At 62.1% G+C, this 115,343-nt stretch carries 98 protein-coding genes and 2 pseudogenes (1 of these 100 running past the window's edge); 62 read left to right on the top strand and 38 right to left on the bottom strand.

Annotation, left to right across the window (positions count from 1 at the left end; all coding sequences use genetic code 11):
* A protein-coding gene (locus SLW75_RS06915) for a GNAT family N-acetyltransferase (protein ID WP_410934004.1) crosses the window boundary here: on the top strand, window positions 1-31 show its 3' portion. The gene continues 404 nt to the left of window position 1, outside the view; the window shows 31 of its 435 coding nt (coding positions 405-435); its start codon lies beyond the left edge, outside the window; its stop codon occupies window positions 29-31.
* A gap of 17 nt (window positions 32-48) precedes the next feature.
* On the opposite strand, the gene SLW75_RS06910 is transcribed toward SLW75_RS06915, so the two are convergent.
* On the bottom strand, window positions 49-936 hold the full coding sequence (locus tag SLW75_RS06910; RefSeq protein WP_410934003.1) for a DMT family transporter: 888 nt from the start codon (window positions 934-936) through the stop codon (window positions 49-51).
* 590 nt (window positions 937-1,526) lie between these two features.
* On the opposite strand from SLW75_RS06910, the gene SLW75_RS06905 reads away from it, so the two are divergent.
* Together SLW75_RS06905 and yghU are read left to right on the top strand one after the other, a co-directional pair.
* The gene (locus tag SLW75_RS06905) at window positions 1,527-3,239 is read left to right on the top strand and encodes an amidase (RefSeq protein WP_410934002.1); all 1,713 of its coding nucleotides are present in this window, start codon (window positions 1,527-1,529) and stop codon (window positions 3,237-3,239) included.
* Between the two features lie 70 nt (window positions 3,240-3,309).
* Complete coding sequence (yghU, locus tag SLW75_RS06900; RefSeq protein WP_410934001.1) at window positions 3,310-4,149, top strand: glutathione-dependent disulfide-bond oxidoreductase; 840 nt, start codon at window positions 3,310-3,312, stop codon at window positions 4,147-4,149.
* Window positions 4,150-4,527: 378 nt separating this feature from the next.
* Here the strand turns inward: yghU and SLW75_RS06895 are convergent, their stop codons facing one another.
* Window positions 4,528-5,394 (bottom strand): aldo/keto reductase family oxidoreductase, encoded by an 867-nt coding sequence (locus SLW75_RS06895; RefSeq protein WP_410934000.1) that lies wholly within the window; start codon window positions 5,392-5,394, stop codon window positions 4,528-4,530.
* Window positions 5,395-5,494: 100 nt separating this feature from the next.
* On the opposite strand from SLW75_RS06895, the gene SLW75_RS06890 reads away from it, so the two are divergent.
* Entirely contained in the window at window positions 5,495-6,394 is a 900-nt protein-coding gene (locus SLW75_RS06890) for a LysR family transcriptional regulator (protein WP_410933999.1), read from the top strand.
* 176 nt (window positions 6,395-6,570) lie between these two features.
* On the opposite strand, the gene SLW75_RS06885 is transcribed toward SLW75_RS06890, so the two are convergent.
* A complete protein-coding gene (locus SLW75_RS06885) occupies window positions 6,571-6,843 on the bottom strand; it encodes a DUF2790 domain-containing protein (RefSeq protein ID WP_065988622.1) in 273 nt (90 codons plus the stop codon).
* A gap of 517 nt (window positions 6,844-7,360) precedes the next feature.
* Between SLW75_RS06885 and SLW75_RS06880 the strand changes: the two genes are divergently transcribed.
* From SLW75_RS06880 to SLW75_RS06870, 3 genes are read left to right on the top strand one after another with little or no spacing between them, the layout of a single operon-like run.
* Window positions 7,361-7,813 (top strand): (2Fe-2S)-binding protein, encoded by a 453-nt coding sequence (locus tag SLW75_RS06880; protein WP_065988623.1) that lies wholly within the window; start codon window positions 7,361-7,363, stop codon window positions 7,811-7,813.
* Between the two features lie 11 nt (window positions 7,814-7,824).
* Window positions 7,825-10,017, top strand: a complete 2,193-nt coding sequence (locus SLW75_RS06875; RefSeq protein WP_410933998.1) for a molybdopterin cofactor-binding domain-containing protein — start codon at window positions 7,825-7,827, stop codon at window positions 10,015-10,017.
* 10 nt (window positions 10,018-10,027) lie between these two features.
* On the top strand, window positions 10,028-11,245 hold the full coding sequence (locus tag SLW75_RS06870) for a c-type cytochrome (protein ID WP_410933997.1): 1,218 nt from the start codon (window positions 10,028-10,030) through the stop codon (window positions 11,243-11,245).
* Between the two features lie 61 nt (window positions 11,246-11,306).
* On the opposite strand, the gene SLW75_RS06865 is transcribed toward SLW75_RS06870, so the two are convergent.
* Window positions 11,307-11,702, bottom strand: coding sequence for an ester cyclase (locus tag SLW75_RS06865; protein WP_410933996.1), 396 nt, complete (start codon window positions 11,700-11,702; stop codon window positions 11,307-11,309).
* A 245-nt stretch (window positions 11,703-11,947) separates the two neighbouring features.
* On the opposite strand from SLW75_RS06865, the gene SLW75_RS06860 reads away from it, so the two are divergent.
* Together SLW75_RS06860 and SLW75_RS06855 are read left to right on the top strand one after the other, a co-directional pair.
* Complete coding sequence (locus SLW75_RS06860) at window positions 11,948-12,373, top strand: NUDIX hydrolase (RefSeq protein WP_410933995.1); 426 nt, start codon at window positions 11,948-11,950, stop codon at window positions 12,371-12,373.
* Window positions 12,374-12,596: 223 nt separating this feature from the next.
* On the top strand, window positions 12,597-15,020 hold the full coding sequence (locus SLW75_RS06855; RefSeq protein ID WP_410933994.1) for a glucose/quinate/shikimate family membrane-bound PQQ-dependent dehydrogenase: 2,424 nt from the start codon (window positions 12,597-12,599) through the stop codon (window positions 15,018-15,020).
* Window positions 15,021-15,254: 234 nt separating this feature from the next.
* Here the strand turns inward: SLW75_RS06855 and SLW75_RS06850 are convergent, their stop codons facing one another.
* Complete coding sequence (locus SLW75_RS06850) at window positions 15,255-15,944, bottom strand: ATPase (protein WP_296308444.1); 690 nt, start codon at window positions 15,942-15,944, stop codon at window positions 15,255-15,257.
* Window positions 15,945-16,119: 175 nt separating this feature from the next.
* A complete protein-coding gene (locus tag SLW75_RS06845) occupies window positions 16,120-17,454 on the bottom strand; it encodes a PLP-dependent aminotransferase family protein (RefSeq protein WP_410934366.1) in 1,335 nt (444 codons plus the stop codon).
* Between the two features lie 137 nt (window positions 17,455-17,591).
* On the opposite strand from SLW75_RS06845, the gene SLW75_RS06840 reads away from it, so the two are divergent.
* Entirely contained in the window at window positions 17,592-18,488 is an 897-nt protein-coding gene (locus SLW75_RS06840; RefSeq protein ID WP_410930655.1) for a DMT family transporter, read from the top strand.
* Between the two features lie 115 nt (window positions 18,489-18,603).
* Here the strand turns inward: SLW75_RS06840 and SLW75_RS06835 are convergent, their stop codons facing one another.
* Window positions 18,604-19,941: a PQQ-dependent sugar dehydrogenase gene (locus SLW75_RS06835; protein ID WP_410933993.1), complete on the bottom strand. Its 1,338-nt coding sequence runs from the start codon at window positions 19,939-19,941 to the stop codon at window positions 18,604-18,606.
* 312 nt (window positions 19,942-20,253) lie between these two features.
* Between SLW75_RS06835 and SLW75_RS06830 the strand changes: the two genes are divergently transcribed.
* The 4 genes and pseudogenes from SLW75_RS06830 to SLW75_RS06815 all read left to right on the top strand — a co-directional run bounded on the left by SLW75_RS06830 (window position 20,254) and on the right by SLW75_RS06815 (window position 23,524).
* Window positions 20,254-21,444, top strand: coding sequence for an ATP-binding protein (locus tag SLW75_RS06830; protein WP_410933992.1), 1,191 nt, complete (start codon window positions 20,254-20,256; stop codon window positions 21,442-21,444).
* Between the two features lie 107 nt (window positions 21,445-21,551).
* Window positions 21,552-22,301, top strand: coding sequence for a creatininase family protein (locus SLW75_RS06825; protein ID WP_410933991.1), 750 nt, complete (start codon window positions 21,552-21,554; stop codon window positions 22,299-22,301).
* Between the two features lie 165 nt (window positions 22,302-22,466).
* On the top strand, window positions 22,467-22,832 hold the full coding sequence (locus SLW75_RS06820; RefSeq protein ID WP_065988636.1) for a hypothetical protein: 366 nt from the start codon (window positions 22,467-22,469) through the stop codon (window positions 22,830-22,832).
* A 327-nt stretch (window positions 22,833-23,159) separates the two neighbouring features.
* Window positions 23,160-23,524: pseudogene (locus tag SLW75_RS06815) on the top strand (glyoxalase superfamily protein).
* 9 nt (window positions 23,525-23,533) lie between these two features.
* Here SLW75_RS06815 and SLW75_RS06810 read toward each other — a convergent pair.
* Window positions 23,534-24,388 carry a LysR family transcriptional regulator gene (locus SLW75_RS06810; protein WP_410933990.1) on the bottom strand — a complete coding sequence of 285 codons (855 nt, stop codon included), beginning with the start codon at window positions 24,386-24,388 and terminating at the stop codon, window positions 23,534-23,536.
* 74 nt (window positions 24,389-24,462) lie between these two features.
* On the opposite strand from SLW75_RS06810, the gene SLW75_RS06805 reads away from it, so the two are divergent.
* Complete coding sequence (locus SLW75_RS06805) at window positions 24,463-25,392, top strand: DMT family transporter (protein WP_410933989.1); 930 nt, start codon at window positions 24,463-24,465, stop codon at window positions 25,390-25,392.
* A gap of 73 nt (window positions 25,393-25,465) precedes the next feature.
* Here SLW75_RS06805 and dapB read toward each other — a convergent pair whose 3' ends face one another.
* Window positions 25,466-26,266, bottom strand: coding sequence for a 4-hydroxy-tetrahydrodipicolinate reductase (gene dapB / locus SLW75_RS06800; protein WP_410933988.1), 801 nt, complete (start codon window positions 26,264-26,266; stop codon window positions 25,466-25,468).
* Window positions 26,267-26,449: 183 nt separating this feature from the next.
* Here dapB and SLW75_RS06795 point away from each other — a divergent pair, with 183 nt between their 5' ends.
* Window positions 26,450-27,346: a LysR substrate-binding domain-containing protein gene (locus SLW75_RS06795; RefSeq protein WP_065988754.1), complete on the top strand. Its 897-nt coding sequence runs from the start codon at window positions 26,450-26,452 to the stop codon at window positions 27,344-27,346.
* A gap of 240 nt (window positions 27,347-27,586) precedes the next feature.
* The gene (locus tag SLW75_RS06790; protein WP_410933987.1) at window positions 27,587-28,459 is read left to right on the top strand and encodes an NAD(P)-dependent oxidoreductase; all 873 of its coding nucleotides are present in this window, start codon (window positions 27,587-27,589) and stop codon (window positions 28,457-28,459) included.
* A gap of 42 nt (window positions 28,460-28,501) precedes the next feature.
* Here the strand turns inward: SLW75_RS06790 and SLW75_RS06785 are convergent, their stop codons facing one another.
* The 4 genes from SLW75_RS06785 to SLW75_RS06770 all read right to left on the bottom strand — a co-directional run bounded on the left by SLW75_RS06785 (window position 28,502) and on the right by SLW75_RS06770 (window position 32,931).
* Window positions 28,502-29,152: a GntR family transcriptional regulator gene (locus SLW75_RS06785; RefSeq protein WP_410933986.1), complete on the bottom strand. Its 651-nt coding sequence runs from the start codon at window positions 29,150-29,152 to the stop codon at window positions 28,502-28,504.
* Between the two features lie 110 nt (window positions 29,153-29,262).
* The gene (gene atzF / locus SLW75_RS06780) at window positions 29,263-31,083 is read right to left on the bottom strand and encodes an allophanate hydrolase (protein ID WP_410933985.1); all 1,821 of its coding nucleotides are present in this window, start codon (window positions 31,081-31,083) and stop codon (window positions 29,263-29,265) included.
* 691 nt (window positions 31,084-31,774) lie between these two features.
* A complete protein-coding gene (gene yghX, locus SLW75_RS06775; protein ID WP_192130125.1) occupies window positions 31,775-32,662 on the bottom strand; it encodes a YghX family hydrolase in 888 nt (295 codons plus the stop codon).
* Between the two features lie 74 nt (window positions 32,663-32,736).
* Entirely contained in the window at window positions 32,737-32,931 is a 195-nt protein-coding gene (locus SLW75_RS06770) for a hypothetical protein (RefSeq protein ID WP_410933984.1), read from the bottom strand.
* On the opposite strand from SLW75_RS06770, the gene SLW75_RS06765 reads away from it, so the two are divergent.
* Entirely contained in the window at window positions 32,930-33,361 is a 432-nt protein-coding gene (locus SLW75_RS06765; protein ID WP_410933983.1) for a nuclear transport factor 2 family protein, read from the top strand. The two genes, SLW75_RS06770 and SLW75_RS06765, sit on opposite strands and share 2 nt — an antisense overlap.
* An 87-nt stretch (window positions 33,362-33,448) precedes the next feature.
* Here SLW75_RS06765 and SLW75_RS06760 read toward each other — a convergent pair whose 3' ends face one another.
* Window positions 33,449-34,333 (bottom strand): LysR family transcriptional regulator, encoded by an 885-nt coding sequence (locus tag SLW75_RS06760; protein ID WP_410933982.1) that lies wholly within the window; start codon window positions 34,331-34,333, stop codon window positions 33,449-33,451.
* A gap of 117 nt (window positions 34,334-34,450) precedes the next feature.
* Between SLW75_RS06760 and argC the strand changes: the two genes are divergently transcribed.
* On the top strand, window positions 34,451-35,374 hold the full coding sequence (gene argC, locus SLW75_RS06755; protein WP_410933981.1) for an N-acetyl-gamma-glutamyl-phosphate reductase: 924 nt from the start codon (window positions 34,451-34,453) through the stop codon (window positions 35,372-35,374).
* Window positions 35,375-35,396: 22 nt separating this feature from the next.
* Here argC and SLW75_RS06750 read toward each other — a convergent pair whose 3' ends face one another.
* The 4 genes from SLW75_RS06750 to eat form a co-directional block, all read right to left on the bottom strand.
* Window positions 35,397-36,815 (bottom strand): CoA transferase, encoded by a 1,419-nt coding sequence (locus SLW75_RS06750; protein WP_410933980.1) that lies wholly within the window; start codon window positions 36,813-36,815, stop codon window positions 35,397-35,399.
* 153 nt (window positions 36,816-36,968) lie between these two features.
* The gene (eutC, locus tag SLW75_RS06745; RefSeq protein WP_410933979.1) at window positions 36,969-37,787 is read right to left on the bottom strand and encodes an ethanolamine ammonia-lyase subunit EutC; all 819 of its coding nucleotides are present in this window, start codon (window positions 37,785-37,787) and stop codon (window positions 36,969-36,971) included.
* A gap of 34 nt (window positions 37,788-37,821) precedes the next feature.
* On the bottom strand, window positions 37,822-39,213 hold the full coding sequence (locus SLW75_RS06740; RefSeq protein ID WP_410933978.1) for an ethanolamine ammonia-lyase subunit EutB: 1,392 nt from the start codon (window positions 39,211-39,213) through the stop codon (window positions 37,822-37,824).
* A 27-nt stretch (window positions 39,214-39,240) separates the two neighbouring features.
* On the bottom strand, window positions 39,241-40,593 hold the full coding sequence (gene eat, locus SLW75_RS06735) for an ethanolamine permease (protein WP_410933977.1): 1,353 nt from the start codon (window positions 40,591-40,593) through the stop codon (window positions 39,241-39,243).
* A gap of 449 nt (window positions 40,594-41,042) precedes the next feature.
* Here eat and SLW75_RS06730 point away from each other — a divergent pair, with 449 nt between their 5' ends.
* Complete coding sequence (locus tag SLW75_RS06730; protein WP_410933976.1) at window positions 41,043-42,119, top strand: AraC family transcriptional regulator; 1,077 nt, start codon at window positions 41,043-41,045, stop codon at window positions 42,117-42,119.
* A 206-nt stretch (window positions 42,120-42,325) separates the two neighbouring features.
* On the opposite strand, the gene SLW75_RS06725 is transcribed toward SLW75_RS06730, so the two are convergent.
* Both SLW75_RS06725 and SLW75_RS06720 read right to left on the bottom strand, forming a co-directional pair.
* Window positions 42,326-44,275, bottom strand: coding sequence for a hypothetical protein (locus SLW75_RS06725; RefSeq protein ID WP_410933975.1), 1,950 nt, complete (start codon window positions 44,273-44,275; stop codon window positions 42,326-42,328).
* A gap of 111 nt (window positions 44,276-44,386) precedes the next feature.
* Window positions 44,387-44,650: a DUF2790 domain-containing protein gene (locus tag SLW75_RS06720; RefSeq protein WP_065988652.1), complete on the bottom strand. Its 264-nt coding sequence runs from the start codon at window positions 44,648-44,650 to the stop codon at window positions 44,387-44,389.
* A gap of 302 nt (window positions 44,651-44,952) precedes the next feature.
* Between SLW75_RS06720 and SLW75_RS06715 the strand changes: the two genes are divergently transcribed.
* Both SLW75_RS06715 and SLW75_RS06710 read left to right on the top strand, forming a co-directional pair.
* Window positions 44,953-45,693 (top strand): response regulator, encoded by a 741-nt coding sequence (locus SLW75_RS06715; protein ID WP_410933974.1) that lies wholly within the window; start codon window positions 44,953-44,955, stop codon window positions 45,691-45,693.
* Window positions 45,690-47,030, top strand: a complete 1,341-nt coding sequence (locus SLW75_RS06710) for an ATP-binding protein (protein ID WP_410933973.1) — start codon at window positions 45,690-45,692, stop codon at window positions 47,028-47,030. The genes SLW75_RS06715 and SLW75_RS06710 overlap by 4 nt, the downstream gene beginning before the upstream one ends.
* Before the next feature lie 245 nt (window positions 47,031-47,275).
* Here SLW75_RS06710 and SLW75_RS06705 read toward each other — a convergent pair whose 3' ends face one another.
* Together SLW75_RS06705 and SLW75_RS06700 are read right to left on the bottom strand one after the other, a co-directional pair.
* A complete protein-coding gene (locus SLW75_RS06705; protein ID WP_410933972.1) occupies window positions 47,276-47,623 on the bottom strand; it encodes a hypothetical protein in 348 nt (115 codons plus the stop codon).
* Entirely contained in the window at window positions 47,620-48,903 is a 1,284-nt protein-coding gene (locus tag SLW75_RS06700; protein ID WP_410933971.1) for a DUF6861 domain-containing protein, read from the bottom strand. The genes SLW75_RS06705 and SLW75_RS06700 overlap by 4 nt, the downstream gene beginning before the upstream one ends.
* Window positions 48,904-49,175: 272 nt before the next feature.
* On the opposite strand from SLW75_RS06700, the pseudogene SLW75_RS06695 reads away from it, so the two are divergent.
* Window positions 49,176-49,551 (top strand): annotated as a pseudogene (locus tag SLW75_RS06695) (ATP-binding protein); the annotation flags it as partial.
* A gap of 380 nt (window positions 49,552-49,931) precedes the next feature.
* On the opposite strand, the gene SLW75_RS06690 reads toward SLW75_RS06695, so the two are convergent.
* From SLW75_RS06690 to SLW75_RS06680, 3 genes are read right to left on the bottom strand one after another with little or no spacing between them, the layout of a single operon-like run.
* Window positions 49,932-50,249 (bottom strand): hypothetical protein, encoded by a 318-nt coding sequence (locus SLW75_RS06690; protein WP_410933970.1) that lies wholly within the window; start codon window positions 50,247-50,249, stop codon window positions 49,932-49,934.
* Window positions 50,246-51,622, bottom strand: a complete 1,377-nt coding sequence (locus SLW75_RS06685; protein WP_410933969.1) for an acyclic terpene utilization AtuA family protein — start codon at window positions 51,620-51,622, stop codon at window positions 50,246-50,248. Before SLW75_RS06685 ends, SLW75_RS06690 begins: the two co-directional genes overlap by 4 nt.
* Window positions 51,623-53,092 (bottom strand): CitMHS family transporter, encoded by a 1,470-nt coding sequence (locus tag SLW75_RS06680; RefSeq protein ID WP_410933968.1) that lies wholly within the window; start codon window positions 53,090-53,092, stop codon window positions 51,623-51,625. It abuts the gene before it with no gap.
* Between SLW75_RS06680 and SLW75_RS06675 the strand changes: the two genes are divergently transcribed.
* The 5 genes from SLW75_RS06675 to efeO (SLW75_RS06655) all read left to right on the top strand — a co-directional run bounded on the left by SLW75_RS06675 (window position 53,091) and on the right by efeO (SLW75_RS06655) (window position 58,668).
* Complete coding sequence (locus tag SLW75_RS06675; RefSeq protein WP_410933967.1) at window positions 53,091-53,984, top strand: LysR family transcriptional regulator; 894 nt, start codon at window positions 53,091-53,093, stop codon at window positions 53,982-53,984. The genes SLW75_RS06680 and SLW75_RS06675 overlap by 2 nt on opposite strands.
* Window positions 53,985-54,333: 349 nt before the next feature.
* Window positions 54,334-55,215, top strand: a complete 882-nt coding sequence (gene efeU / locus SLW75_RS06670) for an iron uptake transporter permease EfeU (protein WP_410933966.1) — start codon at window positions 54,334-54,336, stop codon at window positions 55,213-55,215.
* Between the two features lie 8 nt (window positions 55,216-55,223).
* Entirely contained in the window at window positions 55,224-56,435 is a 1,212-nt protein-coding gene (gene efeO / locus SLW75_RS06665) for an iron uptake system protein EfeO (RefSeq protein ID WP_410933965.1), read from the top strand.
* Between the two features lie 65 nt (window positions 56,436-56,500).
* Complete coding sequence (gene efeB / locus SLW75_RS06660; protein WP_410930718.1) at window positions 56,501-57,817, top strand: iron uptake transporter deferrochelatase/peroxidase subunit; 1,317 nt, start codon at window positions 56,501-56,503, stop codon at window positions 57,815-57,817.
* Between the two features lie 26 nt (window positions 57,818-57,843).
* On the top strand, window positions 57,844-58,668 hold the full coding sequence (gene efeO, locus SLW75_RS06655; RefSeq protein ID WP_192130107.1) for an iron uptake system protein EfeO: 825 nt from the start codon (window positions 57,844-57,846) through the stop codon (window positions 58,666-58,668).
* Window positions 58,669-59,794: 1,126 nt separating this feature from the next.
* Here the strand turns inward: efeO (SLW75_RS06655) and SLW75_RS06650 are convergent.
* From SLW75_RS06650 to SLW75_RS06640, 3 genes are read right to left on the bottom strand one after another with little or no spacing between them, the layout of a single operon-like run.
* Window positions 59,795-60,565 carry a molybdopterin-dependent oxidoreductase gene (locus SLW75_RS06650; protein ID WP_410933964.1) on the bottom strand — a complete coding sequence of 257 codons (771 nt, stop codon included), beginning with the start codon at window positions 60,563-60,565 and terminating at the stop codon, window positions 59,795-59,797.
* The gene (locus SLW75_RS06645; RefSeq protein WP_192130106.1) at window positions 60,558-61,181 is read right to left on the bottom strand and encodes a cytochrome b/b6 domain-containing protein; all 624 of its coding nucleotides are present in this window, start codon (window positions 61,179-61,181) and stop codon (window positions 60,558-60,560) included. Before SLW75_RS06645 ends, SLW75_RS06650 begins: the two co-directional genes overlap by 8 nt.
* Window positions 61,182-61,238: 57 nt before the next feature.
* Window positions 61,239-61,862: a hypothetical protein gene (locus SLW75_RS06640; RefSeq protein ID WP_192130497.1), complete on the bottom strand. Its 624-nt coding sequence runs from the start codon at window positions 61,860-61,862 to the stop codon at window positions 61,239-61,241.
* A 324-nt stretch (window positions 61,863-62,186) separates the two neighbouring features.
* On the opposite strand from SLW75_RS06640, the gene SLW75_RS06635 reads away from it, so the two are divergent.
* Window positions 62,187-62,882, top strand: coding sequence for a heavy metal response regulator transcription factor (locus tag SLW75_RS06635; protein ID WP_410933963.1), 696 nt, complete (start codon window positions 62,187-62,189; stop codon window positions 62,880-62,882).
* A complete protein-coding gene (locus SLW75_RS06630) occupies window positions 62,855-64,282 on the top strand; it encodes a heavy metal sensor histidine kinase (protein ID WP_410933962.1) in 1,428 nt (475 codons plus the stop codon). Before SLW75_RS06635 ends, SLW75_RS06630 begins: the two co-directional genes overlap by 28 nt.
* A 3-nt stretch (window positions 64,283-64,285) precedes the next feature.
* Here the strand turns inward: SLW75_RS06630 and SLW75_RS06625 are convergent, their stop codons facing one another.
* A complete protein-coding gene (locus SLW75_RS06625; RefSeq protein ID WP_065988667.1) occupies window positions 64,286-64,954 on the bottom strand; it encodes a polysaccharide lyase family 7 protein in 669 nt (222 codons plus the stop codon).
* 570 nt (window positions 64,955-65,524) lie between these two features.
* On the opposite strand from SLW75_RS06625, the gene SLW75_RS06620 reads away from it, so the two are divergent.
* From SLW75_RS06620 to SLW75_RS06575, 10 genes are all read left to right on the top strand, one after another.
* Window positions 65,525-65,977, top strand: coding sequence for a MarR family winged helix-turn-helix transcriptional regulator (locus SLW75_RS06620; protein ID WP_065988668.1), 453 nt, complete (start codon window positions 65,525-65,527; stop codon window positions 65,975-65,977).
* The gene (locus SLW75_RS06615; RefSeq protein ID WP_410933961.1) at window positions 65,974-68,073 is read left to right on the top strand and encodes an FUSC family protein; all 2,100 of its coding nucleotides are present in this window, start codon (window positions 65,974-65,976) and stop codon (window positions 68,071-68,073) included. The genes SLW75_RS06620 and SLW75_RS06615 overlap by 4 nt, the downstream gene beginning before the upstream one ends.
* The gene (locus tag SLW75_RS06610) at window positions 68,070-68,279 is read left to right on the top strand and encodes a DUF1656 domain-containing protein (protein ID WP_065988670.1); all 210 of its coding nucleotides are present in this window, start codon (window positions 68,070-68,072) and stop codon (window positions 68,277-68,279) included. Before SLW75_RS06615 ends, SLW75_RS06610 begins: the two co-directional genes overlap by 4 nt.
* Window positions 68,276-69,196: an efflux RND transporter periplasmic adaptor subunit gene (locus SLW75_RS06605; protein ID WP_410933960.1), complete on the top strand. Its 921-nt coding sequence runs from the start codon at window positions 68,276-68,278 to the stop codon at window positions 69,194-69,196. Before SLW75_RS06610 ends, SLW75_RS06605 begins: the two co-directional genes overlap by 4 nt.
* Window positions 69,193-70,617, top strand: coding sequence for an efflux transporter outer membrane subunit (locus SLW75_RS06600; RefSeq protein WP_410933959.1), 1,425 nt, complete (start codon window positions 69,193-69,195; stop codon window positions 70,615-70,617). Before SLW75_RS06605 ends, SLW75_RS06600 begins: the two co-directional genes overlap by 4 nt.
* A 236-nt stretch (window positions 70,618-70,853) precedes the next feature.
* Window positions 70,854-71,687, top strand: coding sequence for an aldo/keto reductase (locus SLW75_RS06595; protein ID WP_192130100.1), 834 nt, complete (start codon window positions 70,854-70,856; stop codon window positions 71,685-71,687).
* A gap of 107 nt (window positions 71,688-71,794) precedes the next feature.
* A complete protein-coding gene (locus SLW75_RS06590) occupies window positions 71,795-72,811 on the top strand; it encodes a transporter (protein WP_065988674.1) in 1,017 nt (338 codons plus the stop codon).
* 130 nt (window positions 72,812-72,941) lie between these two features.
* Window positions 72,942-74,558 (top strand): inorganic phosphate transporter, encoded by a 1,617-nt coding sequence (locus SLW75_RS06585; RefSeq protein WP_410933958.1) that lies wholly within the window; start codon window positions 72,942-72,944, stop codon window positions 74,556-74,558.
* 344 nt (window positions 74,559-74,902) lie between these two features.
* Window positions 74,903-76,039 carry an FMNH2-dependent alkanesulfonate monooxygenase gene (gene ssuD, locus SLW75_RS06580; RefSeq protein WP_065988676.1) on the top strand — a complete coding sequence of 379 codons (1,137 nt, stop codon included), beginning with the start codon at window positions 74,903-74,905 and terminating at the stop codon, window positions 76,037-76,039.
* 145 nt (window positions 76,040-76,184) lie between these two features.
* Complete coding sequence (locus SLW75_RS06575; protein WP_410934365.1) at window positions 76,185-77,288, top strand: sigma-54 interaction domain-containing protein; 1,104 nt, start codon at window positions 76,185-76,187, stop codon at window positions 77,286-77,288.
* Window positions 77,289-77,319: 31 nt separating this feature from the next.
* On the opposite strand, the gene SLW75_RS06570 is transcribed toward SLW75_RS06575, so the two are convergent.
* The gene (locus tag SLW75_RS06570) at window positions 77,320-77,517 is read right to left on the bottom strand and encodes a hypothetical protein (RefSeq protein ID WP_410933957.1); all 198 of its coding nucleotides are present in this window, start codon (window positions 77,515-77,517) and stop codon (window positions 77,320-77,322) included.
* 323 nt (window positions 77,518-77,840) lie between these two features.
* Between SLW75_RS06570 and soxR the strand changes: the two genes are divergently transcribed.
* On the top strand, window positions 77,841-78,302 hold the full coding sequence (gene soxR, locus SLW75_RS06565) for a redox-sensitive transcriptional activator SoxR (protein ID WP_065988678.1): 462 nt from the start codon (window positions 77,841-77,843) through the stop codon (window positions 78,300-78,302).
* 89 nt (window positions 78,303-78,391) lie between these two features.
* Here the strand turns inward: soxR and SLW75_RS06560 are convergent, their stop codons facing one another.
* Together SLW75_RS06560 and rlmM are read right to left on the bottom strand one after the other, a co-directional pair.
* Window positions 78,392-79,819 carry an FAD/NAD(P)-binding protein gene (locus tag SLW75_RS06560; protein ID WP_410933956.1) on the bottom strand — a complete coding sequence of 476 codons (1,428 nt, stop codon included), beginning with the start codon at window positions 79,817-79,819 and terminating at the stop codon, window positions 78,392-78,394.
* A 75-nt stretch (window positions 79,820-79,894) separates the two neighbouring features.
* Window positions 79,895-80,962 carry a 23S rRNA (cytidine(2498)-2'-O)-methyltransferase RlmM gene (gene rlmM / locus SLW75_RS06555; RefSeq protein WP_410933955.1) on the bottom strand — a complete coding sequence of 356 codons (1,068 nt, stop codon included), beginning with the start codon at window positions 80,960-80,962 and terminating at the stop codon, window positions 79,895-79,897.
* A 235-nt stretch (window positions 80,963-81,197) separates the two neighbouring features.
* Between rlmM and acnA the strand changes: the two genes are divergently transcribed.
* The 5 genes from acnA to SLW75_RS06530 all read left to right on the top strand — a co-directional run bounded on the left by acnA (window position 81,198) and on the right by SLW75_RS06530 (window position 88,701).
* Window positions 81,198-83,939, top strand: a complete 2,742-nt coding sequence (gene acnA / locus SLW75_RS06550) for an aconitate hydratase AcnA (protein WP_065988680.1) — start codon at window positions 81,198-81,200, stop codon at window positions 83,937-83,939.
* Window positions 83,940-84,215: 276 nt separating this feature from the next.
* Complete coding sequence (locus SLW75_RS06545; RefSeq protein ID WP_410933954.1) at window positions 84,216-85,007, top strand: CPBP family intramembrane glutamic endopeptidase; 792 nt, start codon at window positions 84,216-84,218, stop codon at window positions 85,005-85,007.
* 101 nt (window positions 85,008-85,108) lie between these two features.
* Window positions 85,109-86,674, top strand: a complete 1,566-nt coding sequence (locus tag SLW75_RS06540; RefSeq protein WP_369319277.1) for a methyl-accepting chemotaxis protein — start codon at window positions 85,109-85,111, stop codon at window positions 86,672-86,674.
* 285 nt (window positions 86,675-86,959) lie between these two features.
* Window positions 86,960-87,613 (top strand): hypothetical protein, encoded by a 654-nt coding sequence (locus tag SLW75_RS06535; protein ID WP_410933953.1) that lies wholly within the window; start codon window positions 86,960-86,962, stop codon window positions 87,611-87,613.
* Between the two features lie 422 nt (window positions 87,614-88,035).
* Window positions 88,036-88,701 (top strand): hypothetical protein, encoded by a 666-nt coding sequence (locus SLW75_RS06530; protein WP_410933952.1) that lies wholly within the window; start codon window positions 88,036-88,038, stop codon window positions 88,699-88,701.
* 76 nt (window positions 88,702-88,777) lie between these two features.
* Here SLW75_RS06530 and SLW75_RS06525 read toward each other — a convergent pair whose 3' ends face one another.
* On the bottom strand, window positions 88,778-90,691 hold the full coding sequence (locus SLW75_RS06525; RefSeq protein WP_410934364.1) for an autotransporter outer membrane beta-barrel domain-containing protein: 1,914 nt from the start codon (window positions 90,689-90,691) through the stop codon (window positions 88,778-88,780).
* 750 nt (window positions 90,692-91,441) lie between these two features.
* On the opposite strand from SLW75_RS06525, the gene SLW75_RS06520 reads away from it, so the two are divergent.
* The 3 genes from SLW75_RS06520 to SLW75_RS06510 all read left to right on the top strand — a co-directional run bounded on the left by SLW75_RS06520 (window position 91,442) and on the right by SLW75_RS06510 (window position 95,958).
* Window positions 91,442-93,310 carry a hypothetical protein gene (locus tag SLW75_RS06520; RefSeq protein ID WP_410933951.1) on the top strand — a complete coding sequence of 623 codons (1,869 nt, stop codon included), beginning with the start codon at window positions 91,442-91,444 and terminating at the stop codon, window positions 93,308-93,310.
* 70 nt (window positions 93,311-93,380) lie between these two features.
* On the top strand, window positions 93,381-95,291 hold the full coding sequence (locus SLW75_RS06515; protein ID WP_410933950.1) for a hypothetical protein: 1,911 nt from the start codon (window positions 93,381-93,383) through the stop codon (window positions 95,289-95,291).
* Between the two features lie 169 nt (window positions 95,292-95,460).
* Complete coding sequence (locus SLW75_RS06510; RefSeq protein WP_192130089.1) at window positions 95,461-95,958, top strand: hypothetical protein; 498 nt, start codon at window positions 95,461-95,463, stop codon at window positions 95,956-95,958.
* Here SLW75_RS06510 and SLW75_RS06505 read toward each other — a convergent pair.
* Window positions 95,933-96,622 (bottom strand): alpha/beta family hydrolase, encoded by a 690-nt coding sequence (locus SLW75_RS06505; RefSeq protein ID WP_410933949.1) that lies wholly within the window; start codon window positions 96,620-96,622, stop codon window positions 95,933-95,935. The two genes, SLW75_RS06510 and SLW75_RS06505, sit on opposite strands and share 26 nt — an antisense overlap.
* A gap of 856 nt (window positions 96,623-97,478) precedes the next feature.
* On the opposite strand from SLW75_RS06505, the gene ccoN reads away from it, so the two are divergent.
* The 12 genes from ccoN to SLW75_RS06445 all read left to right on the top strand — a co-directional run bounded on the left by ccoN (window position 97,479) and on the right by SLW75_RS06445 (window position 109,429).
* On the top strand, window positions 97,479-98,921 hold the full coding sequence (ccoN, locus tag SLW75_RS06500) for a cytochrome-c oxidase, cbb3-type subunit I (protein ID WP_410933948.1): 1,443 nt from the start codon (window positions 97,479-97,481) through the stop codon (window positions 98,919-98,921).
* Window positions 98,921-99,532, top strand: a complete 612-nt coding sequence (gene ccoO / locus SLW75_RS06495) for a cytochrome-c oxidase, cbb3-type subunit II (RefSeq protein ID WP_208600750.1) — start codon at window positions 98,921-98,923, stop codon at window positions 99,530-99,532. The genes ccoN and ccoO overlap by 1 nt, the downstream gene beginning before the upstream one ends.
* 5 nt (window positions 99,533-99,537) lie before the next feature.
* The gene (locus SLW75_RS06490) at window positions 99,538-99,759 is read left to right on the top strand and encodes a cbb3-type cytochrome oxidase subunit 3 (protein ID WP_192130494.1); all 222 of its coding nucleotides are present in this window, start codon (window positions 99,538-99,540) and stop codon (window positions 99,757-99,759) included.
* The gene (ccoP, locus tag SLW75_RS06485; RefSeq protein WP_192130086.1) at window positions 99,756-100,736 is read left to right on the top strand and encodes a cytochrome-c oxidase, cbb3-type subunit III; all 981 of its coding nucleotides are present in this window, start codon (window positions 99,756-99,758) and stop codon (window positions 100,734-100,736) included. Before SLW75_RS06490 ends, ccoP begins: the two co-directional genes overlap by 4 nt.
* A gap of 56 nt (window positions 100,737-100,792) precedes the next feature.
* On the top strand, window positions 100,793-102,223 hold the full coding sequence (gene ccoG, locus SLW75_RS06480) for a cytochrome c oxidase accessory protein CcoG (protein WP_410933947.1): 1,431 nt from the start codon (window positions 100,793-100,795) through the stop codon (window positions 102,221-102,223).
* A 12-nt stretch (window positions 102,224-102,235) separates the two neighbouring features.
* Complete coding sequence (locus SLW75_RS06475; RefSeq protein ID WP_410933946.1) at window positions 102,236-102,769, top strand: FixH family protein; 534 nt, start codon at window positions 102,236-102,238, stop codon at window positions 102,767-102,769.
* A 19-nt stretch (window positions 102,770-102,788) separates the two neighbouring features.
* Entirely contained in the window at window positions 102,789-105,254 is a 2,466-nt protein-coding gene (locus SLW75_RS06470; protein ID WP_410934363.1) for a heavy metal translocating P-type ATPase, read from the top strand.
* Window positions 105,255-105,279: 25 nt separating this feature from the next.
* Window positions 105,280-105,495, top strand: a complete 216-nt coding sequence (gene ccoS / locus SLW75_RS06465; RefSeq protein ID WP_410933945.1) for a cbb3-type cytochrome oxidase assembly protein CcoS — start codon at window positions 105,280-105,282, stop codon at window positions 105,493-105,495.
* A 234-nt stretch (window positions 105,496-105,729) separates the two neighbouring features.
* Window positions 105,730-106,476, top strand: a complete 747-nt coding sequence (locus SLW75_RS06460) for a sulfite exporter TauE/SafE family protein (RefSeq protein ID WP_410933944.1) — start codon at window positions 105,730-105,732, stop codon at window positions 106,474-106,476.
* Between the two features lie 90 nt (window positions 106,477-106,566).
* Window positions 106,567-107,949, top strand: coding sequence for an oxygen-independent coproporphyrinogen III oxidase (hemN, locus tag SLW75_RS06455; protein ID WP_410933943.1), 1,383 nt, complete (start codon window positions 106,567-106,569; stop codon window positions 107,947-107,949).
* A 133-nt stretch (window positions 107,950-108,082) separates the two neighbouring features.
* Window positions 108,083-108,817 carry a fumarate/nitrate reduction transcriptional regulator Fnr gene (gene fnr / locus SLW75_RS06450; RefSeq protein ID WP_065988695.1) on the top strand — a complete coding sequence of 245 codons (735 nt, stop codon included), beginning with the start codon at window positions 108,083-108,085 and terminating at the stop codon, window positions 108,815-108,817.
* Window positions 108,818-108,880: 63 nt separating this feature from the next.
* Complete coding sequence (locus SLW75_RS06445) at window positions 108,881-109,429, top strand: adenine phosphoribosyltransferase (protein WP_122622664.1); 549 nt, start codon at window positions 108,881-108,883, stop codon at window positions 109,427-109,429.
* Window positions 109,430-109,608: 179 nt separating this feature from the next.
* On the opposite strand, the gene recR is transcribed toward SLW75_RS06445, so the two are convergent.
* From recR to dnaX, 4 genes are all read right to left on the bottom strand, one after another.
* Window positions 109,609-110,211 (bottom strand): recombination mediator RecR, encoded by a 603-nt coding sequence (gene recR / locus SLW75_RS06440; protein WP_065988697.1) that lies wholly within the window; start codon window positions 110,209-110,211, stop codon window positions 109,609-109,611.
* A 69-nt stretch (window positions 110,212-110,280) separates the two neighbouring features.
* Window positions 110,281-111,309 (bottom strand): NADP-dependent oxidoreductase, encoded by a 1,029-nt coding sequence (locus SLW75_RS06435; RefSeq protein WP_410933942.1) that lies wholly within the window; start codon window positions 111,307-111,309, stop codon window positions 110,281-110,283.
* A gap of 180 nt (window positions 111,310-111,489) precedes the next feature.
* Window positions 111,490-111,816 carry a YbaB/EbfC family nucleoid-associated protein gene (locus tag SLW75_RS06430; RefSeq protein ID WP_065988699.1) on the bottom strand — a complete coding sequence of 109 codons (327 nt, stop codon included), beginning with the start codon at window positions 111,814-111,816 and terminating at the stop codon, window positions 111,490-111,492.
* Between the two features lie 95 nt (window positions 111,817-111,911).
* Window positions 111,912-114,047 carry a DNA polymerase III subunit gamma/tau gene (gene dnaX, locus SLW75_RS06425; protein WP_410933941.1) on the bottom strand — a complete coding sequence of 712 codons (2,136 nt, stop codon included), beginning with the start codon at window positions 114,045-114,047 and terminating at the stop codon, window positions 111,912-111,914.
* 231 nt (window positions 114,048-114,278) lie between these two features.
* On the opposite strand from dnaX, the gene SLW75_RS06420 reads away from it, so the two are divergent.
* Entirely contained in the window at window positions 114,279-115,034 is a 756-nt protein-coding gene (locus SLW75_RS06420; protein ID WP_410930569.1) for a substrate-binding periplasmic protein, read from the top strand.
* Window positions 115,035-115,343 lie beyond the last annotated feature (309 nt).

The following is a 115,343-nucleotide window of genomic DNA, read 5'->3' as shown; positions in this document are numbered from 1 at the left end:
CTTCACCCGTCCTGGCAATGAGAACGCCTGACGCCCCTCAATCTTGGATCAGAGCTGGCGCGCAGGCGCCACGGGTTGGCGTCTGGCGTACACCATCAGGCCGCTGAGGAAGACCAGCCCGATGCCAAACATCGAGGCGGTGCCCGGGTAGTTGCCGAACAGCAGAATCCCGTAAGCCACCGCGAAGATGATCTGCAGGTAACCCAGCGGTGCAAGCACGGACGAGGACGCATAGCGATAGGACTTGGCCATCAGAAAGTGGGCGCACAAACCCAGACCGCCCAGCACGAGCAGCAAGCCCAGCTGCAGCCAATCGGGATCGGCCCAGTAGAACGGCACAATTGCGCTGAGGATCAGGGTGCAAAAAACGCCGACGTAAAAGCTGCACACCGACGGGCTGTCCGTCTCCCCCGCCAGTTGCGTGAGCAGTTGATACAGCGCGAAGAACAGCGCGGTCGCCAGCGGAAACAACATCCACAGCGAGAAGGCATCGCTGGCCGGGTTAATGATCACCAGCACGCCAATGAAGCCAAGCACCACCGAACCCCACTGCCAGCGATCCGCCTTGATGCCGAAGATCAGCGGCGACAGGATCGTTACAAAAGCAGGCGCAAGGAAGACCAGCGCCGTGGATTCGGCAATCGGCACGTGGGTCAGGCCAAACAGGAAAGACAGGCTGTCGGCGAGCAACACCACCGCCCGCAGCAGGTGCAGCCAGGGCCGTCGGGTGTGGAAGACTTTAGCGCCGCCGTTGCGCAGCAGCACGGTGGTCACCAGGGTTGAGTGAACGAGGTAGCGGGCCCACGCGACGAAGATCACCGGCAGGGAATAGATCAGCGTCTTGGAAATCGCGTCATGACTGGCGAACGTCAGCGCCACGCCCGCCATCAACCACATGCCGATGACTTGCCGGTGCGCGCCGTGATGGGGAGTCATTGCAAGGCCTGCCACGAAAATGATGCGCAGGAGTTAACCACAGAAGTCGGCCCAGGCGCCCCGCGCAATTTGCCTTGAGAGCGTCGCCCACTTTATCCAGGTCAATAAAAAACCCGCCTGAGCGGGTTCTTTTCTATCAACACCATTCCAACATCCTGTCAGCAGCCGTCCCGGCAAATGGTGGATCATCCATGACCTGAGAAGCACATCCAGCGCCTCCGTTGATGTGTCTAGATTGCGCTTGTCGCGGTTCGGTGTACAGGGAGACATTGCCCGATGACGTGTAAGCCTTTCGCCATAGCGCATGTGCGGCGACAGCCGAACTTCCTGCAAGGCTCGGGTGAAGCGCCCCAGCGCAAGCCTCGCGACAAACACATGGCGTAGGCATAATGTGCGTCTCACGAATACGCCTGCCGACTTGAGCCTGCGTTGCACAGCCATGCCTCAGTCGGTTTCAAACCAGCCCGGCCCTGCCGCGCAACGGGAAGCGATATGCCCACTCTTCTTCTGAGACGCCCCTGCTCTCTGTTCGAAAGCCTGCTCGACAGTCCCCTTGCCCGCCGCTTGGCCCTCTCACGGTCGGAGCAGCCATGATCGAAGTCACCGAAGTCTCCATCGCGCAACTGCGCGCGGCCCTTGAAGCCGGCCAGACCACTGCCGTCGAACTGGTCCAGGCCTACCTCGCCAGAATCGACGCCTACGACGGCGCCGACACCGCCACCGCGCTTAACGCCGTGGTCGTGCGCAATCCCCAGGCCATCGACGAGGCCCAGGCGTCCGACGACCGTCGCGCGCGAGGCGAAACCCTCGGGCCTCTGGACGGTATTCCCTACACCGCCAAAGACAGTTATCTGGTTAAAGGCCTCACGGCCGCGTCGGGCAGCCCGGCGTTTGCCGAACTGGTCGCCCACCGCGACGCCTTCACCATCGAGCGACTGCGTGGCGCTGGCGCAATTTGTCTGGGCAAGACCAATATGCCGCCGATGGCCAATGGCGGCATGCAGCGAGGCGTGTATGGCCGCGCCGAAAGCCCCTACAACGCGGGCTTCCTGACGGCACCGTTTGCATCCGGATCGTCCAATGGCGCCGGCACTGCAACGGCGGCGAGTTTCGCGGCGTTCGGGCTCGCCGAAGAAACCTGGTCGAGCGGCCGTGGCCCTGCGTCGAACAACGGTTTGTGCGCCTACACGCCGTCGCGCGGGGTGATTTCGGTACGCGGCAACTGGCCCCTGACGCCGACCATGGACGTGGTCGTGCCCTTCGCCCGAACCATGGCCGACCTGCTTGAAGTACTGGACGTGGTAGTCGCCGAAGACCCGGACACCCGCGGCGACCTGTGGCGCTTGCAGCCGTGGGTGCCGATTCCCTCGGTCGACTCGGTACGCCCGGCGTCCTACGCCGAGCTCGCCGCCAGCCCGCAAACCCTGGCCGGCAAACGCTTCGGCGTGCCGCGCATGTACATCAATGCCGACCCAGAAGCCGGGACGTCCGAAGCTCCAGGCATCGGCGGCCCCACCGGCCAGCGCATCATCACCCGCGCGTCGGTGATCGACCTCTGGAAACAGGCGCGCCAGGCACTCGAAGCCCAGGGCGCTGAAGTGATCGAGGTGGACTTCCCGCTGGTCTCCAATTGCGAAGGCGATCGTCCCGGCGCGCCGACGGTCTACAACCGCGGCATCGTCTCGAAGGCATTTCTGCACCACGAACTGTGGGACCTCACTGCGTGGGCCTTCGATGATTTCCTGCAAGCCAACGGCGACCCGAAGCTGAACCGCCTGGCCGACGTCAACGGCCCGCTGATCTTCCCCCATGACCCTGGGACCCTGCCCAACCGCGAGGGCGATCTCGCCGCGGGCATGGACGAGTACGTGAAGATGGCCGAGCGCGGCATCACGCCGTGGGAGCAGATCGACTCACTGGCCGACGGCTTGCGCGGACTGGAACACACCCGGCGCATTGACCTCGAAGACTGGATGCAGAAGCTCGGGCTGGATGCGGTGCTGTTTCCGACCGTGGCCGACGTGGCGCCGGCCGATGCCGACGTCAACCCGGCCTCCGCCGACATCGCCTGGAGCAACGGCGTCTGGGTCGCTAACGGCAACCTCGCGATCCGCCACCTCGGCGTGCCCACCGTCACCGTGCCGATGGGCGTGATGGCCGACATTGGCATGCCCGTGGGCCTGACCTTTGCCGGCCGGGCTTACGACGATTCCGCCCTGCTGCGCTTCGCTTCGGCATTCGAATCCATCGGCAGCAAGCGCCAGATTCCACCGCGCACGCCGCCGCTGTCGTCCGCCCGTTAATCACCGAACGGATCGGGGCCTGCGCGCCTCGATCCGACACGCCAAAACTGACCCTCAGGAGATGTGTTCAATGAGCAAGGCACCCTACGTCCCGCCTACCGTGTGGAAACACGAAGCGCCCTCCGGCGGCCAGTTCGCCAGCATCAACCGCCCGACTGCAGGGCCGACCCATGAAAAGGTCCTGCCGGTTGGCAAACACCCGCTGCAGCTGTATTCACTGGCCACGCCCAACGGCGTCAAGGTGACGATCCTGCTGGAAGAGCTGCTCACCCTCGGCCACAGCGGCGCGGAATATGACGCCTGGCTGATCCGTATCAATGAGGGGGATCAGTTCGGCAGCGGCTTCGTCGACATCAACCCCAACTCGAAAATCCCTGCGCTGCTGGATCGCAGCGTCGAGCCGGGCCTTCGCGTGTTCGAGTCCGGTTCGATCCTGCTGTATCTGGCGGAGAAATTTGGCGAGTTGCTGCCCAAGGACTTGGCCGGCCGCACCGAAACCCTAAACTGGCTGTTCTGGCAGATGGGCGCTGCGCCATATCTGGGTGGCGGCTTCGGGCATTTCTATGTGTACGCGCCGGAGAAATTCGAATACGCGATCGACCGCTTCACCATGGAGGCCAAGCGTCAGTTGGACGTGCTTGATCGCCGCCTCAGCGAAAGCGCCTACCTGGCCGGCGACAGCTACACCATCGCCGACATCGCCGTGTGGTCGTGGTACGGACAAGTGGTGCGCAACACCGTGTACGGCGCCGCCGAATTCCTTGCTGCTCACGAATACACCCACGTGCAGCGCTGGGCCGAAACCATTGCCCAACGGCCAGCGGTCATTCGCGGAATGCGGGTCAACCGGACCTGGGGCGATGAAGCCACCCAAGTGCCGGAACGGCATGATGCGTCGGACCTGGATTGACAAAAATCCAGGCGTTGAGTGGCTGTTGAACCGGTCCCCTGCGAGCACCGCGTGCTCTTTGCAGGACCGGCTTCAGCCGGGAAGGCGTCGGTCGTCACGCTGCAAATCCGAGGGTGTTCACACCGGCCTCTTCCCGGCTAAAGCCGGTCCTACGAGGACACCGCATCCAGCCAGAGGCACCGCGTATGCTGGGTGTAGGACCGGCCTCTTCCCGGCCAAAGCCGGTCCCACGAGGACACCGCATCCATCCAGATTCACCGCGGATGCTGGATGTAGGACCGGCTTCAGCCGGGAAAGCGTCGGTCGTCACGCTGCAAAATTGAAGGTGTTCACACAGGCCTCTTCCCGGCCAAAGCCGGTCCTGCTGACAATAATGAATCAGGCGCCCTGGCCGTCGAGTTCGACGAGCATGTCTGGCGGAATGACCAGCTCGGTGGCGCTTAGATTTTCGTGAAGATGCGCCACCGACGAGGTGCCCGGAATCAGCAGCAGGTTGGGCGCACGCTGCAGCAGCCACGCCAGGGCCACGCACATCGGCGAGGTGTCGAGGCGTGTGGCGACGTCCGACAGCGTCTGCGACTGCAAGGGTGTGAACCCGCCCAGCGGGAAGAACGGCACGTAGGCGATGCCCTGCTTGCCGAGTTCGGCGATCAACTGCTCGTCATCCCGGTGGGCCAGGTTGTAGTGGTTTTGCACGCAGACCACCTCGGCAATGCTCTGCGCTTCAGTGACCTGCTTGGCGCTGACGTTGCTCAGGCCCAAGTGCTGAATCAGCCCCTGACGCTGCAACTCGGCCAACGCGCTGAACTGCTCGGCAATCGACTGCTGGTCCGGGGAATGCCCGGTGCCCCACGCCCTGAAGTTCACCACGTGCAGCGCTTCGACGTCGAGATTGCGCAGATTGTCGTGCACCGCGCTCACCAACTCCGACGGGCTATTGGCAGCGTTCCATGACGCGTCAGTGCCTCGCGACGCGCCGACCTTGGTGACGATCAGCAACTCGTCGCTATAAGGATGCAGGGCTTCGCGGATCAGGCGGTTAGTGACGTGAGGGCCATAGAAGTCGGCAGTGTCGATATGGTTGACCCCGGCCGCCAGCGCTTCACGTAACACGGCGATTGCAGCCGCGTGGTCTTTCGGCGGTCCGTAAACGCCCGGCCCGGCCAGTTGCATGGCACCGTAGCCCATGCGGTTGACGGTGCGACCGCCGAATGAAAACTGTCCTGCCTTGCTGGCCTGGCTCATGGGTAACGCCTCGTGATCAAGAATGTAGGACGACTATAGGCGTTGACCGATGCGCTGATAATCAGGTGCAATCGGCACGGGTTGTACGAGTGAGCGGACAATGGCAACAGACATTCAGGATTTGCTGGCCTTCGTGGCCGTGGTCAACGCGGGCGGTTTTCGGGAAGGCGCACGGTTGAGTGGCAAGTCGGCATCCAGCCTCAGCGACGCGGTTCGACGCATGGAATCGAGGCTGGGCGTGCGCTTGCTCAACCGCACCACGCGCAGCGTCGTGCCGACGGAAGCCGGCGCGCGGCTGATGGAACGGATTGTACCGGCGCTCGGGGAAGTCGAATCGGCGCTGGACGTGGTCAACGATTTTCGCGACCGCCCTTCCGGCACGCTCAGGCTTAACGTACCGGTCAGCGCCGCTCGCCTGATACTCCCGGCAATCATCACCCCGTTCCTGCAAGCGCACCCGGACATCCGCATGGAAGTGATCACCGAGGAAAGCTTCGTCGACATGCTCGCCGCCGGCTGCGACGCGGGCATCCGCTACGACGACCGCCTGGAACAAGACATGATCGCCGTGCCCATCGGCCCGCGCGTTCAGCGTTTCGCGACGGCGGCCTCGCCGGCGTACCTCGACGCCCGGGGCCGGCCCGAGCATCCGCGTGATCTGTTGAACCACAGTTGCCTGCGCGGCAAATTCCCCAGCGGTTCTATTCCACTGTGGGAATACGAGCGTGACGGGGAAGAAGTTCGTGTCGACCCGACCGGCCCACTCATCGTGCGGATTGGCGGCGCAGTGGACCTCTCCGTGCAAACCGCCATCGACGGCCTGGGCATCGTTTCGTTGTTCGAAGACTGGTTGCGCCCCCATCTCGACAGCGGCGCACTGGAACCGGTACTCGAACCCTGGTGGCCGCGTTTCAGCGGGCCGTTTCTGTATTACCCCGGCCGGCGCTATGTGCCATCACCACTGAGAGCATTTCTGGACTTCATCCAGCGGCGTGGGTAACCCTCATCGGCGCCAACACGTAATGAGCCTTTAAATAAATAAGCGGCTGGAACACGTTCATGGCGAACGATACAACGGAACGTTCCAGCTCAATAATCACGCAAAAAAAAAACGCTGCATTCAATGCAGCGTTTCTTTTATAGCGTTTGTAATTGAAGCCGCCAGGGCACTGGCGATTAACCATTTTGACGACCGTAGCCCATGATGGTGTAGTCAAGGCTGTGGGTCACGCCGGCGTGGTCAACATACACCATGGTGGATTGCACGGGACCATCAACTTTCTGTGGGTCCTGAGCGTTTTTGATGCTGATCACTTTAGCGACGTCGATGCCTTTGTGACGGTTGTATTGTTCAACCTGGGTCGAGGGCTGCTGGTGGGTGGCCGGGCGTTCGCCGGCAGCGGCGAACACACTGACAAGGGACAGGGCGGCGAAGGTTAATACTTTCATGGTCGTTCTCCAGAAGTTCATTAAGTAGTAAGGGAGCAAAGCGCTTGTCGTTTGCTTCTGGGGCCATTCTGTTCGTGATCCTCGCCGATGATAAATACTTAAAATCGATAAAGCCCATCACCGCCATCGATGCGCATAGTTATTAGTTCAATTCCCGTAATAGTCCTTTGCATCTTCCGTTACCCACAACTTTATGCGCCACTGATGTCCGCTTCGCCAACACCCTTTAGAGTGCGGCAGATCCTGGCGCTGCACTTTCCCGAAGCGCGTCATGTTGTCGCGGGGCATTCAACTGTCTCCGAGAAATATTTTCAGTGCAATCAAACATTTCCAATGACGAACGTACTACCATTCGTCCCGCTGACTCGTCCCGAACCCCAAGATGTCCGAGCAGACCTCTATAAAGCGCTGGCCACTGGCACGGCGCTATTTTTTTAAAAAAACCGAAGCCTTGATGCCGCCTCACGACTCCGCTCGTGACGCAGTGCGTCAACCGTGATGACCTTCTGAGGTTGCAATGCAGAAATTGATGATTAACGGCCAGGAGCACGACCTGGATGTCGCCGACGACATGCCATTGTTGTGGGTCCTGCGCGACGTGATGGGCCTGACCGGCACCAAGTACGGCTGCGGCATCGCCCAGTGCGGCGTGTGCACCGTGCACCTGGACGGCCAGGCCGTGCGCTCGTGCGTGCTGCCGGTCAGCGCCGTGGCGGGCCGCAAGGTCACGACCATCGAAGCCGTCGGCGAGCAGGCTGTGGGTCAGGCGGTACAGAAAGCCTGGCTGGACCATGAAGTCGTGCAATGCGGCTACTGCCAGCCGGGGCAGATCATGTCGGCCGTCGCGCTGTTGCAGGAACACCCCAAAGCCAACGACGAGCAGATCGTCAACGCCATGTCGGGCAACCTTTGCCGCTGCGCCACCTACACCCGCATTCGCGCCGCCATCAAAAGCGTCAGCCAGGCCTGAAGGAAGTCATCATGTCCGAATCACAATCATCTGCCGCGATGCTCTCGCGTCGTGGATTGCTCAAAGGCAGTGCGCTGCTGGGCGGGCTGGTCATTGGCACTTACCTGCCGGCGACCGTCACCCGCAGCTTCGCCGCCGACCTGGTCAAGGGCGCGAGCCTGGGCGACAACGCCGAGCAAGGCTATGGCGCTTTCGTGCGCATTGATCACAGCGGCGCCGTCACGCTGATTTCGCCGAAGATCGAAATGGGCCAGGGCGTGCAGACCGGCATCGCCATGATGGTCGCCGAAGAGCTCGAAGTGCCGTTGAGCCAGATCACCATCACCGAGGCGCCGCCCAATGCAGCGCTGTACACCGACGCGCTGCTGAGCTTCCAGGCCACCGGCGGTTCGACCTCCACCCGCTACAGTTGGGAGCCCCTGCGCAAGGCCGGCGCCAGCGCGCGCATCGTGCTGATCCAGGCCGCGGCGATGCGCTGGAAAGTCGCGCCGAGCCAGTGCCATGCCGAGAACGGCCGGGTCATCGGCCCGAACGGTCAAAGTGCCGGTTACGGCGAGCTGGTGGATGCCGCGGCGAAGTTACCGCTGCCAACCGACATCCCGCTCAAAGCCGTCAGCGAATTCAAACTGCTGGGCAAACCGGTCCAGCGACTGGATACGCCGAACAAGGTCAACGGCACGGCGAAATTCACCATCGACCTGCAAGTGCCGGGGATGCTGATTGCCTCCACCCTCACCTGCCCGGTTCACGGCGGCAAACTGCGCGGCGTGAAGAATGAAGACGCTGCGCGCAATATCCCTGGCGTGCGCGATATCGTGCGGCTGGACAACGCGGTGGCGGTAACGGCGAGCAATTTCTGGTCCTGCCAGCAAGCGCTCAAGGCGCTGGACATCGACTGGGACCTCGGCCCCCACGCCGGTCTGGATTCCGCCCAGCTGGACAAATCGCTGTTCGACGCCAGCGCTGGCGATGGTGTGTTCGCGCACCAGTCCGGTGACATCGCCGGCGCGCTGAAAAACGCTTCCAGCCGCTTCGAAGCGATCTACGAGCAACCCTTCCTGTCCCACTCGCCGCTGGAGCCGATGACCTGCGTCGCCCATGTGCGCGCCGACGCGTGCGAGTTGTGGGTCGGCTGCCAGGCGCCGGGGATGGCCCAGGCAGGCGCCGCCAAAGTCTGCGGCATGCCGGTGGAAAAGGTGGTGATCCACAACCAGTTGATCGGTGGTGGTTTCGGCCGTCGTCTGGAGTCGGACTTCATCTTCCAGGCCGTGGACATCGCACGCCAGCTCAGCTACCCGATCAAGCTGATCTGGAGCCGCGAAGAGGACATGACCCACGACCGTTATCGTCCGCACTACGTCGACCGCCTCAATGCGGCGCTGGACAAAGACCTGCGTCCGGTGGGCTGGGAGCATCGCATCGCCGGTGCTTCGGTGGTCGCTGCCTACATCGGCGCATTGCCGGCTGACGGCGTCGATGGCGATGCCGTCGAAGTGGCGAAGGACCCGATCTACACCCTGCCCAACCTGCAGGTGCGCTACATCCGTCACGACCCCGAGGTGATTCCGGTTTCGTGGTGGCGTGGCGTCGGACCGTTGCGCAGCACCTACGCCATCGAGTGCTTCATCGACGAGTTGGCCCACAACGCCAAGGTCGATCCGGTGAAATACCGCCTGGCGCTGATGCAGTCGCAACCCCGCGCGCAAGCGGTGCTGACCAAGGCCGCGCAACTGGTGGAGTGGGACAAGCCACTGCCTGCCGGTTCGGGCCGTGGCGTGGCGGTGACGGCGGTGTTCGGCAGCTTCGTCGCCACCATCGTCGAGCTGGAGAAGGAAGGCGAAAAAGGCCTGCGCATCAAACGGCTGGTGACGGTCATCGACTGCGGCTTTGCCACCAACCCGACCTCCGTGGCGTCGCAGATGGAAGGCGGCACGCTGTTCGGTCTGTCGGCCGCGCTGTTCAACGAAATCCTCGTCGAGAAGGGTCAAGTGCAGCAGACCAACTTCCACGAGTACCGGCAGATCCGCATGAGCGACGCGCCGCCGGTGGAAGTGCACATCGTCGAGAGCGTCGAGACCCCTGGCGGTGTCGGTGAAACCGGCGCAGTGCCCGCTGCGGCCGCGCTGGTTAACGCCGTGTACGCCGCGACCGGTGTGCGTGAGCGTCGTTTGCCGTTGAGCCGTTCTGGCTATTTCACTGTTTAAGGAGCGCGTCATGAACGTTTTCAACACTGCGCTCGGACTTGTGGCCGGTTTGCTGGCCAGCACCGTTTACGCGAGCGACACCCCGGCGATGAGCAAGGGCGAATACCTGACCCGCGCCGCTGATTGCGTGGCCTGCCACGTCGTGCCGGGCGGCAAGCCGTACGCCGGCGGGCTGGAATTCAAGTTGCCGTTCGGCAGCCTGTATTCGCCCAACATCACCCCGGACAAAGAGACCGGTATCGGCAACTGGACCGACGACGAGTTCGTCGACGCCCTGCAGAAAGGCGTGGGCAAGGACGGCAAGCATTACTACCCGGCCTTCCCTTACACCTCGTACACGCTGATGTCCCGCGAAGACATCCTGGCGATCAAGGGCTACCTGTTCAGCCTTGAGCCGGTCAAGCAGATGCCGCCAGAGAACAAGATTTCGTTCCCGTTCAATCAGCGTTGGGGAATGATGTTCTGGAACGCGATGTTCGCCGGCAACGAACGCTTCGTCCCGGACAGCAAGCAATCGCCTGAATGGAATCGCGGCGCGTACCTGGTGCAGGGCCCAGGCCACTGCGGCGAGTGCCACACCCCACGCAACGTCTTCCAGGCGATGAGCTCCGGCAATTCTTTGGCAGGTGCTGAACTGGGCAACTGGATGGCCTACAACATCAGCTCCGACGCCAAATACGGCATCGGTGCCTGGCCGGAAGACGCCATCGTCAGCTACTTGTCGAAGGGTTACGCGGCCGGTTTCGGCGGCGCGGGCGGCCCAATGGGTGACGCCGTCGAGCACAGCCTGCGCTACCTCGATCCGGCGGACCTGAAAGCCATCGCGGTGTACCTCAAGAGCACGCCGGCACGAAGCGAAGGCATCCCCCGCCCAAGCATGGTGATGAACGATGCCGCACTGCAAAAGGGTCTTGGTCAGAAGCTGTTCAACGACACCTGCGTGGCCTGCCACCAGATCGACGGCAGTGGCCGGCAGTCCCCGGCAGGCGGGTTGGCGGGCTTGAAAACCGTCAACGACCCCAAAGGCCGGAACGTGATGGCGACGTTGCTGGAAGGTCATACGCCAACGGCGGCACGGGTCGATCAGCGCATGCCTGATTTCGCCCGCAGTTACAGCGACGCTGAACTGGCCGCCGTGAGCACCTTCGTGCTGCGTCGGTTCGGTAAGAGCGACGGCGAGATCAAAGCCGAAGACGTCGCTAAAAATCGCGCCAGCGCGTTGCATTGATGGAGCGGCAGCGCGGCTGGCTCTCCTGTGAGTCAGCCGTGCTGCCGGGCCATTCGGCGGTTCAGGTCTTCAGCACCTGCGCCGCCACCGCCGCCTTGTCGATCACCGACTCGACGTTGACGATACGCCCCGCCGCAAATGTGTAGAACACGTTCTCCGTAAACTGCACCCTCCTCCCATTCACCGGCACATCGAACAGCTCGCCCACCGGCGTGCAATCGAACGTCAGCCTTGCGGCGATGTGCGGTGGCTCTGCGATCAGCAGATCGATGACAAAACGCAGGTCAGGGATGGCGCGAAAATCCCGTTCCAGCATCTGCCGGTAGCCGGCCAGGCCTACGCGCTCGCCGTTGTAACGCACCTCATCGCCGACGAAATCGCCCAAGGCAGCCCAATCCTGGCGATTGAGGCAGTCGATGTAGCCGGTGTAGAAGTCCTTCAGTGTCTGGTTGTTCATCGTTTCTCCCGGTGTGGGTGGTTCGCATGAATGTTAGTATCCATGGATGCACGCGATGCTTGGTAGGACCGGCTTCAGCCGGGAAGAGGCCAGCGTGAACACCATCAATTTTGCAGTGCGACCACTGACGCTTTCCCGGCTGAAGCCGGTTTCACTCGATGACTGCAGTGTGTGGTTGCCGTTGGCTGCATGTTTCAGGCCGACACTGCTAGTGTTATCCGCACTGACTTCATCAAGGCGCAATCATGTCCGTACATCCTTCTTTCTCCGGCGCAAAAGTCGCGATCCTGTGCAATGGCACGCTGCTCACCTATCAACGCGATGACAAACCCGAGATCCCCTGGCCGAACCTGTGGGACCTACCCGGCGGCGGGCGTGAGGGCCAGGAGACGCCGGAAGAATGCGCCGTGCGGGAGACGATGGAGGAATTCGGCATCGTCCTCGACCCCGCTACCTTCACTCACAAGCAGGTCTACCCGGGTCAGGGCGTCGACGGGCTCGACACCTGGTTCTTCGTCGCTGAAGTGGCCGAGGGTTTATTCGATCAGGTGGTGTTCGGCGATGAAGGCCAGCGCTGGCAAGTGATGGCGGTCGACGCGTTTCTCTCGATGGACAACGCTGTGGACCGCCTGCAACAGCGTCTGCGAGCGTTCATGGATCAGCAGCGCTGACAGGTTCAGCTCCCGACGGCGCTCCGCGCGAGCCCCTCTGACAGAGACAAATTGACGCAGGCAATGCGTTTTTTGCTATCGTCGCCGGAATTAACTAACCGGTTAATTACACGACGGATATGCCGTAAGCGATACGCCTGGCAGCCATCACGCTGTGAACCCTTGTCCTCAAATCACTTGATCGGTCGTCCCCGGCCCTTCTTCGCGTCAGCAGGAATGCCTCATGAATCACTCACCTTCTTCGGCAGCCGCCAGCCGCTGGCCCATTCGGGTCGTTGCGCTGGGCGTGCTGGTTTTCGGATTACTCTTCGCAGCGGGCGGCGGCTACCTCGTCACGCTGGGCGGCAGTGCGTATTTCCTGCTGGCCGGCCTGGGCCTGATTGTCTCGGCCGTCCTGCTGTTCCGACGTCGCCTGTCAGGCGCGTGGCTGTTTGCAGCGGTGATGCTGCTGACGCTGATCTGGGCGCTGGTGGACGCCGGGCTGGTGTTCTGGCCGCTGGTTTCCCGGCTGTTTGCCCTCGGCGTGTTGAGCCTGCTGGTCGCGCTGATCTACCCTTCCCTGCGCAAGGCCAATGGCCACGCAGCCGGTCGCGGCGGTTACGTCGTTGGCGGCGTGCTGGCGCTGGCGATCGTCGCCGGATCCTGGGGCATGTTTCAGCCCCATGCGTCGGTGTCGCCTACGGGGACTGGCCCGGGGCTGACCAAAGTCGATCCTGCCCACGCGCAGAAAGACTGGGCGCACTACGGCAACGATGAAGGCGGCAGCCGCTTCGCCGCGCTGGACCAGATCAACCGCGACAACGTCAGCAAGCTGGTGCCGGCCTGGACCTACCACACCGGCGACGTCGCCATTAGCGACGGCAATGGTGCCGAAGACCAGATGACCCCGTTGCAGGTCGGCGACAAGGTGTTTATCTGCACGCCGCACAACAACGTCATCGCGCTGGACGCCGACACCGGCAAGCAGCTGTGGAAGAACGACATCAACGCCAAGTCCGCCGTGTGGCAACGCTGCCGCGGGCTGGCTTATTTCGATGCCAGCGCCGCCATTGCGCCACCCACCGATGGCAGCAGGCCTGCGGCGGCGGTCGCTGTGCCGGCTGGCGCCAACTGCCAGCGTCGTCTGCTCACCAACACCATCGACGCGCGCCTGATTGCCGTGGACGCCGACACCGGCGAGTTCTGCCAGGGCTTCGGCAACAATGGCCAGGTCGACCTCAAAGCCGGTCTGGGCAACGTGCCCGATTCCTACTATCAACTGTCATCGGCGCCGCTGATGGCCGGGACCACGGTGGTGGTTGGCGGTCGCGTGGCCGACAACGTGCAGGCCGATATGCCGGGCGGCGTGATCCGCGGCTTTGACGTGGTCACCGGGCAGATGCGCTGGGCGTTCGATCCGGGCAATCCCGAAGACAAACAGGCGCCTGCCGCCGACAAAACCTATGTGCGCAGCACGCCGAACAGCTGGGCACCGATGTCCTACGACCCGGCCATGAACACGCTGTTCCTGCCGATGGGCAGTTCGTCCACCGACATTTATGGCGTGAAACGCACCGAGCTTGACCACACCTATGGCGCCTCGGTGCTGGCACTGGACGCCACCACCGGCGTGCAGAAGTGGGTGTATCAGACGGTCCATAACGACCTGTGGGATTTCGACCTGCCGATGCAGCCGAGCCTGATCGACTTCGCCAAGCCTGACGGCAGCAAGGTGCCGGCGCTGGTCATTGGCACCAAGGCCGGGCAGATTTTCGTCCTCGATCGCCACACCGGCCAGCCGCTGACCGAGGTCAAGGAAGTCCCGGTCAAGGCGTCGAATATCCCCAACGAACCGTATTCGCCGACCCAGCCAAAATCCGTGGGCATGCCGCAGATCGGTGCGCAGACGCTGACCGAATCGGACATGTGGGGCGCCACACCGTTCGACCAGTTGCTGTGCCGGATCTCGTTCAAGAAGATGCGCTACGACGGCCTGTTCACCGCGCCGGGCACTGATATTTCGCTGAGTTTCCCGGGATCGCTGGGCGGGATGAACTGGGGCAGCCTGTCGACCGATCCGGTTCACGGCTTCATCTTCGTCAATGACATGCGCCTGGGCCTGTGGATTCAGATGGTGCCGCAGCTGAAGGACGCCATCGCGGCGTCGGGCGGTGAGGCGTTGAATACCGGCATGGGCGCCGTCCCGCTGAAGGGCACGCCGTACGCCGTCAACAAGAACCGCTTCCTGTCGGTGGCGGGCATCCCGTGCCAGGCGCCGCCGTTCGGCACGTTGACCGCCATCGACATGAAGACTCAAAAGATCGCCTGGCAAGTGCCGGTCGGCACCGTTCAGGACACCGGCCCGATGGGCATCAAAATGCACCTGCCTTTGCCGATCGGCATGCCGACGCTGGGGGGCACGCTGTCGACCCAAGGCGGTCTGGTGTTCATCGCCGGCACCCAGGACTACTACCTGCGCGCGTTCAACAGCGCCAACGGCGAAGAAGCCTGGAAAGCCCGCTTGCCCGTGGGCAGCCAGGGCGGCCCGATGACGTATGTGTCGCCTAAGACCGGCAAGCAGTACATCGTCATCACCGCCGGCGGCGCCCGTCAGTCGAAGGATCGCGGTGATTACGTGATTGCCTACGCACTGCCTGACAGCAAGTAACCGCCCTCACAAAAAAAACCGCTGACGCCTTGAGGAGGGGCGCAGCGGTTTTTTGTTGCGTCAGGGGAAAGGCTCAGGCCGGATTCACCCAGTGGGACCGCGTGCAGTCTGTAGGACCGGCTTTAGCCGGGAAAGCGTCGGACGTCACACTGCGAAATTGAGGGTGATCAAACCGGCCTCTTCCCGGCTAAAGCCGGTCCCACTATCAAACCGCGTTAGGCTGGTAGGCAGCGATCAATTACTCGCCACTTCCGCCGTCTTCCCGGTGGTCACCAGCGCTTTGAGGGACACATCAAACTGCTTCAGGGCATTGACCTGCAGGTCGCGCTGCTGGTTGATCTGCGCGGCGATTTCCGGGGCGGCCTTGCCGTGGACCCACACCGAGCTCAGCTCCTGGGCGCCCAAGCCTTCAGCCTTGCCGATGTATTGCAGGTTCGAATCGTAGAACGTGGCAATGAAGCGCGCTTCGACCTGAGAGTTACGCTGGGATACCAAGCGGCTGTAGGTGTCGAGCATGACCACCACGTCAGGCCGCGCCTGCATCAGCGCGTCAAGGTTGTCGTACACGGTCACTGAAGCAAACTGCTTCTGCAACGAACCTTTCAGCCAGTCCATCGCCAGCTTTGGGTCGGAGCTGTTGACGAACGCCTCGCGAATGCGCGAATCCAGCCCGCCGTTCTTGACGCCCTTCAGCGCCACCGCGTGATAACGCTCAAGGTATTCGAGGGTGCCAACGGTGTTTTCGCTGTAGAGCACACCCACGCGTTGGGAAGACTGCAATGCCACACGGCTTTCAACCACCGGCAGCAAATGGCACGCCTCGGCGTCCGCCGCGGAAACAGTGCCTGCCGCAACAGCAGAACCGGTAGCGACGAATCCGCTGGACAGCACGGCGACGAGGGTCAGCAGGGTTGAGATTTTCATCGCGCGGTGTCCTTCTAAAGCCAGTTCGGTATGGGGTCATCCTCCTCCCTTCCGGGAAAAAGAGAACTCGCCTACCGTGATGTTCACTATCGATTTCAAGAATGGTAGGCGCTTTGAGAAACACCGTTACCGATGCCTCAACAAAGCCCGCTGCCGCCCTCACCTTTCGCACCGTTCAATACACGAAGCGGCCGACTGCCCGACGCACTGCCTGCAACGCAACCCGCAACGCCTCAAGATCCACAGAACCCAACGCCAGGCGAATTCCGTGGGGGACGACGCTGGAGGTGGCGAAGGGTTCGGCAGTCGAAACCGCCACCTTGTTTGCCAGCAACTCCATGGCCACCTGGTCGGCCCTGGCGTCCTCAGGCAGTTGTACCCACAAAAAATAGGACGCCGGGTGAGTGATGACGTTCAACCCGATTAACAGCTCCCGGGCGAGCGTCTGTCGGGTCCGCGCGTCCAGGCGTTTTTCCGCCTCCAGACGCGCGACGGTGCCGTCCTCAATCCAGCCGCAGACCAGCGACGTCATCACCCCTGGGGTATTCCAGACCGTCGCCCGGATCGCACGCTCCATCGCCGAAACCCAGGGCAGCGGCGCAACCACGTAACCCACCCGCAGTCCGGTCGCGATGTTTTTCGAGAAACCCGAGACGTAGACGGTCAGCTCCGGTGCCAGGGCCTTCAACGGTGCGGGCGGGTCCTCGGCCAGGAACGCATACGCTGCGTCTTCGATCAACAGCACCCCATGGTGCCGAGCGATGCGCACCAAGTGTTCGCGCCACGGCAGGTCCATCACCCAGCCCATGGGGTTGTGCAGGGTCGGCATCGTGTAGACGGCCTTGATCCGCCTTCGCTGGCAGAGTGTTTCCAAGGCGTTCAGATCGGGGCCGTGATCGTTATGGGAAATCGGGAGCAATTCCAGCCGGAGGGCGTCGGCCACCACTTTGAACCCCGAATAGGTCAACGCATCCACCGCCACCACATCGCCCGGTTTGAGCAACGCCATCGCAATGACCGACAGGCCATGCTGCGCGCCACTGACGATCACCACCTCGTCGGCCTCGACCGTTAAGCCCCGAGCAGCAAGGTGCCGCGCCATGCACGCGCGCTCATGGCTTCGGCCGGCATGGGGCTGATAGCGCAGCAGCGCCTCCAGATCACCCGACAACGCCAGTTGGCGAAGGCCGTTGCGCAGCAGATCCGCCTGGCCCGGCAGCGTCGGGTAGTTGAAATTGAGGTCGAGGACGCCGGGCGTGCTGGTCTGTTGATCGACGCCATGGCTGAGCGGCAGGGCGATTTCCCGGACAAAGGTGCCGCGCCCGGTTTCGCCGCTCACCAGTCCCATGGCTTCCAGCTCGGCGTAGACCCGCGACGCCGTGACCAGCGCCAGGCCTTCAGCCGCCGCCAACTGACGATGGGTCGGCAGGCGCGTCCCGGGCGCCAGTTCACCGGCCGCAATCTGCGCAGCAAATCGGTCCACAAGGGTTTTGTAGCGGGCGCGGGGCATAGACGCTGTATCCATGACAATTCTTTGATTGTACTGATTCTGCCCCTTACGCTGCCTTGACGGCAATTGACCCGTTGGCAATTCAACCTCAATCAGCAATGGCGTCCTCACGCCTGCACCTCAGGAGTCCGAACCCCATGGAAATCTCTTCAATGGTCCAGCCCCTGGCGACAAAGCGCTCCACTGCCGGATGGCTGAATGGCCTGATGGGCGTGATCATTTTCAGCGGTTCGTTGCCGGCCACGCGCATCGCCGTGCTGGAGTTTGCGCCGCTGTTTCTGACTGTCGCCAGAGCGTCGATTGCCGGCTTGGTCGCGGTCTGTCTGCTGCTGGTGTTGCGAGAGAAGCGCCCGCAGCGCAACCAACTGATGCCGCTATTCATCGTTGCCAGCGGCGTGGTGGTCGGCTTCCCGCTGCTCACCGCGCTGGCGTTGCAATATGTCACGTCGGCGCACTCCATCGTGTTTGTCGGCCTGTTGCCGTTGGCGACGGCTGTGTTCGCCGTGCTGCGTGGCGGCGAGCGGCCACGCCCGGTGTTCTGGGTGTTCTCGTTGCTGGGCAGTGCGCTGGTAGTGGGGTTCGCCTGTGCCCAAGGGTTGTCGGCGTCGCCGGCGGGGGATCTGCTGATGCTGCTGGCGATTGTCGTCTGCGGCCTGGGTTACGCCGAAGGTGCCACGCTGTCCCGGACGCTCGGCGGCTGGCAGGTCATCTGCTGGGCGCTGGTGCTGGCATTGCCACTGATGCTGATCTTGACCCTGCTCAGCGCGCCGCCAGCTCTGGCCACCATCAGCGCACCGGCGTGGGTGAGTCTGGGCTACGTGTCGCTGTTCAGCATGCTGATCGGCTTCGTGTTCTGGTACCGCGGTCTGGCCCAGGGCGGAATCGCGGCGGTGGGACAGCTGCAGTTGCTGCAGCCCTTTTTTGGTCTGACGCTGGCCGCAACCCTTCTGCATGAACAGGTCAGCGTGGGCATGCTGGGAGTGACCGTCGGGGTTATCGCGTGCGTTGCCGGCGCGCGGCGGTTTTCACGCTAGCAGCAGGTCTGTCAGGACGGCTGAACAGTGCAGGTCTGACCCAACGTTTTTTAACCATCCCCAAAACGAAAAATGCCGGTGATCATCACCGGCATTCCCGTTCATTGCTAAGCCATCACTTGGCCTGACTGACGCGCCAGACCTTGTTGCCCACATCGTCCGCGACCAGCAATGCGCCCTGCTTGTCGAGGATCACGCCGACCGGACGGCCTTGTGCGTCGCCATCGGCGTTGAGGAAGCCGGTCAGGACGTCCACCGGCAGGCCCGCAGGTCGGCCATCCTTGAAGCCGACGAACACGACTTTGTAACCGGCCTGCGGATTGCGGTTCCACGAGCCGTGCTCGCCGACAAAGACGCCGTCAGCAAATTTGGCCGGCATGCCGCGCGGGTCGGACCAGGTCAGGCCCAGCGGCGCGACGTGGGTGCCGAGGGCGTAATCCGGGGCGATGGCCTTGGCGACCATGTCCGGGCGCGGCGGCTGCAAACGGCTGTCGACGTGATTGCCGTAGTAGCTCCACGGCCAGCCGTAGAACGCGCCGTCTTTGACCGAGGTCAGGTAATCCGGCACCAGGTCGCTGCCGATTTCGTCACGTTCGTTGACCACTGTCCACAGCTCGTTGCTGCCCGGCTTCCACGCCAGCCCGTTGGGGTTGCGCAGTCCGCTGGCGAACAAGCGTTTTTGCCCGGTCTTGACGTCCACTTCCCAGACCGCCGCACGTCCCTCTTCGGCTTCCAGACCGTTTTCGGCCACGTTGCTGTTCGAGCCAACGGTGACATACAGCTTGGTGCCTTCGCGGTTGGCGATGATGTTCTTGGTCCAGTGGTGATTGATGCCCGCCGGCAGGTCAGTGACTTTCACCGGCGTGGCGGTGCTTTCAGTCTGGCCGTCGTTGTACGGGACCTTGACCACGGCGTCGGCGTTGGCGATGAACAGCTCGTTGCCCACCAGCACCATGCCGAATGGCGACGTCAGGCCGCTGATGAACACCTTCTTCATTTCGGCCCGGCCATCGCCGTCTGCATCGCGCAGGATGCTGATGCGGTTGGCGCTCTCGGCTTCGGCGCCGACCCGGCTCATGACGATCCCGGTAGCCGTGCGCTTGATCCATGCCATCACCCCCGGGCCGCCGTCCGTCGCGCCTTCAGGCTTCGGCGGCTTGTTGCTTTCGGCGACCAGGACGTCGCCGTTGGGCAGGCTGTACAGCCAGCGCGGGTGATCGAGGTTCTCGGCGAGTGCGCTGACGGTGAAGCCCTCGGCGGCCTTGGGCGTGTCGGTGCCCTTCCAGCCGACGGCCTTGGACACCTTGACGGTCGGTATCAGCGTGCTATTGGGCTGGGGCAGTTGCGGCTGCGCGCCTACGCCAGCCTGGAACGGCAGCTTGGCGGTTTCGCCACAGGCACTGAGCATCGCAGCAGTGGTCATCAGCAGTGCAAATCGGTGCATCGCAATCATCGTTCAACCTCGCGGCGGCCATCCATGGGCCCATTGTTTTGAGAAATCAAAGCGCTGACAAACAGGCAGCTTGGAGAAGCGCAGGCTTCGAGAGACATGACATAAGGCTGACAAGTATCGCCACGTCGACCGACAGCAAACAGCTCACGGGACGCAAATGACATTTGCCCTCAGGGCATCAATAAAACGACCCCGGCAGGGGCGTGAGGGTTCAATAATCTGCGCCGGCATCTCCCGTGCGGGACCGAGGGGTTAGCCATGTTGGCCGATTTTAGATACGCTTCATGCCTATAACCCCCAGAGCCAGATCCGATGACCCGCCCAGAGTTTGCTTTGGATGTTGAGGCGATCCATGCGATCCCCGCCGTGCCCGTCATTCTGAGCATGGTCAAGCACATGACAGGCATGCGATTCGCGGCGATCGCCAGGGTCACGGAAAGCCACTGGGTGGCCTGCGCCGTCGATGACTCGATCAATTTCGGCCTCAAGCCGGGCGGCGAGCTGGTGCTGGAATCAACCATCTGCCACGAGATCAGGCAGCATCACCAGCCCGTGGTGTTCGGCCATGCCAGCGCCGACCCGCACTTCGCCACCCATCACACGCCGCTCACCTTTGGGCTGGAAAGCTACATTTCGATTCCCATCATCCTGCCCGACGACCGCTTCTTCGGGACGCTGTGCGCCATCGACTCAGCGCCTGCCGATCTGAGCGATCCTGCCATCGTCAAGACACTGACCCTCTTCGCGCAGTTGATTGCGCTGAGTCTGGACACTCAGGGCCACCTGGACAGCGCCCGCGCCGAGCTGAACGACGCCAACGAAAACGGACGGTTGCGGGAGCAATTCATGGCGGTGCTGGGGCACGACCTGCGTACACCGTTGAGTGCGATCCGCATGAGCGCCGACCTGCTGGCGACCAAAACCGAAGACAAGCGCTCGCAGGGGCTGGTCGCTGCCATACGGCAGAGCTCGATCCGCATGGGCGCGCTGATCGAGAACGTGCTGGACTTCGCCAGGGGCCGCATGGGCGGAGGAATTCCGGTGAAGTGCCAGGCCACGGATGATCTTCCCGACGTATTGAAAGCGACGGTGGATGAGATCCGCGCGTCGCACCCGCAGGCAACGTTCAACGAAGCCATCGACCTCAACGGGAGCGTCTACTGCGACCCGCTGCGCATCAGCCAGTTGTTGTCCAATCTGCTGGGCAACGCGGTGACCCATGGCTCACTCGCTTCGCCGATTGACCTGCACATCTGGCAGGAATCTGATCAGGTCATCATTTCCGTCATGAACCACGGCGCGCCCATCTCGCCACGGCTGATGCCGCTGCTGTTCGAGCCGTTCACCCGGTCCGAAGCGGGCGGGCGCGGCGAAGGCCTCGGTCTTGGGCTGTACATCGCGTCGCAGATCGCCAGCGCTCATCACGGTACTTTGACCGTGAGCTCATCGGCTCAGTTGGGCACCTGTTTCATTGCGCGCTTTCCTTACACGCAACCCGTTTGAGCGCCGACAGGTGATGTCGGCACGTCTGCGCCACAGCGTCGCGGGCACACTGATTTTCGCTATGACCCACTTTTCTGAAGCCCCCTTCCCTGAGGAGAGCACCTGACATGCTTCTGCACCAGTCCACATGGATCGAGATCGAACAGTTTCTCAAGCGCAGCCGCACGATTGTCGTGCCCATCGGTTCGAACGAACAACACGGCCCCACCGGCCTGCTCGGCACTGACTGGATGTGCCCGCAGATCATCGCCCACGAAGCGCAGAAGAGCGCCGATATCCTGATCGCTCCGACCTTCAACATTGGCATGGCGCAGCACCATCTGGGCTTTCCCGGGACGATCTCGCTGCGCCCCTCGACGTTCATCGCCGCCATCGGTGACTGGGCGCGCTCGCTGGCGGGTCATGGCTTTGAAAAAATCCTCTTCCTCAATGGCCATGGCGGCAACGTTGCGTCGATCGAGGCGGCGTTTTCCGAGCTGTACGCAAAAGCCAGTTTCGCCGGGCGTTCTGCCGGTTTCGCCCTGAAGCTGACCAACTGGTGGGACCTGGAGGGCGTCGGCGAACTCGCCCATCGGCAGTTTCCGGTGGGCCACGGCTCCCACGCGACGCCGTCCGAGATCGCGGTGACCCAGTGGGCCTACCCGGAGTCGATCAAGTCGGCGGACTACTCGCCGCAGATTGCCCCGACCGGTCCGATCCGCGAAGCAAAGGATTTTCGAGCGCGCTTCCCCGATGGCCGGATGGGCTCAGACCCTGCGCTGGCCACGCCGGAAAAAGGCGGAGAGCTGGTGGCGCTGGCGGCCAAGGGGCTGGTGCGCGCGGTTGACGCGTTCAGTCGCGAACCGGCGCTGCATTAACGTCGCTGCGTTGACGGGGCGTGGCCGTGCGGCAATAGCGCGCGGGCGTTGAACTCGTCCGCCAAATGGCGGCCATAGTGGTATGCGCTTTTTCAAACGGTATGGGATCTGGGGCAGTCTGCAGCGCAACGACCTCGCCCGGTCCCCTTGGCTGACAGGTGATATGTGAATACGTTTATCCCACTGGACAAAGTTGAAGAAATCGATCTGCAGGATTACCACGAGGTCTGGCTGACCACGTCGGAAACCTGGCCACAGGACCCGGCGACGGTTCACCGCAAGTGCCTGTGGCGACAGGATCGCGAGATGACCTCCGATGTGGAAATCGACGGCGTTTACTTTGAAAATCTACCGCACCTGTGGCTGCGTGTGGACGATCTCGATGACCAACAGGACATCGACCTCGTGATCGAGAAGCTCAAGGTACGCATTGCCGCACTGAATCTCAAAGGCGAGTTCTATCCTCCCGAGCTGCCGACTGCGGCGCCTCACAAGGACGAAGACGAAATCAAGAAAGACCTGCGCAGCTAATCCGCTTCACCCCCCCGCTTCTCCGACGCGCGCCGTGGCTGATCTTCAGCACGGCGCCGTTTTTGTTTCTGCTGCACCTATTTCCGGTCAGTCCTACCCGGTGCACGCGCTGTATCAGTGGGACCGGCTTTAGCCGGGAAGAGGCCTGTGTGAACACCCTCAATTTTTGCAGCGTGGCATCCGACGCTTTCCCGGCTAAAGCCAGTCATACAGGTGCACGCAGTCCGTCAGTGGGACCGGCTTCAGCCGGGAAAAGGCCTGTGTGAACACCATCCTTTAGAGGTCTGGGCTAGAATCGCCCGCTCAGATCATCAAGGAGTGAACCCTGTGCAGATGTCCCCGGCGATACCGCTGATTCGTATTTTTTCCGAAGCCAAGGCGAAAGAGTTCTACGTGGATTTTTCGGCTTCAGCCTGGAGTGGGAGCACCGCTTTGAACCGGGTCTGCCGCTGTACGCCCAGGCCCGTCGCGACCAACTGGTCATCCACCTGACCGAGCACCATGGCGACGCGACGCCGGGCTCGACGATCTTTGTGCCGGTCAGCGACATCGACGAATTGCAGCGCGAACTGCTGGCGAAAAACTACGGCTATTCACGCCCCGGCATTCAAGACCTCGACTGGGGCAAGGTCATGGACATCGCCGACCCGTTCGGCAACCGTCTGCGTTTCTGCGAGGGCTCGGAAGACTGACCACCGCCGTCACAGCCGGAAATACTGCCCGATCGCCCGACGCAGAAGGTCCACCGCGTCATCCCCGTGGGAAGCTGACGAGCGCACGACGATGATGTCGTGGTCGGCGATCGGCGGCACGCCATCGAGGATGCGCATGCCGTCGGTGACCCGGGCGCGGTCGATCACGCTGATGCCCAGTCCTGCTTCGACACAAGCCTTGACCGCCTGATTGGACGAGCTCTCGAGCACGATGCGCATGGGGTGGCCGGCGCGCTTGAGCGACTCGATCATCGCTTGCCGGTACGAGCAGTGGACCGCATGCACGGCCAGCGGCAACGGGGTCGGTAAATCCCCCGATTGATGCGCCGCGCCGACCCACACCGGCGTGGTCGGCACCAGCAACTGATCGTCCGCGGCCAACTGGCCTTCCGGCTGGGCGATGACCGCCACCTGAAGCCGACCCCGCCGCACCTGATCGCGCAAGATGAAGCTGGGCGCGGTCTTCAGCTCCAGAACGATGTTCGGCCAGGCGGCGGTGAAAATCGGCAGCACGTCGCGAATCAGGTGCGTGGCGTATTCATCCGGCACGCCGAGGGTGATGCGCCCCGCCAGCTGCGTGCCCTGCAGCTCGGCCAGCACTTGATCGTGGGTGCTCAGCAGCGCGGCGGTGGAGGTCAGAAAACGCTTGCCCAGGGGCGTCAGCGACACCGACTGATTGTCGCGATTGAGCAGCCGCCCCCCCGCCACCGCTTCCAACCGCTGCACGTGCACGCTGACCGCGGCCGGGCTTTTGTGCAGCTGTTCCGCCGCCGCGCTGAACTTGCCAATGCGCGCCACGGCGTGAAAGGTGCGGACCTGTTCGATATCCAGAATGGCACTCATGGTTCACTGATCCCGAAGCACTGCTGTCGTTTATTTTGATTTATTAGATTACGGCGGATGGGTACGTTGGGTCCATGAACACTTCAAACGAACTGACCAACGCGAGCCTTGCCCTTCCGTCCCCACGCCGGGCGATTCCCTTGCCGCTGCTCGAAGCCGGGCTGGTGATCATCTGGAGTTCGGGCTTCATTGGCGCGCGCTTCTCCATCGATTACGCGCCGGCGTCCCTGGTGGTGTTCTGGCGCTGCCTCCTGGTCACGCTGATTCTGGTGCCCTTCGTCGCCAGACAGCTGCGCCAGACACCGCCTGCGGTGCTGCTGAAAAACGCCGGCATCGGCCTGCTGGCCATGGCCGGTTATCTGTTCGGTGTGACCGAAGGCATTGCCCTGGGTGTGCCCGCCGGGCTGGCAGCGCTGTTCGCCGATCTGCTGCCAATCGGCATGGCTGTGCTGGCGGCCGTGGTGCTCCGCCAGCGATTGACCCGCGGCGTATGGATCGGATTGCTGATCGGTCTGGCGGGCGTGATGCTGGCGACCGACGACGCGCTGGCCTGGGGCAGCGCACCCCCATGGGCCTACGCCCTGCCCGTGCTGGGCATGCTGTCACTGGCGGTCGCCACGCTGTGGCAAAAACACTCCCCAGACCCGCAGGCGCTGGGCCTGCTGCCCAACCTGTGTTTGCAGTGCTTCGTCTCGACCTTCGTGTTTGCCCTCGTTGCCGGACTGCACGGGAGTCTCGCGCCCGTGCCCAACGCAGGTTTCGCGATGAGTGTGCTGTGGACGTCGGTGTCGACGGTCGGCGGCTACGGCCTTTACTGGATGTGCCTGCGCCGGGCCACGCCGACGCGAGTCGCCAGTGTGCTTTACCTCAGTCCGCCACTGACGCTGCTGCTGGCCTGGGCCCTGTTCGACGAACCGCTGTCGTGGCTGATGGCCTTGGGCATGGTGGTCTCGGGGGTCGGCATTGGTCTGGTGATACGCGGCGAGGCGCGACAGGCGTCATGAATTAGCCGGTCCTGCGCATCGCTCACCACGCTATCGCGACAAATCAAAGCGACAGCTGGCTCGTGGTTGCCCATCAAATCAGCGACTCCAGCCCCCGCAGCAAACCTTTTAACGTCAGCGCAGCGCGCGCGGCAAGCAGCGTGCCGGCGACATAAGGCTGGGCACTGGAGCCAGCCTCGTGGCGGATGACCAGTCGCTCGCTTTCTGTCGCATGGATGCTTTCGACTGCGAGAACATAGGAAGGCAGATACACGCTGTGCAACTGGACTGCATGACTGCCAGAACCGATTGGCACCCCCCTGCCCCCTACCAAGCCTTTCAATTTTTCGAGCGGGATCGTGGTGGGCGCCTGGCGCAGTGCGGAAAGTGCTTCTGCGAGCTCCCGACCGGTGCCCGTAGGGACGTCTTGTTTACGCGCGCTGGCGTACTCGACAACTTCTACGTCAGCCAGATAGCGCGCCGCTTCGAGCGCGAAGCGTTTCAACAGCGTGCCGCTGATGGAAAAGTTGCCCGCAGCGACCACACCAACACCGTGCTGCCGGGCCAAAGCATCCAACGCCTGGAGCTCGATTTCGTCGAGGCCACTGGTCCCGATCACAAGCGCTCTTCCCGCTCTGATGACAGCGGGCGCGTGAGTACGAACACCTTCGGTATTCGTGTAGTCGATGACCACATCCGATGGCAGGTTCAACGCTTCATCGAGCGTACCTACAATGGCAATACCGGTGGCGGGTAAGCCGAGAGCAGTACCCATGTCTTCACCGGCACGGCTGCGAGAGACACCTGCGACTACCTCGACGCCAGGCGTTTTGATTGCTTCACGAAAAATAGCTTGCCCGACCCAACCAGTCACTCCAGCAATAACGATTTTCACAGGTCCATTCCTTTTTTTGCGCACAACACTTCTAAGGCTAGCCATGAGGCAGGATTCGGTTCCAGGCCGCTAAAGTGCCTGGGTCTTCATCGGCAACAATGGCGACGCACCGAAGATTAGAGCGCTGGTTAAGAAGGAAAAAGCGCTGTAGCGTTCGAGCATCTGTAACCGGTGGTTAGGAATATGAATAAATTGCAGTCGATGCAGGTGCTGCTTGAGGTGGTAGACGCAGGCAACTTCAGTGCCGCTGCTCGCCGTCTGGGTTTGTCTGCGGTTATGGTGGGAAAGCACGTACGGCAGCTGGAGGAGTTACTCGGCATGCGATTGCTGGAACGAAGCACTCGCAGTCAACGCTTGACCCAGGCGGGCAAGGTGTATTGCGAGACAGCTCGCGGGGTACTCAACCAGATTAAACTGGCCGAAAACACCATTGAATCCATGCACGCGAATCCGCGAGGCATGATCCGCATCAGCGCGCCACACAGCGTGGGAGCCACATGGATTGCTCCGTTGGTTACCCGCTATCTACGCCTCTATCCCGCCGTGAAAATCGAACTCATTCTGAGCAACGCTTATGTGAACCTGATCGATGACCAATTTGACTTAGTCGTTCGGGTAGGGGCGCTGCCCGATTCAGAGTTGGTCGCACGCCGGCTTCCGCCCTACCAAATGGTGATCTGCGGAGCGCCGGACTACTTGTTGCAGCGGGGCACGCCGCAGGTCCCCCGCGACCTCGAGCGCCACTCGTGTCTTGGACACTTGTCTGTCTATGGCTGTATTCAATGGCCGTTACACAACGCTGACGGCTACTGCTGGACGGGAGATGGATGCTTTGCTTCCAACGACAGTCATGCTCTGCGTCAGGCCGCACTGGGCGGCGCAGGTCTGATACTGCAGCCCGAACTATCAGTGATCAATGATTTATCCACCGGCCGTTTGGTGGAAGTGCTACGCGATCATCGCCCAACGCCGCTGCAGGTTCACCTGCTCTACCTCCCTGCGCGTAAAGAACACAAGGGATTTTCCAACTTGGTGGACTTCATTCTTGCCCAGACCCACAAGACCGGAAAATACGATTAGCGCCTCCCGGAAAAGAGACGGTCGTCCCGCGCTGAATCGATAGGGCCTGGCACTGACTTGCGGCGCCTGTAGCCCTGACGATCTTCAGGCCACCCGACGGCGCGTGACCTCCATGCGTTGGAATGCTGGGCCAATGCAGCCGTTTGTCACCCATAGCGTCGTTTTCGCCAAGACAACTGTCTCAAGGTGGGTGATACGAGTGTGCGCCGCACACCCCACCTTCTACTGGAGCGCATCCCCATGAAAATCGGCTTTTTGGGCCTCGGCAATATGGGTCAGGCCGTGGCTGGCAATCTGTTGAAAGGCGGTCATGAACTGCTGGTCTGGAACCGTTCCCCCGAGGCCGCGCAGCCACTGGTCGAGCAAGGTGCCACGGCAGTCACCGAGCCTGCCCAGGCGTTCGCCGTCGACGTGGTGTTCAGCATGCTTGCCGACGACAAGGCCCTGCGCGCGGTGCTGCTGGATGCCGGTCTGCTCAAGCAGCTCAAGGGCCCGCTGATCCACATCAACATGGCGACCATTTCCGTGACCTTCGCCGACGAGCTGGCCGAGCTGCACGCCGCACAGGGCATCGACTACATCGCCGCGCCGGTGATGGGCCGGCCGAACATGGCCGCCGCAGCGAAGCTGAATATCATGGCTGCCGGCGCTGCCCAGGCCATCGACCGGGTGCAGCCGTTGTTCGACCTGATCGGCAGCAAGACCTGGCGGATGGGCGACAAACCTTCCAGCGCCAACGCGATGAAACTGGCCATGAATTTCATGCTGGTCTCGGCCATCGAGGCGATGAGCGAAGCGGCCGTGCTGGTCACTCGCCACGGTCTGAAATCCGCTGATCTGGTGGAGCTGGCGTCGGGGACGATCTTTCCCGGGCCGGTCTACGCCGGGTATGGCGCGCTGATCGGCGACCGCACGTACGAGCCGGCGGCATTCAAGGCAGTGCTGGGCCTTAAAGACGTGGATCTGGTCCTGGCCGCCGCCAGCCAGGTGTCGGTGGAGATGCCGAGCGCCGAGATGATCCGCGCCCACTTGCAGGATGCCATCGACCATGGCCAAGGCGAGATGGACCTGGCGGTGTTGGCCGAAGTCGCAGAGCGGCGCAATCCGCGCTGAGTGCTTTTTCGGTTGCCGTTGATGTGAGGAGCAGACGTCAGCTCAAGGCCGGGCGACGTGAAGCCGGTGCAGGGTGATCTTGCGCACTTCCTGCTTGCTGATTTCGATGTGCCGCGTGAGCAACTGCTGGGCCTGCGCGGTCTGGCGATTGAGCACGGCGACGAGAATCTGCCCGTGCTCGTCGTAGGTCGTCTCGATGCGCGCCGCCTGGGTGAAATCCAGGCGGCGAATGATGCGGACCTTCTCGGTGATCTCCAGGTGCAGGCGCGCCATCTCGGTGTTGCCTGCCGCCTCCAGCAGCGCGCAATGGAAACGCTCGTCCAGCGCTGAGACCTGCTGGGCGTCTTGCAGGCGTTCGGAGGGGGTGACGAGCCAGGTGTGTTTCAGTTCATCGATGACCGGGTGTTGCTCCAGATCCAGCGCTTCAAGGCGCGCCAGTGCCGCGCACTCCAGCACGATGCGCACGTCGTACAGCTCTTCGAAATAATTGAAATCGAACGCCCTCACCCGCCAACCGCTGCGGAAATACACCTCCAGATAGCCCTCGCGCTCCATCCGATGCAGCGCCTGTCGCACCGGCGTGCGGCTGGCTTGCACGCGCTCGGCCACCTCGCCTTCGCTAAAGCGATCCCCGGGCAGCAGGCGAAACTCGAAGATGTCGTCCTTGAGCTGCTGATAGATGCGCTCGGCCATGTTGTCCGGGCGACGTTTGGGTGTCTGTGAAGGGATGATGGCCGGGGTGCTCCTTCGGGTGATCTTTGCGCCTGACGCGACGGCGTTTCGAGGCTGCGTCAGGCGTCGGGTCAGGCTTTTTTCAGGCTGCCGATGTACGCGCGCCAGCCACCGAACGAGGTGATGTCCAGCGCGCCGTCAATCGCCCAGGGTTCGCAGATGAAGCCCTTGACGCTGCGACCGTCCTTCAGCGTCAGGGTGCCGATGCCCAGCGGCGCAGGGATCTCGGCCACGAACTCGCCAAAGCGCGCCAGCGGGATGTCCCACAGTTCCACGATGATCGATGCACCGCTTGCGGATTTCACAAGCCCCGGTTTGGGCGGCACGGTGCCGGGCAAGGCGTAGAGCCGGTAGTCGCCTGCCGTGAGCGTCTGTTCGACGAGCACGGCGTCCCGACGGGTCAGCTGCGCGTTGAGCGGCATGCCGGTCAGGTGCGCGCCCACCACGGCAACCCGCACGCTGCCCCGCGGCGCAGTCGCTGGCGATGCCGTGGGCGAAGGAAGTGAGCGACCTGTGGCGCCCAGTGGCAAGCCGACGTTTTCCTGCCAGCGCTGGCCAAACCGGGCGAGCGCAGTGTCGTGCCAGGCCGGCGCAATCAGCGTGATCCCCGACGGCAAGCCATCGGCGCGTAGACCGGCGGGCAATGCCAGGGCCGAGAGGTCCGCCAGGTTGGTGAAGTTGGTATAGAAGCCGAACTGCGAGTTGTACAGCACCGGTTCGGCGGCCATTTCCGCCTGGGTGCGCAGGGTCGCGGACGTGGGCACGACCAAGGCGTCGAACCCGACCAGCGCGTCGTTGATCTGCCGGCTCAATGTGGCGCGCAAGTACTCGGCCCGGTAGGCGTCACAGGCACTGTAGGCCAGACCACTTTCGACGATGCCACGCACCACCGGGTTGATGGCGTCGGGGTTGGTTTCCAGCATCGCGGTCAAGGCGACTGTGCGTTCGGCCACCCACGGGCCGTAATACAGCTGCTCGGCCAGGGCCTTGAACGGGGTGAAGTCGATGCGGGTAATCTCGGCGCCCATGTCGCTCAATCGGTGCAGCGCCTGTTCGAACACCGCCTGATTGTGCGTATCGCCGAAGAATTCCAGGGTGTCCGGCACGGCCAGCTTCATCGCCGCGCGAAAGCCCACCGGCGCCGTGCCCGGGTTGTGGCGGGAATAGGCGTCATCGCCATCGAAGCCTTCGGCCAGGCCGGCGACTTTATGCGCGTCGTCTACGGTCAGCGCGAAGATGGAAACGCAGTCCACCGTCTTGCACGCCGGCACCAGCCCGGTGTTGGGCAAGCGGCCCTTGGTCGGTTTCAGGCCGACGATGTTGTTGAACCCGGCGGGCACCCGACCCGAGCCTGCGGTGTCGGTGCCCAACGAAAATGCCACCAGCCCCCGTGCCACCACCGACGCCGAGCCCGAGCTGGAGCCGCCGCTGACGTAATCAGGGTTGAAGCTGTTGGGCACGGCGCCGTAAGGCGAGCGGGTGCCGACCAGGCCGGTGGCGAATTGGTCGAGGTTGGTCTTGCCCATCAAAATCGCCCCGGCTGCGCGCAGTCGGGCCAGCACCGTCGCGTCCTTGCTTGCGGTGTAGGCAAACTCCGGGCACGCCGCCGTCGTCGGCCACCCGGCGGCGTCGATATTGTCCTTGATCGCGAACGGCACGCCGTACAGCGGCAGTTGGGTGATGTCGCCGTTGACTGCAGCAAGACGCTCGCCGAGCGCATCGAGCTGCTCACTGATCTGCGCCTGACTGGCACGGGCGATCCAGGCGGTGTCGGTTTCCGGGTAGGCGCTGGCGAACGACAGCAGCACGTCAGGCGACAACTGCCCGGTCTGGTAGGCCATCAGCCACTCGTTGATCGTCCAGCCGATAGGAGCGTTTTGGAGGTCATGCATGGGGGCATCCATCTTGTATCCAAGTTTGGATTCAACGAAAGCAAAAGCCGGGCCACTGGGGTGGAAGGTCCGGATTGCTTGGGTACAACGGACTTTGCGGTTTAATTCGCAGGTTCGCGTGCGCCTGAACGAGGCACACCGTGCAGGGTTTTGGTGCCGCCTCGCACACCACGATCACATAGTGGGACCAGCTTCAGCCGGATGGGCGTCCGGCGTCACACCAAAAAAGTGATGGCGAACACGCTGGCCTCTTCCCGGCTAAAGCCAGTCCTACAAAAAGCATCGCGTGCATCCAGTAGGACCGGCTTCAGCCGGGAAGCTGTTGATCTTGATCTTCGAACACAAAAGGCCCAAACACCGCCAATCGCGACTTGGGTGCAGGCTGAACGTAGACGACGCGCAGTGGGCCGAGCCGCATGGATGCGGCGAGAGCGCCGTCAGGACATGGATGTCCGTTCGGCGCGGGCCCACGGAGCGTCGTCGGAGTGAGGGAACCCGACGAAGTCGGGCCTAACCAGGAGCAAGCACCCTTGGTTACTTGGGGTGCTTTTCCAAGTAACTCGCCGAAGGCGAAACCGGAGGCCGTTAGGCCGACCATTGCAGCCGCACCGCGTATCCCGGGGACAGATTAATTTACGATGAAGCGCTGTAAATAAATCAGTCCCCTTCACCGTCAGAGTCCCCTTCACCGTCAGGTCAGGTATTTCCTGAACCAATCCACCGTCCGGTTCCACGCCAATGTCGCCGCAGCGTCGTCATAACGCGGTGTCGAATCGTTATGAAACCCGTGGTTGGCGCCTTTATAAATATGCGCCTCATACGTCTTCCCCGCCGCCTTCAACGCCGCCTCATACGCTGGCCAGCCGTCGGTGATCGGCTTGTCCAGCTCCGCGTAATGCAACAACAGCGGCGCCTTGATCCGGCTGACGTCTTCAGCCTTGGGCTGCCGGCCATAAAACGGCACCGCCGCCGCCAGCTCCGGATAAGCCACGGCAGCAGCATTTGAAACACCGCCGCCGTAACAAAACCCGGTAATCCCGACTTTCCCGGTGGACGCGTGATGGGCCATCAGCCATTCGATGCCGGCAAAGAAATCGTTCATCAGCTTCTCGGGATCAACCTTCTGCTGGAGCTCGCGGCCCTTGTCGTCATTGCCCGGATAGCCCCCGACCGATGACAAACCGTCAGGCGCCAAGGCGATAAAACCGGCTTTGGCCACCCGCCGGGCGACGTCCTCGATGTAAGGATTCAGGCCGCGATTCTCATGCACCACCAGCACCGACGCGACCTTGCCGTCGGCTTTTGCCGGCCGCACCAGATACCCGCGCACCTGGCCGTGACCTTTGGGCGACGGGTAGGAAATGTATTCAGCAATGATGTCAGGATCGGTGAATTCGACCTGCTCGGCGAGCGCGTAATTGGGGCTCAGCGACGCCAGAATGGTCGTCGCCGCAAGCCCGCCCACAGCGAACACGGCCGCGCGATCGAGAAACTCCCGGCGGTTGATCTTGCCGTGAACGTAATAGTCGTAGAGCTCAAGCAATTCCGGGGCGAAGTCTTTGGCGGTGAGACGGGTCATCTGTGCGCATCCTCATCGGTTGTTCAACGGGCACAGGCCTAGAACCGAGCGCCTGAACGTGCCGCAGCGAGCCCTCAGTAAAGCAGTATTTCGCCAGCCTGTATCACGCCGCGACGCGACGGCACCCCACTTTCAAACGCTCCCTTTCCAACATGCTCGATGTGGGCTAGCCTGAGCGTCGCAGTTGTACGACGACGTACAAAGCCACCTTTCTTAAGAAATGGCCGCTGCATGCCGCTTCCATCAACAATAAAAAAGGATGCACTCATGACCCGACTCAAACTGACCCTCGGCTTCTTGTGCCTGTTTTCAGGCTTCGTGGCCGCCGCCCCTTCTGCCGATGAACAAGCCGTCGCCAAGGCCGTCGACAACATGACCCAGGCGATGCTGCACAAAGACATTGCCACCCTTGGCGCGCTGACTTCGGACAACGTCACCTACGGACACTCCAGCGGCAAGGTGCAGAACAAGGATGAATTCATTGCCGACATCGAAACCGGTCGCAGCGGCTTCAACACCCTGGAAATGAAAAACCAGAAAATCAACATGAACGGCGACACTGCCCTGGTGCGCAATCACTTTTCCGCCGAAGCCGTGAACAGTGGCAAGGTCGTGCCGACCGAGATCGAAAACTTTCAGGTCTGGCAGAAACAGAAAGGCCAGTGGCTGCTGATCGGACGCCAGGCGTTCAAATTCTGATGGCGTGACTTCAACGTCTGGGCCGACCGGGCGCCTGAGAGGGTCAGGCGCCGGTCGGCTACATGTCTGTTTTTACCGCCCGTTGAGCTACAACGCTTCCAACTCCTGCAACACCGCCAGCACATTGCGGGTCGAGCGCTCGACGCTTCCCGCACGGTGCGCAATGCCCAACTCCCGCCACAACGCCGGCTGCAACGGACGCATGACAATGCGGCTTTCCGGCGGCGGCGTGGACGCCTCATGGGGCAGCAACGTCGCGCCATAGCCCGCCCCCACCAGACTCTTGATGGCGTCGTTGTAATTGAGCTGAATGCGCGGCGTCGGCTGCGGCCCCTCGCCGGCGAACCACTCCGCCACCTGACGGGACAGCCGGGTGGTGGCGTCGTTGAGAATCAGCGGCTGACCGGCAAGCCAGCTCGGCGTGATAACCAGCGGGCAATCCCAGCGCGCCGGCAGAAACGCCATCACCGGGTCGCGCCGCCACGACTGTATCGACAGGCCCTTGACCGGCGCCTGGGGCAACGCAATCACGCCAATGTCCAGGCTGCCGTCCGCGAGTTTTTGCAGGGTCTGCTGCGACGTCAGCACCGCGACCTGCACGTCGATGCCGGGGTGCAACTGCTCCAGGGTTTCCAGCGCCTGGGGCAGCAATTGCGCGATAACGCCGGTGGACGCCCCCAGTCGAACCCGCCCGGCCAGCCCTTTGACCTGACGCTCGACGTCTTCCAGCGCCTGTTCGGCGTCGGCCAATAGACGCCGCGCGCGCTCGATCAGCGTATCGCCGATGGCCGAAGGCTGAACCCGCCCACGGGTGCGCGAGAGCAATACGCCGCCCACCCGTTGCTCAAGATCGGCAATGTGCAGACTGACCGTCGGCGGCGCGAGATTCAGCACCCGCGCCGCTTCGGCAAACGAGCCGTGGTCGGCGATGGCCACCAGGGTGCGCAAACGATCCAGACTGATTTCCCGCACTGGCCCATCCTTCCTTCAGAAAAGATGAAGTGTACCGTCATCAAATTCAACTTTCTCTATCAACGATAGCGCTTGAAGATGTCAGTCATTGACGACCTTCAGCGGAACTTCAAACTCATGTCCACCCCCATTGTGTTCATCGACGGCGACCAAGGCACCACCGGCCTGCAGATTCACCAGCGCCTGCAAGGCCGCACCGACCTGCACGTGGTGACGCTGCCGGCCGAGCATCGCAAAAACCCGGCCAGCCGCGCCGCCGCGATCAACGCCTGCGACATTGCCGTGCTGTGCCTGCCTGACGAGGCCGCCCGGGATGCGGCGGCGAGCATTACGAATCCGGAGGTGCGGGTCATCGACGCCAGCTCTGCGCACCGCACCCACCCCGACTGGGTCTACGGTTTCGCGCAGATGAGTGACGCGCAGAAACAACGCATCGCCACCGCCCGCCGCGTCAGCAATCCGGGCTGCTACCCCACCGGGGCGATCGGTCTCCTGCGTCCGTTGCTGGAGGCGGGTCTGCTGCCGCGCGACTACCCGATCAGCATTCATGCGGTGTCAGGCTATTCAGGCAAGGGCCGCGCCGGGGTCGATGAATTCGAAGGGCCGGACGCTGCCCAGGCGATCCCGTTTCAGATTTACGGCCTGAGCCTGGCGCACAAGCACGTCCCGGAAATCCAGCAATACAGCGGCTTGAGCGAGCGGCCGGTGTTCATTCCGGCCTATGGCGCGTTTCGTCAGGGCATCGTGCTGACCATCGCGCTGCAAACGCGCTTGCTGCCCCACGACGTGACCGGCAAGACGCTGCATGCTGCGCTGGCCGAGCATTATCAAGGCAGCGGGTACGTCGAGGTGATGCCGATGGAGCAATCGCGCGCGCTGAGCGGGATTGATCCGCGCCAGCTCAACGGCACGGATAACCTGCGGCTGATGGTGTTCGAGAACGAGGGCCACGTTTTGCTCGCCGCCGTGTTCGACAACCTGGGCAAGGGCGCGGCCGGGGCGGCGGTGCAGAACCTGGATTTGATGATTGCGGGTGGCTGACTGACGTTCGACCCATCGTGCGTTACAGCCATCTCGCGTCGACGCTGCCCAGCTCGCCCGCCGGTAAATCCCACTGCGTCGGGGTGCCTTCAATCACTCCAGCGGGTGTCAGGCGCAGCGCCGGGCCCCACGCGGTGAGCTCAATGTCAGGGGAATAATCCCTCGGATTCAGCGGGTGCAGGGCTGCAGGCGGCGCGTCGGCGGGCGTGAACGACAGCAACGACAACGCCGTTCGCGCCAGGGATGCCCGAACTTGAACGCCGTCGCCGGTGATCAGTCGCTGAGTCAACCCGCGCACCGCTGCCGCCGCCATCAAATACCCCGTGGCGTGATCCAGTGCCTGCACCGGCAGCGGCACGGGCCGGTCACTTCCCGCTGCGACTTTGCCGGCGTCGGCGATGCCGCAACTCATCTGCACCAGGCTGTCGAAACCCCGTCGCTCCCGCCATGGGCCGGTCCAGCCGTAGGCGTTCAGCGAGACATCCACCAGACCGGGATTGAGCGCCCGACGGCGTTCGGCACCGAGGCCCAGCCGCGCGAGGGCATCGGCGCGGTAGCCGTGAACCATCACGTCCGCTTCGCTGATCAAGCCCTCCAGCACTGCGCGGTCGGCAGGGTCGCGCAGGTCCAGCCGCGCGCAGCGTTTGCCCAGCACCACTTCGGGCACTGTGCCAGGCTCGTCCCAGCCAGGGGGATCGATGCGCAAGACCTCAGCGCCGAAACCGGCGAGAAACCGCGTCGCCACCGGGCCGGCCAGGATGCGCGTGAGGTCGAGCACGCGGATGCCGCGCAAGGGGCGTTCGCGTGGGGCGATACATTCAGGTCGCGCAGGTTTGGACTGATGCGGCCCACCCGGTCCCACTGGCGCTTCGGTGCGATGCAGCAAGGGTTCGGCAGCGACGGCACGACCCTGGGGATGTTCGCGCCAGGCAAGCGCACTGGCCATCGCGGCGGCACAACCCTGGTTGCCCACTACCGCGCTTTCCAGCTCATTGGCCTTCCAGCACAGCACGGCCTGACTGACCGCGTCGCGCTCGGGGGCGGTGTTCAGCACGGCAAGCGCGGCCTGACGATGGTGCGGGGTGTTGGTGTGCAAACGAATCCAGCCATCCGCCGCGCGGTAATCCCCCGCCACCGCGTCCCACTGCGCCGGCAGCGACCAGCCTTGGGGCTGCAGAGACGTGGCGAACCAGAATGAGGCCAGGCGCCGATCAACCGTGATCGGCGGCAACGTGCCGTGGGCCTGATCGATCAACTCGCCTACCGCCAGATGCGCGGCAGCGATGGCCGCTGTGGCGAAATCGGTTACCGGAAATGCCGAGACCAGCGCGCCTTCGCCGCTGATCTGAAGATGATCGAGATAGCGAGACTCGCCGCCGAGGGCCAGCCAGAATTCACGCAGGAAATGCGAGCAGGCAGTGTCGGAATGGGCAGTGGGCATAAGGCGGCGCTCTCGGAAGTGGTGAGAGCAGCCTAGCAAATGAGTGTGAGAAGGGGCGTGAAGCTGGCGTATCTGCCGCTGGAGATGCAGCTAATGCACTGGCCTCTTCCCGGCTGAAGCCGGTCCTACAAGACCCCGCAGTGCCTGAGACATTCACCCACCCAACAAAAAATTCCCCGGCCGGCTGCCCTCGCCCGCTTCCAAAACCGGCACTTGCGCGTCGTCCTTCAGGCTCACGCCGGACAATTGCCGGCGCCAGGCTTCGCGCATCAGGTACAGCAACTTGTGCGCCGCCATCGCGTAACTCATCCCCTCAAGGCGCACATTGGAAATGCAGTTGCGCGCAGCGTCGTTCAGGCCCACGCGCGGTGCGTAGGTGAAGTACAGACCGAGGCTGTCCGGTGAGCTGAGGCCTGGCCGTTCGCCGATCAGGATCACCACCATGCGCGCCTTGAGCAGTGCGCCGATTTCATCGGCAACGGCGACCCGGCCCTGTTCCACCAGCACCACCGGCGCCAGGCTCCAGCCTTCCGCTGCCGCCATTTCATCGATGCGCTCCAGCATCGCCGGGCTGTGACGCTGCACCGCCAGCGCAGACAAGCCGTCTGCGACCACCAGTGCCAAATCAAATCCTTCAGGATGCGCAGCCGCGTAATCCTTCAGTTGCTCAGCCGACGCCTCGGACAAGCGCCGCCCCAGATCAGGCCGTTGCAGGTACATATGGCGGTCGGTGGCTGAGCTTTGCACGGTCAGCGTTTCCCGGGACCGACCCGCCAATTGCTCAGCCAGCGCCCCGTGATCGAACCCCAGATGCACGGCATCGCGGGCCTGGGCGTGGGCGAACTGGAAATCCAGCTGCGCCGCTGTGGGCAGGCTGGTACCGGCATGCCCGAGGGCGATTCGCGCCGAGGTCAACGAGCGCAACTGCTGCCAGGCATCGGCGTGTGCGGGGGATTTCTTGTCATCGCTCATGGCTCATGCCCTTGTCTGAACTGCTGATCAGCGACTAATTAAGTTGCGCCAGCGCCTTGCGAAACAGCGGCGGCACGCCCTGCCCCAGCCGCACGCCGCCGTCATCCTGACGCAGGATGTCCATGCGCGTCAGCCATTCTTCGAACTCCGGCGCCGGGCGCAGACCGATAGTCTTACGTGCATACAAAGCGTCGTGAAACGAGGTGGTCTGGTAGTTGAGCATCACGTCGTCGGACCCCGGAATGCCCATGATGAAATTGATTCCCGCGACGCCGAGCAAGGTCAGCAGCACGTCCATGTCATCCTGATCGGCTTCGGCGTGGTTGGTGTAGCAGATGTCGCAACCCATGGGCACGCCGAGCAGCTTGCCGCAGAAATGATCTTCAAGCCCGGCGCGAATGATCTGCTTGCCGTTGTACAGGTATTCCGGGCCGATGAAGCCGACCACGGTGTTGACCAGAAACGGGTTGAAATGCCGCGCGACCGCGTAGGCCCGGGCCTCGCAGGTTTGTTGATCGACGCCGTGGTGGGCGTTGGCCGACAAGGCGCTGCCCTGCCCGGTTTCGAAATACATCAGGTTGTCGCCCAGAGGCCCGCGCTTCAGGCTCAGCCCAGCTTCGTAGCCCTCGCGAAGGATTTCCAGGCTGATGCCAAAACCGCTGTTGGCCGCTTCGGTGCCGGCGATGGACTGAAACACCAGGTCCAGCGGCACACCTTTTTCGATAGCGGCGACCGAGGACGTGACGTGGGTCAGCACGCAGGACTGGGTGGGAATCTCGTAATGACGAATGACGCCGTCGAGCATTTTCAGCAGTTCGCTGATGGCGCTGACGCTGTCGGTGGCCGGGTTGATGCCGATCATGGCATCGCCGTTGCCGTACAGCAGACCGTCGAGCACGCTGGCGGCGATGCCGGCCGGGTCATCGGTGGGGTGATTGGGTTGCAGCCGGGTGGACATACGCCCGCGCAGGCCGACGGTGTTGCGAAAGCGGGTGACGACACGAATCTTCTGTGACACCAGCACCAGATCCTGCACGCGCATGATCTTCGACACCGCTGCTGCCATCTCCGGGGTCAACCCCGGCGCCAGGGCCTTGAGGCTGGCTTCGGTGGCGTCGTCCCCCAGCAGCCAGTCGCGAAAGCCGCCGACCGTGAGGTGGCTGACCGGGGCGAAGGCCGCGCGGTCATGGCTGTCGACGATCAAGCGGGTGACCTCATCCTCTTCGTAGGGAATCAGCGCTTCGGTGAGGAACCGCTTGAGCGGCACGTCGGCCAGGGCCATTTGCGCCGCCGCGCGTTCGGCATCACTGCTGGCGGCCACTTCGGCCAGGAAGTCGCCGGAGCGCGCGGGGCTGGCCTTGGCCATGAGTTCCCGCAGGCTGTCGAAGCGCCAGACCATGCCACCGATGCTGTGGGAAAAGCTCATGCACACCTCTTCATTCGAACCGCGTGATTAACCGGTGACCGCGACCGACGCACTGCGCCCGCGCACCATTTTGCAGAACAGCGCGCCCACGGCCATCAGGCAGATGAATATGGCGCAGATCAGCAGGTTGAACCAGACCATGGCGACGAGGCACACCACCGCCAGTACCAGGGCGATGCCCGGCACGATCGGATAACCCGGCGCGCGGAAGCTGCGCTCGAGGTTCGGTTCGCTGCGGCGCAGCTTGAACAGGCTGAGCATGCTGATGATGTACATCACGATAGCGCCAAACACCGACATGGTGATCATCGCCGCGGTCAGTGTCATGCCCTGCAGGTTGATCACACCGTCACTGAGGATCGCGATGATGCCGATCACGCCACCCGCGAGGATGGCGCGGTGTGGGGTCTGGAAGCGCGACAGTTTTGCCAGGCTCGGCGGCAAAAAGCCCGCCCGTGCCAGGGCGAAGAACTGCCGCGAGTAACCGAGGATGATGCCGTGGAAACTCGCCACCAGACCGAACAGGCCGATCCACACCAGCATGTGCATCCAGTTGGAGTTACCGCCGACTACCGCTTTCATCGCCTGTGGCAGCGGGTCATTGATGTTGGCCAGCGTACGCCAGTCGCCGACGCCGCCGGCGAAGATCATCACGCCGATCGCCAGCACCACCAGGGTCAGAATACCCGCCACGTAGGCACGCGGAATGGTGCGTTTGGGGTCTTTGGCTTCTTCAGCCGCCATGGCCGCGCCTTCGATGGCCAGGAAGAACCAGATGGCAAACGGGATCGCCGCGAACATGCCGCTGATGGCCGGCAGGCTGAAGGTGTCGGAACCGGCCCAGCCGCCCAGGACAAAATTGCTGAAGCTGAAGCCCGGCGCGACAACGCCCATGAACACCAGCAGTTCGGCCACCGCCAGGATGGTGACCACCAGCTCGAAGGTCGCGGCGATGCTCACGCCCAGGATGTTCAGGGTCATGAACACGAAATACGCGCCGATGGCCGCCACCCTTGGGTCCAGGGACGGGTACTGCACGTTGAGGTAGGCGCCAATGGCCATGGCGATGGCCGGCGGGGCGAAGACGAATTCGATCAGCGTCGCCAGCCCGGCGATCATCCCGCCGGTGACGCCGAAGGCACGCAGGCTGTAGGCAAACGGGCCGCCCGCGTTGGGAATCGCAGTGGTCAGCTCGGTGAAACTGAAGATGAAACAGGTGTACATCACCGCGACCATCAGCGTGGTCACCAGAAAGCCCAGCGTCCCGGCAGTGCCCCAGCCGTAGCTCCAGCCGAAGTATTCGCCGGAAATCACCAGGCCAACGGCCAGCCCCCACAAATGCAGGGTTCCCAAGGTGGGTTTGAGTTGTGAAGCAATCATGAGCGTGTACCCCGGTAGCCAGGCGACGGTATTTGTCTGACGTCGAGCATAGTCACAGCTGACGGGCGAAGGCTTGACCGTACGGCGCGCGGTTTGTCGTCTGCGGTCAAGTTTTGGGGGTATCTGCCGGGGGTGCGCCACGCTGGCGCGTAAAAACGGCCCGGTGCTTTATTGGGGGTCACGATTGCAGGTCAGTGTAAGGCTGCATTTCCGGGTCGGCGTGGCACCGTACTTCCCAAAACCCTGGTTGCCGGATGAGTCGCCGGGTAGCACCGCGCCTCTTGTGGGAGCGCGCTTGCTCGCGAAGCCGTCCGCCCAGCCGAGATGCGATCAAGCCTCCACAGCTGAATGGCAGGCCGGCGCGTGGGTGTCGGAAGGCGTGCTGAAGCCATGAAGGTATGACATTTGCTTGCACACTTTGCCTACACACCGTCAGAGCCTTCACCCCCATGCTCCAGACCCTCGTCCCCGCCGCCGCATCGAACACGCCCGCCGCCAGCAATCGCGGCGTGCTGTCCGCTGCTGCCAACGGGCTCGATGGTTTTATCGTGCAGCACGGCGGTGATCTGGACCGGGTGTTCGGCCGCTCCGGCATCGACCCCGAGCAACTGCTGCACCCGACCCTGAGCCTGCCACTGACCAACTACTGCAAAGTGCTGGAAGAAGCCGCCAACCAGACCGGCTGCGACAATTTCGGCCTGCGTTACGGCCAGCAGTTCCGCCCACAGGCGCTGGGTCTGCTGGGCTACATCGGCCTGTGCTCGGCGACGCTGGAAGACGCGCTGATCAATTTTTCCGCCGCCTTCCCCTTCCATCAACATAGCACCCTGATCGAACTGGTCGATCAAGGCGAGTGCTACCGTTTCGACTATCAGGTGCGCCATGGCGCGATCGCCGAACGCCGCCAGGACGCCGAACTGACCATGGGCATGGCGCTGAACCTGGTGCGCCACGTGCTCGGCCCGGACTGGGCACCTCGGCAGGTCGCCTTCGAACACGCCAAACCCCAAGGCTGGCACGAACACCGCGACGTCTTCCGCGCGGACGTGTGTTTCGGGCAGCGCTGCAATTCACTGCTGATTCCCAAGGGCGATGTCGTGGGCAAGGCCATGCCCGGCAGCGACCCGGTCTTGCTGATGCTGATCAAGGACGCGATCCGTCAACTGGGCGATACCGGCAGCGGCACAAGCAACGGCCACGAGGCCACGCTCCTCGACCGCGCCCGCCAGACCCTCCTAGCCACCCTGCACTTGGGCGAGCCGGCGCTGGACGAGATCGCCCTCACCCTCGGCCTGTCCGAATGGACCCTGCAGCGCAAACTGCGCGAACACGGCATCAGCTTCACGCAACTGGTCGACCAGATCCGTCAGGAGCTGGCACTGAATCACCTGAAACAGCAGAACCTCAGCATCACCCAACTCGCCTCGCTGCTCGGCTACTCGGAAACCAGCGCGTTCTCTCGGGCGTTCAAGCGATGGTTCGGGGTGAGTCCGAAGCAGTGGCGGGGGGGTGATTGCCGGGTTTGAAACGCCGACGGCCGGCTTTCCTTGTTTTTCCAGACAGCTCCGGTCATGTGGGAGTGACCGGGGTGGCGCTCCACCTTGCTCATGAAAGGGCCCAAACATTCAGCCACTTTCTCTGGTGACTGACAGGAAGCCTTCGCGAGCAAGCTCGGCTCCCACAGGTAAATCAGTTCCAGCGGGCAGCGCGGCGTCTGGATCAGAAGCGCCCTCTACTTACGCCCCAAATCCTGCAACCAGTCATTCATGTTCCCCGGCAGCAGCAGTTCGTGCCGGGCGCGGGAGCTGGCGGTGTAGAGCAGCGAGCACACGCTGGCCAGTGAATGCGTCGAGCCTTCACGCGGTGGGCGCATGAGGTCGCGGGAGAGCAACACAGAGTCGAACTCCTGGTTCTTCACGTCTTCGACTTTCGCCAGTTTGAGAATGGCGGCCGGGTCGTTGCAGAACCTTTGGGTGGTGTCGATGAAGTCCTGCAGCCGGTTGCCCTGGCCGAGCCACTCGTGCATCGCCTTGAATTCATGGCTGCCGCCCATGGCCGAGGCCAGCGCGTCCCAGTAGGCGAAGCGGAAGATCAGCCGGTGTTGCGGGCGCAGGTCTTCACGGTAGAGCAGGTCCAGGCCTTTGACGAACAGCGTGAGATTTTCAAGGGTGCGCGGCGGCATTTGAAAGCGCGCGCCGGCTTCGGTCAGGCGCTTGAACCAGGCAAACAAGCCCCATTCGTTGGCGACCAGAATCGTTGTGGGTTTTTCCGGAATCGGCATGACGCCGTGGCCAATGACCCGCGTCGGGTGCGGTGCGCGGCCCACGAAGCCTTCCTTGATGTCGCTGGGGTGCAACTGAATCATCGGGTTGAGCACGTCGGCCATTTGCTTGCCAGCGCGGATCGACTGGGTCATGAAACGCTGGCGAATGAAGCCGCCGTGGCGCGGGGTCTTGCCGCTGAGCTGCTGGAATTCGTCGCCCAACGTAATGACCGCCTGGGGACTGCGATCAAGGATCTGCACCATCGGCGACGTCAGTTCGTGGCTTTCGTCGATGATGATGTGGCTGTAGTTCTCAGGGATCACTTCACTGGTCAGCGCCAGGAACTTGATCCGGTGGCTGTTGCGGATTGGCAGACGAATGTGCGGCGCCGACGGCCTGACCGTCTCGCGCCAGAGCAGGCGGCTGTATTCCAGCAGCAGGGCGATGTCCGCCTGACTCGCTGCGTGCCCCAGCGACGGCAAGTGCCGCGCTTCGATATTCGCCAGCGGCGAGAGGCTGAAACTGTGCACGGTGGCGCGACAGACCCGGGCCACTTCACGGGGCTGCAGCTTGCCCACGGCTTGCAGGTTCAGCCACTGCGCCACTTGCCGGTCATCGACCAGTGAACTGGCGCCGGTCCGCTGAATGTCGGTGTTGCGCCAGCCGCGCGCGGTCAAGTCGCGGTTGAGCAGCAGGTTGGCCATGTGGCCAAACGTGCACGCATTGATCCGCGCGTCGGGATTGGCCTGACGCACCCGCGCCTGAAGCGCGCTCACCTGGCCCGGAAAGGTCGCCATGAGCAGGGTCTTTTCCGGGACCAGGACCTCGAAGAACTTCGCCAGCAGATACGTCTTGCCCACCCCGGCGTAGGCCTGGAGGTGGAACGACTCTTCGTTGCAGACCTTGAACTCGTCGAAGATCCGGCTCTGCTGATCGCTCAGGCGCAGGACATCGCCGGACGGCATCACGACCTCGCGGGTCAGGGGTTCGAGTTTGGCGCGATGGCGCAGGCCAAAGCCGAAGTCCCACTGCCCTTCCCCGTCGAGGTAATCCTGCTGCTCAATGTCCGCGTCTTCGAGCAGACTGACGCCGGCGACTTCAAGCACCGAGAGCCCTGCGGCCAAATGGTCGACTGTGAACCTGCCGCGCACCAGATCGGCAAAACGACCGCCCGCTTCTTCAACGGAAGCGGCCGCGCGCAGGACATCATCGAGCATGCGTTCGAGCTGTTCGACGGCGGTGTTTTGCGCGACCAGCGCCTTCAGATTGAGCAGCAGCATCAGCGCGGCGAGTTGCGGCCGGCCCGCCTCACTCAGGAAATCGTCCAGCGATTCGCCAGCGGCCAGGCCCTTGCACACCTCTTCGGTCAGGGGCAAAAACAACGACGGCGGGGGCGCGAAGGCAGCGGGTGATCTCATTGCGGGCGTCAGGTCCTGGGCGGCGCGTGGGCGCGGGCAGTCAAAAAGGAGCACAGCTTACTCCTGCCGCCCGATCACCGCCCACTTGCGTGTTGCCGCTACCGGCCAGCCTCAGTTGTCCTGCGGGCAGTTCTGGGCAACGGTTTCGTAGTTCAGGGTCTGCTGCTGACCTTGGGAATCGAGGTAGCGCAGGTGGGCATTGACCACGCCGCACACCGGCGTCGAATCGACTTCGGTGGACAGGGCCTTGGCGATGTCCAGGTGATCGCCGTACATATAAGTGTGCGCTTGAGCAACGGGTTGGGCTTGTGCGGTGAGAGCGCTGAGGCTCAGGGCGGCAAACAGGGTGGCGATGCTGAGGTTCTTCCAATTCATGATGTGCTCCGGTATGCAAAGGGTCGTTCGGTTGGGGTTCGAGACGGTGCGTCTGTCGTCTCGATGGGTCCCATTGAACGCCCCGCAGGTATCCCGCTTGTGTCGCGAACGGCTGGAAAATCATCCTCACGTGTCAGAGCCCGCTGCAGATACACAGCGATACATTCGCGCCGAAAACCCGCCTTTTGCATGCCCATGTATGCCCGGCAGCGCCAGATACAGTGGAATACAAACGCCCGCAGGCAAGTCACGCGCGACTGGTTAAGATGCGCCACACATCAATGAACGCGGGAGCAGCGGCAATGGAGCACGTCGATCACATTCTGATTGTCGATGACGATCGCGAGATTCGGGAGCTGGTCGGCAACTACCTGAAGAAGAACGGCCTGCGCACCACGGTGGTGGCGGACGGCAGGCAGATGCGCGCGTTTCTGGAGTCGACGCCCGTCGACCTGATCGTGCTCGACATCATGATGCCCGGCGACGACGGTCTGCAGCTGTGCCGCGAGCTGCGCACCGGCAAGCACAAAACCACACCCGTGCTGATGCTCACCGCCCGCAGCGACGAAACCGACCGCATCATCGGCCTGGAAATGGGCGCCGACGACTACCTGGTGAAACCCTTCGCCGCCCGGGAACTGCTGGCGCGGATCAACGCCGTGCTGCGCCGCACCCGCATGCTGCCGCCGAACCTGATCGTCACCGAAGCCGGTCGTTTGCTGGCCTTCGGCAAATGGCAGCTGGACACCACCGCCCGCCACTTGCTCGACGCCCAGGGCACAGTGGTCACCCTCAGCGGCGCGGAATACCGCCTGCTGCGCACCTTCCTCGATCACCCTCAGCGTGTGCTGAGTCGCGATCAACTGCTGAACCTGACCCAGGGCCGCGACGCCGATCTGTTCGACCGCTCCATCGACTTGCTGGTCAGCCGCTTGCGTCAGCGCCTGGCCGACGACGCCCGCGACCCGGCCTACATCAAGACCGTGCGTAACGAGGGTTACGTCTTTACCTACGCCGTGGAAATTCTCGGGGAAAGCCCATGAAGCTGAGCTTCGGATGGCCGCGCACCCTGGCGTCACGGCTTTCGCTGATTTTCCTGATCAGCCTGGTGCTGGCCCACGGGCTGTCGTTTGGCCTGCAATTCTATGAGCGCTACCAAAGCGCAATGACGCTGATGCTGGGCAATCTGGAGCGGGACCTGAGCACCGCCGTGGCCGTTCTGGAACGCTTGCCCGCCGACGAGCGTCAGGCCTGGTTGCCACGGTTCGAGAGCCCCAATTGTCGCTACATCCTGGGTGCCGGAGAGACCGGCGCGCCGATGAATATGAGCACAGCGCCGATATCCGTGCATTCCATGCAGCGCAGCCTCGGCCGTGATTACGCGCTGACGTTCACGGACATTCCCGACACCCGACTGCACTATCAAGCGCACCTGACGCTGAAAGACGGCAGCCCGCTGACAATTGACATGCACCCGCGCATCACGCCGCTGTCACCCTGGCTGCCGTTGCTGTTGATCGGCCAACTGGTGCTGCTGTTTGCCTGCACCTGGCTGGCCGTGCGCACGGCCATTCGCCCGCTGACGCGCCTGTCCCACGCCGTCGATAACCTGGACCCGAACGGCGAAGGCATTCGCCTGGATGAAACCGGCCCGACCGAAGTGGCCTTCGCCGCCGTGGCGTTCAACACCATGCAGCAACGAATTTCGACCTACGTGAAGGAGCGCATGCAACTGCTGGCGGCAATCTCCCACGACCTGCAAACGCCGATCACCCGCATGAAGCTGCGCGCCGAGTTCATGGACGATGGCATCGAGAAGGACAAGCTGTGGAGCGACCTGAGCGAGATGCAGCACCTGGTGCAGGAAGGCGTGGCGTATGCGCGCAGCATGGACACATCCACCGAGACGGCGCGGCGCGTGGACATGGATTCATTCCTCGACAGCCTGGTGTTTGACTACCAGGACGTCGGCCGCGACGTGCAGTTGCACGGCAAAACCGGCGCCGTCATCGACACCCGCCCCCACGCCCTGCGCCGGGTACTGGTCAACCTGACTGACAACGCGTTGAAGTTCGGTGGGGCGGCGGAGATTCAGGTCATTGCCCACGCCGACCAGAGCCTGTCGCTGCACGTGCTCGACCGCGGGCCGGGCATCGCCGAAGGGGAATTATCGGAAGTGCTGAAACCGTTTTACCGCGTGGAAAGCTCACGCAACCGCGACACAGGCGGTACCGGCCTGGGCCTGGCGATTGCGCAGCAATTGACGATCGCGTTAGGCGGCACGTTGAGCCTGACCAACCGCGAAGGGGGTGGGTTGTGCGCGCAATTGAAACTGCCCGCGCGGATAGCGACGGGGGCGGTGAAGATCACGGATATTTAGAGGGTGGTGACGATGAGCATCCCTGGTGGGACCGGCTTCAGCCGGGCAGAGGCTGGTGTGAGCGCTGAACATTCTGCAGTGTGACGGCTGACGCATTCCCGGCTAAAGCCGGTCCCACTGATAGCACCGCGTGCAGTCAGCACGACCGGCTTCAGCCGGGATTGGACGCAGAGCGTCCGGGGCGGCGTTGCCACGCGGAGCTTGGGAATTACGGGAATCAAGGATGCGCATTACGCCCGACTAACCTATTTGTCGAAAGATACAACCGTGATTTTTCCATTCTCAGGGTTCACGGAATAACTCACTCCATTCCAGTTGCCCGCAATAAGATCGTGGTTCTGGCCTATGTTGATATTCACATACGGCTTGTCTTCTTGAGTTCCATGGGGGCTTTCTTCTATCTGCCAGAGAACTTCGCCCTCATGGCTAATCCCATAAACATTTCTGTTGAAAATGACACCGGCTGGAGGTTCGACGCGAACGATGATTAGATCATGATAAGCAAGTGCCTCTTCTACAGGATGCGGAAGATTGAATGTTCGGTTGCCGATGGTAAGTTTTCCGTGGACTATCACAAATGCAATGTTATTCATTGGCCAAGCCTTATGGTGTTTTTAAACGCGGAGGTGGGCAGTCGTTGAAGCAGCTCGTACTGCGTGGCGTTACCCATCCCACCAAAAACTGGATTCACCACTCCGGTCCTGATCCGGGTCCCGGCTGGAACAGATACTTCTGACATGAAGGTGGGGAGCTCAGGAAGCGCGAATTTAGACTTTATTTCCGCTGCTGTAAGCCCTTTTATGGCCTCTGATTTCATCATCCACGAGCGCGCCATATTCGTCTCTCCATGTACCCTTACATAGACGTCATCAACAGTGGATGTAAATTCTGTCACTCGGGTGCCAGGTCTATAAGGTGGCGACCAACCTTCAGGATACGTCGAGTTCACTTCAGCTGCGGAGCGAAACTCAATATCTGTTCTTTTCGCATACTTGCCAGGCGCAATGTTCTTTGAAGGCTCGATATCCGGCTCTGCCACTTTCGCTGAAGGATTCGTCTCATCGACACGCAACTCGGGATTGGAAAGCATCTTTTGCTGATTTCGCTCAAGCCAAGCCGCCAGCTCTCTGTCAGGCATTCCGGCCCGCAAGCTTGCACTTCGTGTGGCGACGGTTTCCATGGTGTTGAGCACACCACCCACTATCCGCCCGCGATTGAGGTAACTGACGATAGCCGTGAAGAGAAGCAACACCAGTTGTTCCTGACCACTTGCGAGCTGCCGCGCTGCACGACCAAGGCGTTCGTCTATCATGGCTGCGGAACCACCTGTAGGATCTAACCCCGCTGGCGTTAAATCATCCTCGGCGCACCACGCCATAGTTACGCCTTCGTACAAGGCGATTACGCAAGGCATCAGTCCTCGGCAAAAGTATTCACTTATGGCTGCCAAGCCAAGAGCCATCAGGATTAGGTTGCCCACCTGCAAGCCAATGCTCCCACCAATCATGGCTCCGGGCGCCGCACCTGCACCAAACGCCACAGACCCTGCAATGCCGCCTGCAAGGGTCCCGACCGCGACGCTCCCACTCACAATCATTACGACTTCTCGAATTAACTGCATTAAGACCGGAAGAATCTTTTCAATTTCGATCGATGCCCACTTTCGCGTCAGGTCAGCATGAACAATTGGGTAGGACATGGCCACTGCGAGCCGTAAAGAGTCAATGTGGCTGCCGCCCGCGTAGCCGTAAGCCGTCGTAGCGGCACTGCCGATACGACGAGTGAATCCGTCCCAGCTATCGTTTGCGCTTTGCAAACCATGATCGATGCTCTGATTTATCTCGTTGAATCTATGATCGAGGTTTCGCTCCACGTCATCCCAACTTGGAACGTTTTTTAGAAGATCTATTTATTACCTCAGCCCTTTGCAAAGAGTGGTAGTTGCCTCCAATGCGGGTTTGAATTTACCGAAAGCCTACGCCTAAGCTAGAAAACCATTTAGCCGGAGACGTCGAATGCCTCAAGCCGCACCGATACCATAGTCATCACCCCGGGTGCATGCGGCAATTGCTCCATGCAGAGATCCTAGCCCTGCATAATGCTCCGCAGTTTAACAAGCTTTTCGAGAGATTCGAGTTTTGTGCCAAAACCGGCGCCGTCATCGACACCCGCCCCCACGCCCTGCGCCGGGTGCTGGTCAACCTGACTGACAACGCGTTGAAGTTCGGTGGGGCGGCAGACATCCAAGTCAATGCCCACGCCGACCAGAGCCTGTCGCTGCACGTGCTCGACCGCGGGCCGGGGATTGCTGAAGGGGAATTCGGAAGTGCTGAAACCGTTTTACCGCGTGGAAAGCTCACGCAACCGCGACACCGGCCTGGGCCTGGCGATTGCGCAGCAATTGACGATCGCGTTAGGCGGCACGTTGAGCCTGACCAACCGCGAAGGGGGTGGGTTGTGCGCGCAATTGAAACTTCCCGCGCGGATAGCGACGGGGGCGGTGAAGATCGCGGATATTTAGAGGGTGGTGACGATGAGCATCCCTGGTGGGACCGGCTTCAGCCGGGAAGAAGCTGGTGTGAGCGCTGAACATTCTGCAGTGTGACGCCCGGCGCATTCCCGGCTAAAGCCGGTCCCACTGAAAGCACCGCGTGCAGTCAGCCCAACCAGCTTCGACCGGGATTGGACGCAGAGCGTCCGGGGCGGCGTTGCCACGCGGAGAGTGGGAACGATCGGATTGTGGGTCCATCCGGCGAATGCGCCGTGATCGATGGCCTGTTCCCGGCTAAAGCCGGTCCTCCAAAAATTGCGGTTGGCGCCGGCACCATTGGCACACCGCACCCGCGTAGGACCGGCTTTAGCCGGGAAGGCGTCGGCCGCTGCACCGCAAAACTCGCAGCCTCACACGTCAATATCCAGCAGCGCCGCGCCCAGCGCCTTGCCGTGGGCATCGAGGGCCAGGGATCGTGTGACGCCGCCCTTCAAAATGCCCGGGAGCACAAAATTCAGCGCATGCACCTTCGGCAGTTCATACCGAAACACCCGAGAGGCATCGTCCCCCAGCAGCTCGGCGAAATGCGCAGCCACCCGCTCGACCGTCAGCGCCTGCAGCAACCGCGAATAGTCTTCCGCGTTGAACGCGATGACCGAAATATTCGAGGTATCGCCTTTGTCGCCGGTCCGGGAATGGGCCAGCTCGCGCAATTTCACACTACTCACGATGCGTCCTCCAGATGAACCTGCGCCTTGACGGCATCCCGCGGCAAGAGCAGCGACGCCACTGCCACTACTTGCCGCACGCCCTTGGTCGCGCCGCCGCCGCCATACGGCCCGTTGGTGTAGAGGGTTTCCACTTCATTGCCGATGCGCACGGCCTCGGCTTTGTCTGCACAGCGAGCGGCGACCCGCAGGCGCACTTCCCATGGCTCGGCCGCTGCCCGCGAACCCAGCGCCGCACCGTGCAACGCGTCCACGCCGATCAGTTCGGCGCGCACGTCCTCAAAGACCACGCCGGTCAGCTGCAAACGCTCCAGCACCACGTCCCGCGCCAGTTGCGCCCGGGCCAGGGCGCCGGGGCCGCCGTAGGAAATCTGCCCCTCGCCGATCCAGCCGTCGAGATAACCCACCGACACCTTGAGCGTCTGCGGACGCGCACGGCCGTCGGCGCCTTCAGCCCGCACTTCGTTGGTGGCAACTGGATGGAACGACACACCGGAAAAATCCGCCGTCACGTCCGGGGTCAGGTACGCCGCCGGGTCGTGCACTTCATACATCATCTGCTCGGTGCAGGTGGCGGTGTCGATGCGCCCGCCGGAGCCCGCGACCTTGCTGATCACCGCCCTGCCCTCGGCGTCGACTTCCGCCAGGGGAAACCCCAGGCGCGCCAGATTCGGCACCTCTTTCACACCCGGATCAGCAAAGTAGCCGCCGGTGATCTGCCCGGCGCACTCCAGCAGATGGCCGATCAAGGTGCCGCGTCCCAGCCGCGTCCAGTCGTCTGCTGCCCAGCCGAACTCAAAGAGCTGCGGCGCGAGAAACAACGACGGATCGGCAACCCGGCCGGTGATCACCACATCGGCATCGGCCCTCAGCGCCTCGACAATTCCCTCGGCGCCCAGGTACGCATTCGCCGAGATCAACCGATCACCCAATGAAGCAATCGTCGCGCCGTTATCCAGTACCTGTTCAGGGCTCGCATTGAGCACAGCGAGCACGTCATCCCCCGTCACCGCCGCGACCTTCAGCCCGTGCAGCCCCAACTCGACCGCGATGCGCCGCACTTCCCCCGCGGCCGCCAACGGATTGGCCGCGCCCATGTTGCTGATCAGCCGCAGTCGACGCTGCCCCGCCTCTCGCGCCGAGCCCAGCCCAAGCCCCACGAACGGCAGCACGCGGCGCATGCGCTCGCTCAGCAGCGGGTCAAAACCGGCTTCGGGATCGCTGAGCCGCGCCTGTTGCGCCAGGGCAATGGTGCGCTCGGCCAGGCACTCGAAAACCAGATAATCCAGTTCGCCCTTCTCGGCCAGCTCGACCGCAGGCTCGATACGGTCACCGGAATAACCGGCCCCGGAGCCGATACGTAATGTCTTCATTTAAAACACTCCCAGCAGCAGTGCGGTCAGGGTCATCAGCACCGATGCGGCAAACAGAAACGGAATGGTGAAGCGCTGGTGGTCAGCCAGCTCGACCTTGCACAGGCCGACCAGCAGAAAGGTCGCCGGTGTCAGCGGGCTGACCGGGAAGCCGGTGGTGTGCACGCCCAGCAGCGACGCCTGGGCCACTTGCAGCGGATCGACGCCGAGGGAGCGGCCGACTTCGGCGATCACCGGCATCACCCCGAAATAGAAGGAATCGGGATCGAACAGCAGGCTCAGCGGCATGGACAGGAAGCCCACCACCATCGGAATCAACTTGCCATGGCCGGCCGGAATCTGCGCCACCGCCACTTCGGCCATGGCCTTGAGCATGCCGGTGCCCTGCATGATCCCGGTGAACACACCTGCCGCCAGAAGAATGCTGGCCATGGTCAGGGCCGTTTTTGCGTGGGCATCGATGCGCGCGCGCTGGGCGTCGACGTTGGGGTAGTTGATGCACAGCGCCAGCACCGTGCCGACCATGAACATCACCACCGGGTCGACCCAGCCAGAGATCATGATCCCCATGACCGCGATGGTCAGCAGCAGGTTGAGCCAGAACAGACGCGGCCGCCGCAGCACCGCTTCCTGCTCCGTCAGCACCCGCTGCGGCATCACATCGATGTGCTCGGCGGTGTTTTGAAAGCGGCCCAGCCCCAGGCGCTTTTCCTCACGACGCCCGAGCATCCAGGCGCAGAAGAAGACAAACGCCAGGCCGACGATCTGCACCGGAATCAGCGGCTGGAACAGCTCGGATACCGGCACGTGCAGTGCCGCCGACGAGCGCAGCACCGGCCCGGTCCACGGCAGGAAATTCACCCCCGCCGCCATCGCCGCAACGCAGGCCAGAATCCGCCGGTCGATGCCCAGCCGCGTGTACAGCGGCAGCATCGCCGGGATCGTCACCAGAAAGGTCACCGCGCCGGAACCGTCGAGGTGCACCAGCAGCGCCAGCAGTGCGGTGCCAACGACAATCCGCGTCGGACGCGTGCCCACCGTGCGCAGGATGCGGTCGATGATCGGGTCGAGCATGCCGGCGTCGGTCATCACCCCGAAGAACAGAATGGCGAAGACGAACATGCCGACCACCGGGGCGACGTTCTTGATGCCGGTGATGATGAAGCCGCTGGTTTGCAGCCCGAATCCGCCGATCAGCGCGGCGATGATGGGCAAAGCAATCAGGGCAACCAGAGGCGAGAGGCGCTTGCTCATGACGGCGGCGAGCAGGCAGAGGATGGTAATGACACCGAGGGTGGCGAGCATGGTGTGATCCTTCGTCATCCCTGACCGGCGGGCGGCGGGACGAGCTGTTGTTGTTTTCATCGAGTATCGAAACGGGGGTAAGCTTTGTAAATTGAAATGTTCGGCGCCCTGCGTTCGGAAAAACCGAATCAACTGCCGTGACGAAACCGTGGAAAACAACGCCATGAAGAACTCGATCCAGCACATCCGCGCCTTTCTCACGGTTGCCCATACCGGCAGCTTTGCCAAAGCGGCGCTGGAGCTGAACCTGTCGCCGTCCGCCCTGACCGTGCAGATCCAGCAGCTGGAAGAATGGCTCGGCGTCGCCTTGCTGGAGCGCAGCCCGCGCCAGGTCAGCCTGACCGCTGCCGGCCAGAACAATCGCGGGCCCATGGAGAAACTGCTGCTGGACCTGGACAACATCGTCAGCGGCTCCCGGGATCTGGCGGCACTGCGCCGGGGCGTGGTGACCATCGCTGCCCTGCCGTCGATGTGTTCCGGCACGCTGCCGCCGCTGCTGAAGGCCTTCCGCGAGCAGTTTCCCGGTGTCGAGGTGCGCCTGCGTGACGTGGTGGCGCAACGGATCGATGCGCTGGTGCGCGAGGGCGAAGTGGATTTCGGGCTGGGGGTGCGGGCCCGCATGGGTCACGGCCTGGCGTTCGACGTGGTGATGGTGGACCGGCTGAGCCTGTTCGTGCCCGCAGATCATCCGCTGGCACGGGAGCGCTCGGTCACCCTGCAGGCGCTTGCCGGGCAGCCGATCATCCTCACCGGCCGCGACAGCAGCGTGCGCGAGCGGGTGGAACAGTTATTTGCCGAAGAAGGGCTTGTGCTGACGCCCGGGCTGGAAGCGAACTACATGTCGACGGTCATGGCGCTGGTGCGGCAGGGCCTGGGGATGACGCTGCTGCCGGAATCCGCCGACGAAGGCCGCGGCGATTTGACGCAGGTACGGGTTGAGCATCCTGGGGTGTGTCGGGAGATCGGGTTGATTACCCGCGCCGGATCGGACCTGAGCCCGGCAGCCCAGCGCTTTGTCGAGACGCTGAAAACCGCGCTGTCACCGCAAAACCCGTAGAGAATTCCCGTCGGCCGGCAAACACCAACCCCTGTGGGAGTGAGCTTGCTCACGAAGACGGCATTCCAGCCGCCGAACCTTCAGTGGATGTACCAGCCTCTTCGCGAGCAAGCTCGCTCCCACAACTCATCTATCTGCAGCAGTGTTGATGGGTAGCAAGCCGGGTCCTACAGTCCGCGATTACCCGTGCCTGAACCCCACCTGAACACCTGCACAACAAGCAGGGTTTTGCAAAAAAACCAGTACACCCATTCAATAATGAGTATCATTATGTTACACAATGGCTGAATGCGAATGGCTACATGACGCATTCACGTCGCACACCCTATCAGATCTGCACCGGTGATAAATGCTCGTTCCTTTTTTGATCATGCTGCGCGAAGGGATTGAAGCCGCGCTTATCGTTGGCATCATTGCCAGTTACCTGAGACAGACCGGCCGTGGCGAGTGGATGCCCGCGGTGTGGATCGGCGTGTTTCTGGCCGTCGCCCTGGCGCTGTTCGTCGGCGGTGGCCTGGAAATGGTCAGTGCTGAATTCCCGCAAAAGCAGCAGGAACTGTTCGAAGGCATTGTCGGCCTCGTCGCCGTGGTGATACTCAGTTCGATGGTCGTGTGGATGCGCAAAGTCGCCCGCTCGGTCAAACATGACCTGCACCAGTCCCTGGACGCTGCGCTGGCAGGGTCGAGAAACCAGACCTACGCGCTGATCGGCATGGTGTTCTTCGCCGTCGCCCGCGAAAGCCTCGAAACCGTGTTCTTCCTGCTCGCCGTGTTCCAGCAGAGCGAAGGCATGTCCGGCCCGCTGGGTGCGCTGTTCGGCCTGATCATCGCGGTGTGCATCGGCGTCGGCATCTACAAAGGCAGCATGCGCCTGAACCTGAGCAAGTTCTTCCGCTACACCGGCCTGTTCATCCTCGTCGTCGCGGCGGGCATTCTCGCCAACTCGGTGCGTTCGCTGCACGAAGCCGGGGTCTGGAACCACTTCCAGGACGTGGTCTTCGACATCAGCGCGATCCTGCCGATGGACGGCCCGACCGGTTCGGTGCTGGCCGGCATGTTCGGTTATCAGGATGCGCCGACCGTCAGCGTGCTGGTGGCGTACCTGGCGTACCTGATCTTTGCGCTGTTCCTGTTCTTCAAGCCTCAGGCGCGGGTGGTGAGTCTGCCTACCCGCCCGGCCCATGAACACGGCCACACTTCTTCAGTTACGAATTCAGTTACGAACAAATAAGGGCACTCATGAACTCCACTGCCAACGGCCTTCCTCCGAAGAAAGCCAAGCCCCCACGCGCCCTGCAGTTCGCCGTTGCAGGCTCGGTGATTCTGATGATCGCCGCCGGCGCCATGTTCTACTTCGCCTCCCAGGCCGCGCAGAAAAAGCGCATCGCCAACAGCGGCAATGAAACCGTCGTGACCATCAACGCGAAGAGCTGCGAGCCGAACTCGATCACCGTGCCGGCCGGCAAGAACGCCTTCCGCATCGTCAACGCCTCGGATCGCGCCGTGGAGTGGGAAATCCTCGACGGCGTGCTGGTGGTGGAAGAACGCGAAAACATCGTTCCGGGCCTGAGCCAGATCATCAACGCCAACCTGCAGCCAGGCGACTACGCGATTACCTGCGGCCTGCTGAGCAACCCGCGCGGCACCCTGCACGTGACGCCAACCGCTGAGTCGGACGCCGCCGCCAAAGCGCGGCCGTCGATGGTCGCCTTCATCGGCCCGCTGTCCGAATACCGCGTCTACTTGAGCACCCAGAGCAGCGCGCTGATCCGCGCAACGAACGATCTGCAACAAGCCATCGACAGCCGCGATCTGGCCCAGGCGCAAAAAGCCTACGCGCCGGCCCGTGCCGCCTATCAGCGTATCGCCCCTGCAGCCCAGCGCCTGTCCGAGCTGGACAACGCGATCAACGCCCGCGCCGACTACTACGAGAAACGCGAACAGGATCCAGGCTTCGGCGGCTTCCACCGCCTCGAATTCGGCCTGTTCTCGCAGAAATCCGTCGATGGCCTGACGCCGGTCGTGCAGAAGCTGCAAGCCGACATCGCCAGCCTGAAACAGCAACTGTTGGCCCAGAGCATCGCCCCGGAGCAACTGGCGAGCATGGTCGTGCGCAACATGCGCAGCATCGCCGAGGTCCGCAACAACGGCGAAGAAGAACGCTACAGCCACCTCGACGTGAACGGCTTTGCCGCCAACCTGGAAGGCACGCGCAAGGTCATCGACCTGCTGCGTCCGCTGCTGACCAAGACGTCCGGCGACGTGCTGAAAAAGATCGACACCGCGAGCACCGCACTGGATGACCAGCTGCTGATGCTCAAGACCGCCGACGGCTTCAAACCGTACGACCAGGTCAGCACCGAACAACGAAAACAAATAGCAGACAAGGCCAAGGCACTGGCCGACGCACTCGATGGAATCGATCCGGCCCTCGGCCTCTCAGGCCTGTGAGCGTGCCCGGGCGGGCGCCCCACGCGCCCGCCTGGCCTTGAAACCAGAGCGAAGACAGCATTCACATGAAAGACTCCGATTCAAAAAACGCGCCGATCTCTACTGACCGTCGCCGCGTCCTGCTGGGCCTTGGCGCTGCAGGCGCAGCGGTGGCCGGTGCCAGCCTGACCGGTAACGCGTTCGCCGCCACCGCGCCGGCGCAGGTCACCGAAGCACCGAAAAGCGAAAAGACCCAGGACCACAACGCGTTCCACGGTCAGCATCAAAGCGGCATCGTCAACCCGCGCCCTGCGGCAGGGATGTTGGTTTCCTTCGACGTCCTAGCGCAGGATCGCGAAGACCTTGAGCGCATGTTCCGCACCTTGAATGAGCGGATCACGTTTCTCATGACCGGCGGGGCCGTGCCCCAGGTCGACCCGAAACTGCCACCGCTCGATTCCGGCATCCTCGGCCCGGTGGTCACGCCGGACAACCTGACCATCACCGTGTCAGTGGGTGACTCGCTGTTCGACGACCGCTTTGGTCTCGAACCCGTCAAGCCCAAGCGTTTGCAGCGCATGGTCGGTTTCCCCAACGACGCGCTGGAAGCCGAGTGCTGCCACGGCGACTTGAGCATTCAGTTCTGCTCGAACGCCCCGGACAGCAACATTCACGCCCTGCGCGACATCGTGAAAAACCTGCCGGACCTGCTGCTGGTGCGCTGGAAACAGGAAGGCACCGTGCCTGCCCAGGCCCCGCTGAAACCCGGTCAGGCGCCGGAAAGCGCGCGCAACTTCCTGGGTTTCCGCGACGGCTCCGCCAACCCGGATTCGAACAACCAGAAGACCATGAACGAGCTGGTCTGGGTGCAACCGGGCAGCGACGAACCGGCCTGGGCCGCCAATGGCAGCTATCAGGCGGTGCGCATCATCCGCAACTTCGTCGAGCGCTGGGACCGTACCCCGTTGCAGGAACAGGAAGCCATCTTCGGCCGGGTCAAAACCACCGGCGCGCCGATGGACGGCAAGACCGAAGCCGACGTCCCGAATTACCACAATGACCCGGCAGGCAAGATCACCAAGCTGGATTCACACATCCGCCTGGCGAACCCGCGCACGGCGGAGACTCAGCGCAACCTGATCCTGCGTCGCCCGTTCAACTACTCGAACGGCGTGAACAAGAACGGTCAGCTCGACATGGGCCTGCTGTTCATCTGCTATCAGGCGGATCTGGAGAAAGGCTTTATTACCGTGCAGACACGCCTCAACGGCGAGCCGCTGGAGGAGTACCTGAAGCCGATCGGCGGCGGTTATTTCTTCACCCTGCCGGGCGTGGTCGACAACAACGATTTCATTGGCCGGTCGCTGCTGGCCGCCTCTGCCCAGACAACAAAAACTGCCTGACACCCTTACCTCACAGGAAGAGCTCTATGAAAAAGTCGCCTCTCGCGTTGTTGCTTACCTTTGGCGTATTGCAGACATCGATGTCCGCGTTCGCTGCCACCGCGCCGCTGGACTTGGTCACGCCGGTTTCGGACTACAAAATCTACGTGACGGAAAACGTCGACACCCTGGCCGCCGACACCCAGAAGTTCACCGACGCGATCAAGAAAGGCGACCTGGCGACGGCGAAGAAGCTGTTCCCGACCACGCGTCTGTCGTACGAGTCGATCGAGCCGATCGCCGAGCTGTTCAGCGACCTGGACGCGTCGATCGACTCCCGTGAGGACGATCACGAAAACGGCGTGAAGGCCGACGATTTCACCGGTTTCCACCGTCTGGAATATGCGTTGTTCTCGCAGAATTCGACCAAGGATCAGGGCGTGTTCGCGGACAAGCTGCTGGCTGACGTGAAAGAGCTGCAGTCGCGTATCGCGGACATGACGTTCCCGCCGGAGAAGGTGGTAGGCGGTGCGGCTGCGCTGATGGAAGAAGTGGCGGCGACGAAGCTGTCGGGCGAGGAAGATCGTTACAGCCACACTGATCTGTATGATTTCCAGGGCAACGTTGACGGGTCGAAGAAGATCGTCGATCTGTTCAAGCCGCAGTTGGAGCAGTCGGACAAGGCGTTCGTGGCGAAGGTGGAGAAGAACTTTGCGACCGTGGACAAAATCCTGGCGAAGTACAAGACCAAGGACGGTGGCTACGAGACGTACGATAAGGTGAAGGAGCAGGACCGCAAGGCGCTGGCGGGTCCGGTCAATACGCTGGCTGAAGATCTGTCGCAGATGCGCGGAAAATTGGGTTTGAACTGATTTAGATGCGCTGAAAAGCCCGTTTGCCGAGAGATTGGCAATCGGGCTTTTTTATGGGCGCGCCGTTTGTTGGATTGGAGCTCTATCCATTATTTGTGTTTGCTGAAGTTATGGTTCCGCCCTTACGGCGGGTCACTTTTGGCAAAAGCGCCCCAAAAGTAACCAAAAACGCTTTGCTCCCGGTTGGGCCCGACTTCGTCGGGTTCCTTCACTCCGGCCTCGCTCCGTGCGCCCGCGCCGAACGGGCATCCATGCCCTGACGGCGCTCTCGCCGCATCCATGCGGCTCGGCCCACTCCGCAAGACCTGCGTTCAGCCTGCACCCAAGTCGCGATTGGCGGTGTTTGAGCCTTTTGCGTATTAAGATCAAAAGCAGATCAAGGGCTTCCCGGCTAAAGCCGGTCCTACGGTGACCGCGGTGTTTGTAGGACTGGCTTTAGCCGGGAATGGACGCGGAGCGTCCTCAGATGCATACCCACGCAGAGCGTGGGCACCATCAGAGGGAATGAATGCGGTGTCAGTAGGACCGGCTTCAGCCGGGAAGAGGCCAGCCCAGGCGCCAGCAATTTTGCTGACCGCACCCCCATCCTGTGGAGCGAGCTTGCTCGCGAATGCTGCATTTCAAACACCAATTATTTGACGGCTGTACCAATGCCTTCGCGAGCAAGCTCGCTCCCACAAGTCCCCAGTATCCTCAGACCGCAATCCGCTTTTGATCTGCTTCTGATCTGCTTCTGATCTGCTTCTGATCTGCTTCTGATCTGCTTCTGATCTGCTTCTGATCTGCTTCTGATCTGCTTCTGATCTGCTTTTGATCTTCATACGCAAAAAGCCCAGACACCGCAGAACGCGACTTGGGTGCAGGCCGAACGCAGACGACGCGCAGTGGGCTGAGCCGCATGGATGCGGCGAGAGCGCCGTCAGGACATGGATGTCCGTTCGGCGCGGGCCCACGGAGCGTCGTCGGAGTGAGGGAACCCGACGAAGTCGGGCCAAACCAGGAGCAGGCACCCTTGGTTACTTGGGGTGCTTTTCCAAGTAACTCGCCGAAGGCGAAACCCGAGGCCGTTAGGCCGACGCTTGTGATCTTGATCTTGATCTTGATCTTGATCCTAAAAAGCCCGGGCTCAAATCCCGCTAAACCAGTTGTACCCCTGATCCTCCCAATACCCCCCGGGATAATCATTGCTCACCACAATCTCAACGATGTGCTTCGGATTCTTGAACCCCAGCTTCGTCGGCACCCTCACCCGCAACGGATAACCATACTCCGGCGGCAGCGCCACCTCGGCAAAATCAAGTGCCAGCAGCGTCTGCGGATGCAACGCCGTCGGCATATCCAGACTCGAGTAATACCGATCCGCGCACTTGAACCCGACAAACTTCGCCGTCGTATCTGCCCCCACATGCTCCAGGAACGTGCGCAACGGCACACCGCCCCACTGCCCGATCGCGCTCCAGCCTTCCACACAGATCAAGCGGGTGATATCACTGCGCTGGGGCAACTTACGCAATCCCTCCAGCGTCCACGGCGCCTTGTCGCGCACCAGCCCCGACACACCCAGCTTCCAGTCCGCCGTGTCCAGCTCCGGAATATCATCCTCGCTGTAAAACGCATTGAACGGGAACGGATTACGGACCTGATCCTTGGTGAACGTCGGCGCCAGCTTCTGCCCGCTGAACAGCCAGGCCTGAATCCGATCGTTCCAGCGCGACATGCTCCACAGCACCTTATCCACCTGATCGCCGTCCTGCAGGTTGCAACCGGTGAGCATCGCCATCGCGCCCACGGTCAGCCCGCCTTTCAGGAAATGCCGACGCTGCAGGCTCTCCAGCTGGATCTGCTGGGCCGGCTCCAGTTTGATGCGCGCAATGGCGCGTTTCTTAGGCTCAATCATGCTCGACCTTCCCGCTCTCAATCCCACGCGTACCGCCGGTGATCATCGGCATCAGGGTTTTCGGCACCATCAGCACCAACGCCAGATGCACCACCACGAACGCGCCAATGAACGCCATCGCCGCAAAATGCACGTACCGGGCGAAGTCGTAGCCGCCGAACACGGCAGTCAATTCCTGCAACTGAATGGGCTTCCAGATCGCCAGCCCCGTCAGCACGATCAACACGCCGGCGGCCAGCACCAGCCAATACATCAGGCGCTGCACGGCGTTGTAGACGCCCTTCTCGTGCTTGAGTCGAAAACGCAGGGCATCGAGCATGTCGCGCTTGACGGCCTTGGGGGTGACCGGCAGGAAGTCGCGCTTGAAATGCCGGGTGAACAGGCCGTACAGCACGTAGATCAAGCCGTTGATCACCAACAGCCACATCACTGCGAAGTGCCACGCCAGCGCGCCGCCCAGCCAGCCGCCCAGGGTGAAATCCCGGGGGAACGTGAAGCTGAACAGCGGCGATGCGTTGTAAATGCCCCACCCGCTCATGAACATGCAGACCATGCCGAAGGCATTGATCCAGTGCGTCAGGCGGATGGGCCATGGATGAATTCTGGTTTTTTTCATGGTGCGAGACTCATCACGGATTCGGTGAAAGCGGCGCCGTGAGACGCCGCAACCCGCTTACATCGGCGGCTGGAAGCCGTCTTTGCCGACCGCGACACCGCGTGCGGTCTTGCCGTCTTCGCCCGGGAACACGACGATTTTCGCGCCCTTGACCAGCTCATCGACCTTGCCCGACTGCACGTAGGCAATGGGCACGTCTTCCGGCACGACCAGCTGCTTCTCGCCGCCTTTGTAGCCGACGCTCAGGGTACGGCCGTTGGCCTTGCCGCTCAGCTTGCCGACGGTGCCATTGGTCATGGTGCCGGTGGTGCCGTCAGCGTTTTCCCAACCGTAGTGGCCTTCACCGCTGCCTTTCAGGCTCGGTTCGAACACCGTCACTTCCAGGGCCTTCAGCGTGCCGTCGGGCTGTGGGGTGGCGGCGGAGCCGATGAAGCTGTCCGCTTTGATCGACGCGATGTCGGTCTTGGAGACCAGACGGATGCCGGTCTTGTCGGTCAGGCCAATGCTCTGATGGGCGCCGGAGCGGGTGGTGAAATTCAGGGTGTTGCTGTCGACGCTGTCGACCGTCCCGCGCAGTGGCTTGACCACCGGCATGTCACCGGCGGCCATGCCGGCGGCGGATGCCATGACGGCGGCGCTGAGCATCAGCATGCCGAACGTGGTGGTCAGGGCTGTCTTCATCTTCATCGGTGGATTCCTTCAGGCAGTTGGGGAAAGGTGAAGCTGAGGGTCATGTGTGTTGCATGAAGGCCATCCTGTACCCGCAACCGGCACCCGACAATGACCGCCCGATTACATTTTTGTCATTCAAGCACACCAGCGTTGAGCGTGTCCGCCAGGGCGCAATCAATGACAAAAATGTAACCGACCGCGCGCCATCCGTTGGTTACACTCCACATCCGGCGCGGCCTGCAGCCCTTCGCGCCGCTTCTGTCCAATCTGATCACCCACCTGACAGCCCACGCCGGCGACGCTGCCAATGACGTGAAGCGAGCCTGACCGACGATGCACATTCTGCTTATCGAAGACGACACCAAGACTGGCGAGTACCTGAAGAAGGGCCTCACCGAGTCCGGTTACAAAGTCGACTGGACCCAGCACGGCACCGACGGCCTGCACATGGCCCTGGAGCACAGCTACGACCTGCTGGTGCTGGACGTCATGCTGCCGGGCATCGACGGCTGGCAGATCATTGAAATCCTGCGGGCGAAGCAGGACGTGCCGGTGCTGTTTCTCACCGCCCGCGATCAGTTGCAGGACCGCATCCGGGGCCTCGAACTGGGCGCCGACGATTACTTGGTCAAGCCGTTCTCGTTTACCGAACTGCTCCTGCGCATACGCACCATCCTGCGGCGAGGGGTGGTGCGCGAGGCCGATCATTTCCACCTCGCCGATCTTGAACTGGACCTGCTGCGCCGTCGGGTCACGCGCCAGCAACAGGTCATCACCCTGACCAACAAGGAGTTCGCGCTGCTGCATCTGTTTCTGCGCCGCGAGGGCGACGTGCTGTCGAGGGCGCAGATCGCTTCGGAAGTCTGGGACATGAATTTCGACAGCGACACCAACGTCGTCGACGTGGCGATCAAGCGCCTGCGCAGCAAGGTTGACATGCCCTACCCGATCAAACTCATCCACACCGTGCGCGGCATCGGTTACGTCTGTGAGGTGCGGCCATGCGAGCCCGACGCCAGCCATCCCTGACCCTGCGCGCGACCCTGGCGTTTTCGGTGGTGGCCATGCTCGCCGTCGCCAGCGCCGGCATGTACCTCTACGAGACCATGAAGGGCGCGGTCATGACCCGCAGCGACCATGCGGTGCTGGCGCGCCTGGATCACTTTCGCAAACTGCTGCAGTACGACCTGACCCTGACCACGCTGCAAAGCAGCCCGCAGCTGTTCGAGAACATGCTCGACAGCGAAGACGACATTTTCATCATCGCCGAGCCGGGCAAGCCTGCGGTGATCATGGTCAATCCGCTGCATGCGCCGCTGCCGCCAATGCCGGTGGTGCCGGCCAACATGCCGCTGGGCGTGGCCGACATGCGCGGCGGCCTGCTGGATTCCGGCGTGCCGATGCGCGCGGCGACGGTCGAAGCGGTGTCCGGCGGCAAGGTTGTGCACCTGACGGCCGCGCACATTGCGGTCAAGGAGATGGCCACCCTGGCGGGCTTCCGTAACCGCATCCTGCTCGCCGTTTCGCTCGCGTTTGTGCTGACGGCGTTGCTCGGATATGTGTTGCTGCGACGGGGTCTGCGGCCGTTGCGCAGAATGGCCAGCCATGCCGCAGCCATCACCCCGGCGCAATTGGACAGCCGCATGGACAACCGCGACACACCGGTGGAGCTGCAGCAACTGGGCGAGGCGTATAACGCGATGCTCGACCGGCTTGCCGATGGCTATCAGCGGCTGACGCAGTTTTCCGCCGACCTGGCCCATGAGATCCGCACGCCGGTGGGTTCGTTGATGGGGCATTGCCAGGTGGCCCTGCGGCAACCGCGCACCGAGGATGAGTACCAGGCGTTGCTGGCCTCGAACCTGGAGGAGCTGGAACGCATCTCGCGAATGGTCGAAAGCATCCTGTTCCTGGCGCGCGCCGATGAAGCCCAGGCCGCGCTCAATCGCCAGACGCTGGACCTGGCGGATGAAATGCAACGGGTCGCGGGCTATTTCGAAGGGTTGGCGGAAGAACGGGACATCGCCCTGCACACCGAAGGCGACGCTCGGATCGAGGCCGATCCGCTGCTGCTGCGAAGGGCCCTGAGCAATCTGGTGGCCAACGCGATCCGCTACGCCGACGAAGGCAGTGTGATTGACATTCGCGTAATCGAGAGCCGAGTGGTTGAGAACGGCAGGCAGTGCCGCATCGAAGTAGAGAACCAGGGCCCGACGCTGGACGGCGCCACCCTGGGCAAACTGTTTGACCGTTTCTATCGCGGCGACGCCTCACGGCACCAGAGCTCCGATTCCAACGGACTCGGCCTGGCGATCGTGGCCGCGATCATGCAGTTGCATGGCGGCGAAGTGTCGGTCAATCAGCCTGCGCCGGGGCGGATCTGTTTCGCACTGATGTTCCCGCGCCAGCCCGGAGCCCGGCTGCTGTAGCCCTCACGCCTTCTTGTCGTGGGTGGCCTGCAGTTTGTAGAACGTCGCCGCCCCGCCTTCGGTGGCATAGCCAGCGTTGTCCTGGGTGTACACGCCCGCCTTGAAATACAGCGGCTTGCCTTTCCAGGTCAGGTCCAGCTTGGCGCCCCACTGCATGTCGTAGGCATTGACGGTCAGGTTGCCAGCCTGGGTCAGGTGGATGGTGTAAGTGAAGCGTTGCTTGAGCAGCACGCCGGTTGCCACTTGAATGACTTCGGGCTCGGACGTCGGCGTCGCGCGATACTTCACCACGAGGTTGCCGGTCTTGGTTTTTTCCTTGTACTGGTATTCGAGCTTGAGCAGCGGCTCGGTACTGCCAAAGGCGTGGATCTGACCGATGACGATTTTGCCCGAAGAAGGCACTTGGTCCACGGTGAGCGCGGCACGCAGGAAGTTGTCCGCGTCAGAGTAGGTCCAGTTGTGAACCGCACCGTTGGCGTAGGTTTCACGCAGCTCCGTGCGGGGAAATTTGGCATTGTCAGTCCTTGACCCTGTAACCGGCGCCCAGAAGAACAGCGTGTCCCCTGAACGGAAGTAACCATCCTGGTAACCGCCGACGAGTTTCGGCGTGTCGATGGTGGCGGCTGCGATACCGACCGGTATAGAAAGATTCCAGATGGCGAGATCAATCATGGGTGCACTCATGGTGCGCGAGGCGCACAGCAAAGAAGGTGTCTGGAACAGGCCTGTCACTGCCGTTCCCGTCATCTTTGCTATCGGCTGAACCGTTTGATCTTTAGTCGCCCCCGGAGTCAAGAAACCGCCGAACCTGCAGAAGCAGCCCCCAAAGAAAGCACAGTGCCACTATTGAGGCAAAGTGGCTCATTGCCCTCATGTTTTGCCCAACCAGCGGAAACCGGGGAGAAGGGCTAATAATTTGGCGCCATTTTTTTGGAGGAGCGCTTAGACGACGCTCAGAAAATTAGTTCAGCCAGCGAGGATTCAGCCGACAGACGGTATCGGAAAATTCCTGCTTCGGGTCGTCCCGCCTTCCTACCCAGCGATCAGAGCCATCTGGCGCGCCCCATACTCTCTGTCAGACATCCGGCCAGACCGTCCTGCGACAATCCGCCCGGCGCCCCAGGACAGATTCCATTTGACGACCCCACAGTGTTACAAGATATTATTAGTTAGCAACCTAATAATGCAGCGCCTAATCATTCAGGCCCTAACCAAACCCCGTACCGTTCCAATGGCCTCTTCATGAATCCTGACACCCTGCAAATGCGCATCACCGGCGGCGTCGTCGCGGCCTCCCGGCAGTGGCGTCGTGTCTGCCAGACCACGCTGATCAACGTTGGCGTCACCGAAGCCTGCGCCGGCCCGTTGCTGATGATCGCGCGCCTGGGTGAAGGCGTGCGTCAGGTGACGGTGGCCCAGGCCTGCGGGCTGGAAAGCCCCTCACTGGTGCGCCTGCTCGATCAGCTGTGCAAGGCCGGACTGGTGCAGCGCACCGAAGACCCCACCGACCGCCGCGCCAAAGCCTTGAGCCTGACCGATCAGGGCCGGGCGTTGGCCAACGCCATTGAGGAGGAGCTGATCCGCCTGCGCCGCGACATCTTCAGCAACGTCGATCCCGCCGACTTGGAGGCAACGTTACGGGTGTTCAACGCCATCGCCCAAGCCACGCCAATGGCGCCGGAGTCGTCATCTTGAGCGGCAGGTTCAACGGGTTTTTCGACGGCGTACCGCCGGGTCGCGACTGGTTCTACGGCGTGCGCACGTTCGCGGCGTCGATGCTGGCGCTGTACATCGCGCTGATGATGGAACTGCCCCGCCCCTATTGGGCGATGGCAACGGTGTACATCGTTTCCAGCCCGTTCGTGGCGCCGACCAGTTCCAAGGCGCTGTACCGCGCCGCCGGCACGCTGCTCGGCGCCGCAGCGTCGGTGGTGCTGGTGCCGATGTTCGTGCAGACGCCGTTTTTGCTGGCCGTGGTCATCGCACTGTGGACCGGCACCCTGCTCTTCTTGTCCCTGCACTTGCGCACCGCCAACAGCTACGCGCTGATGCTGGCGGGTTACACCATGCCGCTGATTTCCTTCCCCGTGGTCGACAACCCCCAGGCGGTGTTCGACATCGCCGTCTCGCGCACCGAGGAAATCTTCCTCGGTATCGTCTGCGCCGCGGTGGTCGGCGCGATGTTCTGGCCGCGTCGGCTGGCGCCGGTGCTCGTCGACGCCATGGGCAAGTGGTTCAAGGACGCCTCGGCCTACAGCGACCTGTTCCTCTCGCGCAGCGCCACGCCGGAAGCCGTCGGCGGCCTGCGCACGGCCATGGTCGGGACCTTCAACAGCCTGGAGCTGATGATCGGCCAATTGCCCCACGAAGGCGCCCATCGCCAGACCGTGCGCAACGCCAAGGAACTGCGCGGACGGATGATTCATCTGCTGCCGGTCATCGACGCCCTGGACGATGCACTCTGGGCGCTGGAGCGGCGTTCGCCCGAGCACGTCGCCGACCTCGCCCCGCTGCTGATCGAGTGCCGCAACTGGGTCGAGCAGACCGCAGAAGGTGCACCGATCACGTATTGGAAAGCCCTGCACACCGAGCTTGATCGCCTGCAACCCACCCCTGCACAGATTGACGATCGCCGGCACCTGCTGCTGTCGAACGCGCTTTATCGCCTGCGCGAGTGGATTGACCTGTGGCAGGACTGCCGCAGCCTGCAGCACGCCATCGAAACCGATGATCACTCGGCGTGGCGCGCGGTGTATCGCCATTGGCGGCTGGGGCGACTGTCGCCGTTTCTCGATCGCGGGATGATGCTGTATTCGGTGGCGACCTCGGTCAGCGCCATCATCGTCGCGTCGGTGCTGTGGATCTTGCTGGGCTGGCAGGATGGCGCGAGCGCGGTGGCGCTGGCGGCGGTGTCGTGCAGCTTCTTCGCGGCGATGGACGACCCGGCGCCGCAGATCTACCGCTTCTTCTTCTGGACCATGATGTCGGTGATCTTCGCCAGCCTCTATCTGTTCGTGGTGCTGCCCAACCTGCACGACTTCCCGATGCTGGTGCTGGCGTTTTCAGTGCCGTTCATCTGCGTCGGCACCCTGACCGTTCAGCCGAAGTTCTACCTCGGCACGCTGCTGACCATCGTCAACACTTCGTCCTTCATCAGCATCCAGAGCGCCTACGACGCCGATTTCGTCAACTTCGTCAATTCCAACCTGGCCGGGCCGGCGGGTCTGGCATTCGCCTTCGTCTGGACGCTGATCGTCAGGCCGTTCGGCACCGAAGTGGCGGCCAGGCGCCTGACCCGCTTCAGCTGGCGCGACATCGTCTCCCTCAGCGAAGACGCCACCCTGGCCGAGCACCGGCACATGGGCGTGCGCATGCTGGACCGGCTGATGCAGCACCTGCCGCGCCTGGCGATCACCGCGCAGGATTCCACCACTGCACTGCGCGAAGCGCGGGTTGCCCTGAACATGCTGGACTTGCTGGCCTACATGCCGCGGGTCGACCCGGCGCCGCGCCAATTGCTGCGCCAGGTCGCGACCGAAGTCGGTGCGCATTTCCGCGCCTGCCTGAAAGCCCGGGAGCGTTTGCCCGCCCCTAAAGGTCTGTTGATGACCATGGACCGCGCCCGCCGCGCGCTGGCGTTCAACGGCGAAAATGATGACGACGCGCGGCTGAATCTGCTGCACGCCCTCAGTGGCTTGCGCCTGGCGCTGCTGCCGGGTGTGGAGATCGTCGATGTGCTCGCCGAGCAGGAAGAACAACCGCCCTATGGCATCGATGGAGCGCCCTTATGATCGGTGATGTGGACATCAGCGGGATCTTCCTGCCGACCTTTCTGGTGCTGATGGGCATCGCTTACCTGATTTTTCTGGTGGTGCACGCCGTGTTGACGCGCGCCCGCTTCTACCGCCTGGTCTGGCACCGGGCTTTGTTCAACGTCGGTCTATACGCTCTGTTGCTCGGCGTCGTGGATACCCTAAGTCGATACCTGATGAAATGAAAAAACCTCTACTGACGCTGGGCCGCGTGGTCCTGACCCTGCTGGTTGTCACCCTCGCCGCGATCGTCGTGTGGCGCATGGTGATGTATTACATGTACGCGCCCTGGACCCGCGACGGGCACATCCGCGCCGACGTGATCCAGATCGCGCCGGACGTTTCCGGACTGATCGAAAAGGTCGCGGTGAGCGACAACCAATTGGTCAAGAAAGGCCAGTTGCTGTTCACCATCGATCAGGACCGTTTCCGTCTCGCCTTGCGTCAGGCCCAGGCCACGGTCGCGGAGCGCAAGGAAACCTGGGAGCAGGCCCAGCGCGAAAACCGGCGTAACCGCAGCCTCGGCAATCTGGTGGCCCGCGAGCAACTGGAAGAAAGCCAGTCCAGGGAAGCCCGCGCGTTGTCGGCCCTGAACGAAGCCCAAGTGGCGGTCGATTCGGCGCAACTGAACCTGGACCGCTCGGTGATCCGCAGCCCGGTGGACGGCTACCTCAACGACCGTGCGCCCCGGGACCGCGAATTCGTCAGCGCCGGGCGGCCGGTGCTGTCGGTGGTGGACAGCAACTCCTTCCACATCGACGGCTACTTTGAAGAAACCAAACTGGACGGGATTCACATCGGCTCCGGCGTGGACATCCGCGTGATCGGCGACAACGCCCGCCTGCGCGGCCATGTGGTGAGCATCGTCGCCGCCATCGAAGACCGCGACCGCAGCAGCGGCTCGAACCTGCTGCCCAACGTCAATCCGGCGTTCAGCTGGGTGCGTCTGGCCCAGCGGATTCCGGTGCGCATTGCCTTTGATGAAGTGCCGGCGGATTTCCGCATGATTGCCGGGCGCACGGCGACGGTATCGATCATCGATGACGCCCGCGCTGACAACGATGCCGGCAATGAACCCGTCCAGCCGGGAGCGCCGAAATGAAACACCGCGCACGCCTGCTCACCGTCGGCATGGGCTTGCTGCTGTCGGCTTGCACCGTGGTCGGCCCGGATTACACGCTGCCTGAGAAAGCCGCCGTGAATCGACCCGATCTGCAAGGCGAGCTGGCCGGTTCGTCGACCAATGTGGTGTCGGCGCCGGTGCCGGCTGACTGGTGGCGGCTGTATCACGATCCGAAGCTTGATGAATTGGTGGGTCAGGCGCTGGTGTCGAGCACCGATTTGCGCGTCGCGGCGGCGAACCTGCAACGGGCGCGCTTTCAGATGAACGAAGCCGATGCGGCCGGCGGCTGGAGCGGCACGGCCAAAGCCGGTGCGCAGCGCTTGCAGGAGTCCGGCCAGGCCTATCTGCAGCCGGAGAAAGTACCGGTGGCGAACGTCGGCGATGTCGGCCTGACCACTTCGTATCAGTTCGACCTGTTCGGCGTGCTGCAGCGCGGGATCGAAGCGGCCCAGGCCAACGCCGACGCGACCCAGGCGGCGGCCGACACGGCGCGCATCACGTTGGTGGCCGATGTGGTCCGCGCGTACACCCAGGTGTGCGCCGCCAACGAAGAACGCAACATCGCCCTGCACTCCCTCGACCTGCAGAAGCAGGGCCTGAGCCTGACCCAACGCCTGCGCGATGCCGGCCGTGGCGATGAAACCCAGGTGACGCGCTCGCAAACCCAGTTCCGCTCGCTGCGTGCTGACTTACCGCGTTATGAAGCGGCGCAGAAGTCGGCGTTGTATCGGTTGTCGATGCTCCTCGCCCGGCCGCTGAACCAGTTGCCGCAAGGGGTGGCGGAATGCGCCGAGCTGCCGCACATCGCTCAAGTCATGCCGGTGGGCGATGGCGCCGCGCTGCTCAAGCGTCGCCCCGATGTCCGTCAGGCAGAACGCCGCCTGGCGATGTCGACCGCGGCCATTGGTGTGGCGACCGGCGAGTTGTATCCGGACATCAGCATCGGCGCGACCGTGGGCACTGTGGGGATTCTCGATGAACTGGGCGATCCGTCGACCAATCGCTGGGGCTTTGGTGGGGTGATCAATTGGACCATCCCGTCCAATGGCGCACGGGCGCGAATTCACATCGCCGAAGCGTCGAATCAGGTGGCGCTGGCGCGTTTTGATGGCGTGGTGCTGAACGCGATCCGCGAAGCCCAGACCGGGCTGTCGCAATACACCGCGCTGCTGGAACGCCGCGATGCGTTGGTTGAAACCGAGGAGTCGGCGCGCCAGGCTGCGGACCAGACCCATCGGTTCTTCCTGGCCGGCCGCGAATCCTTCCTCGCCGACCTGCAAGCCACCCGCGCCTACACCGACGTCACCGCGCAACTGGCGGCGGCGAATACCCAAGTGGCAATGGGACAGATCGACCTGTTTCTGGCGCTGGGCGGGGGTTGGGAGAACGGGCATCAGTGAGTTCTCGCGGGTTGGCACGCACTGCTTTTTGTGGGACCGGCTTTAGCCGGGAAGGCGTCATGTGTCACACCGCGAGATTGTTGTCGCCTACACCGGCCTCTTCCCGGCTGAAGCCGGTCCTACAATAGATACGCAGTCACGCTCACGCACTGCGCACTCGCTTGAAATTGAACCCCTGCCGGCCGGTACTGCCTGACTCTTAATCATTCAGTCCTATCCGCCCGGAGGCACCCCCGATGCGCACGCTTGAACTGGCAGACAAAACCGTCCCCGTTATCGGTCAGGGCACCTGGCACATGGGTGAGGACCGCCATCAGTTCGAGGCGGAAGTCTCGGCGCTGCAACTGGGCATCGACCTCGGTCTGACGCTGATCGACACCGCCGAGATGTACGGCGAAGGCGGCGCCGAGAAAGTCGTCGGCCAGGCCATCGCCGGGCGCCGCGACGAGGTCGTGCTGGTGAGCAAGGTCTACCCGCACAACGCCAGCCGCGCGGGCATTCCGGCGGCGTGCGAGCGCAGCCTCAAACGCATGAACACCGACTATATCGATCTGTATTTGCTGCACTGGCCCGGTCAGTACCCGTTGGAAGAAACCGTTGAAGCCTTCGAGCGTCTGCGTGAAGCGGGCAAGATCGGTCGCTGGGGCGTGTCCAATTTCGACGTGTCAGACCTGCTTGAGCTCGACGCGTTGGGCCTCGGCGGCGGGTGCGCCACCAACCAGGTGCTGTACAACCCGGAAGAGCGCGGCATCGAATACGACTTGCTGCCTTGGATGCAAACCGCCCGGATGCCGCTGATGGCGTACTGCCCGATCGGCCAGGCCGGCAACTTGCTGATGAACCCTGCCATCCTCGAAGTCGCCGAGCGCCACGACGCCACCCCGGCGCAGATCAGCTTGGCGTGGGTACTGCGTCAGGACGGCGTGATCGCCATTCCCAAGGCCGTCACTCCCCATCACCTGGAGTTGAACGCTGCGGCGGTTGATATCGAGCTGTCCATCGAGGATGAATTGCTGATTGATACCTCATGGCCGGCGCCCCTGCGCAAGACGCGGCTGTCAATGGTCTGAACAAGATCGCTGACAGACACAAACCGTCACAAAACTGTCAAAACCCCTTGCGATGATGCCGCTTTCGATCTCGTGCCCTGCGGGGCACTTCCCGTCTGCGAGCCTTCATGAATCAACGCATTGCCCATCACCAGGACTCAGATCTGTTTGGCTTGCTGTACGGGTTCCGCTTCCGTCCGGAGGAACCCGGCCGTGAGCTGGATTCGACGTCTGCGCTGGAGTGCCTGCGCCACCCGACCGAGCCCGACGAGTTCGTCTGGCTGCACCTGAATCTCGCACACGCCAGCTGCGAACGCTGGCTGAAAACCAACCTCGACCTGCCCGACGAATTCCTCGAAGCCCTGCACGAAGGCTCACGCTCCACGCGCATCGAACACGTCGACTCCGCCCTGCTCGCGGTGGTCAACGACGTGGTCTTCGACTTCAACCGCATCTCCACCGACATCGCCACATTGTGGGTGTGCGTGCGCAGCAACCTGATGATTTCCGCACGCCATCAGCCGCTGCGCTCGGTAGACCGGCTGCGCTCCTCGGTCAAACAAGGCGAAACCTTCCGCTCCCCCCTTGAACTGCTCGCCCACCTGCTGCGCGATCAGAGCGACGTGCTGAGTCAGTTCATGCGCAAGACCAGCCTCAGCGTTGACAAAATCGAAGACCAACTCCTCTCCCAACGCCTGAGCAACAACCGCTCGGAGCTCGGCGCCATGCGTCGAGTGCTGGTGCGCCTGCAGCGGCTGCTGGCGCTGGAGCCCGGCTCGCTGATGCGCCTGCTGCACCGACCGCCGCAATGGCTGCTGGAAGACGACCTGCAAGAACTGCGGCAATCCACCGAAGAGTCGGCGCTGGTGATCAGCGACCTCACCGCCCTGGGCGAACGGATCAAACTGCTGCAGGAAGAAATCGCCGCCAACCTCAACGAACAAAGCAGCCGCACGCTGTTCACCCTCACCGTCGTGACCGTGCTGGCGCTGCCGATCAACATCGTCGCGGGTTTCTTCGGCATGAACGTCGGCGGCATCCCCCTGGCCAGCGATCCCCACGGGTTCTGGGTGCTGGTCGCGCTGGTGGCAACCTTTACGTTTATTGCGGGACGGTGGGCGTTTCGCAAGAGTCGGGATTATTGACGGCAGCATTATTGGCGCGCCCACTGGTCCCTAACCCCAGTAAATCCAGCCAAAACGTGACCCGTGTCGCATCTCTGTCACATTTTGTAATGATCATGGTCACCATCCCACCTCAACAGGATCGCGACCCATGGCAACCCCCTCACTGGCTCAACGCCCTCTGCAACAGGGGCCCGGACTGAGTGCTCAATTCGGGCGCAAGCCTGGCGTGCTGACGATGGTGATTTTCTGCGTCGTACTGGTATTGGGCCTGTTTTACACCGGCTACAGCCTCAAGCAGGACATGGACGATCTGGGTACCGTCGTGCTGACCTGGACGCCGTTCATTCTGCTCGGCGTGGCGCTGGTCATCGCGCTCGGCTTTGAGTTCGTCAACGGTTTCCACGACACCGCCAACGCTGTCGCCACCGTCATCTACACCCACTCCCTGCCGCCGAACTTCGCCGTGGTCTGGTCGGGAACGTTCAACTTCCTGGGTGTGCTGTTTTCCAGCGGCGCGGTGGCGTTCGGCATCATTGCCCTGCTCCCGGTCGAGCTGATCCTGCAAGTCGGCTCATCGGCGGGATACGCGATGATCTTCGCCCTGCTGATCGCGGCGATCCTGTGGAACCTCGGCACCTGGTGGCTGGGTCTGCCGGCCTCCTCTTCCCACACACTCATCGGCTCGATCATCGGCGTCGGTATCGCCAACGCCTTGATGCACGGCCGCGACGGCACCAGCGGCGTGGACTGGTCTCAGGCGACCAAAGTCGGTTATTCCCTGCTGCTCTCGCCGCTGGTGGGCTTCACCTGCGCCGCGCTGTTGCTGATGGCGCTGCGCATGTTCGTGAAGAACCGCGCGCTGTACAAAGCGCCGGAAGGCAACAAGCCGCCACCGATCTGGATTCGCGGCCTGCTGATCCTGACCTGCACCGGCGTCTCATTCGCCCACGGCTCGAACGACGGTCAGAAAGGCATGGGCCTGATCATGCTGATTCTGGTGGGCACGCTGCCGATGGCCTACGCGTTGAACCGCGCCATGCCGGCCGACCAGTCGGTGCAGTTCGCGGCGGTCGCCCAAGTCACCCAACAGGCCCTGAGCAAAGCGGCGCCCCTGCCCGCGCCGGCCGATTCCCGACAGACACTTTCCGTTTACATCCGCGACAAGCAGGCGACCCCTGAACTGGTCCCGGCGCTGGCCGTCATGGCCGGCAAGATCGGCGATCAGGTCGCCAGTTACGGGTCACTGGCCAAGGTGCCGGCCGAGGCCACCGCCAACGTGCGGAACGACATGTACCTGACCTCCGAAGCCATCCGCCTGATGGACAAAAACAAGGTCGGCAACTTCGACGCGGACACCCAGGCCAAAGTCGACACGTTCAAACAGCAGATTGATACCGCGACGCGCTTCATTCCGCTGTGGGTCAAGGTGGCGGTAGCGATCGCGCTGGGCCTGGGCACCATGGTGGGCTGGAAACGCATCGTGATCACCGTCGGTGAGAAAATCGGCAAGACTCACCTGACCTACGCCCAGGGCGCATCGGCGGAAGTCGTCGCGATGCTGGCCATTGGTGCAGCGGACATGTATGGATTGCCGGTGTCGACCACCCACGTTCTGTCCTCCGGGGTGGCCGGCGCCATGGTCGCCAACGGCTCCGGCCTGCAGATGCGCACCCTGCGCAATCTGGCGATGGCATGGGTGCTGACCCTGCCTGCCGCGATCCTGTTGTCGGGCAGCCTGTACTGGCTGTTCACCCAGATTTTCTGATTTCGAAAAGTCTCCCGTACTCTCTTTCAGGCGCTTCGGCGCCTGTTTTTTTTGCGCGGTGCTTTTCAGTGGGACCGGCTTCAGCCGGGAAGAGGCCTGTGTCGACACCCTCAATCCTGCGGCGTGACGCCCGCCGCCTTCCCGGCTAAAGCCGGTCCCACAAAGCGCGCTCCTGCTAGTTTATTCGCCACTCAAGCATTCTTTTCCCCCTTGATAACCAAGAAACAGGGCATATCACGAAAGGTTATAAAAATATGGAATTCAGTTCTTTTACGGAATAAATCGGAGCCTTTATAACGGGTGCACTTGTCACAAGCCCACCGATTCCGCTCGAAGGATTTCTCATGGATGTTTTCTGGTTTCTACCGACACACGGCGACGGCCATTACTTGGGCACGACCAAGGGCGCGCGCCCGGTCACGCTCAATTACCTGAAGCAGGTCGCCCAGGCCGCCGATGATCTGGGTTACCACGGCGTGCTGATTCCGACCGGCCGTTCCTGCGAAGACTCCTGGGTGATCGCCTCGGCCCTCGTGCCGTTGACCGAGCGTTTGCGTTACCTGGTGGCGATTCGTCCCGGGATCATTTCTCCGACCGTTTCCGCGCGCATGGCCGCGACCCTGGATCGCTTGTCCGGCGGACGCCTGCTGATCAACGTCGTGACCGGCGGAGACCCTGATGAGAACCGTGGCGATGGCAGCTTCCTTGATCACAGCGAGCGCTACGAAGTCACCGACGAATTCCTGAAGATCTGGCGCCGCGTGTTGCAGGGCGAAGCCGTGGACTTCGAAGGCAAGCACCTGAGAGTGCAGAACGCCAAAGCCCTGTATCCGCCGATCCAGAAGCCCTATCCGCCGCTGTATTTTGGTGGTTCCTCCGAGGCAGCCCACGAACTGGCCGCCGAGCAGGTCGACGTTTACCTTACTTGGGGCGAGCCCCCTGCCGCTGTGGCCGAGAAGCTGGCGGACGTGCGTGAGCGCGCCGCCCGCAACGGCCGTACCGTCAAGTTCGGCATCCGTCTGCACGTGATCGTCCGGGAAACCAGCGAAGAAGCCTGGAAAGCCGCCGACACCCTGATCGAGCACATCAGCGACGACACCATCGCCGCCGCACAGAAATCTTTTTCCCGTTTCGACTCCGAAGGCCAGCGCCGCATGGCCGCATTGCACGACGGCCGTCGCGACAACCTGGAAATCGCCCCCAACCTGTGGGCCGGCGTCGGGCTGGTACGGGGCGGTGCGGGCACGGCGCTGGTGGGTAATCCGCAGGAAGTCGCCGAGCGGATCAAGGAATACGCGGACCTGGGCATCGAAAGCTTCATCTTCTCCGGCTACCCCCATCTGGAAGAAGCCTATCGCTTCGCCGAGCTGGTGTTCCCGCTGTTGCCCGAGCCGTATCGCAGCCTGGCAGGCCGCGGCATCACCAACCTCACCGGCCCGTTCGGCGAGATGATTGCCAACGACTTGCCACCGCAGAAGTAAGTTTCGCCGACCCCCTGGAAACACCCGTTTGCTGCGCAACCGCGCAGCGCGTGGGAAACGGTTGATTTGCCATCGCGACAACGGCCATCGCGACAAGGAGTCCTTCATGACAGCCAGCTTACCGTTCCAACCACAAGTGACCCCCATGCAGCTATTGACCCTACCGGCCTCGCCGGCCCTGGCGACTTCGATTCGTGCCACCGCGCAGGTGTTCGAAGACCCGAGATCCCAGGCGTTGCTGGCCCATATCGAACAAGTCGCGCCCAGCGATGCCAGCGTGCTGATCATCGGCGAAACCGGCACCGGCAAAGAGCTGGTGGCGCGTCACATTCACAACTTGAGCAGCCGTCGTCACCAGCCGTTCGTGGCGGTCAACTGCGGCGCGTTTTCGGAATCACTGGTGGAAGCGGAGCTGTTCGGCCAGGAAAAAGGCGCGTTCACCGGTGCCCTCACCGCCAAGGCCGGCTGGTTTGAAGAAGCCAACGGCGGCACGCTGTTTCTCGACGAAATCGGCGATCTGCCCCTGGCCATTCAGGTCAAGCTGCTGCGCGTCCTGCAGGAGCGCGAAGTGGTGCGGCTGGGCTCGCGCAAGAGCACGCCGATCAACGTGCGGGTGCTGGCCGCGACCAACGTGCAGCTAGAACGCGCGATCAACGCCGGGCACTTTCGCGAAGACCTGTTCTATCGCCTCAACGTCGTCAATCTGGAGCTGAGTACCCTCCGCGAACGGCCGGGCGACATCATGCCGCTGAGCCGGCACTTCATCGACGTCTACAGCCAGCGTCTGGGCTGCGGACCGATCCAGATCAGCGCCGAGGCCGAGCACAAGTTGCGGACCTACGGCTGGCCGGGGAATATTCGCGAGCTGGAAAACGTCATTCACCACACCCTGCTGATCTGCCGCAACGGCGTGATTCAGTCCAGCGATCTGCGCCTGTCGAACCTGCGCCTTGAGCGTCAGGAAGATTCAGCCCCCATCGTCGACGATTCAACCGAAGCGCTGCTGGCCAGGGCGTTCCAGCGGCTGTTCGAGGAGCAGGCCGGCGCGCTGCACGAAAAGGTCGAAGACGCCTTGTTGCGCGCGGCCTATCGCTTCAGCCACTGCAACCAGGTGCACACCGCACAGTTGCTGGGGTTGAGCCGCAATGTGGTGCGCGCGCGGCTGATCAAGATCGGTGAACTGGCCGTCAACAAGCGCCGCCCCGGCGAGCAGACCCAGGGTGAACGGATGCTGCATTTGTCGGTGTGAACCCACAGCGAGGCAACCTGTGGGACTGCGTTCACCCGTGACGCGGTCCTACGATTTCCCCCGCCACTTCGTACGCGTTAAAGATCATCGACGTCGCCCGGTGTTGACGAATCAACTCCCACAAATCCCCTTCGCCCTGCTCGGCGTTTTCGAACGCGCGCTCGCAGTCGGTCTTCGACAGCCATTGCACGTGGCTCAGCACCCGCTGGCGGTCTTCACTGACCTGCACGCTGGCGCGGACAAAACCTGGGTAGGTGCGGGTGAATCGCTCGAAACGCTAGTTGAGCGCCCCGACCAGCCCGGCCTGATGGCGGGGGTCGACGGCGAACTCGACGAACTGACTGAAAGGGAGATGAGCGGCTGCTGGTGTCATGAACGTTCTCCACGGGTGACGGTTGTTGCTGAACAGGATGCTGCGCAAACCGGCATGGCCCCATACGTTTCTTGCGCCGGTGCCCCACTTGCCAAGCCGGTCCGACCAAGCGATGCTGCGCAGGATAAAACCTCCAGTTAACTGGAGGTCAAGCGTCGTTCGGCACACAGGAAGATTGCATGCTCACCCAGGACATCCCGCCCATCGCCCGCGAACTCACCGTCGGCCAGTTGTCCGCGCGCAGCGGCGTGGCCATCACCGCGCTGCGCTTTTATGAGGCCAAAGGCCTGATCAGCAGCCAGCGCAACGCCGGCAATCAGCGGCGCTACCCCCGGGATGTGCTGCGTCGGGTGGCGTTGATCAAAACTGCCCAGCGCCTGGGCATTCCGCTGGCGACCATTCAAACCGCGCTACAAACCCTGCCCCAGGACCGCCCGCCCAGCCTTGACGACTGGACGCGGCTGTCCGAGCGCTGGAAAGCCGATCTGGATGAACGCATCAACCGTCTCACCGCCCTGCGCGACCAGCTCAGTGGCTGCATCGGTTGCGGCTGCCTGTCGATGGAGGCCTGCCCGCTGCGTAACTTCGGTGACAGCCTGAGCGAGCAAGGCGCCGGGCCGCGCCTGCTGGATCAGGATTGAAGGTTTTGCGGACTGACCCGGGTATCGGCAAGAGTCTGGTCGACCAGTGACAGATAATTGCGTCGTGGGGGACGCAATCTCCTGATTATTCAGCTTGGCACGTTGCCCACCGCCGCCAGTCGCGCCGCCAGCAGCTTGGCCTGCAACGCCACGTCGGTCACCGCGGTGCTTTCCCACCACAGCCCGCGCAAGGGCGGGCCCATGGCGTAGAGCCGCGCCGAAATCCGTCCTTCGGCGTCCATGACCGCACCACCCGCGTCGGCGGCAATGCCAAGCGCCAACGGCCCCGGCTGAATCAGGCCACGGGCCAGCAGATTGCGCGGCAAGGCCCGGTCAACCCGGCGCCAGTCGTATTGAATGCCGGTCGAGTTGATCAGCGCTGCGCCACTCTCCGTCGTGGCCATGTCCTGCCCGCGATAGCGAACGCTGATGGAAATCTGCCCGGCCTCGGCGCCCTCCACCCTGAGCAACGAGGCGGCGTGGATGTGCAGGCGCCCTTCGCCGATCAGCCGCTCCAGCAACTTCGCACTGGGCGGCGGCGAGCGGTGATGATGGCTTTCCCACCACGGCCGGACGTGGCGTACGAATTGGCGGCGCTGCAGGTCAGAGGCCTGACTCCACAGCCGTGGAATATGCACGCGCACAGTGTCGAGCGGCGCCTGCCAGTCGATGCCCTGCTCCGCCGCTTGCGCGCACTGCTCGCGCAAGGCCCTGACCAGTTGCCGGGTGCTGCGTATGTTCAGGTCGGCGGCGAGAAAGTCCGGCCATGTCGGCGGTTGGCGGCGAACGTGGGGCAGCAGGCCGTGGCGGGAAAACACGTCAATGGGCCCACGGTGACCGGCTTGCTCCAGGGACACCACGGCGTCGACCATGGTCAGGCCCGAGCCGATGATCAGCACCCGGCCTTGGGGGGCGAGCTGGCCCATAGCATCGACATCCCATGGATCGACGGCAGCGGCGTTGAGGGCGTTTGAATCGCGCTGAGGCGTGCGCGCGGCGGCGAACATGCCCGTTGCCAATACGCCGAATCGGCCAGTCAGGTGTTCGCCGCTGGCGAGGGTCAGGCGCACGCCGGCTGCGTCAGCCTGCAGGTCGGTCACTTCGCCGCGCACGTGCTCGACGGTGGAACCATTGCGCTCGCCGACCACCCGTGCCTCGGCCAGACGCTGCTGAACGTACAGACCGAAAATCCCGCGGGGCGGAAACAGCTCGGCCACCGGCACGTGCTGCTGGTCAGACTCCGGCCAGCCGCCGGCGGCAATGTAGTCGGTCAGCCAGCGGGTGAGATCGTCGACGTCGTCCGGGTCGACGCTCATGCGTGCGGCGTTGCCGTTCAGCGTGTGGCCCGGCTCGGTGGCGCTGTAGGCCTCACCCCGGCCCAACTCGCTGCGTGACTCGACGATGACGATGCGCCGTTGCCCCGGCAGGCGCAGCAGCTGCACCGCGAGCATGGTGCCGCTGAGGCCACCGCCGGTGATGAGGATGTCGGCGTCAGGTCCATTGTGTTCAGCGCTCATTGCTTCCCCCTTTTCTTCGCCCCGCGGGCGCGCATGGCTGATTATGGACAGCGTGGCACCGGATTCAAACCGACGTCAGCCCTTGCGTTTCATGTCCAGCCGCCGCAGGTGGCAGGTCACTTCTTCGCGGTCGTGGTACAGCTGCTTGCAACCGATGGAAACCTTGACGCCGCGGGCCTTGAAGCCGTCTTCGATGCGCTCCAGCAAGCGTCGCACTTCTGCATAGCGCTGCTTCATTGGCAACTTGAGGTTGACTACCGCCTCGCGGCACAAACCCTCGCCCAGCCAGGTTTCCAGCAGCGCGGCGTTGCGTGCGGGCTTTTCGACGATGTCGCAGACCATCCAGTCCACCGGCTGACGGGGCTTGAAGGTAAAGCCGTCGGCCATCAGGTGCTGCACCAGCCCGGTGTCCATCAGGCTTCCGGCCATCGGACCGTTATCAATGGCGGTGACCAGCATGCCGCGCCGCACCAGTTGGTAGGTCCAGCCCCCGGGCGCCGCGCCCAGGTCGACGCCGGTCATGTCGCCCGACAGGCGCTCGTCCCACTGATCCCGGGGGATGAAGTGGTGCCAGGCCTCTTCCAGCTTGAGGGTCGAGCGGCTGGGCGCTTCCCGGGGGAATTTCAGGCGCGGAATGCCCATGGGCCACATCGCCGAGTTGTTCGCGTCGGCCAGCCCAAGGAACACTTCGCGCCCGCTTTTAAAAGTCAGCAGCAAACGCGGCAGGCTCGGGTTGTCGACCAGTTTGCCGGCCTTCTCAAGCGCCTTGCGCAATGGCGCCTCGAACTTGCGGCAGAACGTCGAAAGCTCCTTGCCGTCGTTGGTGTCGACCACTTCCAGCCACAGGCTGCCGCACGGCGCAAAGCCGGCCATGTGTTCGAGTATCACGCTGATGCGGTCGGTTTCCGGCAGCTGGACAAACACGCCACGGGCCCACTGCCGGGGGAAAATCAGCTCGCGGAACTTCAGGCTGTTCATCAGCCGCTCTGCACCCTCGGGCTCGGTGCAGATGAATTCCGCAAAGGCGGCGTCGGTCTTCGCCTTGGCGTAGCCGGACACCTCAAGGCGAGCGGCGTGCTCGCTGAGTTCCGAGCAGACCTCGCTTTCGAAGCCGGGGCGGCAATGCATGAAAAGGGTGTTCACGGGACGGTCTCCTCGCGCGCCACGAATCGAGTCGCGGCGCAAGCTGTACATGAGGATTAACCTCAATGACTCGAAAGCGGCGCATGATAGCCGAATCAGGAACCACTGGCTCAGCCGGTGGGTCCAGTACTACTCAACGATCATTTAAAGCCGCCAACCAGAGCGCTGCTGCAAGCCCCGTCTTACCGTCGATCGCCCGTCCGCGCGTGCTGCGCGGACCGTCAAGGAGTCAGTCATGCCCTCCCTCGATAGCCTGAAAAGCCTCAAAACCCTCGAAGTCAGCAACAAGACCTACCACTACTTCAGCCTCCCGGATGCCGCGCGCACGCTGGGCAATCTCGACAAACTGCCGATGTCGCTCAAGGTGCTGCTGGAAAACCTGCTGCGCTGGGAAGACAACCACACGGTGACCGGTGACGACCTCAAGGCCCTCGCCGACTGGCTGACCGAGCGCAAATCCCACCGGGAAATCCAGTACCGCCCCGCGCGCGTGCTGATGCAGGATTTCACCGGCGTGCCGGCCGTGGTTGACCTGGCCGCCATGCGCGCCGCCGTGGCCAAGGCCGGTGGCGATCCCCAGCGCATCAATCCGTTGTCGCCAGTGGATCTGGTCATCGATCACTCGGTCATGGTCGACCGCTTCGGCGACGACAAGGCCTTCGGCGAAAACGTCGACATCGAGATGCAGCGCAACGGCGAGCGTTACGCGTTCCTGCGCTGGGGCCAGAACGCGTTCGATAATTTCAGCGTAGTGCCGCCGGGCACCGGGATCTGCCATCAGGTCAACCTGGAATACCTCGGCCGCACCGTGTGGACCAAGGAAGAAGACGGCCGCACCTACGCCTTTCCGGACACGCTGGTCGGTACCGATTCCCACACCACAATGATCAACGGCCTCGGCGTACTCGGCTGGGGCGTCGGCGGCATCGAGGCGGAAGCGGCCATGCTCGGCCAACCCGTGTCGATGCTGATTCCAGAAGTCATCGGCTTCAAGCTGAGCGGCAAACTGCGCGAAGGCATCACCGCCACCGACCTGGTGCTGACCGTGACGCAAATGCTGCGCAAGAAAGGCGTGGTTGGTAAGTTCGTCGAATTCTATGGCGATGGCCTGGCGGACTTGCCGCTGGCGGATCGGGCCACCATTGCCAACATGGCCCCGGAGTACGGCGCGACCTGCGGCTTCTTCCCGGTCGACGACGTCACCCTGGATTACCTGCGCCTGTCGGGCCGTCCGGACGAAACGGTGCAGTTGGTCGAGGCCTACTGCAAGGCCCAGGGCCTGTGGCGTTTGCCCGGTCAGGAACCGGCGTTCACCGATGCGCTGGAGCTGGACATGGGCTCGGTGGTCGCGAGCCTCGCAGGGCCTAAACGTCCGCAAGACCGCGTCGCCCTTCCCGATGTGTCCAAGGCCTTCAGTGACTTCCTGGGCCTCGCAGTCAGCCCGAGCAAACACGAAGAAGGCCGACTGGAAAGCGAAGGCGGCGGCGGTGTCGCGGTGGGCAACGCCGCCCAGGTCGGCGAGGCCGAGTATGAATACAACGGCCAGACCTATCGCCTGAAAAACGGCGCGGTGGTCATCGCTGCCATCACCTCCTGCACCAACACGTCCAACCCGAGCGTGATGATGGCGGCCGGTCTGCTGGCGAAAAAGGCCGTGGAGAAGGGCCTGCAGCGCAAACCGTGGGTGAAGAGTTCGCTGGCGCCCGGCTCGAAGGTCGTGACCGATTACTACAACGCCGCCGGTCTCACGGAGTATCTCGATAAGTTGGGGTTCGACCTGGTGGGGTACGGCTGCACCACCTGCATCGGTAACTCCGGGCCGCTTCCTGACCCGATCGAAAAAGCCATTCAGCAGTCGGATCTGACTGTCGCGTCGGTGCTGTCGGGCAACCGCAATTTTGAAGGCCGCGTGCACCCGCTGGTAAAAACCAACTGGCTGGCCTCACCGCCGCTGGTGGTCGCTTACGCCTTGGCCGGCACCGTGCGCACGGATCTGAGCAGCGAACCCCTGGGCGAAGGCAGCGACGGCCAGCCGGTTTACCTCCGTGATATCTGGCCGACCCAGCAGGAGATCGCCGACGCGGTCATGAACGTCAGCACCGGCATGTTTCACAAGGAATACGCGGAGGTCTTCGCCGGCGACGAGCAGTGGCAGGCGATTGAGGTGCCCGAGGCGGCGACCTATGTCTGGCAGCCGGACTCGACCTACATTCAGCACCCGCCGTTCTTCGAGGAGGTCGCCGGGCCATTGCCGGTCATCGCCGACGTGCAGCAGGCTCGCGTGCTGGCGGTGCTGGGGGATTCGGTGACCACTGACCACATCTCGCCCGCCGGCAACATCAAACTGGACAGCCCGGCCGGGCGCTACCTGCGCAGCAAGGGCGTGGAATACAAGGATTTCAACTCGTACGGCTCGCGGCGCGGCAACCATGAAGTGATGATGCGCGGCACCTTCGCCAACATCCGCATTCGCAACGAAATGCTCGGCGGCGAAGAAGGCGGCTACACGCTGCACGTGCCCACCGACGAGAAGCTGCCGATCTATGACGCGGCCATGCGTTACCAGGAAGAAGGCACGCCGCTGGTGGTCATTGCCGGTCAGGAATACGGCACGGGCTCCAGTCGCGACTGGGCGGCGAAAGGCACGAATCTGCTGGGCGTCAAAGCGGTGATTGCCGAGAGTTTCGAGCGTATCCACCGTTCCAACCTGGTTGGCATGGGCGTCCTGCCGCTGCAGTTCAGGGCGGGCGAAAGCCGCAAAACCCTGGGCCTGACCGGCAAGGAAGTGCTGAACATCACCGGGCTGACCGGTGCCACGCTGCAACCGGGCATGGGCCTGGCGGTGCAGATCACCCGCGAGGATGGTCAGCAGGACAATATCGACGTGCTGTGCCGGATCGATACCCTGAATGAAGTGGAATACTTCAAGGCGGGCGGGATTCTGCATTACGTGCTGCGGCAGTTGATTGCGTCCTGAGGCGATATCTGGCTAGAAGATAATGGCGCTTGTTCGGGCCTCTTCCCGGCTGAATCCGGTCCTACATGTGGGACTGGCTTTAGCCGGGAATGCGTCGTCTGCCTCACCGCAAATTGCCAGTGTCCAAACCAAATCCGTCGTTATCAGAAACGCCCTACACAACCTCCGCCCTGCATCCCCGAAATAATCGGACCAACTCCACGTTTGATCCGACATACACCCGTGTTTAATCAACGTTAAAATCGCCAGCCTATTCCGACACTCAAGGTCGACTCCATGTCGGTGCAACGCTGGACTTCCCTCTTTCTGCTCTCTCTCGGCTACTGCCTGGCGCTGCTCTACGGCCAGCTCAACGTTCCCGTGGTTATCACGTTCGGACTGCTGATCATGGCCGGCATCTGCGTCAGCCATTTCCAGCACCGCGCCGTGCGCCTATTCGGTCACGCCCTGTTCATCGCCATTGCAGCGGGGCTGGCCAGTCACTGGTTGCCCGGTTTCCTCAGCGCCAGAGCGATTGCCGGCGTGCGCCTCAGCCCCGAGGCCGCGCCGTATTCGATGTACCTGAACCTCGACAAACCTCTCATCGGCTTCTGGATCGCCATCGCCTGCCCCTGGGTGTTTATCGCGTTGAGTCCCAAACGCTGGCTGGGCGTCACCAGCATCGCGCTGCCCGTCACCGCCGCCGCGTGTTTATCAACCGCGATGTTGATGGGTCTCGTCGGTTGGTCGCCCAAGTGGCCCGAGCAAACCGGCATCTGGGCGCTGAACAACCTGCTGCTGGTCGCGCTGACCGAGGAACTGCTGTTTCGCGGTTACCTGCAGGGCAGTTTGAAAAGATGGCTGCAACACTTCCCCTGCCACGACGCCCTCGCAATCGGGGCGGCATCTGCGCTGTTCGGCCTCGCGCACATCGGTGCCGGGTGGGAATGGGCGCTTGTGGCGGGCATCGCGGGCGTGGGTTATGGCGTTGCCTATCGACTGGGCGGTCTGCCCGCTGCCGTGCTCACCCACTTCGGCCTGAACCTGCTGCATTTCAGCGTGTTCACCTACCCGATGTTCGACCGGTAAACGCGTCCACGACACCCGACCTATGACGCAGTTCACAAAAGCTTAATATTTTTTCGCTTCGGGCCGATAACCCTTCACAGCCTTCCTGGATCGAATAGCTCATGCGAAATAACCAGCCCATCACTCAACGCGAACGGACCTTCCCGGCGCAGCAACGGTTGATCTCTACCACCGATGCGCGCGGCGTCATCACCTATTGCAACGACGCCTTCATTGAAATAAGCGGTTTTTCCCAAGATGAACTGATCAAGTCGCCCCACAACACCGTGCGTCATCCGGACGTGCCGGCGGCGGTCTTCGAACACATGTGGGCCACGCTCAAGCAGGGCCTGCCGTGGATGGGGATCGTCAAGAATCGCTGCAAGAACGGCGACCACTATTGGGTCAACGCTTACGTCACGCCGGTCTTCGAGAACAAGCAGGTGGTGGGCTTCGAGTCCGTGCGCATCAAGCCAACCGCTGAACAGGTGCGCCGCGCCGAAGCACTCTACAAACGCCTTAACAGCGGCAAAAGTGCCGTGCCAAGCCGCGACAAATGGCTGCCGATGTTGCAGGACTGGCTGCCGTTCATTCTGGTCAGCCAAGTGAGCTTTTTGATTGGTGTGTGGCTGAATTCCCATTGGGGCTTCCTGCTCGCCGCCGCGCTGTCGGTCCCCCTTGGCCTGCTGGGGTTGAGCTGGCAACAGCGTGGCCTCAAGCGCCTGCTGCGCCTGGCCGAGCAAACCACGTCCGACCCGCTGATCGCGCAGATGTACACCGACAGTCGCGGCGCACAGGCGCGGCTGGAAATGTCGATCCTCAGCCAGGAAGCGCGTCTCAAGACGTGCCTCACCCGCCTGCAGGACACCGCCGAACACCTCAACGCTCAGGCGCGTCAGTCCGACACCCTGGCCCAGGCCAGCTCCTCCGGCCTGGAACGTCAGCGCGTCGAAACCGAACAGGTCGCCACCGCCGTCAACCAGATGGCTGCGACCACCCAGGAAGTCGCCAATCACGTGCAGCGCACCGCTGACGCCACACAGCAGGCCAACGAGCTGACCCGTCGCGGCCGCGAGATCGCCAGTGACACCCGCGAAGCCATCCAGCGCTTGTCCACGTCGGTGGGCGAAACCGGCCTGACCGTGACTCAGCTGGCCAAGGACAGCAACGAAATCGGTGGCGTCGTCGATGTCATCAAAGGCATCGCCGACCAGACCAACCTGCTGGCCCTCAACGCCGCCATCGAAGCCGCTCGTGCGGGCGAAATGGGTCGTGGCTTTGCCGTCGTCGCCGATGAAGTCCGACAACTCGCCCAACGCACCACCGAATCCACCGGCCAGATCCACGCCCTCATCGCCAAGCTGCAACAGACGGCCACCAATGCGGTGCAGACCATGGACACAGGCCGGCGCCAGGCTGAAGAAGGTGTCGAGCAGGTCATGGAAGCCGACAGGGCGCTGGTGGGCATCAGCGACGCAGTGGCCAACATCACCGACATGACCACGCAGATCGCCGCTGCCACTGAGGAGCAAAGCTCGGTCGCAGAAGAGGTCAGCCGCAACATCAGCACCATCGCGCACCTGGCCGACCAGACCTCCGACGAGGCCCGTCGCTCTGCCGCGCTCAGTGCGGAACTGACCCACACAGCCAACACGCAATACTCATTGGTGGAGCGCTTTAACCGCTGAGTGATTCACGGGTTTAACGAAGGCCCCGGCAGATCGTCTGCCGGGGCCTTTTTGTTTGTGTCGGGGTTTAAGTAGGACATTTCTGAAAATCATTTGGGAGTGCGGTTTTTGGTTTGTAGCGGGGGGTTGGGTGTTGACAGGATTTGTAGAACTCTATTAGTTGATTATTGAAAGACGATAGATAGTTACCACCATTGGTGGAGTATTTGTTGATCTGGATAATTTAATCTTATGTGCACGCTTTCTGCGGATCGAAGCGGAGAGCTGTGCTTGATGGAGTTTTTTATGAATGAGCAATTTCCTCTCAGCGCCCCGTTTGCAACCACAGCAGATCCTATCGACGGACTTTTACAAACCGGAGATTTAACTCGAGACGTTCCCGTCGAGGTCATGATTTGGGAGGGTGCACGTCCAGGCTATCGTGTGCAATTGAGACTTGACGGGGATCTCATTGACACCCCGGTTGTAGTGCGCGACCAAAAGCCTGGCGATATAATGCAGCTTCAGCTAAGTCACAGCTTGTTGTGTCGAAGCCGCAGTTATTCCCTCAGTTATGAAGTCACAAATAATATTAATGGAGTAACTCGCGAATCTCCCGTCGCAGCACTCAAAGTAGACCGCACAAAACCCGGGGCCACCCTCCTCGCCCCCCTCATCTTCCCCACCGCCACCCTCGGTGATCAACTCATTGGCCTCCTGCCAAGCTACGCCGGCATGGCACCCGGCGATGTCATCCAGACATTACTCAACGGCGTTGCAGGCCCGTCCCATAAGGTCGAGGCGGATGAGCTCACCCTCGAACCTGTCGAAATCGCGTTCAGCCGCGAACACCTGCAAGCCCATGCAGCCGAAACGGTGTCCGTCGAGTACTTCGTCACCGACCGGGCGGGCAACGTCTCCATCACCAGCCTCCCGACCCTGGTTTCAATTAAATTGTAACCGGCGTTCGCGCCATTCATCTGAATACCAAAAGTAACCACCTCCACGCTAATGCGTGGAGGTTTTGTCAACAAATTCGCCCCAAGAAAATAATTTAAATTATTTTTGGGTATCTCGACTCCACAGAACCTACATCTCCGTAGGAAGTGTCTGATGGACTACCAAAATTTTATAGACTACGCGCGATATATAAGTATTCAAATCGCTCAAAAAACCCGTGAAAATGGCCGGAATCACACATTAAAGATCTATTCAACCGCGAATTTTTTTCAAAGAAGCCATGCAATCCCATGCACTTCGCTTGTTTGACAGTACTATTTTTCGAATCGATCATAGGCATGTGCAGCGCCGCAGTCCTACAAGCAAGCGCACAACACACAATCCTGTAATCCTCGCACTAGCGATCTGATCAAGGAGTTCCAATGGAAGATGAAACGGATATCCAGCCGTCACCCCACTCACAACCGATCGAGCCAGATAACAATAAAAAATTAACAGTACCAAACCCGAAAAATACCCGCAGGACCAAACGCAAACCACCCGGCAAGAGTTCAATCCCGCTCTACGAAGATCTGCAAGCGGTGCCGACCGTGGCCAGGAGTGCGGCTGAACAGGCGATGGTCTACGCCGGCCAGCTTCAAAACGCCCCGGGATTTCCCTGGCATCACGAAATGAAGGACCCACCTCCGGCGCCTGTATTCGAAGCGCCTTTCATCACCGGTGCCGACCCCGAAGGCCCGACCGACGCCCAGTTGAACGTGGGCATCTACATCAACATCCCGCGCTCTCCGAAACGGTGGTTTGGGGATCACCTGAAGCTGCGCTGGGGCCACAACACGTTCTACACCACCGTCGGCAAGGTAGAAGGTCGCAAAGGCCCTCGCCTGGTTCAGTACCTCAACGATGAAACCCTCGCGGACTACGAGAGCGGGTGCGTCGAGGTGCGCTACGAAGTGGTGCGGCGCGCCAGGCTCGTGGGCATTTCGGAAACGCTCACCGTCAACCTGCCCCGCCTGAGGAAGCGACGCGGCAAAGGCTCGCCCCTTGGCCGTCCACCGCGACGGCGCAGGATGCAGCCCAAACCCTGAGCCCACGTAAAAAAGCCCCGACTGCATCGCTGCAGCCGGGGCTTTGGAACCGCGTTTCAATCAACCGACGCGAATGTCAGAACGCCAGACGCACCCCCACGTTCGCACCCCAAGGCTGCTCAACATGCTCACCCTTCATGTAATCGAAATCAGCGTGCACCTGGAATCGCTCGGACAGCGACACCGAAACACCTGCGCCCAATTCCGCGCGGGAGCCGAACAGGTCGTTGTCAAAACGCTGACCGTTCACGCTGACGTCATTACTGCGGGAGAACTCATGGGCCATCGCCACCCGTGCGTACGGTTTAACCACGCCGCCGTCCTTCAGCGTGAAGCTGCGCCCCACGGTAGTGCCGACCTTGCCCAGCATCGACTGCGTCTGGTTGGTCCTGGCCTGCATGCCGTTGTCCAGCGCGTAGCTGCTGCCATCGATCCAGACGCTGGACACCTGCGCGAACGGCTCGACGAAATACTCATCGCCCAGCTTTATATGCTTGCCGACTTCCAGCGATCCACCCAATGCCTTGCTGCTGTAATCGCCTTTGGCTTTGGTGCCATCGCTCATCGCCACCTTGGACTCGTTATGGAACTGGTTCAGTTTCACCACGCCGTCCAGGTAATAACCGCCCTCCGACAACCACGTGCCATACGCGCCGACGTAGTAGCTGTCGACCTGACCCGACGTGCCTCTGCCGATGTCCAGATCCGACTTGCTGTAACCGCCCATCAAACCGAGCAACACCTGACCGCTGCCCACCGGCACGGGCGCATCCGCACCGAACGACAGACCCTGCTGCTTCTGACTGTAATCAACGCCGGAATCCAGCGCCGCATTGAAACGACTGCCATAGGTACGCATCCAGCCGCCGCCCTGCCCTTGGCCGCGCACCTCCCCCATGCGACTGCGCAACGTCGTCAACTCGCTGTTCCATACCGTCGGTGCGGTATTGAACAACGCCAGCGCACTTTTCGTGGAAGGGCTGATCTCCTTGCCGGAGCCGACGATAAACCAGTCAGAGCCCTGGCGTTCGAGCTCGTAGGAATACACCCCAAGATCTGCCCGACCGCCCACCAGCCCGAACTCCGCATCCCCGCCTTCGGTGTGAACCACCCGAAGCGGGTCGAACTCGGCGGGGACGGCTTCGGTGCCGGTATTCTGGATACGCAGTCGATGCTTGCCCGACGCCTCCCCATTCACGCTGAGCAGGTCGCCGGTGCCGTCGTCGAGGTTGATACGCATATCGAACAGCCCGGAGCCGGACAGCTTGCCCAGCGAAAGCGAATGAAAGCCGTCTCCGGTGAAGCCAACGCTGCCACCGTCCAGCGCGAGCGAATTAACGCTGTTATCCGCCGCAAGCTGCCAGCGACCACTGGAATCGATGGTCACGGAATCGCCATTGACGATATTCCCGTTCAACTGCCCGTGATTGCGCAGCACCACGTTGAGGGTGCTGGTGTCATCGGCGACGAAATCGCCGGAGAGGGTGCTGTTGGTCACTTTTACATCTGCGGTGCTTTCCTGATTGACATCAATCAGAACACCGTTGCCTGCCTCCAATACCGAATCATCAGCGATGAGGATATCCGCAGTGGTCTTGTCAGCGGACGTCGCCGACCGCCTGGTAACCTCGATTGCGGATCCGGTTCGCGCGGTAATGGTGGACGCATTAATTTCCAAGAAATTGGTCTGACTCACGAGACCGTGCGTTCCGTTGATTACATTAACTCCGCTATCCTCTCCGATCACATGGCTGCCTTCAAGCACATGTGCGACACCTCCCGACAACTTCAAGCCCCCGTTTCCGGCCAAGGATGCTGAAGTGCCTAAGCCTTCAACCCGCGTGGACTTCAACCAGATTTCACCCATGGCAGACACCATGATCCCGTAGCCGGCTCCTTTAATTGTGCTACCTGAAACATGGGCGGTGGAAAGCGTGGTTGGATCTTTTACGTTCATGATGAGCTCTAGAGCCGCGCGATCGCTGCGCATGACGCTTGCATCATTTATGTTGGCTTGACCACCAAAAATCTCTACACCTCCTTTAACCTCCCCATCTTTGACGTTCAAGGTTGACTTATCTACACCCACCCAGTCAGCAACTCCGCCCGGAAGAATATTGATGACACCATCATTGATCACGCTATAGCTCGCGAGGCCGCTCGATGCGCCCACGGTGTGGATGACCCCGTCCACCACCGTGACTTCTCGTTTTACGCCTGTCACTTCTAGCAGGGTTTTCCTGACACCCGCAGCGATCGGGCCTGTTGTTGGTAACAGTTCGCTTGCATGTACCGAATTTAGACTCACCACCGGACCCATAAGGCCTAACGAGAGTGCGAGCAAACTACATCTGAAACTTACCAAGCTTTGTACTGCTGACACGAGACTTCCTCCAAATCATGAAACCTGAAGTCTGCGGATTGTAGATAGAGCTAAAAGAAAATTTAAAAAAATATTGTGTGGGAATTTTCCCAAATATTTGAGCTACACGTCCTACGTTAAAAAACCGAAAGGCCTTATATTCAGGGCATAACGCTATAGAAAGCGGCATGAGTTTTTTTAAATGGGTTTGGATGCGTCCTACATAGAAGCCTTTAGTCCTACGAGGCCGGGTCGAAGCCCACGTTGCCACCCGGTCATTTTTAGTATTAGTTAGATTGAGAACTAGGGAAATCCAGTTCAATGACATGCGACCCGAATCCTTTCGAAGATCGCAAATAAGAACTACGAGGAATTTTTATGAATAATGTAAAACAGACCCCCACCATCATTTCCACCCGATCCGGACGCGCTCCAGTTCCAATCGAAGCGCCAGACATCGCAGTCGCGTTTCACGATCAAGACAACTTTGGATTAGTCCCGGTTACAGCACTTGATACTCCAATCCCTGTTGACTTGAAGGTCTGGGAGGGTGCAGAGGCAGGCTATAAGTATCAGCTTCTCTGGGATGGCGAACCCTACGGTCCAGAAAAAATTATCCAGCCAGCAGAGCGACCAGGGAGTCCTCTTACTCTGGAAATTCCAGTTATGTTGCAAACCGAAGGATTTCACAGTCTCGCCTTCCGAACGTACAGCCCAAATACCACTGTTGAGGATTTTTCTGACATTTTCCCCGTGATAATAGACCGTACGGCCCCAGGCAAACCCCAACTCGCCGCTATTCAGTTCCCAGTAGAGGTCCAGAATGGCTTGACTGCCGCGGAATTGACGCGTCTTGGGGACCAGCTGGAGGTTGAGGTTGCTGGCTACACCGGCATGGCCAAACACGATGTCATTGAAAGTTATTGGGGTGATGCCGCAGGCCCAACCGCAACAGTGACTCAGGATGATATGGGACTTAATAAAGTACTCTTCAATTTTTCGAAAAACTTTCTTGAGACCATTCCTGCCGGGCCCCATGACGTCAAATACAAAGTGACGGATCGCGCAGGCAACACATCCGAATTTTCGATCGAGTCCAGCATTCTCTTGTTACTTGAAGAAATCCCGGTCAACTATCCGGCTCCTATCGTTGACCCCGCCGTTGGCGGATTGATTGATTACGTGGAGGCCCGTCCAGGCGTGAAGGTAGACATCCCTCACTATCCAGGTGCGGCAGCTTTTGATCAGATCACGTTGTATTGGGGTGAAGACACGCCTATGTTCCCAGTGCAACTACCCCCTGGCGATGAAGACGAGGACATCGTTATTTCATTCCGTGTGCCATTCGAAACCATTGCTGTGAAGCCAGTAGGTGAAGTCTCTGTCACCTACAAGATAACTAGACAAAATCAGCTGAACGGTTCCTCACTTGCAGCAGAGATCGATGTATTTCTCACGTTGCCTGTGCCAGAACCTACATTAGCGCCCGTCGTTCAGGGGACCAGCCTTAATAGCCCTGACAAAACCGACAACTTTATTGATGAGGAAGACTACGAACTTAACAGTCGCGCCATCGTCCAGTGGAATGATGAGTTCAGGCTCAATGATAATCTGAACCTTTTCTGGGGAGACCAACAAAGACTTCAGTGGCACCAAATTTCGGAGGAGGATGTGACGGCTCAAAAAGACATCGTCATCCCTATCGTCAACTCGATCATGAAGGCACAAGGCACCGGTGCTGAAATCCCAGTGCGTTATACCGTGGTCCGTGACGGGAATCCCAATCCGACACCCTCTCCAACCCAGACAGTGACAGTGCGTTCCAGGGAAGAACTGCCCGGAGGTGCCGATGGTATTGATGGACCCGTATTTGAGCTGACTCCGACCGGATACATTTCACTCGTGGTTGCACCTAACGGCACCAGAGGATTGATAAAACCCTATGTCAATATTTCAACAAACCAAAAACTGTTCTTTACCTTCAAAGGCTTCGACCTGACAAATACCCCAATCGAAGCAGCTACATTCACCGCGACCCGCGAACTTGATGAACAAGATGTCCTGAACGGCTATAGCTTCCAGGTGCCTTTCAATATCTTGCGGACAATCTGCGTCGGATATTGTGAAGCCTATATCCGAGTAGAACCTGCTGCTGGAAGCAATCAAAGCGCAGTGACTTCACGTATCACTCGCGTACCGGTTGACATGCGACGCACCAATGAAAGCGCGTGCACCCTGCGCGCTTAACTTAAACCAAAATGCAGTTGATCAAGGGTGAAATATTCTACCCTTGATCAATTTCAACTGAGGAAATCTAATGAACGTACAAAATACCCTAACAACAAGAGCCCCTATCCCCTTGCAACTGCCCAATGTACCAGTTGCGCTTGAAGGTGGACTGCTACCCATTGAACAACTTACTGCCCCTGTCAAAGTTAACTTCCCGGTGTGGGAGGCTGCCGAGACCGGCTATACCTACCAACTCGCATTTGATGGTGCGAAAGTTCCACCCGAGAAAATCATTCTAAGCACGGACAGACCAGGGGACCTTTTGGAAGTGGAAATCCCGGTTGACCTGTTAGCCGAGGGGCCGCATCGCGTGGGGTATCGGATTTTCAGCCCCAATACCCAGTATGAGGTCTATTCGGAGACCATTCCGCTCATGGTCGACCGAACCGCCCCAGGCGCACCTCAACTCGCCCCCATCATCTTCCCCGACGTCATCCAGAACGGCCTGACCTCCTCCGAGCTGGAAGGCCTCAACAATATCCTCCCGGGCAAGATTGCAGGGTACAGCGGCATGGCCGCTGGCGACGAAATCCGCACCTATTGGGGTCCGCTGGAGGGGCCGATGACCGTCGTTGATGCCAACGACATGGGCCTGAACCGGGTGATGGTGGACTTCACGCGTCCGTTCATGGAACAGGCGGACTGCCAGACGTCCGCGGTCACCTATACCGTCACTGACCGCGCGGGCAACGTGTCGATGGTCTCCGATCCGGTGATGATCCAGCTCGACCTGGGGATGCGCCAACCGCTACCGGCACCGGTCATCCGCGAAGCCAACAATCAGATCCTGGACCCGGCCGATGCGGTGAATGGCGCCACATTGGTGATCGATGCCACGGCTGATCTGCGCGAAGGCGAAACGGTCATTGCTCACTGGAATGGTCCGAAGGGCAACGATCGGCAAGAGAACATCATTTCGGCCGCTGAAGCCGGGCAGGCCCTGGCGCTGGTGTTCCCTAACAGCGTCGTCGCGGTCAATGACGGGCAAAACGTCGAGGTGTCATACACCGTGACGCGCGGCAGCGGCATCGTGCAGGAATCGGCCAAACTTGCGCTGAAGGTCATGAGTGCTGCGCTGGAACTGCCCGCGCCAACGGTCGACACGGTCGGGCCAGACGGCGTTCTGCGTCCTTCACTGATTACCGGCTGGGACGCGATGGTGCGTGTCAGTTATCGCGGGATGGACCCTAGGGATCTGGTGCGAGCGCGCTGGGTCGGCGCACGCACGTTCGAGACCATGATGATGAATGTCGGCAGCATGAAGGAACTGGTCTTTGGCGTGCCCAAAATGTTGATCGAGATGAGCATCGGCAGCACCGCGACCCTGAACTACATTGTGACGCGCAATGGCGTCGACATGGAGTCCGAGCCCCTGCAACTTCAGGTGCGCGAGGGCATGATGTTTGACACGTCTCCGGTGACCCTGGCCGGTAAGGTCTACCTGCTGCCCGCTTATCCGGATTTGCTGCCGGCATTCCCGAGTGGTACTACGGTCCATCGCATCGCCAGCGGCGGTAGCCCTCCTTATACCTATTCGACCAGCGATGCGAAGGTGGCCGTCGTAGCAGCGTCCGGCTGGACATCGGTGCGCGGTAACGGCGTGGCAACCATCACCGTCACCGATTCAGCAAGCGAACAGCAGAGTTACGACGTAACCGTCACCGGCGTCATCGAATGCCACGGCATCGGCTCCGGCAACCTGACTCAAATCTCCAACGCCGCGAACCGCATCGGCGGGCGCATCCCGAGCATCCATGAGCTGATCGAGATCTATAACGCCTATGGCAACCGCTGGCCGATGGGCAACGGCAACTATTGGTCCTCCACCGTTGCCAAGAACGTGTTCGGTGCGAAGTGGTACTACGTGAAGAACCTCAACACCGGCAAGGATTTCAAACTGCTGCACATCAATGGCAGCCTGGGCGTTGCAGTTCGCTGATTCGCCAGTTCGCTAATCTGTAATTCGCGCGAGCCTGCGAGCTTCACCACCTGGCTTCAACGAAATAAGCAGCACCCCCTTTCAAAGACGTCGTCGCCACCCGACGGCGTCTTATAAGTGTGCAGTGCCCACCCAGCCCCTAAAACCCATTCACGGAAATCTCGGAAAAATGCCGGCAAAACCACCCCTTCAACGACCGCAGGCAGCGGCGGCGCGCGGCACGTTCAGCGCCACTGTCAACGGCCACCCTTTCATCACCCATAGCCTGAGTGCCATGGCGTGCCTGCGCCCGGGCCGGTCGGATCCGACCACGTGCCGAATCTGGAAGATCCTCGCCACCGGCACGGTTCGTCGGCACCGCACCATGATCGGCCTGTTCATCGACGAAACGGTGCAGCCCGGCAACCACAACCTGCTGCGCAACGATCAGATCACCGTTATCTATCACCTGACCCCCACGCGGATGGCGAAGATTTATCACTCGCGTGATCTGCAGCAAGGCAACCTGACGCTGCTGGGCTGCGATGCCGCATCCGGCGCACTGCACGGCAACTTCGAGTTTGCGGTCCCGACCAAGGACTTCCACGTGACCGACGGCCGGTTCGACCTGGTCTGTGACCTAAACGCCGAGGAACATCCCGCTATCCGATCAGCCGACGCGCCATAAGCTCGGCGATTTCCTGCATGCACGCCTCGACACTGAGGCCGGATGATTTCAACGGCTTGAGGTCATGGTTGGCCGTCGGCACCCAGTGCACGTCAATGGCCTTCGACAGCTCGTACGCTTCAACTGCCTCTCGATTGCCCAGCGCATCCCGTTCGCCCTGAATGATCAGCGTCGGCGTCTTCAGTTCCGCCAGGTGCGCGACCCGCGGCTTCTCGGGTTTACCTGCCGCGTAGAACGGGTAGCCCAGACAGAACAACCCATCGGCTTCCACGTCGTCAGCAATAACACTGGCCATGCGTCCGCCCATGGATTTGCCACCGATCGCCACTCGCCCGCTCACTCCCCCACGCACCGCGGCGTACACCCCGTGCCAGCACTCCAACAGTTTTGGCTGAGGATTGGGAGGTCGTCTGCGCCCGTCGATTCGGCGCTGGGCCATGTAGGGGAATTCAAAGCGCAGCACGCCAACACCCAAGGCCGCCAGACGCGTGGCGATGTCGTTCATGAAGTCGCTGTCCATCGGGGCGCCCGCGCCGTGGGCGAGAATCAGCGTCGATGGTGCATCCACCGCCGGGCCGGTCGGCGCATTCCAGACCCAGCCGTGCTCGTGCGCCAGTTGCGCGCAATGATCGGCCGTTCGCTTCGCCGCCTGTTGTTTGCTCATGCCGGTCTCTTCTTTCAAAACATTGATCACCCACCGACTGAGGCGGGCACCACGGCCGCCATTATGCAGCAACGTCGGCGTGCCATGACCCTGCGCGCCAATTGCCCCGTGCCGACAGCAAGGGTTCAGCTCCCAGGCGTTATTCTGGCGCGGCACTTCGGCAACGAGCACCGAATCCTGAGCGCCCCAACCTGCACACAACCGGGCGGTTTCATAGACGGAATATGCTTTTTGTCCGCTCCGGACGATCACCCGTGACGATCGCCGGCCTTTCTGCCAGCTCGGGCCAATTATTTTTGGGCAGAACAAAGTGCCAATGTCAGCGGCTTTTTGTATACAACTTAGTTGTGGAAACGCTCTCTCGACGCGCAGGAACAGCAGGCAGAGAACCGTTTCAGCTATCTCCGGAAATGGTTGATCGCCGCGTCCCGGCCAGGGCGCGGCAACTTCCCGTCGAGCGCGGCCAAGTGTCGCAGGTGCGGCGCCAAAGCCTTCCCTCCGCGATCATTCGCGTCTAAGCTGTGTTCGCACAGTGGACCGGCGACAGCTAGCCACAGGCCCAGCGACAAGATTGTGCCCGGCAACGCAACCCTCTTGCAGACAAGCAGCCCCAGCGCTGTTTTCACCCGCAGGGTTGTATCCAATCCCTCCCACTCACGCGCGCGATCCAGCTCGACCTGTCTTCCTTCCCCCAGGCCACTCAGCCAGAACCCTCCCACGCCTCGGCGACCGGGCGTCTGCGTGCACCGCGTCTATCGCTTACTCGATCCCCAGCCACGCCACTGCGTGACGGGTGACGCGCGATCGAAGGTGCGGCTGTTACCACACTAATAAAATACACACCGTGGAACCTGACATGAGCACAGCACCCAGTCCGACTGCTTATAACTACAAGGTCGTCCGCCAGTTCGCCATCATGACGGTGGTCTGGGGCATCATCGGCATGGGCCTGGGCGTCTTCATCGCCTCCCAGCTGGTGTGGCCTGACCTGAATTTCGGTTTGCCGTGGACCACATTCGGTCGACTGCGCCCGCTGCACACCAACCTGGTGATCTTCGCGTTCGGCGGCTGTGCACTGTTCGGCACCTCTTATTACGTGGTCCAGCGAACCTGTCAGACGCGGCTGATTTCCGACGGACTGGCGGCCTTTCATTTCTGGGGCTGGCAGGCGGTGATCATGGGCGCCATCGTCAGCCTGCCGATGGGTTACACCACCACCAAGGAATACGCCGAGCTCGAATGGCCGATTGCGATCCTGCTGACGGTTGTCTGGATCGCCTACGGCGCGGTGTTCTTCGGCACCATCGTCAGACGCAAAACCAAACACATTTACGTCGCCAACTGGTTCTATGGCGCGTTCATTGTGGTCACGGCGATGCTGCACATCGTCAACCACATCTCGCTGCCGGTGAGCCTTTTTAAATCCTATTCCGCCTATGCCGGCGCCACCGATGCCATGATCCAGTGGTGGTACGGGCACAACGCCGTCGGCTTTTTCCTCACCACCGGCTTTCTCGGGATGATGTATTACTTCGTGCCGAAACAGGCCGAACGCCCGATCTATTCCTATCGCCTGTCCATCGTGCATTTCTGGGCGCTGATCACCCTGTACATCTGGGCCGGCCCGCACCATCTGCACTACACCGCCCTGCCCGACTGGGCGCAATCGCTGGGAATGGTGATGTCGATCATCCTGCTCGTGCCGAGCTGGGGCGGCATGATCAACGGCATGATGACCCTCTCGGGCGCATGGCATAAGTTGCGCACCGACCCGATTCTGCGCTTCCTCGTGCTGTCGCTGGCGTTCTACGGGATGTCGACGTTCGAGGGGCCGATGATGGCGATCAAGACCGTCAATGCGCTTTCTCACTACACCGACTGGACCATCGGCCACGTTCACTCGGGCGCGCTGGGCTGGGTGGCGATGATCACCATCGGCGCCGTCTACCACATGATCCCGAAACTCTATGGCCGTGCGCAGATGCACAGCGTCGCGCTGATCAACACGCACTTCTGGCTCGCCACTGTCGGCACCGTCCTCTACATCGCCGCGATGTGGGTCAACGGCATCACCCAGGGGCTGATGTGGCGGGCGATCAACGATGACGGCACCCTGACCTACTCGTTCGTCGAGGCCCTGCAGGCCAGTCATCCGGGGTATATCGTCCGCGCCTTGGGCGGTGCGATTTTCGCCAGCGGCATGCTGTTCATGGCCTACAACGTGTTCCGCACCATTCGCGCAGCGAACACGGAAGAAGCCGAAGCCGCCGCGCAGATTGCTGTCGTGGGGGCCCACTGATGATCAAGCACGAAGCACTGGAAAAGAACATCGGCCTGTTGTCGATCTTCATGGTCATCGCGGTGGCGATCGGCGGGCTGACGCAGATCGTCCCGCTGTTCTTTCAGGACGTCACCACCCTGCCCGTCGAGGGCATGAAGCCGCGCCCGGCGCTGGAGCTCGAAGGCCGCGACGTCTACATCGCCAACGGCTGCGTGGGTTGCCATTCGCAGATGATCCGGCCGTTCCGCGCCGAAACCGAGCGCTACGGGCATTACTCGGTGGCCGGTGAGAGCGTCTGGGATCACCCGTTTCTGTGGGGCTCCAAACGCACCGGGCCGGACCTGGCGCGGGTCGGCGGTCGCTACTCGGATGACTGGCACCGCGCCCATTTAAACAACCCGCGGGACCTGGTGCCGGAGTCGATCATGCCGGCCTACCCCTTCCTGGCGGACACCAAAATCGACGGCCAGCTGACCGGCAAGAAGATGGAAGTGCTGCGCAGCCTGGGCGTGCCGTACACCGATGCCGACATCGCCGGCGCGAGCGACGCGGTGAAGGGCAAGACCGAAATGGATGCGCTGGTGGCCTATCTCCAAGGCCTGGGCACCCTCATCAAGAGCAAACGGTGATCGCCATGGACATGGGAACGATTCGAGGCCTGGGCACCGTTGTGGTGATGGTCGCCTTCATCGGTCTGGCGTTGTGGGTGTTCAGCCCGCGGCGCAAAGCGGAATTCGACGATGCAACGCTGCTGCCGTTTGCCGATGACCCCGAGGCGATTGCGCAGGTCAGGCAGGCGCAGGACCAGCGCAAAGCGCAAGCACACTCGAAAGCCGAAAGGAGCCCGAAACCATGAGCACCTTCTGGAGCCTTTATGTCACGGTGCTGACCCTGGGCACGATCTTCGCGATGGGCTGGCTGCTGATCGCGACGCGCAAGGGCCAGCGCGCCGACACCACCGATGAAACCGTCGGCCACGCCTTCGACGGCATCGAGGAGTACGACAACCCACTGCCCAAGTGGTGGTTCTGGCTGTTCATCGGCACGATCATCTTCGCTTTGGGTTATCTCGCGTTTTACCCGGGCCTGGGCAACTGGAAGGGCCTGTTGCCGGGCTATGACTACGCCGACAACGACAAGAAAATCCCGTTTTCCGACGGCGCCACCGGCTGGACCGGCGTGCACGAATGGGAAAAGGAAATGGTCCGCTCGGAGGCGCGCTACGGGCCGATCTACGCCAGATTCGCAGCGATGCCCATTGAAGACGTGGCCAAGGACCCACAAGCACTGAAGATGGGTGGACGGCTGTTCGCGTCGAATTGTTCGGTCTGCCACGGCTCAGACGCCAAAGGCGCCTACGGCTTCCCCAACCTGGCCGACGCCGACTGGCGCTGGGGCGGTGATGCGCAGAGCATCAAAACCTCCATCCTGAACGGCCGTCATGCGGTCATGCCGGCGTGGGGGGCGGTGATCGGCGATCAAGGCGTGCGCGACGTGTCGGCTTACGTGCTGACCCAACTGAACGGGCGCACACTGCCGGCTGATGCGAAAGCCGATCCGGTGGCAGGCTTGAAAATCTATGCCACTACTTGCGTTGCCTGCCACGGGCCGGAGGGCAGAGGCGTTGCCGCACTGGGTGCCCCGGACCTGACCCACCCCGGCGCGTTCATCTACGGCGCCAGCTTTGCGCAGCTGCAACAGACCATCCAGTATGGCCGCCAAGGGCAAATGCCGGCCCAGGCGTTGTTGCAGGGCAACGACCGGGTGCACTTGCTGGCGGCGTACGTTTACAGCCTGTCCCACGGGGAAGAACCGGCGGCAAAGCCCGAGTGAAGGATATCGCTGTCGCACACGCTGATGATTCGGCCCGAAGGGCGTAGGACGCTGCCATGAGCAATCAGATTCCGCTGCACAACGTCACGCCGCCGACGAAGAACGACGGCGACACCGTTGACCTGTATGCCTCGCGGGAGAAGATCTACACCCGCGCGTTCACCGGGGTATTCCGCACGCTGCGCATGGGTGGCGGCGCGGTGTTGTTCCTGCTGTATTTCGGCACGGTCTGGCTCAACTGGGGCGCGCATCAGGCGGTGTGGTGGAACCTGCCGGAGCGCAAGTTCTACATCTTCGGCGCGACGTTCTGGCCGCAGGATTTCATTTTGCTGTCGGGCATTCTGATCGTCAGCGCGTTCGGGCTGTTCTTTATTACCGTGTTCGCCGGGCGCGTCTGGTGCGGTTACACCTGCCCGCAAAGCGTGTGGACGTGGGTGTTCATGTGGTGCGAAAAGGTCACCGAAGGCGACCGCCACCAGCGCATCAAACTCGACAAGGCGCCCATGGACGCCAACAAGTTCGCGCGCAAGTTCGCCAAGCACAGCCTCTGGCTGCTGATCGGTCTGGTCACCGGTCTGACTTTCGTCGGCTACTTCTCGCCCATCCGTCAACTGCTGCTGGATTTCTTCAACGGCCAGGCCGATGGCTGGTCGTATTTCTGGGTCGGTTTCTTCACCCTCGCCACCTACGCCAACGCCGGCTGGCTGCGGGAACAGGTGTGCATTCATATGTGCCCCTACGCGCGTTTCCAGAGCGTCATGTTCGACAAGGACACACTGATCGTTTCCTACGACCCACGGCGCGGCGAGGCACGGGGTGCGCGCAAGAAGGAAACGGATTACAAGGCTGAAGGTCTCGGCGACTGCATCGATTGCACGATGTGCGTGCAGGTCTGCCCCACCGGCATCGACATCCGCGACGGCTTGCAGATCGAATGCATCGGTTGCGCGGCGTGCATCGATGCCTGCGATTCGATCATGGACAAGATGGACTACCCGCGCGGCTTGATCAGTTACACCACCGAACACAACCTTTCCGGTCAGGTAACCCATACACTGCGGCCCCGGTTGATCGCCTACGCCGTCGTGCTGGTGGTGATGATCGGCGTGCTGACCAGTGCGTTTTTGATGCGTTCGCTGGTGGGTTTTGATGTGAGCAAGGACCGCATGCTGTACCGGGAAAACGCCGAGGGCCGGATCGAAAACGTCTACAGCCTGAAAGTCATGAACAAGGACCAGGTCGACCACACCTATGTGCTCGACGCCACAGGATTGCCGGACCTGAAGCTGCAAGGCCGTCGCGAGATCAAGGTGCCGGCGGGCGAGATCATCAGCCTGCCGGTGGAGCTGTCGGTCGCGCCGGAGCAACTGCCGTCGAGCAGCAACGACGTCAGTTTCGTCCTCAGGGAAATCAAGAACAGCGACATTGAGCAGAGCGACACTGAAGTCCACGCCAAGAGCCGTTTCCTCGGCCCGCCCATTCGCTGAGAGATGTCGGAAATGACCCCAGTCACCGCAGCACGTCCCTGGCACCGGCATCTATGGCCGTGGATCATCATCGGCATTCTGGCCTGCTCGGTGGCGTTGACCCTGGCCATGGTCACCATCGCCGTCACCCACCCGGACAACCTGGTCACCGACAACTATTACGAGGCCGGCAAAGGCATCAATCGCTCACTCGATCGCGAGTTGCTGGGTCAGTCCCTCAACCTGCACGCCCGCGTGGCTCTCGACGAGCTGACCGGCGAAGTGGATGTGCAACTGAGCGGCGCCAGCCAGCCGGAAACCCTGGTCCTGAACCTGATCTCCCCGACCCAGCCGGACAAAGACCGCAAAGTGGTGCTGGCGCGCACGCCGTCGCAGCCGGGGCGCTATGTCGGGCAGTTGGCCGACGGGGTCGAAGGCCGGCGCTTCGTCGAATTGCTGGGGGTGGAGAACGCCCAGACCTGGCGCCTGTTCGAGGAAGAACGGATCGTTCCCGGGCAGCCACTGACCCTGGGCGACGAGCCGCTTCAGGGCGCTGGCGGGCATTGACGTGAAAGCGACTGAGGGAATTACCCTGCGGCCTTGCTACCACTGCACGCTACCGGTCCCGCCGGGCGGGCGCTTCGTGGCCTCGGTGCTGGGTGAGCCGCGGGAATTCTGCTGCCCCGGCTGTCAGGCCGTGGCCCACGCCATCGTTGCCGGCGGCCTGGAAAGCTACTACCTGCATCGCAGCGAAGCGTCGGTCAACCCGCAGGTGTTGCCCTCGCCGTCAGCCGATGAACAGGCCCTCTTTGATCGTCCCGACGTGCAAGCGCCCTTTGTCCGCCATGACACCCCCTCTGGCGATGTCGCCGGCGATGTGGCTGAAACGACGCTGATGATCGAAGGCATCACCTGCGCGGCGTGCGGCTGGCTGATCGAGCGCCACCTGCGCAGGTTGCCCGCCGTGGTCGAAGCGCGGCTGAACCTGTCCAGTCACCGCTTGCACCTGCGCTGGCATGACCAGCCATTGCCTTTGAGCGAGGTCCTGTCCGAGCTGCGGGGCATCGGTTACGCCGCCCACCCTTATCATGCGGATGCAGCCACCGAGCGCCTGGCCCTGGAAAACCGTCGCAGCCTGCGTCAACTGGGCGTCGCCGGGCTGCTGTGGTTTCAGGCGATGATGGCGACCATGGCGACCTGGCCCGAATTCAACATCGACCTCGGCCCGGAAATGCACACAATCCTGCGTTGGGTGGCGATGTTTCTGACGACGCCCATCGTGTTCTACAGCTGCGCGCCGTTCTTCAAAGGGGCGCTGCGCGACCTGCGCGCCCGCCATCTGACCATGGACGTTTCGGTGTCGCTGGCGATTGGCGCAGCGTACTTCGCCGGCCTCTGGACAGCGGTCACCGGGGTCGGCGAATTGTATTTCGACGCGGTCGGCATGTTCGCGCTGTTCCTGCTTAGCGGCCGCTACCTCGAACGCCGCGCCCGGGAACGCACCCGCTTAGCGACCGAGCAACTGGTCAATCTGCTGCCGGCGTCCTGCCTGCGGTTGAACGCGGACGGACAGACAGAGTGCATCCTGACTGATCAACTGCGCCTGCACGATCAGGTGCTGGTACACCCCGGCGCGATGTTGCCGGCGGACGGCCGAATCATCGCGGGTTGCTCGAGCATCGACGAATCGCTGCTCACCGGGGAGTACCTGCCTCAGCAGCGCCAGGTGGGAGACGCCGTCACCGCCGGCACCGCCAATAGTGAAAGCGTGCTCACCGTGGAAGTGCTCGCGTTGGGCGCTGACACCCGGCTCTCCGCCGTCGTCCGACTGCTGGAACGCGCACAATCGGAGAAGCCGCCCCTGGCGCAGATGGCGGACCGCGCGGCGCAGTGGTTTTTGCTGATTTCGCTGGTGCTGGCGGCGTGTGTCGGTGTGGTCTGGTGGCAGCTCGATGCCGGCCGCGCATTCTGGATCGTGCTGGCGATGCTGGTCGCCACTTGCCCGTGCGCCTTGTCGCTGGCGACCCCGACCGCGCTGACCGCCGCCACCGGCACGCTGCACAGGCTCGGGCTGCTGCTGACCCGAGGCCATGTGCTGGAGGGGCTGAACCGGATCGATACGGTGATCTTCGACAAGACCGGCACGCTGACCGAAGGGCGCCTGACGTTGAGGGCGGTTCGCAGCCTTGGCGCCCTGAGCAGTGACGACTGTTTGAGCCTGGCAGCGGCGCTGGAAAGTCGGTCTGAACACCCGATTGCCCGGGCGTTCGGCAAAACGCCGCTGACCGCTGAACGGGTGGTCGCGACGCCGGGCCTGGGCCTGGAAGGCGAGGTCAACGGGCGCCTCTCGCGCATCGGTCAGCCCGGGTTTGTCTGCGCCTTGAGTGGCGTCGCCGTACCCTCCATGCCGGAGGAGCCCGGTCAGTGGTTGCTGCTGGGGGATGACACCCAAGCCCTCGCCTGGCTGGTGCTGGATGATCGGCTGCGGGACGACGCGGCAGGGTTGGTCACGGCGTGCAAACAGCGCGGCTGGCAGACGTTGTTGTTGTCCGGCGACAGTTCGCCCATGGTGTCCATTGTCGCGACTCAGTTGCAGATCGATGACGCCCGGGGCAGCCTGCGGCCGGATGACAAGCTCGCCATTCTGCAACGGCTTCGCGCCGAGGGCCGGACCCTTCTGGTGATCGGCGACGGGGTCAATGATGTGCCGATGCTGGCGGCGGCCGACATCAGCATCGCCATGGGTTCGGCCACCGATCTGGCCAAGACCAGCGCCGATGCGGTGCTGCTGTCGAATCGTCTGCACGTGTTAGTCGATGCGTTTGGCCTCGCTCGGCGCACGCGGCGGGTCATTCTGGAAAACCTGGCGTGGGCCGGGTTGTACAACGGGCTGGTGCTGCCCTTCGCGGCGCTGGGCTGGGTGACGCCGTTGTGGGCCGCGGCGGGAATGTCGGTGAGTTCGCTGGTGGTGGTGTTGAATGCGTTACGTCTGACGCGGATGAAGCCGATTTCTGCAGAATCCATGGCTGCCCGTCAGACGGTGACCCCATGAACCCACGCCCCGATTCGGAGGCCCGATGCCTGCGCTCTACATCATGATTCCGGTGGCGCTGCTGATCGTGGCGGTGGCGATTTACGTGTTTTTCTGGGCGGTGGACAGCGGTCAGTACGACGACCTCGACGGCCCGGCCCACAGCATTCTGTTCGACGATCAGGATCCAGGGCACAAGGCTGGGGTGGATGAAGCGTCGGGGAAAGAGACATCGGCCGTCAAGAAGGATTCAGCCACATGAACCCGGTCCCTGTGGGAGTGAGCTTACTCACGAAGGCCGACAATCGACCGCTGCATATCCGTCGGATGTACCGGCCTCTTCGCGATCAAGCTCGCTCCCACAGTCCATGCGTTGGCAGATATATCTGCGATGCCGTCAGGCTTGATGCATTTTCATGTGGGACGACCGGGGTAACGCTCCACCTTGCTCCCGAAGGCGTATCAACCGTCAACGCGAGATTCTCGGGTCGAAACCATGCATGACCTCTTCCCCCAACTCCTCTCCGCCCTCGTGCTGGGCCTGCTCGGCGGCGGTCATTGCCTGGGCATGTGCGGCGGTCTGATGGGCGCGCTCACCTTTGCCATCCCCCCGGAGCAACGCGGAAGACGCCTGCGCCTGCTGGTGGCCTACAACGTCGGACGTGTTTTCAGCTATGCCTGCGCGGGATTGCTCACAGGCATGCTCGGCTGGGCCGTCGCCAACAGCCCGGGGGCGATTCTGTTGCGGGTGATCGCGGGGCTGCTGATGATCACGATGGGCCTGTACCTGGCCGGATGGTGGAGCGGCCTGACCCGCATCGAAGGCCTGGGCCGCTGGATTTGGCGTTACCTGCAACCGCTGGCCCGCCGCCTGATGCCGGTGTCGACGACACCCCGGGCTTTACTGATGGGCGCGGTGTGGGGCTGGCTGCCATGCGGGCTGGTTTACAGCACGTTGCTGTGGTCGGCCAGCCAGGGCAATGCGCTGCACAGCGCGTTGTTGATGCTCGCGTTCGGCGTCGGCACCTGGCCGGTGCTGCTCGCCACGGGCCTGGCCGCCGAGCGCATCACCGCCCTGCTCCGTCGGCGCAGCGTGCGCGTGGCTGGCGGGGTGCTGGTGATTCTGTTCGGCCTGTGGACACTCCCCGGCCCCCATCAACAGTGGCTCATGGGGCACACGCATCACACGATGAATCACGACATGAATCCCGCCATGGATCATGCAGGCATGGGCCACGAGTAATCCCAGCCCCCATCCGTTGACCCAGATCAATGCCCTCACCGGCGGCTTCCCTACACTTCCCGCACCGCCATCCTTATCGGGAACGCCCCCATGCTCGACGACCTTCGTTGGGATTCTGAACTCATCCGTCGCTACGATCTGGCAGGGCCGCGTTACACGTCCTACCCCACCGCCGTGCAATTTCATAAGCAGGTTGGCGCCTTCGAGCTGCTCCATGGGCTGCGAGACAGCCGCAAGGCGTCGCGACCGTTGTCGCTGTACGTGCACATCCCGTTCTGCGCCAACATTTGCTACTACTGCGCCTGCAACAAAGTCATCACCAAGGACCGCGGTCGCTCCCAGGTCTATCTGCAGCGGCTCGAACGCGAGATCAGCCTGATCGCCGCCCACGTCGATGAGCGTCAGGTGGTGGAGCAATTGCACTTCGGCGGCGGCACGCCGACCTTTCTCAGTCACCTTGAACTGCGCCAGCTGATGGCCCATTTGCGCCAGCACTTCACCCTGCTGGATGACCACTCCGGTGACTACGGCATCGAAATCGATCCGCGCGAGGCGGACTGGTCGACCATGGGCCTGTTGCGCGAGCTGGGCTTCAACCGGGTCAGCCTCGGCGTGCAGGACCTTGATCCGCTGGTTCAGCGGGCGATTAACCGCTTGCAGAGCCTGGAAGAAACCCGCGCCATCGTCGAAGCCGCGCGCACCCTGCAGTTTCGTTCGGTGAACATCGACCTCATCTATGGCCTGCCGCTGCAGACACCAGAGGGTTTTGCCCACACCGTCGAGCAAGTCATCGCCTTGCAGCCCGACCGGCTGTCGGTGTTCAACTACGCCCACCTGCCCGAGCGCTTCATGCCCCAGCGGCGCATCGACACCGCTCAGTTGCCCAGCCCGGAACAGAAGCTGGAGATGCTCCAGCGCACCATCGAGCAGCTGACGCGTGCAGGCTATCGCTACATCGGCATGGACCACTTTGCGCTGCCAGATGACGACCTCGCCATCGCTCAGGAAGAAGGCACGTTGCAGCGTAATTTTCAGGGCTACACCACCCATGGCCACTGCGACCTGATCGGCCTCGGTGTCTCGGCGATCAGCCAGATCGGCGAGCTGTATGCACAGAACACCGTCGACCTCACCGAGTACCAGACCCTGCTGGCCAGCGACCAACTGGCCACCAAACGCGGTCTGCTCTGCAACGAAGACGATCAGCTGCGGCGCACCATCATCAGCCAGCTGATCTGTCATTTCCGCCTGGATTTCGCCACCGTCGAAAACGCATTTGCCATCCACTTTCGGGAATATTTCCGCGAGCAGTGGCCGCAATTGCTGACCATGGCCACGGACGGGCTGATTCTGCTTGACCCGACCGGCATCACCGTTACGCCGGCAGGACGCCTGCTGGTGCGCTCGATCTGCATGGTGTTCGATGCGTATTTGGGCACGCAGAACCGTCAGCGCTATTCCCAGGTGATATAGGCCCAGGTGATATAGGAATGTTCCGCCTGGCGCGGAGGAATGATTTCGGGCCAAGGAAGGCGCGTGGTAGTCGCAGGGCTGACCCTGAGTTACCCTTACGACTTATGTGTGTTTCTTCACAAGGAATTACCCGATGTCTGAGCCAGTCAAACTGCGTGCTCACACCCAGGCTCATTGCAAGGATTGCAGCCTGGCCCCGTTGTGCCTTCCGCTTTCATTGAACATGGAAGACATGGACGCACTGGACGAAATCGTCAAACGCGGCCGCCCCTTGAAGAAAGGCGATGTTCTGTTTCGTCAGGGCGATACCTTCGCTTCCGTCTACGCCGTCCGTTCCGGCGCGTTGAAAACCTTCAGCCTCAGCGACAGCGGCGAAGAACAACTCACCGGTTTCCACCTGCCCAGCGAACTGGTCGGGCTGTCGGGCATGGACGCCGAGGCTTATCCCGTCACGGCCCAGGCCCTGGAGACCACGTCGGTGTGCGAAATCCCCTTCGAACGGCTGGACGAATTGTCGGTGCAACTGCCGCAATTGCGTCGCCAGTTGATGCGGGTGATGAGCCGGGAAATCCGCGATGACCAACAAATGATGCTGCTGCTCTCGAAGAAAACCGCCGACGAGCGCATCGCCACGTTTCTGGTCAACCTCTCCGCCCGCTTCCGCGCCCGGGGTTTCTCCGCCAACCAGTTTCGCCTGAGCATGTCGCGCAACGAGATCGGCAACTACCTGGGCCTAGCGGTGGAAACCGTGTCCCGGGTGTTCACCCGCTTTCAGCAAAACGAGTTGATCGCCGCCGAGGGCAAGGAAATCCACATCCTTGACCCGATTCAGCTCTGCGCGCTGGCCGGGGGATCGCTGGAAAGCTGATGCATGATGGTCCGGGCGGGCTTAGACTGGCGTCTTTTGAGTCATGTCCTGCCCGAGATCCTTATGATTTTCGACGAAGTCAGCATCAAATCCCTCATCCGCCCTGTGGTGGACTTCCCCAAACCCGGCGTGATTTTCCGTGACATCACCCCGCTGTTCCAGTCACCCAAGGCCCTGCGCCTGGTCATCGACAGCTTCATCCAGCGTTACATCGACGCCGAGTTCACCCACGTCGGCGCCATGGACGCGCGCGGGTTTCTCATCGGTTCGATCGTCGCCTACGAACTGAACAAACCGCTGGTGCTGTTTCGCAAGCAAGGGAAGTTGCCGGCCGATGTGCTGGCCGAGGCCTATCAGACCGAATACGGCGAAGCGCTGCTGGAAGTCCACGCCGACAGCTTGTGCGACGGGGATTCAGTGGTGATGTTCGATGACCTGATCGCCACCGGCGGTACCCTGGTCGCCGCCGCCAACCTGATCCGCCGCATGGGCGCCAAGGTCCACGAAGCCGCTGCGATTATTGATTTGCCGGAGCTGGGCGGCTCACAACGCCTGCGCGACATGGAAATCCCGACGTTCTGCCTAACCCAGTTTGCGTTGACGGATAAGTAAGGCCACGATCAAAGTCGATCGGTTCGCCGGATGTCTGTAGGACCGGCTTTAGCCGGGAACAGGCCAGTGAGGGCACCCTGGATTCGGGGTGTGACACCTGCCGCCTTCCCGGCTAAAGCCGGTCCTACACCCGAGTTCACTCCGACAGGTACTCAGCGCGTTGAAGACGGAGAGACTCGTTACAACTGAATCGGCTTGCGCCCTGCAAACGAGTGCGCGAGCGTGCCGCCGTCGACCAGTTCCAGCTCGCCACCCAGCGGCACGCCGTGGGCAATGCGCGAGGTGACCAGGCCTTTGTTGGTCAGCAGTTGGGCGATGTAGTGCGCCGTCGCTTCGCCTTCGACCGTCGGGTTGGTGGCGAGGATAACTTCGGTGAACGAGCCCTGCTCTTCGATCCGTGCCACCAGCTGCGGAATGCCAATGGCTTCAGGCCCCAGACCGTCCAGCGGCGACAGATGCCCCTTGAGCACGAAGTAGCGCCCGCGGTAACCGGTCTGTTCCACTGCATAAACGTCCATCGGGCCCTCCACCACGCAGAGCAGCGTGTCGTCGCGCCGGACGTCCGAGCATTGCGGGCAGAGTTCTTCTTCGGTGAGGGTGCGGCATTGTTTGCAGTGACCAACGCCTTCCATCGCCTGACTCAACGCCTGGGACAGACGCGAGCCACCACTGCGATCACGCTCCAGCAGCTGCAACGCCATGCGCTGGGCGGTTTTCTGACCGACGCCGGGCAGGATGCGCAGGGAGTCGATCAACTGGCGAATCAGGGGGCTGAAGCTCATTGGAGAAACGTCCGACAAAAACACGAGACGCGGTTTATACCCGCGCCTCCGATTACCGTCAAATCAGGGTCATGAGACCTTGACCACCAGCTTGCCGAAGTTCTTGCCGTCGAGCAGGCCAATGAACGCGTCCGGGGCATTCTCCAGGCCTTCCACCACGTCTTCGCGGAATTTCACCTTGCCGTCCTTCACCAGCGGAATCATGGCCTGCATGAATTCGTCAAGGCGATCGTAATACTCTTCGTAGACGATGAAACCCTGAATCTTCGCACGCTTGGTCAGCAGCGTACGCATTAACAGCGGCAGCCGATTCGGCCCCTCTGGCTCACTCTGGGCGTTGTAATGGGCGATCAGGCCGCACAACGGCACCCGCGCACGCTCATTGAGCAGCGGTATGACCGTCTCCAGCACCTTGCCGCCGACCAGTTCGAAATAGATGTCGATGCCGTTCGGGACGGCCGCCTTCAGCTGCTCGGCGAAGTCCTCGCTGCGGTGATCGATGCAAGCGTCAAAACCCAGCTCATCGACCACGTAACGGCACTTGTCTTCGCCACCGGCAACGCCCACCACCCGCAGGCCATTGAGCTTGGCCACTTGGCCGACCACCGAACCGACTGCCCCCGAAGCCGCCGCGACGACCAGGGTTTCGCCCGCTTTCGGCTTGCCGATGTCCATCAAGCCCATGTAACCGGTGATGCCCGGCATACCGAGCACGCCGACCGCCATTGACGGGCTGGGCAGGTCCTTCGGCGCCATCAACAGATTGCTGCCATCAGAAATGCTGTGGGTCTGCCAGCCGGTCTGACCCACGACCAGATCGCCTTCCTTGAATGCCGGATTGCGCGACTGCTCGACCACGCTGACCGCGCCGCCCTCCATCACCGCGTCGATTTCCACCGGTGCCGCGTAGGACGGCGCGTCGCTCATGCGACCGCGCATGTAGGGATCGAGGGACAGGTAGAGCGTGCGCAGCTGCACCTGGCCGTCTTGCAGGTCAGGCAGCGCCTCGCGCTCGAGTCGGAAGTTTTCCGGGGTCGGCGCGCCCTGGGGACGGGACGCCAGGACGACACGTTGGTTGAGGATCAATTCTTGGGTCATCGGAATGGGCTCCATGATGAAGGGTTGCAAGGGTATAGAAAGCAGACCGTGGGCAGCCGGACGGGTTCGGTCGGATGTGGGCTCCCTATGGCGCGCTTCGTGCTGACGGCTTGCCGCCGTGCCCAAACGAAAATGCCAGGCACGAGGGCCTGGCATCTTGATGTCGCAACCGCCGTCCGATCAGAACGGCATTTTCATGCCCGGCGGCAGCTGCATGCCGGCGGTCATGCTGGCGGTCTTTTCCTGGCTGGCCGCTTCGATCTTGCGCACAGCGTCGTTGACGGCCGCAGCGATCAGGTCTTCCAGAATTTCCTTCTCTTCCTGCATCAGGCTGTCGTCCAGGCTGACACGCTTGACGTCATGACGCCCGGTCATGACCACGCTGACCAGACCGGCGCCAGACTGGCCCGTCACTTCAGCGTTGGCCAGTTCTTCCTGCATCTTGGCCATTTTTTCCTGCATTTGCTGAGCCTGCTTCATCAGGCCTGCCATGCCACCTTTCATCATGGGAGTTACTCCTCGGAAGTCATCGGATAGAAAGTCATTGAACAATTAGGGGCGCCCTATCAGCTTAGCGCCCCCGGGAATCATCGGGCGTGGACTTACGCCTGCGTCGGCGCATCCACCGGAACAATGGTGTCATCGCGAATCGACGCACCGAACTGCTGCATCATCTGCTGAATGAACGGATCGCTGTGGATCGCCGCCTCGGCCTGCTTCTGCCGATCGGCACGCCGACGCGCCGCCGCCTGAGCCGGGGTTTCCTGCTCGGGCTTGATCAGTTCGATACTCAGGTTGAGGGTGCGTTCATGGTATTGGTTCAGCGCGTCGTTCAGACGGCGCTGCTGCGTCGAGTTGAACAGCGCACTGTGGGCCGGATCAAGGTGCAGCAGCCAGTTGTCGCCCTCCACCGAAATCAGCGTGCAGTTGGCGGCGATGCTGCCGGTCATGCCGGAAATCGGAAGTTTCGGGAACAGCTCAAGCCAGTCCGCCGCAAGACCGGTGGCAGGTTTGGAGGCCGGCAGCAGCTCGGGCTCCTTCTCCACCGCTTCGACGGCTTCGTGGGCAAGGTCATCGAGATAAGCGAACGACGCCGGGTCGATGTCGATGTCCGGCTCGATGTAGTCGTCATCGGGCGGCGGCTCGTCGTCGCGCTCCATCGGCGCCGGCACATAAGGTGCGGCATCGGGCACGTGCTCGATCATTTGCGGTGTCACCGCCTCGGCAGCGGCTTGCAGCTGTTCTGACGATGCGAGTTCGGGCGCATCCGGCACAGGGCTCGCGGGGGCCGGTGCCGGCATTGGCGTCAGGTCCGGCTGCTCGGCGACGGTGTCGAGGACGGCCTCGGGCCTCTCGGCCACGGACGCGGGCTGTGGGGACGGCTCGTCCTCGGGCTCAGGCTCAGGCTCAGGCTCGGCAGTATTGGCTGGCGCCGCAGCGTTTGGCTCGTTCCACGGCAGATCGATCTCTGCCTCCGCCTTTGCCGCCACAGGCTCGGGCACGGCGACAGGCGCCGGCGTGTCGATGACAGGCGCCGGGGCGGTCTGGGGCCGGGATGCTGCGGATGCTGAACTCGCCACCGCTGTCCGGGAATCAACCGTGGCCGGGTTGATCCCCACTGACTTTAACGGCTGCGTCGGCGCGTTGTCGGCGTCTGCGGGCCGGAACGCCAGCATGCGCAGCAGCACCATCTCGAAACCGCCCCGGGGATCCGGCGCCAGCGGCAGATCGCGGCGACCGATCAAGCCCATCTGGTAGTAGAACTGCACGTCTTCGGCGGGCAACGCCTGGGCCAGGGCCAGCACGCGATCGCGATCGCCGTGGCCGTTATCGACCCCTTCAGGCAGCGCCTGGGCGATGGCGACCCGGTGCAATACGTTCAGAATCTCCGAGAGCACGCCGCTCCAGTCCGGCCCCTGTTCGGCCAGATGCCGCACGGCTTCAAGCAACGAACGGGCATCGCCTTCGATCAACGCAGCCAGTACGTCGAACACCTGGCCGTGATCCAGCGTGCCAAGCATGGCGCGCACGTCGGACGCCAACACTTTGCCTTCGCCGAAAGCAATCGCCTGGTCGGTAAGGCTCATGGCGTCACGCATCGAGCCATCGGCCGCGCGACCGAGCAGCCACAGCGCATCGTCTTCGAACGGAACGTTCTCCACGCCGAGGACGTGGGTCAAATGCTCGACCACACGCTCAGGCGTCATGTTTTTCAGGGAGAACTGCAGGCAGCGCGACAGAATGGTGGCGGGCAGCTTCTGCGGGTCCGTTGTGGCGAGGATGAACTTGACGTAGGGCGGCGGCTCTTCCAGCGTCTTGAGCAACGCGTTGAACGAGTGGCTGGAGAGCATGTGCACTTCGTCGATCAGGTAGACCTTGAAGCGGCCGCGACTGGGCGCGTATTGCACATTGTCGAGCAACTCGCGGGTGTCTTCGACCTTGGTGCGGCTGGCGGCGTCGATCTCGATCAGGTCGACAAAACGGCCCTCGTCGATCTCGCGGCACACCGAACATTCGCCACACGGCGTTGACGTGATGCCGGTTTCACAGTTCAGGCACTTGGCGATGATCCGCGCGATGGTGGTCTTGCCGACCCCGCGTGTGCCAGTGAATAAATAGGCGTGGTGCAGGCGCTGGCTGTCCAACGCGTTGATCAAGGCCTTGAGCACATGGGTCTGGCCGACCATTTCGCGGAACGAGCGCGGACGCCATTTACGTGCAAGAACCTGATAACTCATTGAAAACCGTCGCGACTGGGTTGCGGAAGACCGCCAATGCTAGCGGAGCAGGGGCAAAATTGCATCTGGTGTCCGACGCTTATCGCTTTATTATGGCTGGCCTGGCTCCGCAAGACGGCTCCGCGAGACGGTTCCCTCACAAGGTCCCACACCTGGATTCCGAAGACACAGCAGGCTTGAAACGTCGCACTGTTACTTCGAGGGATCCGGATGCGAGTGTGGGTGAGTGGCTTGGGACTTTCGAGTGCCTTGGGGTTATGGAGCGCGTCGGCGCTCGCAGACGGTCCGCCGTTGCGCTTCGCCGTGGCCGACAGTTGGTCGATGCCGCTGATGCAGGTGGGCCCCGACGGACCAGAGGCCGGGATTCTGTTCGACATCATGGAAAGCCTGGCCCGCCAGATCGGCCAGACCGCCCAGTACCGCGTGTACCCGCGGCTGCGTGTGCAGGCGGCCACCGAGCGCGGTGACGTTGACGTGCGGTGTTACGCCGCCCAGTCCTGGTTGCCGGACATGTCGGGGGACTTCACCTGGAGCCTGCCGCTGCTGACCCAGCGCAACGTGCTGGTGGGCAGCGCCTACGACACCGCCACCTTCGAGCTGAGCGCGATTCTCGGCGATCACATCGGTACGGTGCTGGGCTACGCCTACCCGGTGCTGGACCCGCTGTTCGCCACCCGCGATCTGATCCGCGAAGACGCGAGGTTGCAGGAGCAGGTTCTGCAAAAGCTCTCGGCCCACCGCTACCGATACGCCGTGGACACCCAGTGGTCGCTGGATTGGTACAACCGCGATCAGAAAGCCGACGAGAAACTCAGGGCCGTGTGGGTCATCGATGAGCAGCCGGTGGGCTGCGTCGCCCGCAACGACCCGAGCGTGCCGGCGCAACGCATCATGCGCACGCTGCTGAGGATGAAGATGTCCGGGGAGATCGAGCGGATTGTCGAGCGGTATCAGGTGCATTCGGGGAATCCGGCCGATCCGTATTGAGCCTGCGACGTTTTCCTGATGTGGGACTGCCTTTAGCCGGGAAAGCGTCACGTGACCCACCGCAAGACTGGTGGCGTTCCCACTGGCCTCGTCCGTGTAGGACCGGCTTTAGCCGGGAAGGCGTCATGCGTCACCCCGCCAGACTGATGGCGTACACACTGGCCTCTTCCCGGCTAAAGCCGGTCCCACTAAGTAGATCGCGTGCACTCAGTGGGACCGGCTTTAGCCGGGAAGGCGTCATGGGGCACACCACAACTTTGATGTCACCCACCGCTGTAGCAATCCCGTCATATTCCCTCGCTAGGCTCC

The organism is Pseudomonas sp. W5-01, from assembly GCF_046540435.1.
In the GTDB taxonomy this organism is placed as follows: domain Bacteria; phylum Pseudomonadota; class Gammaproteobacteria; order Pseudomonadales; family Pseudomonadaceae; genus Aquipseudomonas; species Aquipseudomonas graminis_B.
The sequence above is the reverse complement of the archived record's forward strand: the minus strand, read 5'-3'. Positions and strand labels throughout refer to the sequence as shown.

Excerpts from the sequence above, each read along its gene's own strand:
- SLW75_RS06910 (WP_410934003.1), bottom strand. The coding sequence starts at position 936 with ATGACTCCCCATCACGGCGCGCACCGGCAAGTCATCGGCATGTGGTTG.
- SLW75_RS06905 (WP_410934002.1), top strand. The coding sequence starts at position 1,527 with ATGATCGAAGTCACCGAAGTCTCCATCGCGCAACTGCGCGCGGCCCTT.
- yghU (WP_410934001.1), top strand. The coding sequence starts at position 3,310 with ATGAGCAAGGCACCCTACGTCCCGCCTACCGTGTGGAAACACGAAGCG.
- SLW75_RS06895 (WP_410934000.1), bottom strand. The coding sequence starts at position 5,394 with ATGAGCCAGGCCAGCAAGGCAGGACAGTTTTCATTCGGCGGTCGCACC.
- SLW75_RS06890 (WP_410933999.1), top strand. The coding sequence starts at position 5,495 with ATGGCAACAGACATTCAGGATTTGCTGGCCTTCGTGGCCGTGGTCAAC.
- SLW75_RS06885 (WP_065988622.1), bottom strand. The coding sequence starts at position 6,843 with ATGAAAGTATTAACCTTCGCCGCCCTGTCCCTTGTCAGTGTGTTCGCC.
- SLW75_RS06880 (WP_065988623.1), top strand. The coding sequence starts at position 7,361 with ATGCAGAAATTGATGATTAACGGCCAGGAGCACGACCTGGATGTCGCC.
- SLW75_RS06875 (WP_410933998.1), top strand. The coding sequence starts at position 7,825 with ATGTCCGAATCACAATCATCTGCCGCGATGCTCTCGCGTCGTGGATTG.
- SLW75_RS06870 (WP_410933997.1), top strand. The coding sequence starts at position 10,028 with ATGAACGTTTTCAACACTGCGCTCGGACTTGTGGCCGGTTTGCTGGCC.
- SLW75_RS06865 (WP_410933996.1), bottom strand. The coding sequence starts at position 11,702 with ATGAACAACCAGACACTGAAGGACTTCTACACCGGCTACATCGACTGC.
- SLW75_RS06860 (WP_410933995.1), top strand. The coding sequence starts at position 11,948 with ATGTCCGTACATCCTTCTTTCTCCGGCGCAAAAGTCGCGATCCTGTGC.
- SLW75_RS06855 (WP_410933994.1), top strand. The coding sequence starts at position 12,597 with ATGAATCACTCACCTTCTTCGGCAGCCGCCAGCCGCTGGCCCATTCGG.
- SLW75_RS06850 (WP_296308444.1), bottom strand. The coding sequence starts at position 15,944 with ATGAAAATCTCAACCCTGCTGACCCTCGTCGCCGTGCTGTCCAGCGGA.
- SLW75_RS06845 (WP_410934366.1), bottom strand. The coding sequence starts at position 17,454 with ATGCCCCGCGCCCGCTACAAAACCCTTGTGGACCGATTTGCTGCGCAG.
- SLW75_RS06840 (WP_410930655.1), top strand. The coding sequence starts at position 17,592 with ATGGAAATCTCTTCAATGGTCCAGCCCCTGGCGACAAAGCGCTCCACT.
- SLW75_RS06835 (WP_410933993.1), bottom strand. The coding sequence starts at position 19,941 with ATGATTGCGATGCACCGATTTGCACTGCTGATGACCACTGCTGCGATG.
- SLW75_RS06830 (WP_410933992.1), top strand. The coding sequence starts at position 20,254 with ATGACCCGCCCAGAGTTTGCTTTGGATGTTGAGGCGATCCATGCGATC.
- SLW75_RS06825 (WP_410933991.1), top strand. The coding sequence starts at position 21,552 with ATGCTTCTGCACCAGTCCACATGGATCGAGATCGAACAGTTTCTCAAG.
- SLW75_RS06810 (WP_410933990.1), bottom strand. The coding sequence starts at position 24,388 with ATGAGTGCCATTCTGGATATCGAACAGGTCCGCACCTTTCACGCCGTG.
- SLW75_RS06805 (WP_410933989.1), top strand. The coding sequence starts at position 24,463 with ATGAACACTTCAAACGAACTGACCAACGCGAGCCTTGCCCTTCCGTCC.
- SLW75_RS06795 (WP_065988754.1), top strand. The coding sequence starts at position 26,450 with ATGAATAAATTGCAGTCGATGCAGGTGCTGCTTGAGGTGGTAGACGCA.
- SLW75_RS06790 (WP_410933987.1), top strand. The coding sequence starts at position 27,587 with ATGAAAATCGGCTTTTTGGGCCTCGGCAATATGGGTCAGGCCGTGGCT.
- SLW75_RS06785 (WP_410933986.1), bottom strand. The coding sequence starts at position 29,152 with ATGGCCGAGCGCATCTATCAGCAGCTCAAGGACGACATCTTCGAGTTT.
- atzF (WP_410933985.1), bottom strand. The coding sequence starts at position 31,083 with ATGCATGACCTCCAAAACGCTCCTATCGGCTGGACGATCAACGAGTGG.
- yghX (WP_192130125.1), bottom strand. The coding sequence starts at position 32,662 with ATGACCCGTCTCACCGCCAAAGACTTCGCCCCGGAATTGCTTGAGCTC.
- SLW75_RS06765 (WP_410933983.1), top strand. The coding sequence starts at position 32,930 with ATGACCCGACTCAAACTGACCCTCGGCTTCTTGTGCCTGTTTTCAGGC.
- SLW75_RS06770 (WP_410933984.1), bottom strand. The coding sequence starts at position 32,931 with ATGAGTGCATCCTTTTTTATTGTTGATGGAAGCGGCATGCAGCGGCCA.
- argC (WP_410933981.1), top strand. The coding sequence starts at position 34,451 with ATGTCCACCCCCATTGTGTTCATCGACGGCGACCAAGGCACCACCGGC.
- SLW75_RS06750 (WP_410933980.1), bottom strand. The coding sequence starts at position 36,815 with ATGCCCACTGCCCATTCCGACACTGCCTGCTCGCATTTCCTGCGTGAA.
- eutC (WP_410933979.1), bottom strand. The coding sequence starts at position 37,787 with ATGAGCGATGACAAGAAATCCCCCGCACACGCCGATGCCTGGCAGCAG.
- SLW75_RS06740 (WP_410933978.1), bottom strand. The coding sequence starts at position 39,213 with ATGAGCTTTTCCCACAGCATCGGTGGCATGGTCTGGCGCTTCGACAGC.
- eat (WP_410933977.1), bottom strand. The coding sequence starts at position 40,593 with ATGATTGCTTCACAACTCAAACCCACCTTGGGAACCCTGCATTTGTGG.
- SLW75_RS06730 (WP_410933976.1), top strand. The coding sequence starts at position 41,043 with ATGCTCCAGACCCTCGTCCCCGCCGCCGCATCGAACACGCCCGCCGCC.
- SLW75_RS06725 (WP_410933975.1), bottom strand. The coding sequence starts at position 44,275 with ATGAGATCACCCGCTGCCTTCGCGCCCCCGCCGTCGTTGTTTTTGCCC.
- SLW75_RS06720 (WP_065988652.1), bottom strand. The coding sequence starts at position 44,650 with ATGAATTGGAAGAACCTCAGCATCGCCACCCTGTTTGCCGCCCTGAGC.
- SLW75_RS06715 (WP_410933974.1), top strand. The coding sequence starts at position 44,953 with ATGGAGCACGTCGATCACATTCTGATTGTCGATGACGATCGCGAGATT.
- SLW75_RS06710 (WP_410933973.1), top strand. The coding sequence starts at position 45,690 with ATGAAGCTGAGCTTCGGATGGCCGCGCACCCTGGCGTCACGGCTTTCG.
- SLW75_RS06705 (WP_410933972.1), bottom strand. The coding sequence starts at position 47,623 with ATGAATAACATTGCATTTGTGATAGTCCACGGAAAACTTACCATCGGC.
- SLW75_RS06685 (WP_410933969.1), bottom strand. The coding sequence starts at position 51,622 with ATGAAGACATTACGTATCGGCTCCGGGGCCGGTTATTCCGGTGACCGT.
- SLW75_RS06675 (WP_410933967.1), top strand. The coding sequence starts at position 53,091 with ATGAAGAACTCGATCCAGCACATCCGCGCCTTTCTCACGGTTGCCCAT.
- SLW75_RS06680 (WP_410933968.1), bottom strand. The coding sequence starts at position 53,092 with ATGGCGTTGTTTTCCACGGTTTCGTCACGGCAGTTGATTCGGTTTTTC.
- efeU (WP_410933966.1), top strand. The coding sequence starts at position 54,334 with ATGCTCGTTCCTTTTTTGATCATGCTGCGCGAAGGGATTGAAGCCGCG.
- efeO (WP_410933965.1), top strand. The coding sequence starts at position 55,224 with ATGAACTCCACTGCCAACGGCCTTCCTCCGAAGAAAGCCAAGCCCCCA.
- efeB (WP_410930718.1), top strand. The coding sequence starts at position 56,501 with ATGAAAGACTCCGATTCAAAAAACGCGCCGATCTCTACTGACCGTCGC.
- efeO (WP_192130107.1), top strand. The coding sequence starts at position 57,844 with ATGAAAAAGTCGCCTCTCGCGTTGTTGCTTACCTTTGGCGTATTGCAG.
- SLW75_RS06650 (WP_410933964.1), bottom strand. The coding sequence starts at position 60,565 with ATGATTGAGCCTAAGAAACGCGCCATTGCGCGCATCAAACTGGAGCCG.
- SLW75_RS06645 (WP_192130106.1), bottom strand. The coding sequence starts at position 61,181 with ATGAAAAAAACCAGAATTCATCCATGGCCCATCCGCCTGACGCACTGG.
- SLW75_RS06640 (WP_192130497.1), bottom strand. The coding sequence starts at position 61,862 with ATGAAGACAGCCCTGACCACCACGTTCGGCATGCTGATGCTCAGCGCC.
- SLW75_RS06635 (WP_410933963.1), top strand. The coding sequence starts at position 62,187 with ATGCACATTCTGCTTATCGAAGACGACACCAAGACTGGCGAGTACCTG.
- SLW75_RS06630 (WP_410933962.1), top strand. The coding sequence starts at position 62,855 with ATGCGAGCCCGACGCCAGCCATCCCTGACCCTGCGCGCGACCCTGGCG.
- SLW75_RS06625 (WP_065988667.1), bottom strand. The coding sequence starts at position 64,954 with ATGATTGATCTCGCCATCTGGAATCTTTCTATACCGGTCGGTATCGCA.
- SLW75_RS06620 (WP_065988668.1), top strand. The coding sequence starts at position 65,525 with ATGAATCCTGACACCCTGCAAATGCGCATCACCGGCGGCGTCGTCGCG.
- SLW75_RS06610 (WP_065988670.1), top strand. The coding sequence starts at position 68,070 with ATGATCGGTGATGTGGACATCAGCGGGATCTTCCTGCCGACCTTTCTG.
- SLW75_RS06605 (WP_410933960.1), top strand. The coding sequence starts at position 68,276 with ATGAAAAAACCTCTACTGACGCTGGGCCGCGTGGTCCTGACCCTGCTG.
- SLW75_RS06600 (WP_410933959.1), top strand. The coding sequence starts at position 69,193 with ATGAAACACCGCGCACGCCTGCTCACCGTCGGCATGGGCTTGCTGCTG.
- SLW75_RS06595 (WP_192130100.1), top strand. The coding sequence starts at position 70,854 with ATGCGCACGCTTGAACTGGCAGACAAAACCGTCCCCGTTATCGGTCAG.
- SLW75_RS06590 (WP_065988674.1), top strand. The coding sequence starts at position 71,795 with ATGAATCAACGCATTGCCCATCACCAGGACTCAGATCTGTTTGGCTTG.
- SLW75_RS06585 (WP_410933958.1), top strand. The coding sequence starts at position 72,942 with ATGGCAACCCCCTCACTGGCTCAACGCCCTCTGCAACAGGGGCCCGGA.
- ssuD (WP_065988676.1), top strand. The coding sequence starts at position 74,903 with ATGGATGTTTTCTGGTTTCTACCGACACACGGCGACGGCCATTACTTG.
- SLW75_RS06575 (WP_410934365.1), top strand. The coding sequence starts at position 76,185 with ATGCAGCTATTGACCCTACCGGCCTCGCCGGCCCTGGCGACTTCGATT.
- soxR (WP_065988678.1), top strand. The coding sequence starts at position 77,841 with ATGCTCACCCAGGACATCCCGCCCATCGCCCGCGAACTCACCGTCGGC.
- SLW75_RS06560 (WP_410933956.1), bottom strand. The coding sequence starts at position 79,819 with ATGAGCGCTGAACACAATGGACCTGACGCCGACATCCTCATCACCGGC.
- acnA (WP_065988680.1), top strand. The coding sequence starts at position 81,198 with ATGCCCTCCCTCGATAGCCTGAAAAGCCTCAAAACCCTCGAAGTCAGC.
- SLW75_RS06545 (WP_410933954.1), top strand. The coding sequence starts at position 84,216 with ATGTCGGTGCAACGCTGGACTTCCCTCTTTCTGCTCTCTCTCGGCTAC.
- SLW75_RS06540 (WP_369319277.1), top strand. The coding sequence starts at position 85,109 with ATGCGAAATAACCAGCCCATCACTCAACGCGAACGGACCTTCCCGGCG.
- SLW75_RS06535 (WP_410933953.1), top strand. The coding sequence starts at position 86,960 with ATGAATGAGCAATTTCCTCTCAGCGCCCCGTTTGCAACCACAGCAGAT.
- SLW75_RS06530 (WP_410933952.1), top strand. The coding sequence starts at position 88,036 with ATGGAAGATGAAACGGATATCCAGCCGTCACCCCACTCACAACCGATC.
- SLW75_RS06525 (WP_410934364.1), bottom strand. The coding sequence starts at position 90,691 with ATGCGCAGCGATCGCGCGGCTCTAGAGCTCATCATGAACGTAAAAGAT.
- SLW75_RS06520 (WP_410933951.1), top strand. The coding sequence starts at position 91,442 with ATGAATAATGTAAAACAGACCCCCACCATCATTTCCACCCGATCCGGA.
- SLW75_RS06515 (WP_410933950.1), top strand. The coding sequence starts at position 93,381 with ATGAACGTACAAAATACCCTAACAACAAGAGCCCCTATCCCCTTGCAA.
- SLW75_RS06510 (WP_192130089.1), top strand. The coding sequence starts at position 95,461 with ATGCCGGCAAAACCACCCCTTCAACGACCGCAGGCAGCGGCGGCGCGC.
- SLW75_RS06505 (WP_410933949.1), bottom strand. The coding sequence starts at position 96,622 with ATGAGCAAACAACAGGCGGCGAAGCGAACGGCCGATCATTGCGCGCAA.
- ccoN (WP_410933948.1), top strand. The coding sequence starts at position 97,479 with ATGAGCACAGCACCCAGTCCGACTGCTTATAACTACAAGGTCGTCCGC.
- ccoO (WP_208600750.1), top strand. The coding sequence starts at position 98,921 with ATGATCAAGCACGAAGCACTGGAAAAGAACATCGGCCTGTTGTCGATC.
- SLW75_RS06490 (WP_192130494.1), top strand. The coding sequence starts at position 99,538 with ATGGACATGGGAACGATTCGAGGCCTGGGCACCGTTGTGGTGATGGTC.
- ccoP (WP_192130086.1), top strand. The coding sequence starts at position 99,756 with ATGAGCACCTTCTGGAGCCTTTATGTCACGGTGCTGACCCTGGGCACG.
- ccoG (WP_410933947.1), top strand. The coding sequence starts at position 100,793 with ATGAGCAATCAGATTCCGCTGCACAACGTCACGCCGCCGACGAAGAAC.
- SLW75_RS06475 (WP_410933946.1), top strand. The coding sequence starts at position 102,236 with ATGACCCCAGTCACCGCAGCACGTCCCTGGCACCGGCATCTATGGCCG.
- ccoS (WP_410933945.1), top strand. The coding sequence starts at position 105,280 with ATGCCTGCGCTCTACATCATGATTCCGGTGGCGCTGCTGATCGTGGCG.
- SLW75_RS06460 (WP_410933944.1), top strand. The coding sequence starts at position 105,730 with ATGCATGACCTCTTCCCCCAACTCCTCTCCGCCCTCGTGCTGGGCCTG.
- hemN (WP_410933943.1), top strand. The coding sequence starts at position 106,567 with ATGCTCGACGACCTTCGTTGGGATTCTGAACTCATCCGTCGCTACGAT.
- fnr (WP_065988695.1), top strand. The coding sequence starts at position 108,083 with ATGTCTGAGCCAGTCAAACTGCGTGCTCACACCCAGGCTCATTGCAAG.
- SLW75_RS06445 (WP_122622664.1), top strand. The coding sequence starts at position 108,881 with ATGATTTTCGACGAAGTCAGCATCAAATCCCTCATCCGCCCTGTGGTG.
- recR (WP_065988697.1), bottom strand. The coding sequence starts at position 110,211 with ATGAGCTTCAGCCCCCTGATTCGCCAGTTGATCGACTCCCTGCGCATC.
- SLW75_RS06435 (WP_410933942.1), bottom strand. The coding sequence starts at position 111,309 with ATGACCCAAGAATTGATCCTCAACCAACGTGTCGTCCTGGCGTCCCGT.
- SLW75_RS06430 (WP_065988699.1), bottom strand. The coding sequence starts at position 111,816 with ATGATGAAAGGTGGCATGGCAGGCCTGATGAAGCAGGCTCAGCAAATG.
- dnaX (WP_410933941.1), bottom strand. The coding sequence starts at position 114,047 with ATGAGTTATCAGGTTCTTGCACGTAAATGGCGTCCGCGCTCGTTCCGC.